Here is a 112,503-nt window from a genome sequence, read left to right on the forward strand (position 1 = left end):
GCTATGGCGCGCGCGCCGGCGATCTTCTGCCGTTCCGCTCCCGACATGTAGCGTTGCTGCGGGAGGCGGTGGAGGCTTTGGATGCCGCGCTCGGGGGTGAGGATGATGCGCTGGAGTTGAGAGCGGAATGCCTTCGCCTCGCTTCCACTGCGCTGGGCCGCATATGCGGGGAGATTGATGTTGAGGATTTGCTCGACACGATCTTCTCGACCTTCTGCATTGGGAAATGATTCACGTGAAACATGAGGACGCCGGAAGGGGCGGCATGATTCACGTGAAACACCCGTGGAGCGGAGTGTTAGCAACGGTGTCCGGGGCAAGCGGGCGCGCTGGCGATGATGGTCAGTCACGGTTGGATATGTGGTATGCTCGGAACAAGTTGGAGGACGATGAAGCGGAGATCTATGCAGCTTCTTTTATACCTTCGATTGGCTAACCACCCCTGCCCTCGTCATTCTAGAGCTTGTCCCAGGATTCATGCCTAGACGACGGTCCATCGAGTAGAGGGAATGTTGGAGATGGAGCCATACCGTTTCACGTGAAACATTTGCTTCCCTCACGGGCTTGACTGTCGATTCCGTTGTGCGCATCTGGTGCACTCGAGAAGGAGCAATTATGGGCGAGATTTTCGATGTCGTGGTGATCGGTGGCGGCCACGCTGGGTGCGAGGCGGCCGCGGCGGCTGCGCGCATGGGTGCAAAGACGGCGCTCGTCACGCTGCGGCGGGACACGATCGGCGTGATGTCCTGCAACCCCGCCATCGGCGGGATCGGCAAGGGACAGCTCGTGCGCGAGGTGGATGCGCTGGACGGGCTGATGGGCCGCTTGGCGGACGCGGCAGGCATCCAGTTTCGCCTCCTGAACAGGCGCAAGGGACCGGCGGTGCGTGGCCCGCGCACTCAGGCGGACCGGCGGCTCTATCGCGAAGCCATGCAGGCGGCAATCGCCCGCCAGGAGAACCTCCAGGTGGTGGAGGCGGAGGCGCATGCGCTAGGCATCGAGAATGGCCGGATCAGCCATGTGATCGTTTCCGATGAGCGCCGGATCGATTGCGGAGCGGTGGTTCTGACCACCGGTACGTTCCTGCGCGGGCTCATTCACATCGGCGAGAAGACGATCCCCGCAGGGCGGGTGAATGAGCCGGCGGCGAAGCGGCTTTCGGCTTCCATGGAGCAGGCCGGGTTCGCACTGGGGCGGCTGAAGACGGGAACGCCGCCGCGTCTCGACGGACGCACTATCGACTGGAGTGGACTTGGCTGGCAGGAGGCGGACGAGGCACCGATACCCTTCTCCTTGCTCACCGACTGGATCGTCAACCCGCAGATCGCCTGCGGCATCACCCGCACTACGGCGGAGACGCATGCGATTATTCAGGAGAGCATCACGCGCTCGGCCATGTATTCCGGCGCGATCGGTGGCGTCGGGCCGCGCTATTGCCCGTCAATCGAGGATAAGATAGTTAAGTTTGGCGAACGCGACGGCCATCAGATATTCCTGGAGCCCGAGGGGCTGGACGACGACACGGTCTATCCAAACGGCATCTCCACCTCGCTTCCTGAAGAGGTGCAGCACGCCTTCCTGAAGACCATCCCCGGACTTGCCGGGGCGCGCATGCTGCAGCCGGGTTACGCCATCGAATATGACCATGTCGACCCACGCGAGCTGGAGCCTTCGCTGGAGACCCGGCGCGTCGGCGGACTTTTTCTGGCCGGGCAGATCAACGGGACGACCGGCTACGAAGAGGCCGCCGCGCAGGGCGTCCTCGCCGGACTCAATGCGGCGCGGGTGGCTTCGGGGGCTGCATCCGTCGTCTTCAGCCGGGCGGACGCTTATATTGGCGTGATGGTGGACGACCTTGTGACACGGGGGGTGAGTGAGCCCTACCGCATGTTTACCTCGCGTGCCGAGTTCCGCCTGTCACTGCGCGCGGACAATGCGGACACACGGCTGACGCCCCTGGCGATGGAATGGGGTATTGCCTCGGCGGAGCGTCGGGCGCGGTTCCAGCAGGCGGAGAAGGCGTTGGCTGAGGCGCGCGACGCTGCCCGGAGCCATGACCTGACGCCGAATGAGGCGATGCGTCACGGCATTTCACTCAACCATGACGGGATTCGTCGCAGCGCCTACGACCTTTTGTCCTACCCCGATGTGACGCTTGCGCAATTGGTGCGGATTTGGCCGGAACTGGGTGATATACCACCGAAGACGGCCGAGCGGCTGGAGACCGAGGCGCGCTATGCAGTCTATCTGGAGCGGCAGGCGGCGGATGCGAATCGGCTCCGGCAGGACGAGAGTAGGGCCATCCCCGCGGATGCGAATTTCGATTCGGTGTCGGGTCTTTCCAATGAGCTGAAGGACAAGCTGCGGCTGCTAAGACCGCGCACGCTGGCCGAGGCGCAGCGGATCGACGGGATGACGCCGGCTGCGCTTGCGCTGATCCTGATGGCCCTGCGCCAAGATGAAACGCGGGGTGCCGCGTGACGGAAGGACGTTTTGCGGCGCTGCAGGAGGTCGCCGGCCCCGTTTCACGTGAAACATTTGTCCGTTTGGAGGCTTTTGAGGCCGCGTTCCGGCGCTGGTCTGCACGCATCAACCTTGCCGCCCCTTCCACGCTTCCGCATCTGTGGGAACGGCATATTCTCGACAGCGCCCAGCTCGTTTGCATAGCTCCAGAGGTGAGGCGATGGCTGGACCTCGGTTCCGGCGGTGGCTTTCCCGGCGCAGTGGTCGCCATTCTGCTCACCGATCGGGCCGAAGCGCACATTGATCTGCTGGAAAGCAACCGCAAGAAGGCGGCGTTTCTGCAGACGACGCTGGCGGGTCTCGGCGCCCCAGCCACAGTTCATGCGCGGCGGATCGAGGACTGCTATGCGACGGTTCCAACACCGGAAATCGTCACCGCGCGCGCATTGGCGCCATTGGGGCGTCTGCTGGAGCTTGCCGAACCCTGGCTCATCCAAGGCGCAAGGGCCCTCTTTCATAAAGGTCGGGATTACCGGCGTGAAGTGGAAGAAAGCGGTGACGCCTGGCAGTTCGATCTGGTAGAACACAGCGAGTCGACCGGTGACGGCGTGATTCTGGAGATCAACGATCTCCGCCGCTTCTCGCGCCGGTGACGGTGATGTTGGAAGAATCTGGCTGCAGGGGCCCATGAGCACGCCATCGCGCATCATTACAGTGGCAAATCAGAAAGGCGGAGTCGGCAAGACGACCACGGCCATCAACCTAGCCACCGCTCTTGCGGCCATCGGCGAACGGGTGTTGATCGTCGATATCGACCCACAGGGTAACGCCAGCACCGGTCTCGGCATCGACCGGCAGGCACGCATGGTCTCGTCTTACGACGTTCTGACCGGCGCTGCTGATGTCCGGGGGGCTGCGATGGAAACGGCGGTGCCGGGTCTGGCCGTCATTCCCTCGACGCTTGACTTGCTCGGCATAGAAATGGAGATCGCGGATGCGCCGGACCGGGTCCTGAAGCTGCGCCGGGCGCTGCGGGAGGCGCCGAACGGCGTGCCCTACTCCTACGTGCTGATCGATTGCCCTCCCTCGCTCAATCTCCTGACGTTGAACGCCATGGCGGCGGCCGATTCGGTGCTCGTGCCGCTGCAGTGCGAGTTTTTTGCGCTCGAGGGGCTGAGCCAGCTTCTCGAAACAGTGGAGCAGATCCGCAGCACCATTAACCAACGCCTAACCATACAGGGCATCGTGCTGACCATGTTCGACCGGCGTAACAATCTGGCCAACCAGGTGGTCGAGGACGTGCGCGCCCATATGGGCGACACAGTCTACGACACGGTGATCCCGCGCAATGTGCGCGTCTCGGAAGCGCCTTCCTATGGCAAACCGGCGATCCTCTATGACCTGAAATGCTCCGGCAGCCAGGCCTATCTACAGCTGGCCTCCGAGGTGATCCGGCGCGAGCGGCGCCTGCGGGCGGCATGAGTTTCTCGCATAGTCTCCAGGGTGTGGAACCGACATGAACGAAGATGCCTCGCGTAAACGTCTCGGCCGCGGCCTGGCCGCTCTGATCGGCGAAATGGATAATCCTTCGGCGAGCGAGCAGGAGGTGGTGCGCGCCGACCGGGTGGTGCCGATAGAGTTCATTTCGCCTAACCCGCGCAACCCACGGCGTAGCTTTGCGGAGGACGAACTCGGCGATCTTGCCCAATCGATCCGCGAGCACGGTATCGTGCAGCCGGTGGTGGTGCGGCCAGCGGCAGCGGACGGTCGCTTCGAGATCATCGCCGGCGAGCGCCGCTGGCGTGCCGCTCAGCGGGCCGGCCTGACGGAGATTCCCGTCATCGTCCGCGATGTCGACGACAAGGCGGCGCTTGAGCTTGCAATCATTGAGAACGTGCAGCGCTCGGATCTCAATCCGATCGAGGAGGCGCGCGGCTATCAGCAGCTTATGGACGAGCATAGCTACACCCAGGCCGATCTCGGTCAGGTCATTGGCAAGAGCCGCAGCCACGTGGCGAACACGCTGCGGCTGCTCAAGCTGCCGTCCGCCGTGAGCGATCTTATTGTCGACGGTTCGCTGACAGCCGGTCACGCGCGTACGCTGGTCAATGCCACTGATGCGGCAAGCCTTGCCAAGCGTATCGTCGAGCAGGGGCTCTCCGTGCGCCAGGCGGAGGCGCTCGCTGCCGCACCGGATGCGGAGCCAACACCGGGTAGCGCGGCGCGCAAGGAGAAGGATGCCGACACGCTGTCGCTGGAAAAGCTCCTGGGCGACCATATCGGCATGAAGGTGACGATCAGTCATAAGGAAAAGGGCGGTGAGTTGCGCATCGCTTACCGCACGCTTGAGCAGCTCGACGAGCTCTGTCGGCTACTGCAGCGGTAGCGTTCCACTGGGTGCGCGCAACTGCAACCTCAACACATCCCGTCTTCGCCAGCTTGACCCGAGGGTTCACGGCTACCTGTGGTTATTTTAGCCGGCAAAGTTCCTTATCGTGCAGCTCGCGCACCTTCGATCGCCAGCGCAAGAAGGGCCTGGCGGCTGAGGGGTTCGGCCACGGCCGGATGCTGGCGGGATTTCAGGATGGCGCCTTGCAGGCGGTTTGCTGCGGCTTGGAGCATGGCTTGGTTCCAGCGTTGCAGAGCCTGCTCGACCGCGCGTCGGCGAGTGAAGAAAACGGGCGGCCGGGTGGACGCGACGGCGGCGGCCGGCGTCTTGCCCTGACGGTCCACCTGCTCACGCATCAGCTGCAGCGCCTGTACCTGGCGCAGGGCAGCGGAAAGGACCATGAAGGGTGGGTTACCGCTGGCGAGATGGCGCGTGAAGAGCGTGTCGAACGCGGCGATGCGGCCGCCGAGCACGGCGTCCACCGCATCGTCGGCGGAGAGGCGGGAGACGTCGCCGATGACCGCACGCACGTCCTCGGCCGTAACCTCGTCGGCGTCGGCGCAGTAGAGCGCCAGCTTCTCCAATTCGCCACGCGAGGCGAGCCGGTCACCGCCCAGATTGGCCTTCAGAAGCTGCCGCGCTTCGAGCGCGATCGACAGACCGGCGGCGGCAAGAACCTCATCGATCACCGCGTCGATGCCGCGCCCGTCGTCGGCGTAGCAGGGAAGAGCCATGGCGGAATGGCCACGTTCGACAGCAGTGCGCAGCGCGGCGCTCTTCTTTAGATCACCGGCCTCGATCAACACCACGCTGTCGGCCGGCGGATCGGCGATAAGGGCGGCCACATCGGCGGCTAACGCGCTGTGGTTGGCGGCGCCGCGAACCCATACGAGGCGGCGCTCTGCAAACATCGGAACCGTGCGCGCCTCGTCCAGCAGGCGCCCCTGCTGATCCATGTCGGTGGCGTCGATCCTGACCACGGTGAAGGGGTCATCGAGCGGCAGGCCGGTCTTCTGAGCGAACATCCGCGCCCGCTCCGACACCAGCCCTCGGTCGGGCCCATAGATCAGAACAACCGGTATGTCGTGGTCGGGTCGGGCGAGCCAAGCGTCGACTTCATGCGCTTTCTTCTGTGCCATGGTCCCAAACTAGGCGAGCGGCCGGTCGATGTGAAGCGGCGCAAGTGTGGATGCGCAGGCAAATGACGCGGCGTCGGTGAGCAGCGGGAGGCTGCACCGGGTCCGTACCCGGATCTCTCCCAAAGTCAATCAGAATAAATGCGCCTCCGAAAATGTCGGGATCCTTCGCCTCCTTCGTCCTCCGGCCGGGTGGTGGAGGCAGAACAGGAGGTTCCCGTGGAATCGCTCGCTCTCACGCAATGCGCGATGGAGGCCTCCGGGCGGCGTGCCGTAGAAGCGCTCGCCCAAGGGCGGCTTTCCAGGGAGGGGGTGGTCGACCTTCTCACAGCTCTTGCCCTCATAGGTCTTTTCGTGAGTGCGCTTGAGATTGCGTCGGCGCTGGCCGGCCCTTAGCGCGCAGTGCGTGCAGGGCGAGAATGCTCCGCCTTTAGATCGGCAGTTCCGTCGTCGACTTGAGTTCTCGCAGCACAAAGCTCGACACGACCGTGCGTACGTGCGGGTTGCGCATCAGGTATCGCGTCATGAATAGCTCGTAGCTTTCGACGTCCGCCGCGCGGATCTTCAGCATATAGTCGAAGGTGCCCGACAGCGCATAACACTCCATGATCTCCGGTCGGTCCCTGACGACGGCCGAAAAGGAGGCGAGCGCCTCGTCGTGGTGATCCTCCAGCGTCACATGCGCGATGATGCAGAGTTTCAGGTCGAGCCTGGCCGGATCGAGCAATGCGACACGCTTTCGGATCACGCCCTCGGCTTCCAGCTCCTGAAGCCGGCGCCAGGCAGAGCTTTGCGACATGCCGGCCTTTTCCGCCAGTTCCCCAAGCGATTGGCCGCTGTCGGCTTGCAGCAGGCGCAGTAACCGGCGACGTGACTGAAATTTTTCTTTCAGATCTGACGGCATCTTGAAAACTCCTCCCGCCAGTTAGCCGATACCCGGCAATTGTGAAACAAATACTCAGCCCGTTCGAGGTATAATTGCAACAGCAATCTGTCCTGACGAACGAGGAGGCGTCATGACCAAGGAAAGCACCTATACCGCCAAGCTGCCGGAGCCGGACGGCACCTATCTCTACACGCCCGACGAAGATGCGATCTGGGGCGAGCTCTATCGGCGGCAGATGAAGCTGCTGGCCGACAAGGCCTGCAACGAATATCTCGAAGGGGTTCGCACACTCGGTTTGAAACCGGACAAGGTTCCCCAGCTCAAGGACGTCAACGGGCGGCTCAACGAGAGTACTGGCTTCGGCGTCGAAGGCGTGCCGGCCCTTATCCCGCCGTCACGCTTCTATGAGCTGTTATCACAGGGCAAGTTCCCGCTCGCCACCTTCATGCGCCGGCGCGAGCATATCGACTATATCGAAGAGCCCGACCTCTTCCATGAGGTCTTCGGCCATTGCCCGCTTCTTACGAACCAGAGCTACGCTAACTTTGTCCGCCGCTTCGGAGAAAAGGCCGCGGACCTCGGCAAGGGCTATTCCTGGCACCTTTTCCGCATCTTCTGGTTTACAGTGGAGTTCGGCCTGATCGACACGCCGCAAGGTCGGCGCTGCTACGGTGCGGGTATCGTGTCGTCGCCGAGCGAGACGTGCAATGCTATGGAATCGACAGACGTCGAGTTCCGGCCCTTCGATCTGATGACTGTGCTGCGCACGCCCTACCGGATCGATATCGTCCAGCCGATCTACTACGTCATCGACGGCTTTGCGCAGCTCGAGTCCATTATCGAGGAGGATATTGCAGCGCGGATAAACGAAGCGAAGGCGTTTGGCGATTTCCCGCCGGCGTTCGAAGCGAAAGCGTCCTGACCGATACACGGCCCCGCCATCGCTTCGATGAGGGGAGCTTTCATGCTTCGTCGCCCAGCCTGCGGCTTTCAATCCAGGCTTGGGGATCGACGCGTGTGCGTAGAAAGCCCATGGGAAGAGCAGCCGCGTGAAACAGCCACGCGACCACGGAGTAGGTCCCCATGACTAAACCACCTTTGCGCAGCGACATGGCAAGCACGACGAAGGCGAACAACCCCAAGACGATGGCCAGCGACAGCAGCTTCCCGGGAAGGAAGAGGAGGAGCGACAGCGAAAGGACGATCCACGCCAAGACCAGCGCCCAAAGCCTGAGTTCCGGCAATTCGCTCAGCATCTGCCGGAAGTAGGGCTTGCCCACCGCCCCGCGCAGCACCTCGCCGATGCCGAAGAGATATTTGCTCTTCCAGCGTCTCAAGAGGAGCCGAAAGGAGTTTTCGACATGGCCGTAGTGGCGCACGAAACGCCTGTCCAGACGGATCAACCGCCAGCCAGCGCTCCGTAGGCGAATGCCGAGGTCGAATTCCTCGTAGCCATGCAAGTTGCGGTCGGTAAGATAGCCGACGCTTTCTATGGCTTCGCGGCGATAGACCCCGCCGCCGTTCATCCGGTCGACCTCGCCGATCCGGTTTTCCGGCGCATTGCGGGTGACGCGGCGCGTGAACTCCAGGTTGACAAGGTTGATCTCCTCCACGTGCCCGGTCACGCCCGCCACGTCCGGGTGTGCACGTAAATATTCCACTGCCTCGGTGAGAAAGGTCGGATCCAGATCCATGTCGCCGTCGAGGAGGCAAATGAAATCGTGTTGGGCGTATTGGAAGCCGAGTTGGCCGCCGATGCCGCAACTGGGCTGCGCCGGTTCGACAATCTGGACCATGGTGGCGGGATAGTGAAAGACGATCTCGGCCGTCCGGTCGGTGGAGCCGCTGTCGGAGACGATCACCTCCCCCTCTCCGCCCGCCAGGCCGGCAAGCGCGTGCTCGACGGTCGAAGCGATGTGCTTTTCTTCGTTTAGCGTCTTAATGATGATGCTGACGGCCAAAATCGCCCCCTCTGCCGACTGCTTACACGCCCGCTCGTGGATGATGATTCCTGCGTGCATGCCGGGACATTCGGGTTCCTCGAACGCGCGTTCAGGCCAGCAATGAGCTGTAGACGGCGGCCGTCCGCTCGGCGATCGAGGCCCAACCATAGCGATCCTCGATCTGCTGGATCTTGCGGCGCCGTTCATCTGGTGAAGAGGCGGCAGAGAGCTTGCGCTCAATCGCGGCGGCCAGGGCATCGACGTCGCCGAGGGGGAAGTGATCTTCCATCGGTAGGCCCACCTCCAGATTGGCGGGGATATCACTCGCAAGAACCGGCAGGCCATGCCCGAGCGCCTCCAGGAGCGCTATAGGCATCCCCTCGTGGCTGGACGGCAGGACGAAGAGCGCAGCGTTCGCGAAGAGCGCTGCCAGGCTATTCCCCGTCTGGAAGCCGGTCATGACGACGCCCGGCACCTCGCGTGCTTTTTCCGCGAGCTGGCGGGAATAGGAGGTTTCAAACTCGCTGCCGCCGACAATCACCAGCTTGTGGACTGGGTTCTTCAGCTTAGCGAAGGCGTCGATCAGGTCTGTCTGGCGCTTCTCCGGCACAAGGCGCGCCACCGTCAGGATATAGCCTTGCGGGGACAGGTCGGAGTGCTCGAGCACCTTCCCTCCATCCTCGGCAATATCGATTGCGACACCGTTTGGAATAAAGTTGACGGGAACGCCATAGCGGGCCCGCATCGCCTCGGCGATGCCGCCGGCGATTGCGATACGCCCGTTGGCGAATCGCATGCCAAGCGCCTCACCGAGTTTCAGGATTCTCTTGGCGGCGGGGCCCCATTTTTGCCGGTTATAGTCGAAGCCATGATGGGTCACGACGACCTTCAGGCCGAGGAGTCGGGCGAGCGGCACCATCAGCGAAGGGCCGATCGCGTGAATGTGCAGAATATCCGGTCGGTGGAGACCCGAATAAAGCACACCGAGAAGCGTGTGGATGGCCGCCTCCAGCGCCACCTTCCGTGGCGACCAGATCGGCACCACATCGACTCCGTTCCAGCTCGTTGCCGTCCTTTCAGGCAGGTATGACCGGCGTCCGATCACGGTGACCTGCCAGCCGAGGCGGGTCAGTTCGCGGCTGAGCATTTCGACATGCCGCTCCACCCCGCCCTGGACGTTCGGGATGCCGCGCAGGCCGAGCATGGTGACGCGTCCCGTTTGGAAGTCCGTGGCCGAGGCTGGTGAAGAGAGGTGAACGGTGTTCGCGGTGCGCACTGCTTCCGCAGGCATGGACTGCTCGGACGTATGGAGAAGTCCGTCAGACGGCCTTCGCGGCTCAGCGCCAAGGCTCTCGCAGGCGGCTGCTGTGTTGACGTCAGACATCACCTCTCCAGGAATGATGCCGGACGATAGCCGCGATCTCTAAAAGAAGCGTGAATCGGGCCGGCAAGTCGCGCAACTACGTCTCGTGCCGCCGTATACCGCCGACGTCGGACGAAGTAAGTGCGGCATAAAGGTCGAGCGTGCGTTGCCGGTAGCGAAGGGCCGAAAACTCGGTCAAAACCCACTCTCTGCCGCGCATTCCCATCGCGGCGCGCTCGGCGATCGACAGGGACGCGACTCTAAGCATGGAATGGGCGAGGCTTTCAGGCGATCCGGCTTCAGCCGTATGGCCCGTTTCACCTTCCTTGATCATCTCGGGGATGCCGCCGATGGCGGAGCCGATGACCGGCCGTCCGAGCGCGTACGCCTCCAGAACGCTGATCGGCGCGTTCTCGTACCATTCCGAAGGAAGGATCAGGGCCTTCGCCTCGCCAATCAGGCGGTGCAGGTTTTCGCCTGACACATATCCGGCAAAGGTGATGTCGGCGCCGCTATCACGCGCCAGAGCGTGCAGCGCCGCCTCTTCCGGGCCAGTGCCCGCGATGACGAGCTTCTGACCGGACAAGGCCGCAGCGCGGATGAGCGTGGTAATGCCCTTCTCCGGCGCCAGCCTTCCAGCGTAGACGAAATGGTCCCGCTCGGTCCAATCCGTCCTCAGATGCGACGCGTTGACGAAATTCGGGATGTAGACAAGCTTTTCGGCCGGCCAGCCCCATTCGATGAGCTTCTCACGATAGAAGCGGCTCGGCACGACGAAGCGGTCGACCTTGTCGCGATAGAGCCCGAGCAGCCGGTGCACGATCGTCTCGACGAAGACTATGCCGCTGACGGCAAACGAATCCTTCACGCAGCGGTTCAGGACCACGTTGTGAACGCGGCCTCCCTTGCACTTCTCGCACACGACGCCATGGCGCAGCATCTTATAGGCGGGGCAGCCAAGTTTCAGATCGTGTGCGGTCATGACCACCGGAACTCCCGCCGCCTTGAGCGTTGAGAAGATGGCCGGCGAGAGGTGGTGATAGACGTTGTGCGCGTGCGCGATCGTCGGCGGCGCGGCTTCTATCAGCCTTGAAAGCTTGTGTTGGGCCTCAAATGAATAGATGACCTTGGCAGCGTGCATCGCCTTGGTGAGCGCACCGTGCTGGTTGCCGTACTCGATCTCGGAGATGAAGTAGTCGGACCACGCGGAGGGCTCGTTCCGTTCGTGCTGCATGGCAAAAGGCACAACGTCCCAGCCGATCCCGGCAAACAGCGCCATGTGATCGAAGAAAACCGCTTCGGCCCCTCCCCGTCGGTAGAAGTAGTTGTTGATGGCAAGCAGCCGCGGGGCATCTGTCGTCATCGGCCTACCCTTCCCAGCCGAGTTGCGCGACGGCTTCGCCTATCGTCACGATCCTGCAGTTCTTTGCCGCATAGGCGACCAGATGCTCGAACGTCCCTGGGGTGCAGCCGAATTGGGTTGGTGTATCGGCGATGTCGTGCGTGAAGAAGATCAGCCATCCCGGCATTGCCGCCACATCGTCGATCCAGCGGGTGAGCGAGCGTGAGTGGTCGTCCGGCTGGCGGATCTCCACACCCTTGAGCATCAGATGATCCACCTTGCCGCGATTGATCGCCTCGCCCGCCCCTCTGCAGGTGGCGTAGAGGGAGCGGAGCGTTCGACGAGCGGGGGGCCAAGCGGCGTTATACGGAAAGGCGAAGTTGCGGACGGGCTGCTCGACGCCTGCCGCCTTCAGATAGGCCGCATTCTTCGTCAAATCCGCACTCAGGCTTGCATCAAGGGAGCGGAGCTTGCGATGGGCGAAGGTATGGCAGCCGATCTCGTGTCCGCGCTGGAAGAGTTCGCGGCAGCCCTCGCCCGAGATCAGCGTGCGATCGGGCTCGACGCGCGAAGCGATACCGCCTGAAATATAGAAGGTGCCGCGGCCGCCGTATTTCTCGAGGATTGCCGCGCCGTTTGTCAGCGCCGTGTCCGGCACGTCATCGAAGGTGAAGGTGACGAGCGGGGTGTCGGTCAGCACCTCCCGCTCCCGCGCAGCCATTTTCCATACCAGACGATTGATCGCGCGGTCGATCAGTTCGTCGGCTCTTCCTTCAAAACCCCGCATTGCCCCTAGGCTGTCGCCCTCCCCGTGAATGAATCGTCCGAGCCGACGCCTGGAACCGGAAGCCATAAAGCGCCAGCATGAAGGTGAACCAGAGCATGTTGCCGCCTTCATAGAACAGGCTTTCGAGACCGGCGTTGAACAGCGTGTAGAGCCAGATCCGCGTGTAAAGCCGGGTGAGCGGCGAATGCTGTTCCTCCGGTCCCATGCGCGAAATGTCGCGAAGCGGCAGAAAGAGAACCCAGATCAGCGTCAGCACCAGCCCGGGGATGCCGGTGGTGAGCGCGATGTCGAGATAGGAATTGTGTCCGTTTGCGGCAGCTACGGCCCAGGTTTCGATCGTGCCACCGCTATAGACCAGCTCTTCCGTCTGCCAGAATGCCTTGAAGCCATGTCCGAGGATTGGATTGTCAGAGATGGCGGAAAAGGCGAAGCGCCAGATATCGGCGCGGTTCGTGAAGGTCGCATCGATGCCGAGCTGCGTGAGAAACTCGCCGAACGGCTTTATCACGGCAGAACCGACCGCGAGGAGGTTGAACAGCGCGATGCCACCGACCGCTATGGGTATCCGCAGGAAGCGGAAGCGCTCGAAGGTCCAGGCTACGATGATGGTGGCCGGTAGCATGGCACTGGATGTCTTGCCGCCGGTTTGAAGCAGGAAGAATACCGCTAGCACGACAATGACCGCCCCGAGGAAGCGCGACCAAACGCTCATGACGAAAAGACCAAAGAAAGTGGCGACGACCATTGCGGCGGCGGCGCTGTTCTTGTGCGGGAAGTGCCCACGCCACAGTCCGGCGTTCATCGGCTCGCGCAACTCGGAAGCCTGATGGATCGAGATCGCCGGGTTGAAGACGATGCCGTAGTAGGAAAGCGCCAGCGCTGCGAGCGTCCCGAAGGCCAGCATCTTGGCGAAATGACGCTCGGAAACGGGGAGAAGCAGATAGAAGCTGGCATTGACGGTCATCAGGATCGCCAGCACCACGCCTTTGATGCCAAGCATCGGATAGTTGGACAGGAGGGAAACGAACAGAAACCAGGAGAACAGCGGGATGAGCAAGGCACGCGGCTGAAGGATCGTATTGCGCAGCGTGTGTAGCATGCCGAAAAGCAGGATGGAGCCCGATAGCCCTAGGGAGATGAGCTGGTTGAGCCGATTGGAAACGCCTGCGGAGGGATCAAGAACCGCCGCGCCCGTCAGATCCACGAAGGGATTGAGCGAAATCCAGAAAAAGAAGAAGAGCGCCATGAACAGCACGGTCCGCGCTGCCGTACCGAGCCCTTTCTCCGGCAGGTCGACGGCCGTCAGCTGCGCCGTCTGCATCTCGGGCGCTCCCTCATCGCGCGGCGGCTTGCGGCTGGCTGGAATATCTGAACAGGCCAAGCAACAGCGCCGCGCCGAGGCCGAGGAGGAGCCCTATAAAAACGCCGGCGGCCAGAATGATAATCGTGCGGGGTGGCCAGCTTCGCGACTTGGGCGGCGCGGCGTGCGAAATGACGCGGATGTTGCTCGTATTGATCTGTTGCCGCTCGGTGATCTCCTGACTGCGGGACAGGAAGGTTTCGTAGAGTGCGGCCTTGGCCCTCGCATCGCGCGTCAGTTCGCGGAGCATCACCAGGGCGCTGTTGTCGTTGTAGACCTCGGCCTGCTCGGCAAGCCCCTTCTGGCGCAACTCTTCAACCACCGACTGCGCCTGCTCCGCGTCGATTCTGGCAGCATCGACGATACGGCGAGCCTCTGTCTCGATCGCGCGCCCCACGGCAGTGATCTCGGTCCTGATTGTTTGCAAGCGCGGATGCCGGTCGAGATAAGTCAGTGAAAGCGCCTGCAACTGCTGCTGCAGACGGTCGTACTGGGCACGCAGTTCGATGAGCGCTTCGGATTGGAACGCAGGAAGAGTGGCAGAGCGTCTTTCTTCCAGCGCCCGATTAAGTTGGTTGTAACGCATCTCAAGCTGGATCTGGCGTTCCTGGGCCCGCAGGAGCTGCTCGTCCAGCTCGGTGGAGCGACGCTCGCTGACAAGCTCCTCGCCGTTCGACTGGAGGCCGTTGTTGCGCTTGAATTCCTCCACACGCGCCTCGGCCTCGCTTACGTTGGCGCGCAACTCGTCGAGCCGTTCGCTGATGCTGGCCACAACCCGACCCGCGCTCAGCGAAGCGGCCTCGAACAGTTCCGCCTCGAATGCATCCACGATGGCGTTGGAAAGCTCAACCGACTTCAACGGGTCTTCCGTCCACACGCTGAGCACGACCACATAGGAGCGCTCCTCCCTCTGTGCAGTGACGCGCTCAGAAAGGGCACGCAGGACACCCAAATTGTGGTCGGCCGTCGTGGGGGTGCCGGAAATCATCCGCCTGAGCGGATCGAACAGGCTGGGCTTGACGAACTCCGGATCCTCCGTGAGGTTCATCTTGTCGATTACGCGCTCCAGCACGTTGCGTGATGTCAACACCCTCAGCTTGCTTTCCACCTCGAGCAGTTGCGTATCTCGCTGCTGGTTGTTTGCGAACACGTCGTCGTTGACGACCTGCAGATTGGCCGGGTCCACAACGATATCCGTGTAGGCGGTATAGCGCGGAGTGGCGGTGAGTGCGTAGACCAGCGCTATAGCCACACAGACAAATGTAATGGAGGCGATCAGAACTTTTCCCTGGTCGATCCAGGAGATGATGTCGTCCGGGGAAAGGTCGCGCAGCCTCTCCAGACGGTCGGAAACGCTGAAGCGCGTGGAGGGGGCCGGCGCGACGACCTGCGCGGACGGTTCCGCCCGTTCCGCTTTGGCCTGATCCTCCGCGGCGGCGGCAAACATGTTCAGGAGAGAACCCTGCCCTTGGGGGTTTTTGGCCGGGATTTGACGGCTGCCAAGGCGTCCGCGACGCGGTTCAGCTACTTCATACATGCCAGTCTCGCCCGCCTCTGGTCAGCCCGACACCACGACCTCATTACACTTAAGGGGACCCTAAAGCGCTATGGTTTAACATATCTTAATCCGTGGGAAAGCGGGCCCTTCCCCGCCCTAAGCGCCGCCAGTGCCTCAGAATGCGACGAGCAGGTTGCTCCAGCTTTCCGATGCAAGTCCGCCGATATACATGTTGTCGTCGAGAACTGCATCTACAATCTCGGGATGGCGGCTGGCCATACAGAAATAGCCGGAATGCCTGAAGGTGAGTTGCCGTTGCCGCATAATCGCCTTCATGAGGAAGGGCTGAGCCATGCCCCTTGCATCGCAATATCCTTCGGCATCGAAAAAGGCACATAGCTGTTCGATGACTTCCCGCTCCCTTCCTTGCGCGCAAATGAGATTGAGCACGCGGGCGATGCCGTTCGCCTCGCCGAAGTAGAGCACAAAGCCTGCGGTTTCGCCTTTCGGGTCGAGAATTTTGCGGCAGTTCAGCGGACCGCATGCCGTGTTCTGGCTTGCCAGGCCGATAAGCCAGGAGAATTCCTCGCGCGACCATGCAGGTCGCACGTAAAAGCGCTTGAGCACAGTGCACGCATACTCCCTGAACTCCTCGTAACCTGCCGGTGCAATGCGATATCCGGGGCCGGCAGCCGGCTTGAAGGAGGGTAACAGCCGCCGCGCTAAACGGTCGAGCGGGACGGTGATGACGCGCAGCGGGAGCTTCCGCAAAGCCGGAGCGGCAGCGAAAAGCCGCTGGAGAAAGCTCGTGAAAGGACGGAAGACGCGCTGCCACTCCAGGCTCTGAACAGGAAGAACACGCCCGCCGCCGGCCTCCCAATGATCGGCGCTGCGCGGCGATGCATTGTCGGAGAAGCAGAAATCCTGGTGCTTCGCCCGAAGCGTTCTCGCCAGATGGGCTGCGCCAAGGGCGCCGGACTTGTCTTTTGCCATGAAGGCGCAAAGAAGCCTTGCCGTGAGCGTTCTTTTGCCCACCCGCAACTGCATGGGAACTGACAGAATGGCACTGTCGATCTCCCCTTGGGCATTCTCGTGGACAATGCTTCCGTTTTCCGGTGTGTAGAGGGGGCTGGAGAAGGTTACTGTCTCCAAGTAGCGGTGGAGCTCCGGGCTTCCCTCCGCCTCGTTTTTCCTGAAGATGCAGTTGAACAGCTTAGCGACGGAGGCGATGTCGCCTTTTTCCATCGGGCGTGTACGTCCCCGACGCCACGCGGCGATCGGATCAGCCGCCATGTCTTTGCTGTCCGGCACGGCCATAACGCCGGTATCGCGCATCTCTATAGCCTTCATGGCCGAGCCTCCCTCAGAAGACGCGCCTCGGCAGCCGAGCCCTTGCTTTTGCGGATGACGTGCACGAGGACGAGCCATGACGCCACCACCATCGCGAACTCAACGACATAGAGGGAGACGATTGTGCCTGTCGGCGGCGCATACCAGCTGGCCCAGGCGGTCAGGACTGCGCCGAAGAGACTGCCCAGCGACATCACGGTGCCGCGATAGGCGTGATTGCCGGATGCCCCCAACGCCTCCACCGCAACCGACCAGATCGCGAGCAATATGACGATCCAGCACATAAGGCGCACGAAGGAGACGAGCGAAACGTAATCGTGGCCGAACAGATAGGGCAGGAGCGGCGCGATGATGAAAACGCCAATGGCGGCAGCGATAGAGATCAACGTCGCCGCGGCAAGCACCTTTTTGACCCGCTCGACCATCTGGTGCAGTCCTCCCGCGCTGGCTCTCGCCGAGCCGGGATAGATGAGGCGGTTGAGCGCCTCGACCGAGAGATAGCTGCTTTCCAGCATCCTGCGCGCAACGCTGTAGCTCGACACGATCTCTGCAGTCGAAACGAGGCTCAGGACCAGGAGATCGACATTCTGGCGTGCGGCCCGGAGGATGAAGGGAACGCTGAAGTAGATCCCGTTCATGATCTCCTCCCGCACGATCCTGAATTCGGGCCGGCCCAGCCGCATGAGAATGCGGAAGCAGACGAGCGCAACCAGGATATGGCAGGCGAGCTGCCAGACCGCCCATTGTCCCGTCGTCGACACGTCAAATATGACGCACGCCAAGACCGCGGCGGCCGTCCTTGCGACCGCGAAGCCCACGACCACCTTGTTGGCCGTGCCGAACTCGCTGCGCCCGATGAATATCTGCTCCGTCAGCACAATCAGCCGGACGAGCACGATATTCGTGACGAGCATGGCCACGATGAAGACGAGGTTGAGGACCGGGTTGTCTGAAAGCTTGAACAGGAAGGGCAGCACAACCGCCCCTGCGGCCACTAGGATCACTCCGCTTATGCCCGTCAGGATAAGATTGTGACCAAGCATAACGGGATAGGCGGAAGTGTCTCGCGCCACCCGTCGTACCAAGGTCTCCATGGCACCGAGCCCGCACAGATGCAGCGCGACGCTGCAGATCGCGGTGATTGCCACGAACAGGCTGAACTCATCGACGCCAAGCCACCGGGCGAGGATTGCGAACGTCGCCAGTTGCGCGGCGGAGCTGATGAGAAGGCTGCCGCTCGACGCCACATAGGTGAAGACCGTCCCAAGGAAGGACCTGAAGTCGCCTGTGATGTGCTTGCCCCCGAACATCAAATTCCAAGCCCTGCCGCGCGCTGTCCCCCGCGCCGGCGAAGGAAACCTATCACCGCTCGTCGTTTTATCCTATTTCGAGCGTTAATACGCGGCGGGAATGATCTTGCGGTTAACACGCGGTCAGAGGCTTCGCAATCGGCTTCAAGCTCCATTTACCTGTGTCGACTATACAGGCATTTCGGCTTGAAAAGGGGCGTGGGATGGCGAAGCAAGAACCAATCGAAATTTCCGTGAAGGGGCTGTCTTCGGCACCGACGGTGCGTTTCATGGGCATCGAGTTGGAAATGGCTCCCGGCGTTCTGGTGCCGCGCGAGGAGACGGAGCTTCTGGGCCGCAGCGCGGTGGAACTGCTGCAGGGGATGTCCGGTGAAGCAATCGTGATCGACATGTGCTGCGGCTCGGGCAACCTTGCACTGGCTATCGCTGCCGCGGTCCCAACGGCAAGGGTTTGGGCGTCCGACCTCACTGACGATACGGTGGCTCTTGCCCGGCGGAATGCCGAGCGCTGCGGCCTCGCCGGCTCCGTCAAGGTCGTGCAGGGCGACCTCTTCTCCGGGCTTCAGGATGAGGGGTTGGAGGGCAAGGCCGATCTCGTCGTCTGCAATCCTCCCTATATCTCGACCCTTCGCCTGGAAGGCGATCGCGCCGCTCTGCTCGAAAACGAGCCGAGGGAGGCCTTCGATGGGGGGCCTTACGGTCTTTCGATCCACCAGCGCCTCGTGCGTGAAGCAGCGGCCTTTCTCAAGCCCGGTGGATGGCTCGCCTTCGAATTCGGCGAAGGGCAGGACCGCCAGGTCAAGATCCTGCTTACCCGAGCCGGTTTTTACGAGCCGGCCCGCTTCGCCGCGGACGCCGCCGGCACGCCGCGTGTCGCCATTGCCCGCAAGAAGCAAGAGCAATGACTGCCGTTCGGCCGCTACAGGAAGACGATATAGCCGCCGTCGCGGGGCTGTTTCAGCGCATCTTCAGGGATCAACGCCAGCCCCCGCCCGAAGCGCTCGCCGTCTATCTGCGGCGGCTTTACCTGGAATTTCCGGGGCACGATCCGGAGATTGCCTCGCTCGTGCATCTGAGGGAGGACGGCGGCATTTCAGGCTTCATCGGCGTGACGACGCTGCCGATGACGTTTGAGGGACGGCCGCTGCGCGCCGCCGTCTGCGGGTCGCTCATGGTGGAAGACCGTGAGAGCGATCCCATGGCGGGCGCACGGCTTCTGAAAGCATTCCTCGCCGGGCCGCAGGACCTCTCCTTCAGCGAGACGGCGAGCGAGGTGTCGGCCGCAATGTGGACGCGGCTGCGCGGCGTGCAGCTGCCGCAATACAGCCTCGACTGGGTCCGCATGATCCGGCCCTTTTCCTTCCTTGCGCAAGCGGCTTCCGGGAAGATGCGTGCTCTAGCTATGCTGTCGCCGCTGGCGGGCACGATCGATACGCTCGCCCGTAGGCGCATGTCGGCGGATGCCTTGCGCTGGTCCGGCATACCGGAAAACTGGAAGGGCGTGGGTACCTGCAGCGCGGTTGAAATCACCCCAAACGAGTTTGCCGGACTGGTAGCGCCATTCACCGCTCACTTCCAGCTTCGACCGGACTGGGCGCCGGGGCAGCTTGAGCAAATCCTCGCTGACGCGCAAAGCAAGGCGAAATATGGGCCCGCCATGTTCTGCAAGGTCGTTTCGCGAACCGGCAAGACGGTCGGCGGCTTCTTCTACCACGGCGGGCGGGGCCGGATCGGCCGTGTACTGCAGACGCTTACCCTTCCAGGCCAAGCAGGCGCTGTGATCGATGCCATGTTTGCTCACGCCGCGGAGCAAGGTCTTGCCGGCCTGCGCGGACGCACCCAACCGGCCCTGCTGGAAGCCATGCTCGGGCGACGCGTCGCCTTCACGCATCTTGCCTCGACCGTCGTGCACGCACGTGACGCCGGAATCGTCCAAGTGCTTCAGGAGGGCAAAGGATTCCTGAACGGCATTGCCGGCGAGCATTGGAGCCGGCTGATTGGCGACCGGTTCGACTGACGGATAGGGTCCGTCTGCGCTGAACCTCCTCAGGAGGCGATTTCAGCTACGGTTTCGATCAGTTGAGGCTCCAGGTGGAGATAGCGGGTCGTCTTGCGCTTGGTAGCGATATCGGCCCACACACGCTGGACCTGCTCCTGGGTGAGCGCGGCGGCCGCCGCAACGGCGGATGCCGGCAGGCCGTGGTTGAGGCCGTAGAGACACAGGTCCATCCGGTCATAGGGGAGCGAGAAGTAGAATTCCTCCTGTGTCTGCTGCAGCGAGTAGGTATCCGTTGTCGGCGGCCTGCGCCGGATCTCTTCCGGTACGCCGAGATAGGCGGCAAGATCGTAGACCTGCGACTTGTAGAGATGAGCTATCGGCTTCACGTCGGCCGCTCCATCGCCGTTCTTGACGAAGAAGCCCTGGTCGTATTCGAGCCGGTTGGGCGTGCCGAGGACGGCGAAGTTCAGCCTGTCGGCGTGATAGTACTCGATCTGTTTGCGGGTGCGCTGCTTCATGTTTGTTGCTGCGACGATGCCCAGATAGACATCCGGCGTCATCCGCAGCTTCGTCTGCTTTCCTTGCGGATCCTGCACCACGAGGAAGGAGATGTTGTAGCCGTCCCCCTCCAGCGCGTTGGCGATGACGATCTTCGATGCCCAACCGGGACCGTACTCGGGAACGAGCTTGCGGATGAAGCTGTCGCGCCGCTCATAGCAGCCCATTGCCTGAAGGGTCGGGCCGATGTCCTCCACAACGCCATCATCGATGCCGAAGGTCTGCACGACCTCCCGGCCGAGCCGCAGGCTCTCCGGATCGGAGTCATTTTCCGGCATGAAGAGACAGAGGACGTTCTTTGCGCCCGCCGCCCGGACCGCAAGCGCCGTGCACACGCTCGAATCCACGCCGCCGGAGACGCCCAGCACAAGGCCGCGCTTGCGCAGCGCACGCAGCTGGGCCCTGAGGCCGGTCACGATCCGCTCCGTCTCGGCAGCGGGATCGATGGCGAGCGTGGCGGAGGAGAAGGAAGCGGCGTCTTGTTTCATTCTGCTGGCTCTATCGTTTCGGCCGCAAGCCTGCGGCTGACCTTGCCCGTGTCCGTCTTCGGCAGCTCGCTGACGAACCGCACGAGTTTCGGGACCATGAAGTCTTCCAGGTGTTTGGCGCAGTGGCGGATGACGTCGCGCTCGGAAAGTACGGGATCGGTCGCCACCACTATGGCCGCGATGGCATGGCCCAGCACCGGATCGGCCACCCCCGTCACCACGGCTTCGGCGATCGCCGGATGGGCGTGGAGGACCGCCTCCACCTCCTTGGGCGCCACCTTCTCGCCGCGCGTCTTGATGATGTCATCCTTGCGGCCGACGAAATAGAGGAAGCCGTCGGCGTCGGTGCGGAAGAGGTCTCCGGTGTAGAGCACCTTCTCCCACGGATTGAGGCCCGGGCGCAGCATTCTGGCCGTCGCCTCCTCGTTGCGCCAGTAGCCCTGCATGACGTGCGGACCGCGGATCACCAGTTCCCCGACCGTGCTAGGGGGAACGGGTTTGCCTTCGTCGTCCACCACGAAGGCTTCCGTGTTCGGGATCGCGATGCCGACGGAGTCCGGCCGATTGTCGAGTTCCTCAGGCGGCAGGTACGTGCAACGCTTGCATTCGGTGAGCCCGTACATGGAGTAGAGTTCGACACCGGGGCACAGCTCGCGCAGCCGGGCGATATGGGGCGGCGGCAGGGCTGCAGCGGTGTTGGAAAAGTAGCGCAGGCTCGGCAGGAACCCGGGCTGGAGATCGCGCATCTGCAGGATCATCGCTGCCATCGTGGGGACCAGCGGGAAACCGGTCACCTTTTCCTTGCGCATCAGCTCGAAGGTCGCCTGCGGGAAAGCGAAGGACTTCTCCAGCACCAGTGTCGCGCCGAGCTTGATCGACATCAGGAGCTGATAGAGCCCGTAGTCGAAGGCGAGTGGCAGGGCATTCAGGATGATGTCATCCGGCGTGTTGCGCAGGTAGGTTGTGATGGACGTGGCGGCCGCTTCCACGTTGCGGTGCGTCATCATTACGCCCTTGGGCCGGCCTGTGGAGCCGGAGGTATAAATGAGCATGGCGAGGTCGACATCGATGCCGCCATGCGGAACGGGAGCGGGCTTCGTCTCCAGAGCGTCCGCAAAGGAGAAGGCGCCTTCCGGTACGGCTTCACCGGGCCTCTGCGTGGAGAAGAGAACAAACGGCCGGCCGCACAACGCGCGTGCCTCGGCGGCGGCGGGCAGGAGCTTGGCCTGTGTCAGCACCGCTGCGGCCTCGCAATCCCCCACCACATAGGCCAGTTTCTCGGCCTTGGTGGAGGCGTTGATCGGGCTGAAGGTGGCGCCGGCCTTCAGCACGGCGAAAATGGAGACCGCCGCTTCCCAGGAATTGTCAATGAAGACCAGGACACGGTCGTTGCGGCGCACGCCGCTGGCCGCCAAAGCCGCCGCCAGGCGGTCGGACAGCACATCCAACTCGTCGTAGGAAAGCCGCCGGGAGCCGCAGATCAGAGCCGTCTTGGCCCCATCGGCAAGGACGCTGCGTTTCAGAAACTCTTCGACACGCATACGGGGTCTCCAGCCTCGCCGCTCATGCGGACTGAGACGCCTTCGCGCCGACTCTGGCGCTGACAAAAGCGGCGATCCGGTCGAGCGAGTCGAGATTCGCCGGAACGATGTCGGCATCGGCCATGGTCACTCCGAACTGCTCCTCGATGAAAGCGACGAGCTCCAGCACGCCGGTCGAATCGATGATGTCGTTCTCAATGAGCGACGCGTCTCCTTCGAGTGCGAAGGACGTGTCGCCGAACAGGAAATTCTCAACGATGAACGCACGCACGCTATCCTTGATGTTGTTTGTCATTCCCATCTCCTTACAAAGCTTACGCGGCTTTTGAGGCCCGGAAGCGCGAACCCGTGAACGTCTCAAGCCAGAGCTGAGACGAAAGAATACCGACAAAGGCGGCGTTGTCGCGAAACCCGGTGAGCGGCTGCTGACGGCTTTTCGCGAAGAGCTTGGATACGGAGGCCGGATTGAAGAGACCGCCGGCGGCAAGCTTTTCCGGGCTCATGGCCTCGCGCACGTAATCCTTCTCGCCAACTCCCCTAAATGACTGGCTGTCGGGGGCGCGGTAGGGCTGCTTGGTCCGCCGCAGGATCGTTTCCGGCAGCAGGTCCTTGGTTGCCTCGCGCAGGATGTGCTTTTCGACCAGCCGTTTCAGCTTCATTTCTGGCGGAAGCGTTGCAGCGAACTCCACCAACCTGTGGTCGAGGAAGGGGAAGCGCCCTTCTATGCCGTGCGCCATGGCCATGCGGTCGCCCTGGCTCGAGAGGATGTAGCCCGGCAGGAGGAATCGGGATTCCAGATACTGCGCCTGATGCAGCGGGTGCCAGCGGCCGAACTCCGGCGGCAGGCGGACTGCCAGTTCCTCCGCTGCATTGTAGCCGGCAAGGGTCTCACGTAGATCCGCGGAGAAAAACAGCTTTGCCGCCCCCGTCGCGCGGAACCGGGGATTGTGGGAAAACAGTGGATCGTCGGGCGAATCCGCGCCGGCACCGAAAAAGGCGGCCAGATATTCGGCCGACTGCTGCTTTAGGCCCGGCAGGTAAGGATAGAGCTTGCGGAAGAGATGGGGCCGGATGCGCGAGCCCGGCTGGCGCGCGCAGAAGCGGCGCACCCGCGCTTCCTTGAACAGGTCATAACCGGCGAAGACCTCATCGGCCCCCTCGCCCGTCAGCACGACTTTCAGGCCCTTCTCGCGGACTAGGGCGGAGAGCTTGAAAAGCGGTGCGGGCGCAGTCCGCAGGATTGGCCGCTCCGTGAAGCGGACGACTTCGGGAAAGACGGTGGCGATGTCGTCGTCCCGGCACTCTACGGTGCTGTGCATGGTTCCGAGGGCGGCGGCCATCTCCTCCTGAAACGCGCTCTCGTCATGCTCGTCGCTGTCGAAGGTGACCGAGAAGGTGCGCAGAACCTCCGGCGTCATGCCTGCCGCGAGCGCGGAGATGATCGAGGAATCGAGACCGCCCGAAAGGTAGGAGCCCACCGGCACGTCGGCGCGCATGCGCAGACGCGTGGCATCTGAAAGCAGGGCGTGCAACTCCTCGGCCGCGGCGTTCTCGTCCGTGTGGCGGCTGGGCGCGCCGAGATCGGGAAAGGAAAGCGACCAAAAGGGCCTGACCGTCCGCTTCCCTTCTTCGACGATCATCATGTTCGCCGGTTCGAGCTCATGGATGCCCTTGAAGGGGGTACGCGGGGCGATGGGCGCCCAGAGCGTGAAGATTTGGTCGAGCGCGACCGGGTCCATTTCCGCTTCGACACCCGGCACCTGCAAAAGCGCCTTCGCCTCGGAGGCGAAGAAGAGCGTGTCTCGAACGGTCGTGTAGAACAGCGGGCGCACGCCCATCCGGTCGCGCGCAAGGAACATGCGCCGGCGCGGCGCGTCCCAGACGGCGAAGGCGAAGTCTCCGTTGAGGTCGGCAAGGCAGTCCGGTCCCTTCTCATCGTAGAGATGTAGGATGACTTCGGTATCACTGGATGTGCGGAAGACCCTGCCGCGTGCGCGGAGCGCCTCACGCAACTCGACATAGTTGAAGATCTCGCCGTTAAAGGCGATGGACAGTCTCCCATTCTCGCTGGACATGGGCTGCTGACCATCGGCAAGGCCGACGATCGAAAGGCGCGTGTGACAAAGGCCAGCGTCGGCGAAGACGGCGACGCCGCTTTCGTCGGGTCCGCGGTGCGCAACGGCAGAGCCCATCCGCCTAAGCAGCGGCTCCGCCTCAGCCGGCGCTACGCCCGCACCGAAATATCCACCAAAGCCGCACAAACCTCAGCCCCCAACATCGTCCGATGCACCCAATACCGCGGTACACCTTAATAGTTGAATATTTCTTCACATAGCTTGCCGGATCCGGCGAGGATTGCCGGAAATATCGTAGAGAAATGCTTAGCCAATTCGCTAAAATGCAGAGTATCTCCGCCCTCCTCTCGATTTCGCTGGCTCCGCAATCGCTGCCGATCTCGGCGCCGCCGGAAATCACTCCGCCCGCCGGTGCTTCGAGCGCTGCCGTGCGGGCCCCTGTGCTGCGGAGAGATTGTAGGCGGTGTCGATCAGGGCGAGGTGCGATAGCGCCTGAGGAAAGTTACCGAGAAGATTTCCGTTCACGACATCGTACTGTTCGGAAAGGAGACCGACATCGCTGCGGATGGCGAGCAGATCCTCGAACATGCGGATGCCCTCGTCGTGCCTGCCCTGTAGGATGAGGTTGTCGATGTACCAGAACGTGCAGGCCAGGAAGACGCCTTCGCCGGGTGGAAGGCCGTCCTCGGTCTCGTGTGAATCGTAGCGATGGACGAAGCCGTCGCGCATGAGCCGCTTGCCGATGGCGTCGACCGTGCTGATCATGCGCGGGTCCGTAGCCGGCAGGAAGCCGACGAGCGGGATCAGGAGAGTGGCCGCGTCAAGTTGTTTCGAGCCGTAGGCCTGAACGAAAGAGCCGAGTTCCCGGTCGAATGCCCTTTCGCAAATTTCCGCATGCAGACTGTCGCGCAGACTGCGCCAGTGGTCGGCAGGCCCGTCGAGGCCGAAGTCCTCGACGGCTGAGACGGCCCGATCGAAGGCCACCCACATCATGACCTTGGAATGCGTGAAGTGCTGCTTGCGACCGCGCACCTCCCAGATGCCGTGATCCAGCTCGCCGCGCAGTGTTTCCAGATAACTTAGAAGGGCTTGCTGCAGCGACCAGCTCTCCCGAGTGGGTGCAAGATCGTAGCGGCGGGCGTGATGGAGCGCATCCAGCACCTCCCCGAAGGTGTCGAGCTGGAGTTGCCTACAGCCGGCATTGCCTATGCGCACCGGCCCCGCGCCGCCGTAGCCGGGGACCCAGGGCAGCTCCCACTCGTCCACGCGGTGGGCGCCCGTGACACTGTAGAGTGGCTGGATCTGTGAAGGATGACCGGCCACGGCTCGCGCCAGCCAGTCGCGCCAGGCTGCGGCTTCCTGCCGGTAGCCCGCCTGCATCAGTGAAAGCAGCACGAAGGTGGCGTCTCGAAGCCAACAGTAGCGATAATCCCAGTTTCGAGTGCCGCCGGGCATCTCGGGGAGTGAGGTGGTCGGCGCGGCAATGATGCCGCCGGTCGGGCTGAAGGTCAGCGCCTTGAGGGTGATCAGCGAGCGCACGACGGATTCACGCCATCGGCCCTCGTAATTGCCTCGGGCAGCCCAATTCCGCCAGTAAGCTTCCGTCTTGTCCAACGCGGCACGCGGCTCGAGGGGCTCCGGTGCTTTCAGGTGGGAAGGATTATGGCTGAGGACGAAGGGCACCTCTTCGCCGTTGCCCACGGCAAAATCGGCGACCGTCTTCAGGTCCTCGCCATGGTGATTGGCAGGGGTGCGCAGCACGATCATATCGGGGCCGGCGATGGCGATGAGTTTATCGTCCACGCGCCAGACCCACGGTATCAGCTGGCCGTAGTCGAAGCGTATAACGAGCTCCATCCTGAGATCGACCCGGCCTTCGATACCGGTGACGATTCGTACCAGCGTTGGCGGACCATCCCTTACCGGCATGAAATCAGTGAGCATGCAGACGCCGCCGGCGGTCTCGAACACCGTCTCCAGTACCAGGCTTTCTGGCCGATATCGGCGGGTGATGCGCTTGGGCGGGTCGGCCGGAGCGATCTGCCAGTGTCCGTTTCCGTGCTCCCCGAGCAAGGCTGCGAAACAGGCGGGCGAGTCGAAGCGTGGCAGGCAGAGCCAATCGATCGAGCCGTTCTTGCCCACCAGGGCCGCAGTCTCGCAGTCGCCGATAAGAGCATAATCCTGGATCCGCTGCACCATCGCACTCAACTTTCCTGTCGGGACAATCGGTTAACAGCTGGAACGCCTCTTAGGGCCCGGTGTTCCTGTGTCGGAGGTATCTCTGGGACCTCTTCAGGGCAAAGGCAGGTGTTTGGCAACTGTGGCGGCAGGGTAAGCGGCGAACAAAATGGCTCCTTCGCCGTTTGGCATTGAGAACTCTCGTCTGTTGCGTCGGAGAGATGGCGTGAAGAGCACCCTATCAGTGACTGTTGCACTTGCTTGCATCTTGGCAGGAGCGGACTTTTCCTCCTCTCAGGAGGGTGGGGAGATGGCGCCCGCCACGATCCTTGTCGACCTCAGGGAAAACAATCTGAGCGCGGAGGAGATCCAGGGCGTGACATCGATCCCGTCCTTGCGCATCGCCAGCCTCAATGCGCTTTCCGGTGCTGATCGGCAGCAGCTCGAGGAAATACTTCGGGATACGGAGGACGGCTTCGCGGAAGTCCGGACGGCGATCGAGGCGAATGAGACGCTGGAGGCCCAGCTCAAGGATCGCGCCGTTCCTGTGTCCAACGTGGTTGCTGTAACGCGCACCGAAACCGGAGCGATCACCATCTATACCGGTAAGCCGGAACTCTGAGCGCCAGGCCGCCGATGCCAGCCTGGAGTTGCGGAACGATCTGGCGCTGGTCGGCGTTCGCGAAGTGACCGCGGCATCACAAAACAAACCTATGGCAAGGGCGGCCTTCCGAGACGTTCGTTGCAAAGGAGGCGGCAAGATGCAGAGCAGGATTTTGGCCGAGAACGACGGGCAGAAGACCTATGCCCTGGTTTTGGAAACCGGCGAGGAGGTGATGGCCTGCCTCCAGGAGTTCGCCGATGGGCAGCGGCTCACCGCCGCTCAGTTTTCCGCCATCGGCGCTTTCAGCGATGCCGTCATCACCTTCTTCGACTGGGAGAAGAAGGAGTATCTTCCCAACCCGATCACCGAGCAGGTGGAGGTCGCTTCGCTCAACGGCGATGTCGCACTTGCTCCCGACGGCAGCCGCGCCATCCACATCCACACTGTGCTCGGCAGGCGTGACGGCGCAGCGTTCGCCGGGCATCTGGCGGAAGCTCATGTGCGCCCGACGCTGGAGGTGATCGTCACCGAAAACCCGGCGCACCTCGACAAGCGGTACGACCCGGAGAGCGGCCTGGTGCTCATCCGCCCCGAAAGTTGAGCCCGTCGAGCTGCATTAGCCGGTGCCTGCGAAGCGCGAAGGGGAACTTCCCGCCGTAGGCCAAGTTCGGTCTGCAGGACCAAAGCTGCCAGCAGCGAGGAGAACGATATGGCTCAAACGGTTAGCGATTTTATGCTCAGCCGCCTAGGCGAATGGGGCGTGAAGCGCATCTACGGCTATCCGGGTGACGGGATCAACGGCATACTTGGTGCGCTGGGCCGGGCCACCGGCGAGGTCGAGTTCATCCAGACCGCGCATGAGGAACTCGCTGCCTTCGCCGCCTGCGGGCACGCCAAGTGGACCGGTGAGCCCGGTGTGTGCCTGGCAACATCCGGGCCAGGCGCGATCCACCTGCTCAATGGCCTCTACGACGCTAAGCTGGACCATACGCCGGTGGTCGCCATCGTCGGCCATCAGAAGCGCATGTCGCTCGGCGGCAGCTATCAGCAGGAGGTCGATCTCATCTCCCTCTTCAAGGACGTGGCGAGCGACTACGTTCACATGTGCTCCGACCCCGTGCAGATGCGCCATCTCATCGACCGGGCCATGCGGATAGCGCTGGCGCGGCGGACAGTTACCTGCATCATCATACCGGGCGACGTGCAGGAGCTGGATGCAGTACCTTCTCCGCCAAGACAGCACGGTGCGGTATTTTCCGGGGTGGGTTACCCCAAACCGGTCCATGTGCCCGGTGGGGATGATCTGACGCAGGCGGCGGAAGTTCTGAATAGCGGTGAGCGCGTGGCCATGCTGGTCGGTGCCGGCGCCCTGAACGCCAGTGCCGAGGTCATGAAGGTGGCCGATCTCCTCGGCGCCGGCGTTGCGAAAGCTCTACTCGGCCGCGCCGCCCTCCCTGACGACCTTCCCTTCGTCACCGGCGCGATCGGTCTGCTCGGCACGCGGCCCAGCTACGACCTGATGATGGACTGCGACACCCTCCTCGTCGTCGGCTCCAGCTTTCCCTATTCCGAGTTCCTGCCGCCAGAAGGCCAGGCGCGCGGTGTGCAGATCGACATCGACGGTCGGATGCTTTCGATCCGCTATCCGATGGAGGTCAATCTCGTCGGTGACAGTGCGGCAACCCTCCAGGCGCTCATTCCGCACTTGAAAAGCAAGAAGGACCGCTCGTGGCGCGAAGGGATCGAGAAGAATGTCCGCGAGTGGTGGGAGGTGACGGAGGAGCGCGCGATGAGCAAAGCCGACCCCGTCAATCCACAACGGGCGGTGTGGGAACTCTCGTCGCGGCTGCCGGAGAACTGCATCATCAGTGCCGATTCGGGGAGCGTCGCAAACTGGTTTGCGCGCGACCTGAAGCTAAGACCGGGCATGAAGGCCTCTCTGTCGGGCGGTCTCGCGACCATGTGCCCTGGCGTTCCTTACGCGCTGGCGGCCAAGTTCGCCTATCCGGATCGCGTCGCCATTGCTCTGGTCGGGGATGGCGCCATGCAGATGCTGGGTATCAACGGTCTCATCGACGTTGCCAAATACTGGGAGCAGTGGTCCGATCCGCGCTTGGCGGTCTTGGTGCTGAACAACGGTGACCTGAACCAGGTCACATGGGAGCAGCGCGTGCTGGCTGGCGATCCAAAGTTTCCCGATTCCCAGGATGTGCCGGCGTTCGACTACGCCCGCTACGCCGAGATGCTGGGTCTCAAGGGCATACGGGTGGAGACGCCGGAGCAAGTCGGCCCTGCCTGGGACAAGGCGCTGAGCGCGGACAGACCATGCGTGCTCGACGTGGTCACCGACCCGAAGGTGCCGCCGCTACCGCCGCACATCAGCTATGGCCAGGCCAAGAAGTATGCCGAGGCGGTCGTCAAGGGCGATCCCGAGGCGGTCGGCATCATCTGGCAATCCTTCAAGCAGGCCATGCAGGGTGTGTTGCCGAGCAGACACTAGCATTTTTGGCACCTCAATGAGGTGTGGCTGTCGGAGCAAGACATGAGAAGCGCGAAGATCGAGGTCATCGACGTCGCGGCATATCGGATTCCCACGGATGGTCCCGAAGCCGATGGTACGCTGCACTGGGACGACACAACGATGGTGCTCGCGCGTGCCAATGCTGGTGGCGAACAGGGTCTCGGATACACCTACAGCCATGAATCCGCCGGTGAGCTGATCCGGTCGAAGCTCTCGGAGATCGTGACCGGGCGCGATGCGATGGCGGTCACGGATTGCTTCGAAGCGATGGCTGCAGCAGTACGCAATCTCGGACGGGCCGGGCTCGCCTTCCAGGCGATTTCGGCGGTGGACGTCGCGCTGTGGGACCTGAAGGCAAGGCTTTTGGGCGTTCCGCTGGTCACGCTTCTCGGCCAGGTGCGCGAGGCGATCCCGGTCTATGGCAGTGGCGGGTTCACCACCTACTCGATCGAGCGCCTGCAGGCGCAGTTCGGCGGCTGGGCCGGTGAGGGTATTTCCCGCGTGAAGATGAAGGTGGGGAGCGATCCAGCCGAGGATGTCGCCCGCGTGCGTGCGGCGCGCGAGGCGATCGGGCCGGAGGCAGAGCTCTTCGTCGATGCCAATGGTGCCTATGATCGCAAAGAGGCGCTGGCCAAGGCGGAGGCCTTTCGCGAATATGGAGTGAGCTGGTTCGAGGAGCCCGTCTCATCGGACGATCTCGAGGGTTTGAGGCTCATCCGGGACTGCGCCCCGGCCGGTATGGAAATCACGGCCGGCGAGTATGGGCACGACTTCTTCTACTTCCGCCGCATGCTGGAGAGAGGCGCGGTAGACGTGCTGCAGCCGGATGCCACGCGCTGCGGCGGCATTACCGGCTTTATGCAAGCCGGCATCCTGTGCCAGGCTTACGGCTTGCCATTCTCGGCCCACACGGCGCCCGCAATTCACGTCCATCCGTGCTGCGCGCTGCCGAACGCGCGCCATGTCGAGTATTTCTACGATCATGCTCGCATCGAGGAGATGCTGTTCGAGGGCGCCCGTCCGCCAGTCGACGGTTCCCTCGGACCCGACCTTTCCCGACCGGGCCTCGGACTGGAATTTCAGGACGGGGAAGCAGCCCGGTACGCCATCTGATCCTGCCGACGGGAGAAAGCCTTGGCCAATATCCGCGCGGAACCGCCATCCCGCCCTTCGGACGAAGCGGTGGCCGCGCTCGTCGCCGACCTTGAGCGCCGTATCCGCGGCGAAGTCCGCTTCCGCACCGAGGACCAGGCGCTCTATTCCACCGACGCCTCAAACTACCGCCAGGTGCCCATCGGAGTGGTGATCCCTTGCGATGAGGAGGATGCGGTCGAGGCCGTCGCATGCTGCCGCGAGCACGGAGTGCCCATCCTTCCGAGGGGATGCGGCACAAGCCTCTCCGGCGAGACCTGCAACGTCGCCGTGGTGCTCGACTTCTCCAAGTACCACAACCGTGTTCTCGATATCGACTACGAGAACAAGCGCGCCCGGGTGCAGAGCGGGACGATCTTCGACGACCTGCGGGGCGAGGTGGAGCGGAACGGCCTCACCGTTGCCTTCGACACCTCGACCCATGCCTACGCTACCATCGGCGGCATGGTCGGCAACAATTCCTGCGGCGTGCATTCGGTGCTTGCGGAGAAGATGGGTGCCGGCTCCGGCCGCACGGAGGATAACATCCACGAGTTGGAAGTGCTGACCTATGACGGACTGCGCCTGAAGGTCGGCCCGACGCCCGAAGACGAGCTGGAACGGATCATCCGTGAAGGCGGCCGGCGCGGCGAGATCTACGGCAGGCTCAAGGCGCTGCGTGACAAATATGCTGACCTCATCCGGGAACGCTATCCCCAGATACCGCGGCGTGTCTCGGGCTACAGTCTTCCGCAGTTGCTACCGGAGCACGGCTTCAATGTCGCCCGTGCACTGGTCGGCACGGAGGGGACCTGCGTGACGGTGCTGGACGCGACCGTTGGGTTGGTTGAGAGCCCGCCGGCGCGGGTGATGCTCGTGCTCGGCTACCCAGACGTCTATGCCACGGGCGACCACGTGCCCGAGGTGAGGGCGAGCGGTCCGGTGGGCCTGGAGGCGATCGACGCACGGCTGATCGAGAACATGCGGCGCAAGGGCCTGCACACGAAGGACCTCGATCTTCTGCCGGAGGGGGGAGGGTGGCTGCTTGCGGAATTCGGCGGCGAAAATCAGGAGGAAGCGGAGGCGCAGGCTCGGGAGTTGATGGACGCGCTCGGAAAGGGCTCCCACCCTCCCTCGATGCGGCTCATTACCAGTCCCGAGGAGCAGACGGCGATCTGGCACATCCGCGAATCCGGACTCGGGGCGACGGCCTTCGTGCCCGGCCGGGAAGACAACTGGCCAGGCTGGGAGGATTCGGCCGTGCCGCCGGAGCGGGTGGGTGAGTACCTGCGCGACCTCAAGGCTCTCTTCGACCGCTACGACTACAGCGCCTCCCTCTACGGACATTTTGGGCAGGGCTGCATCCACTGCCGCATCAATTTCGACGTCCGCACGTCCGAAGGCGTGGCCAAGTGGCGCTCGTTCATGGACGATGCGGCCGACCTCGTGGTCCGGTATGGCGGTTCCTTCTCTGGCGAGCATGGCGACGGCCAGGCCCGCGCGGCGCTCCTGCCGAAGCTATTCGGCGAGGAGCTCGTGAACGCCTTCCGCGAGTTCAAGGCGATCTGGGATCCCGAGGGCCGGATGAACCCGGGCAAGGTGGTCGATCCCTATCCCATCACCGCGCATCTGCAGGCAGGCCCAGACTACCGGCCGCCGAAGCTCGATACCCACTTCGCCTATCCGGAGGACGAGGGGAGCTTCGCGCGCGCAATTTCGCGCTGCGTGGGCGTGGGAAAATGCCGCATGAGGGGCGGGCAGGTTATGTGCCCGAGTTTCATGGCCACGCGCGAGGAAGAGCACACCACGCGCGGCCGCGCCCACAGCCTCTTCGAAATGCTTCATGGCGGGCCCATCAAGGACGGCTGGAAGAGCGAGGAGGTGCACGAGGCGCTCGATCTGTGCCTCGCCTGCAAGGGGTGTAAGAGCGACTGTCCGATCAACGTGGACATGGCCACTTACAAGGCCGAGTTCATGGCGCACTACTACGAGGGCAGGCGGCGGCCGGTCCACATGTACAGCATGGGCCTGATCTACTGGTGGGCGCGCGCGGCTTCGCGCATGCCCGGGACGGCAAACTTCTTCACGCGCACGGAGCCTTTCGCGGCTATCCTGAAGCGGGTGGGTGGGATTGCCACCGAGAGGCAAATGCCTGCCTTCGCCTCGCCGACGCTGACCACCTGGTTCCGCCGCCGATCCAGCCAGGATGGTGTGCCGGGCGGGCGTCGGGTCCTGCTCTGGCCGGACACCTTCACAAATTATCTGACGCCGGAGCCCGGAAAGGCGGCGGTGGAGGTACTCGAAGCCGCCGGCTATCGCGTCGAAATTCCGCCGCGACCCCTGTGCTGCGGCCGTCCGCTCTATGCCATCGGAATGCTGGATCGTGCGAAGAAGCTTTGGCGTCAGACGCTCGACCATTTGCGGCCGGCTATCCGCGAAGGCGTGCCGCTCGTCGGCGTCGAGCCGAGCTGCGTGGCAGCCTTTCGCGACGAGCTCGTCAATCTCTCCCCCGACGATGAGGACGCGCGGACGCTCTCAAACCAGACCTTTCTGTTGAGCGAGTTTCTGCGAGAGGAAGGCTTTGAACCGCCTCGTCTCGAGCGGCGTGCCCTCGTGCACTACCACTGCAACCACCACGCGATCATGGGCAAGGAGGCCGAGAACGAGGTTCTCGATGCGCTCGGCCTCGACCACCGCGACCTCAACGCCGGCTGCTGCGGCATGGCGGGGCCATTCGGCTTCGAGGCTGACCATTACGATGTCTCGATCAAGTGTGGGGAGCGCGTGCTCCTACCCGCCGTGCGGCGGGCCGATCCCGATGCGCTTGTCATCGCCAACGGCTTCAGTTGCCGCGAGCAGATCGCCCAGTGCACGGGCCGTCAGGCAGTGCATCTGGCCGAGGTGCTGCGCATGGCGATGAACGGAGACGCAGCCTGAAGGAAAATACTGCATGCGCTAGCTTTCACTGAACAATCGAGCCGCTGCGGCGTTCGATTCCAGACATTCATCCGGCAGCGACGCGATGCTGCCTTAACCCAGAGGAGGAAACACCATGAAAATCTCAACGCTCAGCCTTTCCGTTCTTGCAGGGCTGGTTCTGACCGCCGCACCCGCGCTTGCCCAGGATGCTGCCATGGTCGAAGTCGCTGAAAGCGAGCAATACGGGCAGTATCTCACGGACAGTGAAGGTCGCGCGCTCTATCTCTTCACTGCGGACACGCAGGGTCAAGACGGCACGGAGCCACAGGTCTCCTGCACGGGCGAATGCCTTGATGCATGGCCGCCGTACTACACCCAAGGCCAGCCACAGGCCGGGAACATGGCCGATGCCTCCCTGCTCGGCACGGTGGATCACGAGGGCCAGATGATGGTTACCTACAACGGTTGGCCGCTCTACTACTTTGTCCGGGACGAGGGGGCGGGCGACACAAACGGCCAGCATGTCGAGAGTTTCGGCGGCGAGTGGTACCTGGTCAGCCCGGAAGGCGAGAGAGTGGAGGAGTGATGGGGTGAGAAAGGCAGCCATTTCTGCTCGCTGCTGAAGACGATTCTCGCCAATGCTCGTGAATAGCGTCCGGAGCGCCCTCCGATTCTCGAGGCGGTGGAGGCCGTGCGCTGGAGCGACCCCTCCGGCGTTCATAGCCATCCTCCTCCAGGGGTGCTCCGGCGCCCAGAACAGCCTCGACCCGGCAAGCCGTAGCGCAGCCCTCATCGCCAATTTGTGGTGGGGGATGCTTGTCATCGGCACCGTCATAATGATCGGCGTGCTGATCGCGCTGTTTATCGGCCTCGGGCGTGGGTGGGGCGGCACCGAACGTCCGCTTTCCTCCCGCGGCTCTTTCCTACTGGTCGTCGCCGGCGGTGTCGTCACGCCGATGCTGGTGATCATGGCGATGGTGATCGTCGGCGTCTCGGTGGGACGGGAGATCGCAACCCGGCCGCAGAGCGGCCCGATTGTCGAGGTGATCGGCCGCCTATGGTGGTGGGAGCTGCGCTATCTTGACGGGGACGGCGAGGTGATTGCGACGACGGCAAACGAAATGCACATTCCCGTTGGCCAGCCGGTGCGCCTGCGGCTGACATCGGAGAACGTGATCCACAGCTTCTGGGCACCGCAACTCCAGGGCAAGACAGACCTCATTCCCGGCCAGGTGAACGAGAGCTGGATCGAGGCGGAGCGGGCCGGCGTCTATCGCGGCCAATGCTCAGAATATTGTGGCGTGCAGCACGCGCTTATGAGCTTCATCGTCGTGGCCGAACCGCTGGAGGAATTCGAACGGTGGCTCTCACTGCAGGCGGAACCTGCCACCGAGCCCTCCAGTGATGAGACGAGGCGGGGGCAGCAGGTTTTCCTCGAGCAGGGCTGCGCGGGCTGCCACACAATCCGCAGCGTGTCGGAGGTGGGAGAGATCGGGCCGGACCTCACGCATCTGGCAGGCCGACGGACGTTGGCAGCAGCCACGGTCCCCAACACGAAAGGCCATCTCGGCGGCTGGATCAGCGATCCCCAGCGCATCAAACCGGGCAACAAGATGCCGTCGACGGTGATGGAGCCGGCCGACCTCCAGGCGCTGCTTGCCTTCCTGGGGAGCCTCGAATGAGCGTGATTGAGCCCCCCCGCCAAGGCGAGATCGTGACCCGGACGCCCGAGGAGCTCGACCGCCTGAGTTCCACCTGGGAATCGCCAGGCGGGCTCATCGGTTGGTTCATGCCCGTGAACCAGCGCGTCATCGGGCGGCGCTTCGTCCTCACCGCCTTCGTTTTCTTCTTTCTCGCCGGTGCGCTGGCGGTGCTTATGCGCATCCAGCTCATGCGGCCGGAGAACGACTTCCTTTCGCCCGATCTCTACAACCAGTTCTTCACCGTGCACGGCACGGCGATGATGTTCCTGTTCGCCATTCCGGTGATGGAGGGCATCGCCATCTACATTGTGCCGATGATGGTCGGTACGCGCGACATGGCATTCCCGCGGCTCAACGCCTTTGGGTACTACGTCTATTTGATCGGCGGCGCGGTCTTCTTCGGCTCGCTGCTGTTCAACATCGCCCCGGCGGCGGGCTGGTTCAACTACGTGCCGCTTGCCGGCATCGAATATTCGCCAGGGCTGGGCGTCGGCATTTGGACGACGATGATCACCTTCATCGAGGTCTCCGCACTGACGGCGGCGGTGGAGCTGATCGTCACGATCCTGAAGCTGCGCGCGCCGGGCATGTCGCTCAACCGTATGCCGCTGTTCGTCTGGTCGGCACTGGTGACGGCCTTCATGATCGTCTTCGCCATGCCGGCTATCATCGCCGCTTCGAGCCTCTTGGTCATGGACCGCCAGATCGGCACCCATATCTTCACGCCGGAGACAGGTGGCCAGCCGCTCTTGTGGCAGCACCTTTTCTGGTTCTTCGGCCACCCAGAGGTCTACATCATCCTGATGCCGGCGCTCGGCATCATCTCGACGATCATCCCGGTTTTCACGCAGCGCCCGATCTTCGGCTACACTGCACTGGTGCTGTCGCTGGTGGCCACCGGCTTCATCGGTTTCGGGCTGTGGGTGCACCACATGTTCGCTACCGGCCTGCCGCAGCTCGGGATGAGCTTCTTCATGGCTGCAAGCGCCATGATCGCCATTCCCCAAGGAATCCAGGTATTCTGCTGGATCGCCTCCATGTGGGGCGCGCGCATGCGCTTCGACACCCCGCTGCTCTACGTCCTCGGCTTCTTCGTTATCTTCGTCGTCGGCGGGATTTCCGGCGTGATGGTGGCCGTCATCCCCTTCGATCTGCAGGTGCACGACACGTTCTTCCTCGTGGCGCATTTCCACTATGTGCTGATCGGCGGCGCTGTCTTCCCGCTGATCGGCGGCATGTACTACTGGTACCCGAAGATGTTCGGTCGCATGATGGACGAGCGCCTTGGCAAGATCAGCTTCTGGCTTGCCTTCATCGGCTTCAACGTCACCTTCTTCCCGATGCACCAGCTCGGGCTCCAGGGTATGCCGCGGCGCATCTACACCTATCTCGAGGAGCTGGGCTGGGGAGACCTGAACCTTTTGGCGACCATGGGCTCGTTCATCCTGGCGGCAGGCTTCCTGCTCAGCCTCTTCAACGCGCTGTGGAGCCTATGGCGGGGCGCACCGGCCGGCGAAGACCCCTGGGGCTCGCCGACGCTCGAATGGGCGACCCCTTCGCCGCCGCCCAACTACAACCACGCCCATATACCGATCGTCTCCGGGCGCTACCCGCTCTGGGATCGGCGCGGTGAAGAGTCGAGCCCCGTGGTCGTGGGGCTGCGCGACGACCGGCGCGAGGTGCTGGTCACGACAGTACTCGACGCCGAGCCGCATGCGGTGGCCGTGATGCCGGCGCCGACCATCTGGCCGTTCATCTCGGCCGTGGCCGCCTCGACCGGCTTCCTGGGCATCCTTTACCACCCGAGCTTCTTTCTCGTCGGCTTCTTCGGCGCGGCCGCGACTTTCACAATGTGGTTCTGGCCACGCCGGCCGTGGAGGGACGACTGACCATGCATAGTCACGCCGGTTACGACGCAAGGGAGTTGACACGCTTCGCACACAAGACGCACCCGCTCTGGTGGGGCATTCTGGGCGTCGTCACAATCGAGGCGACGGTGGTGGCCTCGCTGATCGCGAGCTACTTCTATCTACGCATGGATGCCGAGGCGTGGCCGCCGCCGGGTGTCGATCCGCCGGGCCTGCTCTTTCCGACCATCAACCTCGTGCTGCTCGTTACCAGCAGCGGCACGATGTATTGGGCCGGCTGGGGCATCAATCGGGAAAACAAGCTGGTGCTGACGCTTGGCACCAGCGCCAGCGTGGCGCTCGCCAGCCTCGTCCTGGTGCTGCGCGGGATTGAGCTTTCGGACCTCGGCTTCCTCTGGAACAGCCATCCCTACGGCTCCATCGTCTGGACCATGATGGGCTTCCACTTCGTCCACGTGGTCTCCGCCATCATCGGCACCGCCGTCGTCGCGTTCCTCGCCGGCATCGGATACTTCACGCGCGAGAGGCAGCTCGGGGTGGTGGTGGACACGCTCTACTGGTACTTCGTCGCCGGCATCTGGATACCGCTCTATCTGGTCCTGTGCTGGGCGCCGCGCGTTCTTTAACGAATGGGAACCGCGCATGCGAAACGACAACGAAAGCATCGTGCAGACGAGGATCGGCTCCCTGGTCATATGGGAAGGCTGGCTCTTCGGTCCGGTCGCCTGGGCCGCCCACCAGAACATGAGCTATGGCCTGACCTACTGGGCCTGCGAAGCTGGCACCAGGTGGCCGATCTTTCTGGTGACCCTCCTGGCGTTGGGAGTGGCGATCACAGCCGGTTATGTGTCGTGGCGGTTGCGGCAGTCCGCCGCCCCGGCGGGCGCCGGGGACGACCGTACAATGGCCGCAACTCGCGCCCGGTTCGTGACCACGGTGGGCGTGCTGATCTGCGCAATATCAGGAACCGGCATCCTGGTGGAGACGATCCCGGTGCTCATGCTGGACGCCTGCGCGAGGGCCACCTGATGGCGTTCGCGCGCATATGCTTCTGGGCTCTGCTCTGTGCGGCGGTGCCCCAGGATATCGCGGCCGCCCATGCGATCGATCCGGTCCGCGAGACCGCGTCATGGGGCTGGACGGCGTTCACCGTGGCGTCACTTGCCCTCTCGGCCTGGCTCTATGCGCGGGGTCTTCACCGGCTGTGGGCGCGCGCCAAGGCCGGCGCCGGCATCCGGAGATGGCAGGCTGCAGCCTTTGCCGGAGGTTGGATGGCGGCCGCCGCGGCGCTCCTGTCGCCGCTCGACCATTGGGCGGAGGAGCTGTTTTCCGCCCACATGGTGCAGCACGAAATCCTCATGCTCGTCGCCGCACCGCTCGTTGTGCTCGGCCGGCCTGCTTCCGCATTTCTTTGGGCCTTTCCTCCGGGCGGGCGCCGTCGGATCGGACGCTTCCTCGCAAGCCCCTGGTGGCTGGCGACCCGGCGGCCGTTCGCCCATTCGCTGGGTGCCTGGGCCACCTATGCCATCGTCCTGTGGGCCTGGCACGCGCCCGTCCTGTTCGAGGCAGCGACGTTCAGGGATGACGTTCACGCCCTGCAGCACGTTACCTTCTTCGGGGCGGCCCTCCTGTTCTGGTGGGCATTTCTCGATGCGGGCCATGGGCGGGCGAAGGATGGGATTGCGCTCGTCGCCAACTTCACCACGGCCGTTCATTCCTCCCTCCTCGGCGCGCTCCTGACCTTCGCCCCGACCGCCTGGTACGCGCCTTATCTGGAGACCGCCGGGCACTGGGGTCTGACAGCGATCGAGGATCAGCAGCTCGGCGGTCTCATCATGTGGGTGCCGGGCGGGATGGTGCATCTGATCGCCGGCCTCGTCGTCGGCGCGCGGTTGATCGGGCAGGATGGCTTTCGGCCGGACCGGCAGAAGCCGCTGGCGCATCGCGCGGGAGGCGGCAAGTGACCATAGTGCGAGCCCCACTGGTGTTCGTCATGCTGTTCGTCGCCGTCTCCGGCTGCGACGAAGGCCCCCGCAATGCTCAGCCTGCGGTGGAGGGCAATCCACAGGCGGGCGCCGCCGCGATTGCCAGCTATGGCTGCGGCACATGCCACATGATCCCGGGCATCCCCGGCGCCGATGCTACCGCCGGGCCGCCGCTCGGCAACTACGCGAGGCGCGTCTATGTCGCCGGCGTCCTGCCCAATACGCCCGACGACCTCGTGCGCTGGATCAGGCATCCGCAGGAGGTCGACCCTCGGACGGCAATGCCGGAACTGGGCGTGACGGAGGAGGAGGCGCGGGACATTGCCGCCTATCTCTACACCAGGACGGGAGGACGATGGTGACCAGGATTGTTTCTACCCTTCTGGTGCTGACGATCCTCAGTCTCGTGGGCGCTGCCGTCTATGTCTATTCCGGCGTCTACGACGTGGCTGCGACCCGGCAGCATACGCCTCCGGTCTACTGGCTGCTGCAGACCGCGCTTAGACGTTCCATTGCGGTGCGTGCCCGCGACATCGAGACGCCCGACCTTTCGGGTCCCGACCGCTTCCGCTCCGGCATGCGACTTTATCGGGAGCGTTGTGCCCAGTGCCACGGCGCACCCGGCGTCGCGCCGGACCGGTTCTCGCTCGGCATGACACCTGTGCCGCCGCCCATCATGCAGGCGGGGCGGGAGATGAGTCCGGCGGAAATCTTCTGGACTGTGAAACACGGGCTGAAGATGACCGGCATGCCGGGTTGGGATTTCAAGCTCACCGACGAGGAGATATGGGACATCGTCGCCTTCTCGATCGCCGTGCCGAACCTCTCGCCCGCCCAGTATTACGAGCTGGCCGGGATCGAGCAGAACCCGCCCGAACCGACCCAAGCCGAAGGAGCAGACCAGGCTTCCGGCGATGCGGAGGCAGGCAGGGTGGCGCTTCTCCAGTATGGCTGCATCGCCTGTCACACGATCGACGGCGTGACCGGACCGGACGCCTGGGTGGGCCCGCCCTTAAGGCGCATGCGGGAACGCAAGTACATCGCCGGCGTCCTGCCGAACAGCCGAGAGAACCTCATCCGCTGGATCCGCGATCCGCAGGGCGTCGATCCGCTGACGGCGATGCCGCAGCTTGGGGTAACGGAAAAGCATGCCCGTGATATCGCGGCTTATCTCTATTCCTTGGACGACGCCGGTCGCGAGATGCGCTAGTCGCCCTCGCATCCGGCCGTTGGAGAGCCGGCCGCACGAGCTTTGATGCGCGGCGCCAAGCTGCTCGCATGGCCAACGAAAGGTGCCAAAAGCAGAAAACACCTGCTAACGCACTGATTGAGGAAATTGGAGCGGGCGAAGGGATTCGAACCCTCGACCCCAACCTTGGCAACTGGATCAAGCCATTTTCGCTACAACAGGTTTTTTTATCCCATAGCGCGAAAAACTGCGATCGGTCAAGTACTTGCATTGACAGGCGCGCCGCCGGGGCTACGCTAGAAATACCCCTGATTTCCTCCCAACTGCTTCCCCCCTGCTTCCCCGCTCATGCTGCACCTGCGTGGGGAAGCAAATCGGCCCGTGCGCGGCCGCCGCCTCGCTTCCATGCAGCTGATTTCAAATCACGAATCCAGCTTGAAGGGAGAATGGCATGCCGAAACTGACCAAAAGAATTGTTGATGCACTGCAACATGACCAGGAGCGCGACGTGTTCATATGGGACACCGAAGTCCGTGGCTTTGGTGTTCGCGTGAAGCCCTCCGGAACGAAGACCTTCCTCATTCAGTACCGCAACGCAGAGCGCCGCACACGGCGTTTCGTCATCGGCCAGTATGGTGTGCTGACCGTCGAATTCGCGCGGGACCTCGCCAGGAAAAAGCTCGCGTCCGTCGTCGACGGCGGCGATCCTTCAGCTGAGCGCCGCGCTGCCCGCGAAGGCATGACCGTGGCTCAAATCTGCGACTGGTATCTTGAGGAGGCGGAAGCAGGGCGGCTTCTCGGCCGGAACAGGCGGCCGATCAAGGCTTCGTCGGTGGCCGGCGACCGGAGCCGGATCGAGCAGCATATCAAGCCGCTGATCGGAACGCGTGTCGTGAGCCATCTGCGGTTGGCCGACATCGAGCGACTGCAAGCCGATATCGCGGCGGGCAAGACGGCGCGGACCCGCCGCACAGGCCGTGGAGGGCAGACCTCCGGCGGGGCGGGCGTGGCGGCACGCGCCATCAGCACGCTGCGTAGCCTGCTCAACCATGCGCGTCGGCTCGGGCTGATCGAACAGAGTCCGGCGAATGGTGTGCGCGTGATCGCGTCCGAGAAGCTCAAGCGCCGCCTCAGCGCCGGCGAAATCCGGCATCTCGGCAAGATCATGATGCAAATGGAGCGGGAGGGGGAGCACCCGACGGGCCTTGCCGCGATACGGGCGATGCTGCTGACCGGTTTCCGGCGCATGGAGGTACTCGGCATGCGCAAGGAGTGGATCGAGCCGGAGGGGAACTGCGTCGCCTTCCCGGACACGAAGTCAGGGCCGCAATTGCGGGCCGCCGGCGATGCCGCAATTGCCCATCTGCTCAGCCAAGGGCAGCGCAGTCCCTCACCCTTTGTCTTCCCGGCCGATTGGGGTGAAGGCCACTTTATCGGCGTCGTGCGCGTGCTTGATCGGGTATGCGCGCGAGCCGGATTGGAGGATGTCACCCCGCATACGCTCCGGCATACCTTCGCGAGCATCGCGGCCTCCCTCGGCTTCAGCGAGCTGACGATTTCGGGCCTTCTCGGGCATGCGCCACGCGGAGTAACGCAGCGCTATGTGCATCTGGATACTGCACTTGTAATCGCCGCCGATCAGGTCGCCTCAGAGGTCGCCCGACTGCTGGATGGCGGAGAAGTCGGGTCTGTTCGTGAGATGAAGCTGATGCGTTCGAAGATGTTAGTGCAGGTTCCGGTGTAGGAGAGTTTTGGGACAATTCTTGGCACGGCGGCCTACGGGTCAGAGACTCTATTTTGACTGGAGGATACCACCGAGATACCGCGGATCGGCTCGCGACAGTTCTTCGGAGCCAGACGGAAAGGTACCGGCTCATTCCGCGTGAGAGCAAGAGCGGCACCTCAGAAGTCAGAGGCTAAAGGTTACACTCGTGTCGGGTGCGCCAAATGCCGCCGATTACCCTCCACAATACGCTATAGCCGCCGAACGTATTCCTCTGCATCTTGTAGAGGGTGGCTGGCACGCCGAAGAGCGTAAAAACGGCGGCGTTTGGCGGTGGAAGATTTCGAATCGCTTCCGGTCGAATGATTGTCGTTACGAGGACATTGCGTCGGGCTTGGTATGGGAGGAGCGCGCCCTCATTTCGGTTCGCGGTCGCGCAAACGGCAGGTGCGGACGACCCGATCGGTTAGATACGGTCAAACACCGAGCCCATGCGCGGGCTGAAGAGCCGTTCGTATGTGCGCAGCAGGAAACCGTCGGTCATTCCGGAAACGTGGTCGCAGATCACGCGCATCTTCTCGTCGGCAGCCTCGTAGCGAGCCTTGGTGCTTTCTGGAAGCAGTGACTTCGGATCGGTCGCCAGCGCCTCGAATACGGCTACCACCATGTTCTGGCCCTTGAATTCGAGCTGCTGGACACGGGCGCTCCTGATCACTTTCTCCTTCACCGCCTTCTTCAGAGTGTTGAGGAAGGTGCGCTGCGGCTCGGGAAGATCGACCCGATACCGCAGCAGCGGCGTCTCGAAGCCCTCCTCCACCCTGATCCGGACCGAGGTGATGAGGTGCGTCACCATCCTGCCAATGTTTCGCTTGCGCGTCGCATCGTCACTCAGGGCCTTAACGAGGCCGGCATAGACGTCATTGCCGAAGTCCTCGCGAGTCTGGATGTAGTCGAGGAAACTCCTGCAAGATTCCTCGGGCAACGCGGAAGCGAGGTCGTCGGCGTCCATGAGACCCATGGTTAGTGCGTCCTCGAGGTCGTGCACACCGAAGGCGATATCGTCGGCGAGGTCCATGATGCTACAATCGAACGACTTGTGCCTGGTCTTGCCATGGTCGCCTTCAACCGGCTCCCAGGCCGTGAACAGGTCCCGCTCGACCCGAGGCACAGGGTCGAGCAGCCAGTCCACCACATCCGACTCGGTGTTGAGATAGCACTTGGGCGGACGGCAGGCCTTCCGGTTGATGAGGCGCACTACCGACGCGCCGCCTAGGAGCGCTGGCATCAACTTTTCGTCTGTGCTGCGGACCGCGCTCATCGGCGCCGGATATTTTAGCACGCCAAGCAGAGATCGGCGGGAAAGATTGGCGCCATTGCTGGCCGAGAATTTCTCAAGCCGGCTGAGGATGCGCAGGGTCTGGCCGTTGCCCTCGAACCCACCATCGCCTCGCATGGCGTAGTGCAGCGCGACCTCGCCGCCATGCCCGAAAGGGGGATGGCCGAGGTCATGCGTCGCGCCGATCGCTTGGATTATGGTAAGATTAGGAATCCACGGCGAGGCCTCGTGGTCGGGGAAGTCCTTCTTCAGCTGGAGCGCGATTCCGCCCGCTACCTGAGCCACCTCGATCGAGTGTGTAAGCCGGTTCCGGTAGAAGTCAGAGTCGCCGAGATTGAGTATTTGGGTCTTGCCTTGCAGGCGCCGGAACGATGACGAATGGATAATGCGCCCATAATCGGTAGCGGCCGCATCGCGAGCGTCGGACGTGCTCGGCTTCCACCCCTCGCGACGCGCTCCCCAGATATTGGCGTTGGGGTCGAAGATCATCGGCTTCAAGTTGTCCTTTTCCCAGAGGTGCTACTGGAAGACGAAATTCAGCTGCGGCGACTGTCTGCTGGCCTCGCGGGACCACACCCACGCGTCGAATTCTCGCCGAGAAATAGAAAGTAGGTCCGCTGCGAAACAGAACGCGTTCTTTAAGAAGTCATATGCGTCGTTATTAACTCCCGATTTTAAAGCAAAGCTTCTGATATGGCGATCCACAGCAATAGACTCAATTCCTACCAAACAAGCCATGTAGTCGATTGTCTTGGGTCCTACACCATTCAATGATTGGAGGTCGGCACAGAACGGCTCAGACTTGAGCACTGTTCGCATGTCGTCTGTGGTGTCCACCTTTGCCCTATGCAGAAAGCAGACGAGGCGCTCAAAGCGCTCTATCTTGGTCCGATGCTGCCAGTTGAGCAGATGCGCAGTACTGCCCTTCTCAACGAGATTGCTGAGCGCACTTACGCGATCCGCATCAGGAAACTCCTTTAGAATGCGCCCCACGCGCGGCATGACCACCGAATGATAGCTAAGCCCTGCCTGCAGCACGGCGTCCGCGAGAAGAGCTCCAGCGTGCTTATATGTTGAGCGCCGCACAGCATATGTAGCAGGAACGCCCTGCGATGAGGCGAAATCCGCCACTCGGCGCGCCGCTTTCAAAAGCTCAAGTCGATCCGGTGGAGATGGAGTCATTATAATAGTCCCGTTTGCCGAAGCGCCTCTAGGCGCTCAACACAGTTTGGGCAAGCTCCGCACGGAAGTTTACTCGATGCTTGGCAGGAGAATGTCCTACCGACGGGTACTCCGAGGCGGATGGCCTCTTGGGCGACTTCTGTTTTTGATGAGTACCGAAAGGGTGACGTGAATCGCACCGGTCCGATGGCGTCGGTGAGTCCGTCGAGCTTGTTCATGAACTCGGCGGTGCAGTCGATCTCCTTGGCATGGTTGCTATTGATAAAGCCTGTGTAGACTTCTAGGATACCGAGTGTTTGCGCTTTTGCAGCGGCGGCGGCGTAAAACAGAAGGGTTCGATAAGGGATGTACAGATCATCATCGCGAACATTGTCATTCCAGAGGTCGGCCTCAACAATCAGTCGCGATTTTGATCCCCTAAAAAGATCTGAAAGGTTGACCCGCTCCGGACGCTTCATATCTGCGGGCAGAACTTCATTCACCCGGTTCCATTCAGTCTCGACACAGTGTTGGCCGTAGTCAAAAAACAGCGGGCTCACATCCGTTCCCTCCGCATGCAACCCAAAGGCCACGGTCGTAGAGTCCAAGCCACCAGATGCGAGAAGCATCACTTTCTTGGTCATCTATCGGCGCCCCTCTCAAGCTTCGATAAGGCGTCAAACGTGCCGTTCAAACAGACGTCGAGATCGGACGAATAAGCGGTGCTTCCCCTAACCACCATTGTGTTCCGGTTCTCGCTACGAGGATCGAAGGTAACGACTGGCTTTCCCATTTCGATTGCAAGGCCGATCTCGACCAAAGTTCCTGGGTCGCGTTCGATGGGTATTGCGAAGACCGCTGCACATTCTCGAAGCAACTGCACGTCACTAAAGTAGTAAGGTGAAAGGGACTCGACGGGCGCTTCGCGTTTGGCCTCGCCGTTTTCCTTAACCGGCCTTCTGACTCGAAAGTTATGGTATTCCAATGCAGCTACGGCGGCGTTGATCTCTATATGATCTGCGTATGAGAAATCTGGTGCGGCCAGGTAAATTTGCAGACCCGGACGCACATGCCACGGCAGGGTGACGCCGCCCAGACCGCGGACAACCTCGATAGGTATCCGGAGTTCTCGCTCGATGTCGCGTTGAAGATCATCCGGCCACGTAGTCTGAGAATAGACCGTCGCAACTTGCATGCCCCGCCAAGCGGCATCTCGGGCGCTACCGTCGAAAGTACCAAATACGGCGGTGAAGGCGTCTCCGACACCAACTGAATTCATGGTTACATCTAGTGTGGCGGTAATATACTCGATGGCGCCGGTGCCAAGATCGAATAGCCTACTGCCGCCACGATTTTCTTTCAGAAGTAGCTGCTTTGCGCCAATGCACTTTGCTAAATCTAGCAACGGAGCAACATCGCTCGATGCAAGCTTCGAGAACAAGATCGAGGAGGTCGAGATTACAACGGAGTCTATCCGACCCGTAAGCGAACGGAGAACATCCGCGCCGTCCACATCGTAGGCTGCATCGATGGTGACGCGAGCCCCTGGCTTGAGTTGTTTGAACACTTCCCCCAAGTCGTAGCGGCCTGGGAAGATAACGACAGGGTCAAACCGGCTCAAATCGACGTGGTCGCAACTTGGAACAACTCTCCTTTCGTCGCGTAGAATGTCTTCGTAACCTTGGTGTCCCACCTCTTTTACATCAGCAATCGCGATAACGTTGGGCGCACCGGTTACCTCCCCGAGGAGGACAAATTCCTGACAGCCGTGCTGGGCAAGGTAATTCCTTGCTTGTTCGACCAAGTACGCCGGGCAGAATGCTCCCACGGAGTAGTCTCGCCCACTAGCCCATAGGCCGCGAGCTGCATGTGCCACGCCGCCAAGCCTTACTTTTGCGTCGGTCGTGCGCGTCGGCATCGTGAAGTCAACCGTGACTTCGCCGATTAGTACCGGAATTGTCTCTGGCATCTAGCCAGCCACAAAATCAGCTTGGACTTGGGGGCTGCTGCCGTTTGAGGATACCGTCACAATACCCGTGTAGGTGAAACCATCTTGCAAGCAACGTGCAAGATAGTTGAGCCGGGTTGGTAGTGAGCCAACCGAAACCGTACCTGCAACAGCTACAACTCGGCCCCTGAGCTCAATTGTAAGCTGGGTTCCAACCGCAGGCGCAAAACCGTTATTCACATAGAAATCATGGCTGGCAACGTCCTCGAGACTCGCAGAGAACGCCTCTCCACATTTATCTGAGCCGCTGGACCCACCGGACGATCCGCTGCCTGATGTCGTTTTCGGCTTGCCAGAATAATCGCTAAAATTTCCCGATCCACTGCTACCCATGATTCCCCCCCCGTAAATATCGGGCTAGACTACCTACAGCTGAGCGGCCATATCAAGTATTCATATACAAAATGCACACTATCTGCTCACGAATTTAGCAGGCTCGAGCCCATTCTCCATCCGCTCATTTTCTTCTATGGCATTCCGCGGATTATTTCTGGCCGCTGGCTGAACGGCAGACAGCCGCCGAATTCTGCTGAAACCGGACTGGCGGAAAAACAGCTACGTTGCTGCCGTCGAAAGCTCTGATCCGAATGTGCGCGCTGCGAGTGTTCTATCGAGCTTATGATCCCCTAGAAAATTTCGAACGGTGTCTCTCCTCCGGGGCGAGCCAGCTTTCAATGAAATCTAGCGGATCAACGCTTCCCATTATTGCTCTGGCGAGCGCCAGGCGCTCTTCCAGACGCTGCCGACGTGTGTCATCCGCGCTCTTCAGGCGCTCTGTTGCGTCCGCGAAGAAGCGCTCTACGGTCATCGCTTTTCCCCACTTCTCGATGATCTCGGCCAGCTGCTGCCGGCTGTCGGCGAGAGCCTGGGCCGCCTTTCGCGCATCTTCCTCCCTTTCGTAGCGCTCCCACCGCTCTTTTTGCTCTTTTTTCCTCTGCTCCTCCGCCGCTTCTTCGGCCTCCATAAGGCGTTGCAGATCAACTTTGGACGCACCTAGCGTCTCGACAATTTCTGGGATCAGACGCTCAAGCGACTGCTGCTCCGTTTCCTGCCAGTTGCGAGACCAGTTGACGCCCTTCTTTGGTGAGTAGGCAACGATCCGAAAACGCCCGGACGGCATATCCTGCTCGGTTGTCCACGAGTGCGTCAGTTGCCAAGATTTGGCTGAGCGTATGAGCTTGCTGTCCTCACGATGATAGTCGCCATTGAAATAGCGCATCGTCACGCGCTCTGTCATCTCGGTGATGGCGAGCGCTACTGGCACCATGTCGATATAAAAAACAGTCGGCCTGTCAGGAGCCCAAATGCTTCCTGAGTGGTAGCGACCGTATTTGCGATCCTTTCGCTCGACCTCTTGTTCCCTGACATGAATGCGCAGCAGATTGTCGGCAGCTGGCGCGATCTGAACTCGGTATCCTCGCTCGTCAAGCGCAAGATATAGAGCGTTGGCGATGGAGAGAGCACGCGGCAGCGCGGCTTCTGATGAAATCAGGTCCGGCAGAATCCTTTTGTAGGGCCTGAGGAACTCGCCGTTCTTGACCTCCCGTGTTCTCCGTAAATGTTCTTCTGCACCAAAAAGCAACGGGTGACGAACCGGACGGCGAGTTCTCGCAACGAGCTTTGGCTTGCGCGCGGCTCCTTCCTCCATTGTTCGCCTTTTGCGCGGTTTGACGACTGGCGGCAGGATATCGATGGTCTCATCGGACGCTTCTGGCAAGGTCGGTAACTCTGCCGGAAGTCCTAGGGACTTGCGGGTCCAGTACCCCGATCCGGGATAAGGCACTTGGTATCGTTTGCAGATAGCGGCGAGTGCCGTGCCGGAAATTCCGAGCTCCGGTGCGACTTTGCTAAGTGGCCTCTCGCAGACCCGTTTATAAAGCTCAAGGCGCGTCACCTGCATAGCGAATATTTCAACTCCGTCACAACCGATATCGCATTGCAGGTACACTCATTGATCCCGTCTTTTGAGTGGGATTCTGTCCTTTTTTGATGCCGATTTTAGAGGGCTATGGCGTAGATATAGTTGTCATCTTCACCCGGTGCGACGCGCCAACAGAATCAAAACTTGGCAGGAACATACATGCCTCACCATGCCTCAAACTCACCAGAAACTCACCAAGAATTGGCGTGCTCCCTCGTGTTCTCGAAGGTTTTTGGCGCGGGTCCACCTCTTCTCTAGTCAAACGCTTTGCAAGAGGCCCTCGGCCGAAATAGGGTATGGCCTATGTGACAGGCGAGGCGCTGATGCTCCTACATATCGAGGGCATCGTAGTCTTTGCAGCCGCCACGCCCGCCTTCTTTCTCCATGGCGGCGCCTGATATCTCGTGCTCTCCCCCCGACCTCTCTTCTCGCTGATACCGCCGGCAAGCGGATCAGCGCCATCGCCTACAACGCCGTGCGCGCCTAGCGACTTTAGCACACAGAACGCCTAGAAGGCCGGGTCGCTAGGCGCGGCATCGCGTGCATAGCGGCAGATGCGGTCTGCAAGACGCCCGAGACTGGCGCGTAGCGCCGGGAAGCCGTCGTTCTTCTCCAGGGTGCTTGGATCCATATAGAGGTCGCGGTTGATTTCGATCTGCAGGCTGTGCCGCCCTTCCGTCGGTCGGCCATGCCGCCAGACCAGTTCCGCGCCCTCGTAGGGATCGTTGATGGCGACGCTATAGTCCATCTCCTCGAGCACGGATGCCACAAAGGCTGTGAACTCGGGCGCGCAAGAGGTGCCGTCACGGTCGCCGAGAACGAAGGCGGGCCGAGCCCGGCCGGGGTCGGGCGACAAAGCATTGCCGAAGCCGGTCATCGAGTGGCAATTGACGTGCCATGCCGCTCCCCAGCATCGGTGCGCCTCGTCGAGCGCGGCATCCAGCACCTCGTGATAGGGCCGCCAGCACAGATCGATGCGGCGCTGCACCTCCGCGATACTGAGAAGCCGATCATAAATCGGTACTTTGTCTCCGATTTCGCGGAAGATCAGGCCGACTCCGCGCTTGGTATGATCGCTCGGGCTCACCGGACCCGGCCAGGGCTCTTCGAGCAGTTCCTCGTCGAGATCGACGAGCGTCCTATTGGGATCGATGTAGGTCCGGGCAAAACGGGCGATGACGAGCACCGCTCCATGTCGCGGCGCGTCGGCGACGAGTTCGTCGACGAAGCGATCCTCGCCGCCCTGGAGGAGGTGGAGCGGCACGGCCGGCCGGAAATCCGGCGGATAGACCGCGCCGCTATGGGGGGAATCAAAGACCACCGGCGTGCTTGATCCTGCAGGGTCGTGTCGCCGCACGGTCATCTCCTGCAGTGTTTCCCTGGCAGAAGGGCCCAACTCGCGATGCGTCCTGCTCATCTTCGTTCTTAGGCAATGTCTTCACCATGCTCGCCGGCGGGGTTGGCACGGGTCGGCATCTTTCGGATCTGTGGAGGAAGGTCCCGGCTGAATACATTGTGCAGGCGCTTCAGCTCCTCCACCGGCCGCTCGTGCTCGTCCACCCGGATATCCCAGAGCGGGTATTCCTCCGTGTCGACGACGTAAACCGTCGCCGAGCGCTCGCCCTTGGTGTCGCCGCCCGCTTGATCGCCGGCTGTCAGCGCCTCGACCAAGCGCTTGTCGAGCGGACTGTCGGCCATTTGCTTGAATGTCTCCGCCGCGGCGCGCAGAACATGCGGGCCGGCTAAGCGGTTGCCCTGCACGGTGAACCCGTCATCTAAGTGATGACCCGCCCAGTCGGGGCACCCGGAGCCCGTCCAGGCGGCCCTGCCACCCGATACGTCGACGATGGCGAACTGGCGCAGGTCGGCTCGGGGGTCAAGGTCTTTCAGGCGCTCCACGACTTCGTCAGCGGAAAGCCCTTGCCGCAAGAGATCAAGGCCGTCTATCCCGATATAGGGATTGAGCCGTGCCTGCGTGGCGATGGCGCCCACGCGGGTGAAAGCATGCGTCAGCAACTTGCCGACAGCAGGCATCGCAGTGGCCGCAGCGATCCCAAACTGGCCGGTCTTTGCGCATTTGGCGACGATCGAGAAGGTCATCGGTCAGGCTTTACGGTTTTTCGCATGGTGGAGGGCAACGTCACCCGCGCGAACCGGTTCCGCCGCAGGGATCGGCTCATAGTGGCCGACAAAGGATCGGTCCCCTCGCTGAGGATCGCAAGATAGCGTTGGTAGCTGAACACCCGCCCCCAGCGTGTCCACGACGCGGCCGTCCTCCGCGACAGTCAGTGGAAAAACCAAGCGTTGCCGGCCACATTGGCGCGACGGATGGATCGGAGCGGCAGCCCGCAACGAACCGGAGGAAGCCCGGCACCAAGCCGCGCACGATCGAAGAGTTCCCAACACCCCTCCTTGATGACTGGCTCGACCCACCAACGTTTCGGAAGGCGCTGGAGCTGCACATGCGCCGCCATGGCGACAGCTACTGGCATCTCCACCGTGTCGTCGTTCGCGCTGACAAAAAATTGACCATTCGACCATTCGCCACTGGATGCAGGGAACCAAAGCGCCGCGTAGCGTCGCGAGCATGGAGGTCCTCGGTCGCATCGAACGCCGCTATCGCCTTCCGGTGGGCTATTTTAAAGCGTAAGGCGGTCCTAAGTAGGGCTGCAAAAAATTGGCTGGGTCGACAGCACACCCCACCAAGCATATGAGTCCAGCAACGCTGACACACAAGGAGGCCAGATGCCTGACCGGCCAAGCGCCTACGATCATGCCGTGAACCAACACGATGTCGAGCAGATTGCACAAGTTGTCGCTAACCTCGGAGCAGGGATGAACAGCAATGACGTGGACTTGATCGACCGGCAGTTCACCGATGACGTGCTCTGGGTCACCGCCTCCGGCACGAGGCTGTTGGTATGGTACGAGATGAACGCCCACCACCGGCAGGGTCTGGATGATCCCCCACTAGACCTCCGGGTGACGTGGACGATGCTCGGCATCTATTTCCTCGGCCCAGATGTCGCCGTGGCAGACACCAAGCAGGACTACCTAACCCCAGAGACGGGAACCAAACACGGTACAGCGGTACTTATCAAGAAGAACCAGACGTGGTGGATCTGCTCGATGCAGCACACCAATGTAGTTTCGTGAACTTGGCCAGGCTGTTGACTCATCACAAAGCTCCAGCCCGTCACTTTTGCAATCTTCGCTTCCGCTTGAAGTAGCAACCGCAGACCGTGAAAGATCGCCCCGACGATCAAATCGGAACGACCAGGCCGGTCTCCACCCATCGTCGATACCGGCGGAAGACGCTGTTCCACTTGCCGTATTCATCAGGCAGATGTCGCCATCGCGCTCCATCCACATCATGGCGGCATCCGCGCCTCGTTCAGCAGGAAGAAGCGGACCGAACAGCGCCCATTCCTCGTCCGTCAAACTAATCCGTTCGCCCAAGGCTGCCTCCAAATGGAAGCCTTGAATCAAAACCCGATTCCGCAGTCAACCTTTGTCCACGAGCGCTAGCGTTGGCTCAGAGCCCGAACATTGGAGCGCCTCGTGTTGGCGGCGACCGGTCGGGCGTCCTAGTGCAGATGCCTCAGCTTGTCGGGATTCCGCATCACATAGATTGCGGCGACCTTTCCGCCCTCGATTTCGAGCGCGGTCGTCTGAAGTTCGCCGTCGGCCTCCAGCGTGATGAAACCGGGCAATCCGTTGACGAAACCGGCACGAACAAGTTTCGAGCCACTCTTCCGGAAGAGAGCCGCCAGCTGTTCATGGACCTGCATGACGGCATCGAAGCCGACGATGGGCTCCATGGCCGCCGGACGCTTGCCGCCGCCGTCGGCGTGGACACTGACATCGGCCGCCAGCATCGCGCCAAGCGCTTTCATATCGCCGCTGCGCGAAGCGTGGAAGAATGCGTCGGCAAGCTCGAGGCCAAGTTGTTTCTCCACCTGGAAGCGCGGTCGTGCCTCGCGGGCATGGGTGCGCGCCCGGGCGGCAAGCTGGCGGCAGGCAGCCGGGTCGCGCTCGATTGTGGCCGCGACTTCCTCAAATCCCTGCCCGAACACATCGTGCAGCAAGAAGGCCGCCCGCTCGAGCGGAGAAAGACGTTCCAGCGCAAGCATCAGTGGTAAGGTGACGTCTTCCTCTTCCTCCTCTTCGAGGACGGGATCGGGAAGCCAGGGGCCGACATAGATCTCGCGCTGACGCCGCGCCGACTTGAGCTGATCGAGACAGAGGCGCGTCACCGTGCGGCGCAGAAACGCCTCGGGCTCACGCACCTCGCTGCGGTCGGCCTTCATCCAGCGGATGAAGGCCTCTTGCACCATGTCCTCGGCGTCGGCCACGGAGCCCAGCATGCGATAGGCAACACGCATGAGCTTCGGACGCAGCGGGTCGAAACTGGCCGCTGCGTCCTCGTGGCTGACGCCAGCCATCAGGCAGCCGCCGTCGTTTGCATGGACTTTATGGCGGCCAGATCGGCAAACACGCCGAAGCCAACTGCGATGCGGTTCCACACACTGGTGACGTTGATCAGCAATGTCAGCTTGACCTGCTCCTCCTCGGTGAACTGAGCCTTCAGGGCTTCATAGGCGCTCTCATGCTCGTGTCGTCCTTCGGAGAGCCGCATCAGCGCCTCGGTCCAGCCGAGTGCGGCGCGTTCTCGGTCCGTATAGCAAGGAGCCTCTCGCCAGGCCGACAGCAGGTAGATGCGCTGCTCGGTCTCTCCTTTCTCGCGCGCTTCCGCTGCATGCATGTTGATGCAGTTGGCGCAGCCGTTGATCTGAGAGGCGCGGAGTTTCACGAGCTCGTTGAGGCTCGGCTCAAGGCTCGAAGCGGCGGCGATGGCAAGCCCAGCACCGGTCCATTTCTTCATGAGCTCTGGGGCCGCAACAAAGGGATCAAGTCTGGCAGTCACGGTTCGTCTCCTTCTGTTGGTTCCAACATCATGACGATCCAGAATCCGCCAATGTGACATCCACGTCGAAATCCTTGTTCGATGCCCACCGCGTCCGGCGTCACGTCGAGATCAAGCTCGTGGAACCGCAATATTGGCCAGCGGCTGGCCACGGAGATGCCTCCACCGTCCGGATCACGCGCGTCCGAGTGCAGGATTCCATAAACCGGACGGAGGAAATCGCGAAGCTGGTCACAATCCGGTCGGACGATCGTTTCCTGCAGGGCGATCAGATCGGGAGCCAGTATCTCGATTCCGGTCCTCAGCACCACCCGCCGCTTCTCGCCATCTCAATTCTACCGCAAGCTCGCGGCGGCCGCATCGACGGCGGCTTGCCACTCGGTCCGCGAAACCTCCTTGAAGGTCTGATCGCCCAGCGCGCCGGCGGCAAGCACGACGTCAGGCTCCAATCCACGGAGAAGCTCCAGGCTCTGCCGGAGATTGGGCTGGCCGGGGTCGTCCTCGAATCCGGCAGCGAGCCAGGAATCCTTACTTGGGACGATGGTGTCGCCGGTGAACAGATAGGTCCTGCCGTGAGGCGAGCGATAGAGGAATGCGGTGCTGCCATGCGTATGTCCCGGCGTCGGTATCACCTCGACGTTGTCAAGAAAGGTATGCCGGGAGGTGAAGGTCAGGTCCGGGGTGGTGCCGGCCTCGCGCTCGACGGCCTCCGCGTCCCGCTCGTGCACGGCAAGGGTGGAGCCAAAGAGCTGCTTGATCTTGGACAGCGACGGCGAAGCCTCATGCCAGTGGCCGAGAAGCTGGTGCGCGATGCCGCCCAACTCCTCGATCTTCCTTAGATCGTCGTCCTCGCCGGGCTTGCCGGACGCCTCGCGCCCCGTGTTGTAGAAGAGGACATTGCCGCCGTCGCGGATCAGCAGATAGGCGTGCGCGGCGGCCTTTGGCTCGCCTGGCACCGGCCGTTCGAGGCTCGTCTGCCACAGGTCGGGATAGAGCTGTCTCATGGTGTGCTCCTTTCCAAAATGGATTGAAGGAGCGCCCCATATAAATGTTCAAGCCAACTTCAATTCAAGCCCTTTCGCTTGCTGCCCCGGAATGAAGGCTTTGATGCCGCACCTTCACCCACCCAGTAGCGCGGCCCGGCGCCGAGGCTGGCCGCCCTGTCGGCGGGATTGATCATCCCGCAGCTTTCAAGGGACAGGCAGCCGCACATGATGCATTCCGTAAGACCCGCCTTCAGCCGTTCAAGCTCGGCAATGCGTTCATCGATCCGCGCCGTCCACGGGCCCGAAAGCCGCGCCCAGTCCTTGCCGGTGGGCACGTGGTCGGTCGGCAGCTTGTCGAGTTCCGTGCGGATCTCGTCGAGCGACATACCCAGACGCTGGGCAAAGACGATGAAGGCAATGCGGCGCAGCACCGAGCGGGGAAAGCGGCGGTGACCGGAGCCCGCGCGCTCGGAGCGGATCAACCCACGCTCTTCGTAGTAGCGCAAAGCTGAGGCGGCGACACCGCTCCGCTTCGCGATCTGGCTGATCGTGAGAAGACCTTGCATGTGTCAGTTATCGCAAATTCCCTGTTGACTTCAAGTTTGCTTGAACTTTTAGGCTTTGCCAATTGTTACGTCCGTATTTGCCGAACGCAATGGCTGCCGGCGAATGACAATGCTCCAGGAGGCGTTCATGACTCCGATCGTGCGGAAATTCACGCGCAATGACGCGAAGAACTGGGACCAGCTTGAGGACAAGCAGATATTCGGCGGCAATGTGATCGACCGGTCATATGGCTACGCGATGAGTTCGATGTACTGGCAACTTGGCCGAGGAGAGGAGGCGCCGGTTCCTGCTCCCTACGACGAAGTGTGGACCGTGATGCGGGGAAAAGTCTCGATCCGCAGCGATCAAGCTGCCGTGACGGCAGGTGCGGGCGAGATTTTGCTTGTCCCAAAGGGAACGCCCGGCACGGCGCATATCGAGGCGGACACGGAACTGCTCACAATCGCCCATCCGCCAAGCTGGGAGATTGCGCCGGAAGCCTGGCAGGCGATCCAGGCTGGCAACCAGATCGGAAGTGGTATGAAAAGGGTTTCCATCAACGAGGTTGTGAGCTGGGAGCAGGTCGGAGATCAGGCGTTCATCGCCCATATACCTGACAAGGCAGGCTTCGCGCTTGGCCTTGGGTTTGCACGACTTGCTCCCGACTCGGCTCTCACGCTGGCGGACGACTATGCATCGCATGACGTGATCATCGCGGTGACGAAGGGAGCCGCTGAGGTGAGCCTTTCCAACTCGGCGCTGACGATGCGTCCAGGCGAGTTCGTCTACCGTCCGGCAGGCAACGCTGTCGTGCTGCATGCGGCCGATGAGAGCGAGGCCGCCCTGGTGCGATACCCCGGTTCCGACCTAGCAGCCTGAAATGCGACTTGGCGGCGAGAGCCGATACAATGATGGAGGATCGAAAGATGCGACGGACCAAAGTCAATCCCTGGACCTTTCCCGGATTCTTCGACGCGGGAGTGATGATAGAAGGGCATCGTCGGGTCCTTTTTCTCAACGGGCAGGCTGCGGTCTCGGCCGATGGGGAGACGATGCACCCTGGCGACATGCGCGCGCAGGCCGCGCTCACGCTCGACAACATTGAAACGGTGCTCAGGGCGGCAGGGATGAGCGTTGCCAATATCGTGCGGATGAACACCTATGTGACCGATGTCGATGTCTATTTCGAGCATGCCGACGAACTGATCGCCGAGCGACTCGCCAAATTCGACGTCAGCCCACCGGGAGTGCTGGCCGGAATTTCAAGACTGGCTCGGCCGGAATTGCTCATAGAACTGGAGGCCATAGCTGCCGACTGAAGTCACTGTTGGCGGAGCGACCGCGTGATGGTAACTTCGAGGGGGCTTCAGACGGCCACGGATACGCGCAGACATGAACATGCCCTCACTCCCACGCCCGTGGCCTGTGAGGCCACCCATGAACGTTGGATCGAGAACGATGAGATCGCCCGCAGGCAGTGGCCGGCTGCATCATGTTCCCGCGAGGCCGCATCGGTCCCGCCGCGATCGCAGATCCTTCGACCGCATTCTGTTTCGGGGATGGAAAGAATGCTTTGTGAGGCTGGAACGCAGGTTCGGTATCAATCTCGTGGTGTATGTTCCGGCCGCCGCCATCCAGTTCCCGGATGAAGGCCCGCAGTTGTGTCGTCTTTACCGCAAGGCCTTTGCCAACCTGGGTTTGGTGCGGGAACTGGCGGCTTTGGAACGCCGCGCCAGCGCGCCAGTGGCTCTCGTCGCCTATCAAAAGCCCTGGCAGCGGGAAATCGGCCAGAAATTTCCCCCTTAGATGTCCGTCTTCTCACTCCAAGGCAAGCGCCACGGGGGCACAGGCTTTCCCACATAAACGGCGGGACCCCCGAACTGATCGGCCGTAATGTCGATCAGGACAGCGTCGGCAACCAGAACGGTGTGGGATGCGCTGCGGAAGGTTCCTCGAATTATCTCGCCGGCTTGCAGTTGATGCCGCAGATACAGCGAAGCAAGGCCGCAATTGAGGCGGGGGAAGATCGAAAGAGCGCGTGTCACGAACAGTTCGCTGTCGCCTACGGCCGGATTGTATTGTCGGTAGAGTTCGCCAAGCAGGCGCCGATCGCAGGCGCCTGCCTCGAATTCTCGCCGCGCCTGCAGCGCGACGGCCAAAAAGTGCTCAGGTGTCACCAATAGGGCCACGGGCGGATGAGATTGAATTCGGATCGAGCGTACCGAAATCGCTCAGGTGGACAGTACCCACGGAGACCGATTGCGGCTCTGTAAGAAGATCCGCTTCAAGAATGCCCGCGACGGTCTCCTTGTACATCGGCGACGTATCGAGGGAAGCGACCGCGGCCATATCGCGCCACAGCGTCAGCACCGTGGCTTCCGTTTCGCTGCGAAACATCACGCAGCCAAGGAAGCCTTCCTGCTTATGAAACATCGGCAATGAGATATCACGCGCGAAGGTTTCGTAGGCATCGCACCTGCCCGTCTTAAGCCCTGTCTTCCATAACCGTCCAATCATCGTTTTCCTCCATCGTTCCTCATGCGAACTCCAACGTTTCGCCGTCGGCCGGAATATGCAGCCGCGCTGCGAGCTCCGGATGTGCCTCGAAGTGACGGCGCAGAGCGCTACGGCTTACGGTAGCGTGATCGACCGCGTCGAGATGGGTTGCGATGACTGAGGCACGAGGCGCAATCCGCAGCACCTCGGCCACCATTGCCTCGTCCATGACCAGCGGGCCGATGCCGTTCCAGCTCGCTCCGCAGGCGTGCACCACGATCACATCGGGCTCCACCGCCGCGATCGTCTCCCGGACCTCCTCGCACAGGATCGTGTCACCCGCCCAGTAAAGAACGGGCTCTCCCTCTGCACGGAACACGAAACCTGAGACGTCTCCCATCTCGGCCAACACTTCCGGAGGGCCATGCCTTCCTGATGCAAGTCCGATCACCACATTGCCGTCACGAAGTTCCGAGCCAATCGGCGCTACATTTTCAAACCCTTGCGCCGCGATGGCCGCCGCATCACGTGCCGAGGAGAATATCCGAATATCACCGGGGAGGGCCGCCCGCGCGGCTTCGTCGAAGTGGTCGGAGTGTAGATGCGAAACGATGACAGCATCGATGCCCCCAACGATCTCGTCGAGCGGCAAGGGCAGGGGAACCAAGGGTGATCTGCCGCGTCCGGCATAACTTCGGCCTTCGCTTTTCCGGGCCAGCCAAGGATCGATAAGATAGCGCCGATCCGCCACGAGCAGGCGGAGCGTTGCACTTCGGATCAACTGCACCTTCATTTCAATCGCTCCATGACCGGATGCCATCATTAGCAACAGTACTATCCTTTCGCCGGCATGATCGCCGCGACCTGAACACTGCACACGGACCAGCGATACTTTCGGCAGCGCCGAGATTGACCGTCCAGGTCCAAGCCGTGCAGGGGCTTAATCGAGTTCCGAACGTGACGCGGTTGTCAGAACAGGCAGATCATGGCGGCGCACTGACTCGTAGATTATCGATGTTTCGATCCGTGTGACGCCGGGTCGATTGGTGAAGTTGTCGAGTGCCAGGTTTTTCAAGTGGGCGGTGTCTCGTACCGCGACGTGAATCACGAGGTCATAGCGGCCGGTGATCAGGAATGCTGCACGGACCTCGGGAACCGAAACCACCTCCCGCATAAAGCTATCGACGATCTCACGTTGATGCTTGGCGAGTTCGATCAGCAATAGAGCCTCCAGCCCCACTCCCAGCACCGCCGGATCAACCTCGGCATGGGTGCCGCGTAGTACACCGCCTGCCCAAAGCCGCTTCAGACGTTCGTGGCACGTCGACGGGGCAAGTCCGACGGCAGCAGCCAGTTCCTTGTTGGAGAGGCGCGCATTCTTCTGAAGAAGTGATAAAATATCGAAGTCTGTTCGATCTGGAGCGTCCATAACTGTATCCAAGCCGGAATCTATTCGCTTGAGCCGAAGTTTGCGGCATGTAGACTTAACCTGTCAACTTCAATGCGATGTGCCGCCATGCCTTATGAGCTCCAATCACTTCAATCGCTCGGTTCCGAGGAGATCGACCGGTTCCGGAAAGATGGCTATCTCGTCGTGCAAGGGCTGCTCTCGCCGGACCAGATTGAAGCTCTCCGCGAACGATTTCCGGTCCTTTTTGCCGGCACATTCGACACCGGCGTGTATCCAGACGAGTGGTACTGGCGCCAAGGCATCAGCCTTCCCGACGTCACCCGACACATGGCGAACGCCTGGAAGGCTGATCTGACAATCGCCAGCTTGGTGCTTTCTCGCAATATTGGCCAGGCAGCCGCGCTGCTGGGCGGCTGGTCCGGAGCCCGGCTTGGCCAGGATACGATCTGGTGGAAGCCGCCACACACAAAGGCTGTCTCCTATCACCAGGATTCCTCCTTCACGGACTTTCTCACGCCGCCCCAGACACTCACATGTTGGGTAGCGCTTGATGATACCCATAGGGAGGCTGGTACCCTGGAATACGTGCCCGGCTCCCACCTGTGGCCGCTGACGTCGATTCCGGATGATTTCCACGCCCCCGACGATTATCGAGCAGGAATGTTGCACGCGGCGCGGCAAGCTGGCATTGCGCCACCGGACCCGGTTTTCATCGAGGTGCCGGCAGGTTCATGTGTGTTTCACGCCGGCGAGATTTGGCATGGGTCTGGTCCGAATAAGAGCGGGGAACGCATGCGCCGGTCGATCGGCATTCACCTGTTGCCGAGCGAGGCGAGGTTTTCGTCGCGTCACGGCGGCTACATCTATCGGCGCTATCAGATAACCGGCGACGCGTCCCTCGACGAAAGCTTCTTTCCCATCCTCTGGTCCAATGTTGGCCATAGAACCCAATGGATCGATCAATATTGCGCAACGGGTCGGCGGCTACCCAACGCTGTGGCATAGCCGCCCCTGCACAGCAGATTGGGCATTTTCTTAGCAGGATGCGCGTGATGGGATGGGGCCGAGGGGAGGACTAGTAAATGGCAATTGACCTGAGTCACCTCCGTTATGTCATTGCTGCAGCGGATTACGGAAGTTTCCGCCGAGCCGCGACATTGCTCAACGTTCAAGTATCGACGATTAGCCGGCGGGTCCGCCATCTGGAGGATGAGATCGGTGCAGCGCTATTTGTCCGCCATAGCTCTGGCGTATGCCTCACATACGCAGGCGAGCAATTCGTCGCTGGGGCTCGCAAGGCGTTCCTCTACATTTCTCATGCCCTCGATGACGTGCATGCGATCGGTTGTGGTCAGCAGGGTGTGGTACGAATCGGGCTTTTCTCGTCGCTTGCTTCAGGCTTTCTAGCCAGTTTATTTCAAGCTTATCACAAAGAAAATGCGCGTGTTCGGCTTGAATTCATTGAAGGCGGACCGCCCGATCATTTGCCCGCTATTCGGCGCCACAATCTGGACGTCGCGTTCCTGACTGGACCTCCACCGGCTGACGATTGGGAAAGTACGCATCTGTGGAACGAGCAGGTTTATGTAGCGCTGCCGGAAGCCGATGAACTGGCCGTCCGAAAGGAGATTCGGTGGTTCGATCTGCGTGGCAGGCATTTCGTCGTGAGTGAGGCGCAGCCCGGACCAGAGATTCATGACTACCTCGTGAAGCACTTGGCGGAACTCGGGTATTCGCCCACCATTGAACGCCAGGCAGTGAACCGCGATACCTTGATGCAAATCGTCGCCGGAACACAGAAGCTCACGCTCACCAGCGAAGCCACGACGGCCACGCATTTCCCAGGTATATCTTTCAGGGCGCTTTCAGGGGAAATCCTCCCGTTCTTCGCGATCTGGTCTCCTAACAACGACAATCCTGCCTTCCGACGCTTCTTGAGCCTTGCGAAACTTGTTTCCAAACGAACCACGGGCGGCTCGAGTGCACGAGATCTGGCGCCGCCGTATCCGTGGGGCAGGCATCCCATGCGCGACGCATTCGGTACGGCATTATCGGGGAACAGTACGGCGCGGCCTGAATCTGCGAAGCCAAGCCGGTCGTTATCCGACGCCCAACCGAAAGCGACCTGAGCTTGGTGCTACGAATGAACATCCTTGCGAGGACAATGAAAAATGGAAGCCGAACCGGATCGCATCGAACCTTCTGCGCCGCACCTTCTGGGAGACGAACAAGCGGCAGCAATCCTGGTTGCGGTCGAGGAAGGCTTTGAGGAACAACTACAGTTCACGGAGGAGCTGGTGCGCTTTCCCTCAGAGCGCGGCCACGAGCATACATGTCAGGAATTCGTCCATGAGGCTTTGCGCGGTCGTGGCTACAAGATGGATCGCTGGGTGATCGATGTCGACGAGCTCAAGGACCACCCGGCCTTCTCGCCGGTGGTGGTGAGCTACGACAATGCGGTCAACGTGGTGGGCACGCACGTGCCGCGCGAGGCGAAGGGCCGGTCCCTGATCCTCAACGCACATATCGACGTCGTCCCCACGGGTCCCCTTGAGATGTGGTCGAGACCACCTCACGAACCCTGGCGGAACGGAGACTGGCTCTACGGTCGCGGTGCCGCCGACATGAAGGCGGGGCTCGCCGCAAATATCTATGCCATGGACGCGCTGCGGCGCCTCGGCTACCAGCCGGCGGCCACACTTTATCAGCAGTCGGTCACAGAGGAGGAGTGTACGGGAAACGGCACCTTGGCCTGCCTCGTGCGTGGGTATCACGCCGACGCGATCATCTGTCCGGAGCCGGAAGACGACATGCTTGTGCGTGCGAATGTCGGGGTGCTGTGGTTTCAGATACGGATCAACGGCCATCCCGCCCATGTGCGCGAAGCGGCCTCCGGCTCCAATGCGATCCTTGCAGCCTATCGCATAATCGACGCACTGTATGAACTGGCGGAGCAGTGGAACGGACAAAAGCAACGCTATCCATATTTCGAGAATCTACCCCATCCGATCAACTGCAATGTCGGCCTTATCCAAGGCGGCGAATGGACCTCGTCCGTGCCCTCCTGGTGCAACGTCGACGTGCGCATGGCGATCTATCCTGGCGACAAGGCGACCGATCGTCAGCGCGAGATTGAAACTTGCCTAAGGCGTGCCTCGGCAGACCACCCGTTCCTCGCAAATAATCCGCCGGAGATCGTGTGGACCGGGTCGCTGCGCGAAGGGTACGTGCTCAATGAGGGTAGTGAGGCGGAGCGGGTGCTGGCCCGGGCGCACCAGCGGAGCTTCGGTGGGCCTCTTGCGTCTTTCGTGACATCGGGCGGCCTGGACGGTGGCTACTTCATCCTCTGGGACGGAAAGCCTTGTCTCACCTACGGACCTTACTCGGAGAACATCCACGGGTTTGACGAACGCGTGCGGATCGGCTCGGTCAAGAAGGTCACCGGCGCCATCGCCTTGTTCATCGCCGAATGGTGCGGCTTAGAGCCGGTGGAGGCGGGCGGCTGACGGCGGCATGAGCATTCGACCGGCAACCCACGCGATGATCTGCTGCCCTGCGACAATTGGGTTTGGTGCCAGATGCTGGGGTTGCGCGAGATATGTCCAGCCGGCGGTCATGTCGGGAAGCAGAGGATGAGACAGAGGAAATCCACTGACCGCAGTTGCAGTTCCACCTACGCGATCTGACCGTATCGCGCGAACCGGTACACGGCAGGACATCACGTTGGCCATTTCGCTCCTGGCACAAGTCCAGCCGCAAACTGCGTAAGAACCTGCCGGACAAGCGCTTCTCCACCATCGTGACCTCGCCTTGCGGCCCCAAGAGAACCATCCATCAGGAGCATCGACAGGCCGTGGACCTGCGCCCAGGCAGCGATCGCTGCAATTTCGACTGCCTCCGGTGTCATATCGCTGGAAAGGTACTCGGCAAGAGCATCCTTGATCGGGCGGAAGGACGCATTCTTGGCCTCGGCAACATCCTGATGTCCGCGCCAGTCCGAGACGCCGACGCCGAACATCAGCCGATAGGACTGCGGGCGGGTTGAGGCAAAACGGACATAGTCGAGACCAAGGCGGATAACGCGCTCTAGGCCAGGTACGGTAGCGCCCATGGTCGCTAGCTGGGATGCCTCCAATTCGCGGAAACCGGCCTCTGCCAAAGTCGCAAGCAAATCCTCCTTACCGCGAAAATGGTTATAGGGAGCGGTCTGCGAGACGCCGGCCGCGCGCGCGACTGCGCGAAATGAGATCGCTTCCGGTCCGTCGCGTTCAAGCATTTCGCCGGCGGCGGCGATCAGCGCCGCTTTTAAGTATCCATGATGATAGCTGCGCGTAGCCGTCCCGACGCCGCCTGCTTTCCTCGTCAATCTGCCAATCCCTTCCCTCAATGTTGACAGCGCTCATTTCGGAATCTATGGTCAAGTTAGCAGCGTCAACATCTGGTGGCAATCAAGTGTCAGTACCGGGACAACATGGGATATGGAAATGATTCCGTCGGACAAACTGAAGAACCCTAGCCGCAGATTAGCTATCGGAGGAGGACTTGCCGTTGGCGCGGTCGCAGGCTTGGTGGGCGGCGCCGCAATAGCCGGATCGGCACGAGCGCCAGCGCCTACGCTGATCAATGGCATGCGGCGGTTCGACGGCAAGGTGGTGCTGATCACCGGTGCGACGTCCGGAATCGGGCACGCAACCGCTAAGGCCTTCGCCCGTGAGGGCGCAAAAGTTGCGTTCTGCGGCCGGCGCGAAACACTTGGAGCAGGCGTGGCGCGCGAGCTCAGGGCAGCCGGCGGCGAGGCCATCTTTATCCGGGCGGATGTGCGCGAAGAAGACCAGGTGGCAGCGTTCGTGGAGCGAGCCGTCGATGTTTATGGAGGTATTGATATTGCGTTTAACAATGCGGGGATCACCATTCAGAAGCCTACGCATGAGTTCTCGCTCGCCGAATGGGACGATGTCATAAACACCAATCTGCGTGGCGTGTTCTTCGCCATGAAGTACGAGATCCCTCATATGCTCGCCCAGGGTGGAGGGACGATTCTCGTTACCTCCTCGGCAAACCAGCACCTTACATCTGCCAATCGGAGCATTTACGCGGCCAGCAAGTCCGGCCTCATCGGCCTCGTCCGCTCGGCGGCCCTCGACTATGCAGAGAGCGGAATTAGGATCAACGCCATTGTTCCCGGCACCACGGACACGGCGCTCGTGCGCCGCGCTGGGGGGATGGAGGCTGTTCCAGACGCTGCGTGGCAGATTGGCGCGGCGCGATGGGCGAAATCCAATCTTCACGGCATGAAGCGCATGGCCAACGCGGACGAAATGGCGGCTTTCATCGTAGCGATGGCCTCGCCCGAACTGACCTACATGACCGGCTCGTCACTCATCGCCGATGGCGGCAGCGGCGCGGGTTGAGCTGCGGGCGTTAGGTAGCGCGCCGACCTCGGCAGCCGAGGTGGCCGCTTTGCGGGCCCGGTGGCGCCGCACCCCTCCGGTAGGGCATCACGTGCGGGTTCGCCCCTGTCCCTCAAGACAAAGGAGAGCTGGCCTTCGATCGGGGCGTCGCGAAGCAACTCATGCTGGTAGAGCGCCATGCGAGCATGAGCGCCATGATGCATCACCCCAAGTATCTCCGACCGGCAGGATCAGCGGTAGAGAAACACTGCGGATGTCTAACATGACGGCGGACTAGTCCATCGTCACCTTGACCGGCTTATCGTCGGGAAACGCCCAGTTTAAGCTTGTCATTGTGGACCTCCATAGGGTTCCAGCACCAAATCGCGGGTCACGACGACGCGCACTGGAAATCCAGGCCGGATGCTGAGGGTCGGCGAGACCTGCAACTGGCGCTGGACGATCTGCTGGCCCGCGTCGTTGATCGTGTCCTGAGCACCGTTACGGATCGCCTGGATCAGGCGCTCGTCGTCGTCCATTGTGAGCTCGGCCCCGACGGACAGCAGTGTGGAGAGACCGGCGGCCTTAACGAGATCCCACCAATGGTAGTCGACCCCATCCTCCAGGCCAGCATAGCCTTGGGTATCCGAACCAGGCTGACGTTCCAGGACGATGGAGCGGCCATTGGGGAAGATCAGCCGGTTCCAAACGAGGAGCACGCGCCGATCGCCGAAGGTCACGGCGTTGCTGTATTCGCCGATGATGCGCGTACCCTGCGGAATGAGGACCATGCTGCCGGTCGGACTGTCGTAGATGTGCTGCGTGACCTGTGCCGTGATCTGACCGGGCAGATCGGAGCGAATGCCGGTGATCAGAGCAGCCGGGATGACGGAACCGGCCTGCAGCACATAGGGTGAGGCCGGTGCCATCACACGGTCGGGCGCGACGGTGCGCCGATCCACGGGACCGTTGAGGAAAGCAAGATCGCTGTTCTGAGCGGCTGACGACCGCGCGCCCAGATTGAAACCGCTGGGGTCAGGCGCTGGCGCAGCATTTGCGGTGGTCGGGCGTGTCTGGAAGAAGACCTCGCTGGTGCGCGCGGCTTCTTCCTCGACCAGGCGCCGCTGCTCTTCCGGATCGACGGCCGGTGCGTTGATCTTCGGTGGCGGGACGGGCTGGCCGCGCTCCTGGGCATCGAGGATCGGACGGCCGAGATCGCCGGGCAGCGCGGGACCGAGCACCGGACCGGTATAATCGCGGGGCAATTCGTTGAGCTCGTCGGCGGTATTCCTGTTCTCGGTCGAGTAGAGCTCTTCGTTGTCGGCTAAGTTCTTGGGCGTTTGGAGCGCGTAGATCAGCGCGCCGCCGACGCCGATGGCGGCGATGAGACCGAGGCCAGCGAGAACCCGGCGCGAAAGCCGCGTGACGCGCGGCGGGGCGCCGCGCAGCCGCATCGGTTCGACCGTGTCGGCGGGAGGCGCTTCGAGCGTAACGCCTTCTTCCTTGTTGTCGTCGAGGTCGCTCATGACGCTGGCCTCCCGTCGGTGCGCACGATCCTGACGGTCTGCTGGCGGTCTCCACTGCCGAGGCGCAGTTCCGCGGCTGCAAATATACGGTCCACGATCAGGATGTTCCGGTAGATGCGGCTGTTGACGATCTCTGGTTCGCCGTCGGAGCCGAGCACGAAGAGCGGCGGCATCTCGCCCTGGACGATCCCGGCGGGGAAGACGATGTAGACACGCCGTCCGTCATCAAAGACCGAGACCGGCCGCCAGGGCGGGCTGTCGCCCTGCAGGCCATAGCGATAGTGGCGCATGGAGGCCGCCGGAATCGTAGGCGTGGTCGGTTTGGTGCGCTGCGTGACGGGCGGCTGCGGATAGGCCCAGGCGACGGCGGGCATGTAAGGATCGTCGCGCGAGCGCAGTTCGATCATGTAGGTGCGCCGGTCGGTGGTGATGATCAGGTTGGTCACGATGTCGGGCCGCGTCGGCTTGACCAGGATGTGCACACGCCGGGTTGTCCCGGAGCCGCTTTCGGTGTCGCCGATGATCCATCTTGCGGTGTCGCCTGCCGCAATCGGACCGGCCCCGGTCAGCGTCTCGCCCGGCTCGAGCGCGATATTGGTGATCTGACCGGGCGCGGCATAGACTTGGTAGAGCGCGCCTTCGCTCCAGGGATAAATCTGGATGGCATTGTAGTAGCCTTCCCGCCGAGGTTCGACGCGCGCGGCCGCATTTGCGTTCTCGACCTGGCGGGTCGGCGTCGCCGCATCCGAACCACCTCGTGCAACGGCCCAGGCCGGTGGCGTATGGAGCGCCTGCGGCCGTTCGTCGACCGAGGGTCTCTCTACGGCAGGCAGCGGCGGAACGCTGTCGTCGTAACTGATTTCCGGCGGGCGGTAGGTGGCGCATCCCGCGAGTGCCGTGGCGGAAAGCATTACAAGCGTAAGTGCGGATTTACGGAAAACCGGAAGTGCGGGGTTGCGGACAATTGTACTCATTGGCCCATCTCCCGCGACCAGTTGATGGCGTTGACGTATATGCCGAGCGGGTTGGCGCGCAGCTTATCGGCGTCACGGGGTGGCTGGATGACGATGGTCAGGATCGCCGTCCATCGCTCCGTCGTGGAAAGCTGGCCGTTCTCATAATGGCGCTCGGTCCAGGCGACGCGGAAGGAATTCGGCGAGGCGCGGATGACGCTGGAGACCTCGACCGCGACCTGGCTCCGCCCGACCTTCGCGAAAGGATCGTTGGCGCGGGCATAGTCATTGAGCGCGAGAGCGCCGCGATCGGTGGTGAACTCATAGGCGCGCAGCCAGTTCTGGCGCACGACGATCGCATCGGCGGGTATCGCGCGCACCTGTTCGATGAAGCGCGCCAGATGAAACGCGATCTGCGGATCGCTGGGCTGGTAGTCGGCCGTCGCGGGGGCGACGGCTTGCACCTGGCCGAGATTGTCGACCTCGACGACCCAAGGCACCACGGAACCGGTCGTGGATTGCCAGACCAGAGCGCTTGCGAAGCCGCCTGAGAGGATCAGGCAGCCGAAGGCGATGAGCCGCCAGTTGCGCGCCTGCACGCGGGCCGAGCCGATGCGCTCGTCCCAGACCTGGGCCGCGCGCTGATACGGCGTTTCGGGTTCGGGAGACTCGCCGTAATGGGTGGTGGATCGTTTGAAGAAGCTCATGAGCGGTTCCCTTCGGAGAGATTGACGGAGCTGGCGCCGCCGTGGCTGTCGCCGGAGCGCACCGCATACGCGGCAGCCTGAACGCCGTGGGAGAGACGCTGCGAGCGCTTCATGCGCTTCGCCCAATCGGGCGGGCCGCCGGTGGTGGAGGAAGTCGGAGAAGCGGCCGTACTGGCGGAGCTGGCGGCATTGCCCACGGTCCCGCCTGTCGTCTCGAAAGCAGACCGGGCGCCAGACTGGAAACTCCGCTGCATGCTTCCCGCGGCCTTGGCCCCGGCGCGCCGCAGCGGAGACGTGGCCGCGCGAGCGCCTGTGCTCGCCACGGCGCCAAGTCCAGACGCGACACCGGCTGCTCCGGACTGACCGGCGGAACCGAGGCTGTACGCGGTTGCCGCACCACCCGCCGCAGCGGCGCCCCCGCGCGCGGCGGCAGCCGTGCCGGAGAGCGCCATGCCGCTCCCTCTGGCGGCGAGACCTGCGGCCCCCGCACCTGCGAGTGCGGCGCCGCCTACAGCCAGGCCGGTTCCGACGGCCGCGCCCGCGCCGAGCTGCGGACCGCCGGAGACAATGCCGTTGGCAATGCCCGGTCCGAAGATGCCGAGGCCGAGCAGAGAAAGGGCCGCGAGCACCACGGCCATGGCCTCGTCGATCGTGGGCGTCACTCCGCCGAAGCCAGCGGTGAATTGCGAGAACAGGGTCGAGCCGATACCGATGATGACGGCGAGCACCAGCACCTTGATGCCGGACGAGATCACATTGCCGAGCACGCGCTCTGCCATGAAGGCTGTCTTGCCGAAGAGGCCGAACGGGATCAGCACGAAGCCGGCGAGCGTCGTCAGCTTGAATTCGATCAAGGTGATGAAGAGCTGGATGGCGAGAATGAAGAAGGCCAGGAGGACCAGCGCCCAGGCGAAGAGCAGGCAGGCGATCTGAATGAAGTTCTCGAAGAAGGCGACCCAGCCCATCAGGTCGGAAATGGATTCAAGCAGCGGCCGCGCGGCATCAAGGCCGGTCTGGGCGACACGGCCGGGCCGCATCAGATCGGCGTCGGTGAAGCCGGTGCCAGACGCCATCAGGCCGAGGCCGGCGAAGCTCTCGAAGACGATGCGGGCGAGGTTGTTCCAGTTGCCGATGATATAGGCGAAGACGCCGACGAAGAGGGTCTTCTTGACGAGCCGCGCGATGATGTCGTCGTCGGCGCCCCAGGACCAGAACAGCGCGGCGAGGGTCACGTCGATGACGATCAGCGTCGTCGCGATGAAGGCAACCTCGCCACCGAGCAGGCCGAAGCCGCTATCGATATAGCTGGTGAAGACCCCAAGGAAGTTGTCGATGACGCCCGTGCCGCCCATGGATCACTGATCCTCGCTGTCGCGTTGGACCGAATCGGAGGGTGAGCGGCCGAGGAACCGGTCGCGAGTCTCTGCCCAGACCGCGAGACATTCGGGATCGCGCGCCGCTACCTCTCCCATCTGTTGGCAGCGCCGCTGTTCCGCGCGCAGCGGATCGACAGAAGGCGCAAGCGCCCGCGCAGGAGCCTGTCGCACCGGCTCGTCCTCGCGCGTCATCTCGATCACCGTCGCCGTGATGGCGAAGGCGACGAAGACGATCGCTCCAATTCGCGCCAGATTCTTGCCTTCCATTTCTTCCCCCTTTCCGGCCGACCGGCGCGTTAGTTGTTGCCGTTGAACATCTGCGCATTGCCGGGCCGGTAGCCGCTGCCGGGCGTCAGAAAGCGTTCGCGCTGGACGCGACCCTGTTCGGCCGCGGCCGCACGTTCGGCGTCGGTCAGCGCCAGGGCGCGCCCATTGGCGGCAATGACGGCCGTCAGATCGGAGAGCTGCTGCGCCTGCAATGCGAGGAGCTGATTGCCGGCCTGGGTCGCCTGCAGGGCGCCCGTCGCTCCCTGGCTCTGATCGACCAGCGCGGACATCTGCGCGCGGTTGGCCTCGATGTTGCCGACGACGCCGGCCTGGACACGCATTGCGTCCTGCAGGCCGCCGACGGTGTTCTCCCAGCGCGAGCGCGCATCGGCGACGAGCTGCTGTTCCGAAGTGTTCAGATCGATGTTGCCGTAATTCTGCTGGAACGCCTGGTCGATCTGCTGGATGTCGAAGGCGATGTTCTGCGCCTGCTGGAGCAGGGACTGCGTTCTCCCCACCGCCTGCTGGAGTTGCTGCAACGAGGAATACGGCAGACTCGCGAGGTTTCGGGCCTGGTTGATGAGCATCTGCGCCTGGTTCTGCAACGCGGCGATCTGGTTGTTGATCTGCTCGAGCGCCCGCGCTGCCTGGAGGACGTTCTGGGCGTAGTTGGTGGGGTCGTAGACGATCCACGCCGCCGAGGCCGGCGGTGCAAGCACGATCGGCAGCACCGCGACCGGCGCGGCGATGAGCGCGGCGGCAAAGCGCACCGCGCGCGAATCGGATTTATGTGTTTTCATGGTCAGTCTCCAATGAAAGAACTCAAGGGGCAATTCGCTGACTTTTGCGAAGTATTCCTCGGGTTCGGTTGTGTTTTGACCGGCATCTTGGCCGATCGGCTAAATGCTCTTTCTCCGCTGAACGGGTTGCGTGCCGTCCTTCGGCTCTGAACCATTCTCCAATCCGTGACCCTGATGCCGCTTCGTCGGCTTCGGTCACATAGTGGCGTCCGGCTCCCGGCTTCCCATTCTCCTTTTGGAGCGCAGCCCGGCCTTGCCAGGCTCGCTAGACGACCATCAGGACAGCCGAGATATCGTCGACACGCCTTCCTCCCCGTCGGCGCCGCGACGCTCGTAAGGGCGCTGGTCGCGCAGGATCTGGAAAGCGATCGTCAAAAGCTTGCGCGCGATCCCAACACGCGCCTTGTTCGTTCCTCTTGATTTCAGGTGTTCATACTGAGCTCGAAGCTGCGGGTCCGTGGCGACGGCAGGGGCCACGGCCTCGACAAAGGCCCAGCGCAGCCACTTGTTGCCCTGCTTGACGAGCCTGCCGTGATAGGTCTTGCCACCCGAGGAGTAGGTCGAAGGAACCAGCCCCGCATAGGCGGCCAGCTTCTTGGCAGAGCGGAAGCGGCCGATGTCGTCGATCTCGGCGTCGATCAGCCGGGCGAAGAACTCCCCGATGCCGGGGATCGTCTTCAACAGCTTCACGTTGCCGTTGGTCTGCGTCATGGCCCGGATCGTGGCTTCCGACTGCCTGATCCGCACTTCGATGTCGCCGATAAAGGCGAGCCCGCGGTCGATCTGGATGCGGTCGGTCGGCGAGACATGGAGCGCGGCGAGCTGTTGACGCCCGGCCTTGCCGAACAGGTCGCCCAGCTTCCTCAACTGCGCGGTCTGTTCCGGGTAGCGGTCGAACACCGTCACGATCCGGTTCTTCACCATGGTGCGCAGCCGCACGTAGAACATCCGCTCGCGTAGCGCCACGCGCAGTTCGCGCGCCCCGTCGCTCGGCACCCAGGCCTCGGGAACCAGATCGGCCCGGAGCAGATGCGCCAGAACCGTCGCGTCGATCTTGTCGGTCTTGATCTTGGCGTCGGCAATCGCCTTCACTTTCAGGGGATGGGCAAGCACGACATCATCGCAGAACTCGTCCAGCCAGGCATACATCACCATCCAGTTGCGGGTCGCTTCGACGACGGCATGGGAATTGTCCCTGTAGCGCTCCAGAAACGCCGCCAGCGAATGCCGATCATTTTTCACCCGCCCCGAGCGCAGCGTCTTGCCGGCACTGTCCTGAGCAACAAGGTGGCTATAGGATTTGTGGTAATCCACGCCGATGTGATAATCATAAGGCACGGTCGCACTTCCTCCGTCATTGAGAGCTTCCAAACCCCAATACGGTACGCCGCAAGGCGCGAAGTGCGATCGTCCTTCAAGCGCCATCAACATCTTAGCGCTCCGTTCCTTCAGTGACGGTAGCCGCTTTCATGCCACCTCCTTTTCGGCTTGGGGGATTAGATTGCTGAGGTCGGGAATGAGGTCGGCGGCCCAGTCGACGCCGCGATGGCGCAGCCAGGCGTCGAGGAATTCGTCGCGACCATGTTCAGTAAGAATGCGGGCGATGGCGGCCTGATCGGTCTTGGCGGAGGTGGCGCAGAGCGCGAGCGCCACTTCGCTGAGCCCCAGCTCGAACAGCCGATTTCCGCGCCGCGACTGGCAATAGTAGTCGCGCTTGGGCGTCGCCCGGGCGAGGATCTCGATCTGGCGGTCGTTGAGGCCGAAGCGCCGGTAGATCGCGGTGATCTGCGGCTCGATCGCCCGCTCATTGGGCAGGAGCAAGCGCGTCTGGCAGCTCTCGATGATCGCGGGCGCAATGGGGGAGCCGTCGATGTCGCTGAGGCTCTGCGTGGCGAAGACGACACTGGCGTTCTTCTTCCTGAGCGTCTTCAGCCACTCGCGGAGCTGACCGGCAAAGCCTTCGTCGTCCAGCGCCAGCCATCCCTCGTCGATGATGATGAGCGTCGGCGACCCGTCGAGCCGGTCCTCGATGCGGTGAAAGAGGTAGGCGAGCACCGCCGGCGCCGCGCCGGTGCCGATCAGGCCCTCGGTCTCGAAGGCCTGCACGCTCGCTTCGCCGAGATGCTCGACTTCCGCGTCGAGCAGACGGCCATAGGCGCCGCCGACGCAATAGGGCCGCAGCGCCTGCTTGAGGTCGTTGGACTGAAGCAGCACGGCAAGGCCCGTGATCGTGCGTTCCTCGACGGGCGCCGAGGCGAGTGAGGTTAAGGCCGTCCAGAGATGTTCCTTCACCTCCGGTGTGATCCCGACGCCTTCACGCATGAGAATGGCCACGATCCAGTCGGCGGCCCAGGCGCGCTCGGCCGTCTCCTCGAGGCGGGAAAGCGGCTGCAGCGAGACGCTGTGTTCGTCGCCTTCGGTGAGACCGCCGCCGAGATCGTGCCAGTCGCCGCCCATGGCAAGTGCCGCGGCACGGATCGAGCCGCCGAAATCGAAGGCGAAGACCTGGGCGCCGGCATAGCGGCGGAACTGCAGCGCCATGAGCGCGAGAAGCACGGACTTACCCGCGCCGGTCGGACCGACGACGAGCGTATGCCCGACATCGCCGACGTGGAGGGAAAACCGGAACGGGGTCGAGCCTTCGGTCTTGCCGAACAGCAGTGGGGGCGCTGCAAAGTGCTCGTCCCGTTCCGGCCCCGCCCACACGGCACTCAGAGGGATCATGTGGGCGAGGTTGAGCGTCGAGATCGGTGGCTGGCGGACATTGGCGTAAACATGCCCGGGCAGCGAGCCGAGCCAGGCATCCACGGCGTTGATGGTTTCGGGCATCGCGGTGAAGTCGCGGCCTTGGATGACCTTCTCGACGAGGCGCAGTTTCTCGTCGGCGACGCGCGGGTCGGTATCCCACACCGTCACCGTCGCGGTGACATAGGCGACGCCGGCATAGTCGGCGCCGAGCTCCTGCAGGGCGAGATCGGCGTCGGCCGCCTTGTTCGACGCGTCGGTGTCGACCAGCACCGAGGCCTCGTTGGTCATCACCTCTTTCAGGATCGCGGCAATCGATTTGCGCTTGGCGAACCACTGACGCCGGATGCGGGTCACGAGCTTCGTCGCGTCCGTCTTGTCCATGAGGATGGCGCGGGTCGACCAGCGATAGGGAAAGGCCAGCCGGTTGAGCTCATCGAGCAGGCCGGGCGCGGTCGCCGTCGGAAAGCCCGTGACGGTCAGGACGCGCAGATGCTGGTCGCCGAGTCGCGGCTCGAGCCCACCGGTGAGCGGCTGATCGGCCAGCAGCGCGTCCAGATACATCGGCGTCTCGGGAACGCGGACACGGTTGCGCTTCGTAGAGACGCAGCCATGGAGATAGGTCAGCGTCTCGGCGTCATCGAGCCAGCGGCATTCGGGCATGAAGGCGTCGACAAGGCGGAGCACGCGGTCGGTGCGATCGGCGAAGCCGGTCAGAATCTCGTGCGGATCGACACCCTTGGTCTCGCGGCCCTCATAAAGCCAGCTCTCCGCGCGGGCGGCGTCCTCGGCCGGCGGCAGATAAGTGAAGGTGAGGAAATAGCTCGACTCGAAATGCGCGCCGGCCTCCTCGAAGCTTGCCTTGCGCTCGGCATCGACTAGCGCAGACGCGGCGTCAGGAAAGCGGCTGTCGGGATAGCTGTCTGACGGATGGCGCTGCGCCTCAACGGAGATCGCCCAGCCTGAGCCGAGACGGCGGAAGGCGTTGTTGAGGCGGCCCGCCACGGCGATCAGTTCCGCCGGGACCGCCGAATCCAGGTCCGGTCCCCGGAATCGCGCCGTGCGCTGGAAACTCCCGTCCTTGTTGAGGACGATCCCGCTGCCTACCAAGGCGACCCAAGGTAAATAGTCGGCGAGCCGGGTGTTGCGGTTGCGGTATTCGGCAAGGTTCATCATCGGCGCACCGTTGCGATCAGACTGAGAGATGCGCGGGAATGCGCAGATGGCGGCGGCCGACCTCCACGAATAGCGGATCGCGCTTGGCGGCCCAGACCGCCGCGAAATGGCCGATCGCCCAGATCGCGATGCCCGCGAGCCAAAGCCGCAGGCCGAGGCCAATTGCGCCGGCGAGCGTGCCGTTCATGATCGCGATGGCGCGTGGCGCACCGCCAAGCAGGATCGGCTCGGTCAGCGCCCGGTGGACCGGCACCGAAAATCCGAGCAGTTCGTCAGCGCCCGCCATCAGACCAGCGCCCCGCCGCCGAAGGAGAAAAAGGACAGGAAGAAGGAGCTCGCAGCAAAGGCGATCGACAGACCGAAGACGATCTGGATAAGCCGGCGGAAGCCGCCGGACGTGTCGCCGAAGGCAAGCGTCAGGCCGGTGATGATAATAATGATGACGGCGATGATCTTGGCGACCGGCCCCTCGATGGATTCGAGGATCGACTGAAGCGGAGCTTCCCAAGGCATGGAGGAGCCAGAGGCATGGGCGGGTGGCGCCATCATCAAGGCGATGACCGCGACAGAAGCCACCGCTCCGAGGCGGCGGAGGGCGTTACGCAAGGTCTGGGTCATGTGAGCGTTCCTTTGTGGCTTGGGTGGGAAGAGGTGCATGGGGAGCGCCGACCGCGGCCAAGACGCGGTAGTCACCATCGGGACCGAGGCCTTCGACCCGCGCGAGTTCTGAGAGATGACGGGCGGCCCCTCGTCCCGACAGCACCGCCACGAGATCGATCGTCTCCGCGATCAGCGCACGGGGCACGGTCACGACGGCTTCCTGGATGAGTTGTTCGAGGCGGCGCAGCGCGCCGAGCGCGGTGCCCGCATGGATCGTGCCGACGCCGCCCGGATGGCCGGTGCCCCAGGCCTTCAGAAGATCCAGTGCCTCGCTGCCGCGAACCTCGCCGATGGGGATACGGTCGGGACGCAGGCGCAGCGACGAACGGACCAGATCGGAGAGCGAGGCGACGCCATCCTTCGTCCGCATGGCGACGAGGTTGGGTGCGGCGCACTGCAGCTCGCGCGTGTCCTCGATGATGACGACGCGGTCGGAAGTCTTCGCGACCTCGGCCAGGAGAGCGTTGGTCAGCGTCGTCTTGCCTGTGGAGGTGCCGCCGGCGACGAGAATGTTGGCTCGGGCCGCGACGCCGCCCCGCAGGGCTGATGCCTGCTCCGCCGTGATGATCTCGGCGGCGACATAGTCGTCGAGGGTGAATACCGCCACGGCGGGCTTGCGGATCGCAAAGGCCGGGGCGGCAACCACCGGCGGCAGAAGGCCTTCGAACCTCTCCCCTGTCACGGGCAGTTCTGCGGAAACGCGTGGGCTTCCGGTATGGACCTCCGCGCCGACGTGGTGAGCGACAAGGCGGATGATGCGTTCTCCGTCGTCGGATGACAGGTATTCACCAGTATCGGACAGGCCCTCGGAGAGGCGATCAATCCAAAGCCGCCCATCCGGGTTCAGCATCACCTCGACGACGCCGGCGTCCTCCAGAAAGCGGGCAATCGCCGAACCGAGCGCGGTGCGTAGCATCCGCGCGCCGCGAGCGATCCCTTCCGAATTTTGATGCGAAGCCGCCATCTGATCCCCGATTTCCACGGGGACAAACAGGCGATCCCCATGCGGGGATGATTAAAAGAGCCTGATTTAGGGCTGATTCAACAGGTATTTAGCGTCATCGTAGCGTAGCGTGCAAATACAGGAAAACGGCGGGAATGAGTCCAGATCTACTGCGCGTGAATGCCAAAATAGAACTTCGTGGGCAGTGGATTCAGCCTAAGGACAGCCATGTCTTGTTTCGACCCCAAGGCGGTCGTTCGAGATGCATTCCTTCCAACCCGAAACCTGCCGTTCATTCAACCCTCTCCAGATGGAGGAACGGGGCCGATATAATCCCACAGATGCGATGGGCAGGATGTTTTTCAACATCCTCACCACTTTTGCTGAATTCGAGTCCGATCTGGTCTGCATGCACACCCGCGAAGGCATGGCCATTGCCCGCGCCAAAGGAAAACTGCGCGGCAAACAACCCAAGCTTTCGGACAAGCAACAGCGAGAATTGTGCCGCATGCACACAACCGGCGACCACTCCATCAGCGACCAGGCCGAGGTGTTCTCAGTATCCCGACCGACCGTCTACAGAACCCTGAACAGGCACCAGACCTGACCTTCGCGGCACGTTTCATGAACTGTTAGGATGCGGGACAGAGTTGCCGTTCACTTTCCGGGCCAGTCAGCGCACATCCCCGGCCCATCTTCGACAATGCAAAAGAGTTCTCGCCGATCTCATCCGTCATGGACGTCGGTCGCGTCGGTGGCATCAAGGATAGCATTTGCCATGTGGAGATCCTGGAGGGAAATGCCCGAGCTGTCGAAAACGGTGATCTCGTCGTCGTTCTGCCGGCCGGCGGCGGCTCCAGCCAGCACCGCGCCGATGGCGGTGAGCGGCGTGCCGGGCTCAGCATGCTGGAACTCGCCGATGCGGGCGGACTGGTCCGGCAGATCGCAGAAGAGCCGCGCGCGGGGGAAGAGGCTCGGTGGCAGTTCCTGCTTGCCTTGCGAATCCGATCCCATGGAGGAGACGTGCGTGCCCGGCCGAACCCAACCTGCGTCGAAGAGGGGCGCGGTGGCCGTGGTCGCCGTCACGACGATATCGGCGGCGCGGACCGCGGCTTCGGGCGCCGCGGTCTCAGCGGGCAAGCCCCTGGCGCGCAGCTTCTCGACGAAGGCTGCGGCGCGGGATGGGTCGCGGCCGACCACCAGCACGCGGGACAGGGCGCGGATGCGCGCGATCGCCTCGGCCTCGTATGCGGCCTGATGGCCCGTGCCGAACAGCGTCAGAACCTCGGCCTCGGGACGTGCCAGGGCGTCGGTGGCGACGGCATCGGCCGCGGCGGTGCGATAGCAATTAAGGGCCGAGCCCTCCACCAATGCGCCGATCCGGCCCGACGTCTGGTCGATCAGCAGAATGGTCGAGGCATGGCGCGGCAGGCCGCGGGCATCATTGGTTGGAAAATAGGCGCCAACCTTGAGCCCCGCGAGTTCTGCCCCCGCCGCCGACTTGATCGTGAACCGGTTCTGCGGATCGCTGGCATGGGCGATGACAACCGGAAAGCTCGCTGCGCCGGGGTCGACAGCCGCAATGAAGGCCTGCAGCACCGCATCGAAGGCGAGTTCGGGGGTGACGAGCGCGGAGGACTGCGCCTCGGTGATCAGGATCATCGACATCTCCTTACCAGCCGCCGAAGCGGCGCCAGGTCTTCATCGGTCCGCTCTCGGCGGGCAGCACATGGTATCGGTCATGCTGCGCGGCGGTCGCGCAGGCGTGGTTGGGCAGGATGCGCAGATGCGTCCCCAGGGGGATGTTCGGCAGCGGACCCTCGGCGCCGGGGCGCAACGAGACGATCCCGTGTTCCTGGTTGGCGCTGCTGACGATCAGATCGGGCATGAGGCGCCCGTCGGCATCGCAGATGAGCCCGTAGCCTTGGTCAACGTTCTGCCCAGCAGTACTCCGGTCGCAAGACATCGCCATCCAGCCGGCATCGATCATCACCCAGCCCTTGGCCGGCTGATGGCCGATGACCGTCGTCAGGACGGTGAGCGCGATATCGTCTAGGCCGCAGACTTCGATCCCCGCCATCACGAGGTCGAAGAACATGTATACCCCGGCGCGCAGTTCGGTGACACCCGACAGATCGCGCGCGGCATGGGCCGTCGGCGTCGATCCGACGCTGACGACCGGGCAGAACAGCCCTGCATCCCGCAATTCGTCCGCCGCCTTGACGGCCGCGCTGCGTTCACGCTCGGCGAACTCGGCATGGGCGGCGTCGCCGCGCACCGTGTAGCTTTCGCCCGCATGGGTCATCACGCCGCGCAGATTGTCGACTGCGTGCAAGATGCGCCCGATCTCGACCAGCGCTGGTTCGTCCGGAAGAAGCCCGCCGCGGTGGCCGTCGCTGTCGATCTCGATCAGTGCCGGCACGCCCGCCTCGGCGACGGCCCGCGCCTGCGCGGGACTGTCGAGGATCACGACCAGATCGCAGCCCTGCTCGCGCAGAACCTGCACGCGCGTCAGCTTCTGCGGGGCGATCCCCACTGCATAGAGGATGTCGGTGTGGCCCGCGGCATGGAACGCCTCGGCCTCGGCCAAGGTGGAGACGGTGATCGGCCCAGTCACGTCACCGCTCAGGCGCCGCGCAATCTCGGCTGACTTCGCCGTCTTCAGATGCGGCCTCAACGTGACGCCGAGGATCTTTGCGCGCTCCGCCAGTCGTTCGATGTTGCGCGTCATCCTGGCTTCGTCAAGCAGGAGAGCGGGTGTCTGCAGGTCTTGAAAGCTGGTCTGGCCGGACGGCATCGGGCGATCCTTTCGTTTGAATGACCACTTCATACCAACCAGGCGATTTAGAGTATATTCACGCAAAACGAATCTCGTATTAAGTTGCCGCTTAATGATCGACATCGCTGACCTTCGCTTCCTGACGGCGCTCTCCTCCGCGCCAAGTCTCGCGGCCGCGGCGCGCAGCCTGAGCGTGACACCGCCGGCGGTTTCGCAGCGGCTGGCCCAGATCGAGGACCGGCTGCACTTGCGACTGATCGAGCGCGGGCGCGGTCCGCTACGCCTCACGGCAGAAGGGGCGTTCCTTATCGAACGGTCCAGTGGCATTCTCGGCGAACTGGAGACGCTGGCGGATGAGATGGCCGCGCGTGCGGGACGGATCGAAGGACCGCTGCAGGTCATCGCCCCCTTCGGTTTCGGGCGGCTGCGCGTGGCGCCGATCCTCTCGCGTTTCGCCGGCGAGAACCCCGAGCTTAGCCCTTCGCTCGTCCTCAGCGAAGATCCTCTGGGAGCGATGCGGGCCGGACCGTGGGACGTGATGATCCATGTCGGACGATTGCCTGACCTGAGGATCATGCAGCGAAAGCTCGCAACGAACCGCCGATTTCTGGTGGCGGCGCCGAGTTATGCCGCGCGCTTCGGATTGCCTCAGGACCCCGGGGATATCGCGGGCCATCGGGTGGGCGTGGTGCGAGAGGACAGGGCCGACGCGACGCTCTGGCCGCTGACTGGCCCGGACGGCAGCGAGACGAGCCTACGCGTCCATCCCGTCTTTGCCTGCAATGACGGCGAGGTGGTCCGGGCATGGGCGCTCGACGGCTTCGGCATCGTGGAGCGATCCGAATGGAGCGTCTTTCAGGATTTGCGCGACGGCCGGCTGATCCGGATCCTGCCCGACTGGTCCCTGCCCGATGCCGATATCGTGGCGCTGCTGAACCCCCGCGCCGTCCGCGCGGCCCGGATCGACGCATTCGTGAACCGGCTTTCGGTCGAAATCCCTACAGCTGCCATTCCGCTGTCGTAAGCAACACCAGCAATGCGCACCCAATTGATCCCCTTCAAGCGCCGCCGCCATCCACACAATTCAGCAACCTATGGGGTGGCGGGTACTTCGCCCACTGCCAGGCCAGCTGTAGAACTGAGGCATGACGCCAGCGAATCCACCCACCAAGCATCACTTCATCCCGGCCTTCTACTTGCGCCGGTGGGAGAACAATACGACGGGCAAGCTGACCGAATATTCGAACCCTTATCAGCGCAAGATCGCCGTCAAGCCGGTGACGGCCGAGCGCACGGGCTACGAGGAGCGGCTCTACGAGCTCAAGGGTTATGAGCCCACGCTAGCGCAGCAGGTCGAAGAGACCTTCTTCAAGCCAGTCGACACCTGGGCGTCCAATTCACTGGACATGCTGGAGGCGCACGGCCACTACGCGCCGTGGGACAACCAAAGCCGGTCGGCATGGAGCCGGTTCATCCTGTCGCTACTCCTCCGCTGCCCGGAGGACATCGCCATGTTCCGGGAGTGGTGGCACGAAGACTTCAGCGCCACTGATGCCGAAGCAGAGGCACGTTACCAGGCGGTGCGCGAGCCTAGCGATCCGGAGACCTTCTCGGAGTACCTGGCTGGCCAGCCGCTGGCCAAAAAGGAACGCCACCAGTTCGACGTGTTTTACACGCTGGTCGACCACGAGAACGTGGGCTCGACGCTGAATGGAATGCACTGGCGGGTGCTGCAGACGGTGCCGCATGCTCCGACCCTGCTGACGTCCGATAGGCCGGTTATCCGCACTCCGCTCGGGGCCAAAGATGCGCATGTGGTGCTGCCGATCGGACCGCGGCAGATCTGGATCGGCGGCAGCGATGCCGACTTCCTTGAGCAGGTGCGTTTGGCTGATCCCGTCCGGCTGGTGAAGGAGGTCAATCGCCAGGTTGTGGAGGGAGCGAAGTGGTACGTCTGGGGAGCCGACGCGAGCCACCTCCGATTTGTCGAGAACCGCTTCGGCCGCAATCCGCAGCCGCGGCTCATGGAGAGCGTGGTGGCGCGGCGCCGGGCAGCGGTGGCTGCGAAGTAAACGGCAGTCATTTCCTGAACGCTGTCAGCCGCTACCGGTCCCTTCTGCCGAGCCTCCAGTCCGGTTTCTCGAATTGCCAGCGGAAGGCGGACAGACCGCTTCCCACCCCATTGTCGACATGGGACGTGCGGCAGACCTCTCGTCGCTAACTACGGCGAACTCGATCCGTCCGATCCTGCAACGTCCTCGGAAATCTCCTGGCGTAGCTTCGGTCCTTTTGCGAGACGACGCCCCAAGGCCGTGATGAATGCCTCATAACGCTCACCAGCCTTCGCGCGGGCGGCTTGGGCAGCCGGTTCAGGCAGGGCGGGCGTTGTCGCCAGCCAGAACCGAATGAAGATGGCTAGCGTCTCGACTGAGATCCCGACATCCCGCTCCAGACGGGTCATACGGCGGTCGAGCTGGTCGAGGCGCTTGGCGATCACGGCTTCGCGCCTTTCGGCATCGTCCGGCGACAGGAAGGAGGCGATCGCCGCCTCCGCGATCATGGACTGCGACTGCTCGCGACGGGCGGCATAGTCCGCCAACATCGTCATCACCTCCGGGTCGAGATAGACGGAGATCTGCGCTTTCTTTTTGCGACCGGGCATCGGCTAGAGTTCCAAGCCGTCTTTGGGGTCCATCGAGACCTGCCGCGCCACGCGTTGCATGACCCGGGTCATCCGGCTGTTGCGCGCGGTCTCCTCCTGATCGTCGTCGATGGGATCGATCTCGAACTCGTTCTCGAGCGTGGCTTTCTTGTCGACAGGTTTGGTACGGCTCAGCTCGGGCTGGCGCCGCCGCTCGGAATCGGTCGTGTCCTCCTCCTCGGCTGCGATACCGAGGGCGTTGACCGTCAGCCCTGGCTTCGCCGGCAGCGGCAGCGTGGTCCAGTCGTCGCCTCTGGCCTCAACTGATGCAATCTTGGACGGTGGCGGCAGGATGCGTTCGTGGAAACGCGGGTCCTCATAGTAACGGACCTTCTTTGCCCGGATTGGCGGCGCGCCGGCAACCATGACGATTTCGTCGGCCGGCGGAAGCTGCATGACCTCGCCGGGTGTGAGCAGCGGCCGCGCGGTCTCCTGTCGCGACACCATCAGGTGGCCGAGCCAGGGCGAGAGCCTGTGCCCAGCGTAGTTCTTCATCGCCCGCATTTCCGTCGCCGTGCCGAGGGCGTCTGATACCCGTTTGGCTGTGCGCTCGTCATTGGTGGCGAAACTCACTCGGACATGGCAGTTGTCGAGGATCGAATTGTTCGGCCCGTAGGCCTTCTCGATCTGGTTCAGCGACTGGGCGATCAGGAAGCTCTTGAGCCCGTAGCCAGCCATGAAGGCGAGCGCGCTTTCGAAGAAGTCGAGCCGTCCAAGCGCCGGGAACTCGTCGAGCATCAGCAGCAGGCGGTGTCGGCCGCCCTTCGCGTTCAGGTCCTCGGTGAGCCTCCGTCCGATCTGGTTGAGGATCAGGCGGATCAGCGGTTTGGTACGGTTGATGTCGGAAGGTGGCACCACAAGGTAGAGTGTCGTCGGGAATTTGCCGCCGACTATATCGATGATACGCCAGTCGCAGCGCCGGGTAATCTTGGCGACGACCGGGTCACGATAGAGGCCGAGAAAAGACATGGCGGTGGAGAGCACACCGGAGCGCTCATTGTCCGACTTGTTGAGCAGTTCGCGAGCGGCGCTTGCGATGACGGGGTGTGGACCGACTTCGCCGAGATGCGCCGTCTTCATCATGGCGGCAAGCGTCGATTCGATCGGGCGCCTCGGATCTGAAAGGAATGCGGCGACGCCGGCGAGTGTCTTATCGGCCTCAGCATAAAGCACATGGAGGATGGCGCCGACCAGCAATGCATGACTGGTCTTCTCCCAGTGATTGCGCTTCTCGAGCGAGCCTTCGGGATCGACGAGGATGTCGGCGATGTTCTGGACGTCTCGCACCTCCCACTCGCCGCGGCGAACCTCGAGCAACGGATTGTAGGCCGATGATTTCGGATTGGTCGGATCGAACAGCAGCACACGGCCGTGCCGGGCGCGAAAGCCTGCCGTGAGCTGCCAGTTCTCGCCCTTGATGTCATGGACGATGGCCGAGCCCGGCCAGGTCAGAAGCGAGGGGATGACGAGACCGACGCCCTTGCCCGAGCGGGTCGGCGCAAAACACAGGACATGCTCCGGCCCCTCATGGCGCAGATAGTCATTCCTGAGCTTGCCGAGAACGACGCCGTCGGGTCCGAGGAGGCCGGCGGCCTTGACCTCATCCGGTTTCGCCCACCGCGCCGATCCATAAGTGTCGACATTCTGCGCCTCGCGTGCGCGCCAGACGGACATGAGGATCGCCACCCCAATCGCAATGAAGCCGCCTGAGGCCGCGATGATCGCGCCCTCAATGAAGATCGGCGGTGCATAGGCATCGTAGAAGTACCACCACCAGAAGAAGGCCGGCGGATAGTAGATCGGCCAGCCGTCGATCTCGAACCACGGTTGGCCGAGCTGAGGCTGGAAGCCAAGGCGCCAAGCCGTCCACTGCGTCGCTGTCCAAGTGGTGGTCAGGACAATCGTGAAGACAGTGAAAATCTGACCCCAGAGAATTTTCGTACCTGACATGGCCTATATTCCGCGCAAATATCTGCACGCTGCGGGGCACGACCGCTAGCAGCAAGCCTGTTCGTATTCTGCTCGTAGGAACGGCGGGAGCCGGATAGACATCGGAGGGTTGCTGCTAGTCTAAGTCTAGGTTCTGTGGACAAAATGTTCAAACGTGATCTGCCAAGGGTCACTCTCCAAAGAGCGCTCTTCGCCAATCCAATGGAAGCTGTTTGCAGTGATCTCTGTGAATCGCCACCGCGCTTTCAGCCCGCGTGAATCCTCACCTAACTGAACAATGTCCTTGCCCTCTGCCCGCCCGATCTGGCGCGAGTAATCTTGGTTGAGCGGGTCACTCCAAATGATGTGCCAACCGCCGATCTCGGGATCGAAAACGCGTAGCGTCGTGCCATACATGGTGGATGGAGCAGGGCGCTTGGGCCTGATCCAGATGTCCTGAATCGCACGGCCTTCGAGTACCCAGTCGAAATGGATTTCCCCGGTCGAATTCTGTTTCGTGCCGTCATGGAGATGATGAATCGTCTCCATTTCCCAGCTTCCAATGAGCCACCCATAAAGCTCCATGTCCTTCGCGTATTCAGTTACCGGACCGTCGGATCCAAGAGCGGTGAGAAACGTAGAAATCGTCATAGTCCAAAACCTTCTGTTGCGCGGCATTTAGATAGAAAATATCACACAGTTTCCCTGACAGCCCTCTGTCAGGAGATGCGCGAAAAGACTTTTCAGCCCGGCCGCTCCGCCGCGGTGCTGTGCTTCATGGGCCATGCCTTGATGGAGAACCGGAGCGGCCTGGTCGTGCAGGCCGGCCTGACCCGAGCCGACGGCTATGCCGAACGCAGGGCGGCCTTGGACATGATCCATGAGCATGCCCCGGGGTCGACCCGGCAGCTGACCCTCGGCGCGGACAAGGGTTACGACAGCGCCGACTTCGTCCGCGACCTTCGGCAGGCCTGTGTCACACCCCACGTAGCCCGGAAGGCCCGCCACTCCGCCATCGACGGCCGCACCACCCGGCACGAGGGCTACGCGCTGTCCCAGAAGCACCGCAAGCGGATCGAGGAGCCCTTCGGCTGGGCCAAGTCCGTCGGCGGCATGGCCCAGACCGTCTACCGCGGCCTCGAAAGGGTTCGCTGCCGCTTCGTGCTGACGATGACCGCGAACAACCTCGCCCGGTTGCCCCGGCCGCTGGGTGCGTGACGACGAGAAAGCACATCAGGGAAGCCAGCCATCCGCGTTAAGGGACCTGACGCTGAACCTCCAAGACCGCGCAGACGGGAAACCGTTCCGATTCGGCGACTAATTCAGCAACCTGTTAAAACGTGTCAGCACCTGATTGGCGCGCCGATGGCGTAGTCTTCTCCCATCTGCTTACAGAAATAACGCTCGCCGCAACCCGGCGACAAAAAGATCGTCCCCGATGTCGGATCGGCGTCACCCCATTCGTCCTCGGGGATGATCGCAGTATATGATCGTCCTCCACGGGAGATCGATATGGAACCCTACCATATTGAGATACTCGATCCCTGGGAAGCTTGTAACGACGACCGGAAGAAGGAACGGGAACGATGAACATGCCATCGATCGTCTCGGCACAGGAGTGGAAGAACGCGCGCGAGAAGCTGCTCGTGGAAGAGAAGGAGTTCACCCGCGCCCGCGACGCAATGGCGGCCAAACGCCGGCGGATGCCGTGGATGGCCGTCGAGAAGGACTACCGGTTCGAAGGCCCGAACGGCCCGGCGAGTCTCCTCGACCTGTTCGAGGGACGCAGGCAGCTAATCGTCTATCGCTTCTTTTACGGGCCTGAGGTCACCTTCAGCGCGCAAGGGGATGCGTACCCGGAACGGGGCTGTGTCGGCTGCTCGTTCCTCGCCGATCAAGTCGCACATCCGGCGCATCTGAACGCTCGCGACACCACGCTCGCATTCGTCTCGCGCGCGCCTCAGGCCGAGATACAGGGCTTGAAGAAGCGGATGGGATGGACGGAGATCCCCTGGTACACGATCATGGACGACTTCGACACAGACTTCGATGTCCGCGAGTGGCACGGGACCAACGCCTTCATCCGAGAGGGCGAAGGGATCTTCCGCACCTACTTCGTCGACAGCCGCGGCGATGAGGCGATGGGGAGCACATGGAGCTACCTCGACATCAGCGCGCTGGGGCGCCAGGAGGAGTGGGAGGACTCGCCGGCCGGCTATCCGCAAACGCCCCCGTACCAGTGGTGGAACTATCACGACGCCTACGGCGAGAGGTAAGCAGATACCGAAGGTCGCCTGATTGTTGGGTGCGTGATGGCGTACGGCTATGATGGCGGCCGCCACCGGACGATTACGGCGGCGGCGTCAACATAAGCCAAGCCGTTAGACGAAGGAAATCTCAACAGATTGGCAAGCATACGCGACAGCCGACGCCTTAACATTGCAGGCTAGCGGAAGCTCGCGCAACGACCGCTGTCCACCCAACTTGGCCGCTTGTACCACCACGGTGAAGGTCTCGGTTTAGTTCGAAGCCGCTTTTTGCCAGTGCATTCAATTCAGCCCGCTCGATCAGAGGTCAGCGGCCCAGTCCCCGCTTGCGGCCGAAGCTCCAGTCGACGCCGCCGTCGCCGCGCGCCACACCTGAGACGTGGCGGCCAAGATGCTTTTCGAGCGAGGGCGTCCAGGGAACAAGCTGGAAGCCGAGACCATCGTCGATCATCGCGAAGCGGCCAGACGCGAGCGTAAACCGCTGGCGGTAGGCGCCGGCGACGTACTCGCCGTTGGTCGCACGCTGGAAGGGCTGGCCGGTCTGAGCCGCGAGCTTCTCGCCGAGTGTGTCCACTTCGCGCTGGCGGAGCCTATCGAGCAGATTGCGGCTGAAGACGATCCGCCGACCCTGCCGTTCGGCGTAACCCTTCTCGATCAAACGTTCAGCGCGGCGGTCCATAGCATCGCGGACCTCCGCGCCGAACCCGCTTTCGGACAGCGCCGCGGGGTCACGCGCGATGTTCTGCCGGTCGAGCCAGGTCGCCCCCGATGCGGTTACCTGCCGTTCGATGTCGAGATCGGAGCGCACGGCGAGGGCGACGCGGCGCTGCCCGCGTGAATCGTCATAGGCGCGCAGTTCGACGATCGAACCCGGCGCGCTGTCGCCGGCCGCATCGAGATCGGTAAGCTTGATGTGGTGGGACCGCCCGTCCACGCCGTCGACCACGGCATAGGCCGTGCCCTTCAGTTCGTCATCGAGCCCGCGCTCGACCAGACGCCCGACGATTGGCGTCTCGAGACTTTCGGCTGCCAGAACGTAGTCCGCCGATCCGCGTTCGATACCGCGCTCGGTCAGGGCGCGGTGCATGCGTTTGATGATGTCGCCGCGCGCGCCGAGTTCGCGCAGCGTGGTCTCGGTCTTGTCAGCGATCATCCATTGGCCGTGGCCGACTTGCTCGGCCAGGCCGAGCGTCTCCAGCTTGCGCAGCCGCCCCACCTTCAGCGCATGGAATTCGTCGGGCTGTTCACCCGGACGCGGCGCGAGGTCGATGACGCCGGTGCGCCGGCTGTCGCGAACGAGCTGGCGGTCGAGCTGTGTCCAGCGCTCGGAGGCGATCTGGTTCGCGAGGCTGCGCCGGATGTCGAGATCGGTGCGCGGACCGAGCTCCATCGTGATGAGATCGCGCGCCCGATCGCGCATGCCCTCCCTAATGTAATCGCGCGAGATGACGAGGTCCTGGCCGTCGTCGCGCACACCGCGCACGATCAGATGGACATGCGGGTGCTCGGTGTTCCAGTGATCGACGGCGACCCAGTCGAGACCCGAGCCGAGATCCTTCTCCATCTGGCCGATAAGATCACGGGTGAAGGATTTGAGGTCCGACATCTCCAGCGCGTCGTCCGGCGAGACGATGAAGCGGAAATGGTGGCGATCGTCCTCGCAGCGCTCGGCGAAAGCGCGGCCATCCGCCTCATTCTCTCCCGGCCCGAACAGTCGCGCCTTCTCGCCGTCGCGGGTCACCCCGTCGCGGCGCAGATAGTCGAGATGCGTGCCGAGCGGCGCGGCGCGCGCGAAATGGCGGACGACACGCGCCTTGATCACGGCGCCGCGTGAGCGCGCCGTGATGAGCCGATTGGCCTGGATGCTGGCGCGCTGGCCATGGCCGAAGCGCGAACGGTTGCCGGAAACCACGCGGCCGGAGCGCGACACGCCGCCGCCCGCCTTCTTCGCTGCCGCAATCGCCTGGGCGATGAACGGGCGCGCGGCCTGTGCACGCGTCGAGCGGATCCGGCCAGGACGGACGCGGAACTCGCGGTCATCGGCCATGGCGTCGCCCTGCAATGTGCGGAAAATGCAGAAAATCTGGCGGGTTGAACGGTCGGCGCACATTGCGCCAAGGCCGGGCAATGTGCGGGACGGGCCAGAAATCCCAAGAAAACCAACCGACCGACCAGCGCGCAATGTGCGCCCTTTTATCCTGCCATCGGTCGGTTGTGGGGCCTGCCGCTCCCACTCTCGTCCGCCATGATAGGCCAGAGCCCGACATCATCCGAAATGAGCTGGTGCACGTCATGGAGTGCCCCTCGTCGTGTTCTGTACGACGAACATCGCCTTCGGATCAGAAGGGTTCTCGACGTTATGTTGCACCGGCACGAAAGCAGAGCTGCGCGCCGATGGTTTGTCGGCGGTGCGGTCTGCGGCCGTCCGGCGGTCGTTCGAGCGCGGAACGAACAGGGGTGCTTCGCGCCAGTCTGGTGGCAGCGGCGGTGCGGCCGGGGCGTCCACCGACTGCGTTGCAACGCCCAACGCTGGCGCAAGCTGATCGACATAGGCGCGGGTTTCGGCGGGCAGCGGCCGACCTGTGGCGAGGTATTCGTCATAGCGATCAGGTCCCGCATTGTAGGCCGCCAGCATCGCCGGGATGGTGCCGTAACGGTCGTACATTTCGCGCAGGTAGGCCGCGCCGGCGAAGATGTTGTCGCGTGGATCGAAGGGATCCGAGCCGAGCCGATAGCGGGCGCGCAGATAATCCCAGGTGCCGGGCATGACCTGCATTAGCCCCATCGCGCCAGCATGTGAGACCGCGTGCGTATCGCCGGCGCTTTCGGCGTCCATGACGGCGACGATCCAGCCTTCAGGAATGTTGAAGCGCTGCGCCGCCTCCGCAATATACGTGGCGAAGGGATAATCGACCTCCTGCTGCATGGCGGGCACTGGCTGAGCGAATGCGCCGCCGCTCTTGATCAGGCCGAAGGACAGGCCGGAAAGGAGAAAGAGGGCAATGCGGCCGCAAGGGCCGCACTGCCGAAGTGCTGCGCATACGCGAACAACGGGCATCGATCAGTCCTGCTCGTCGCGCTTTTTCGCGCGGGTCCAGTGCAAGCCCCAGTCGCGTCCATCCTCGTCCGACTGAAACAGCCGGGCGCGGACCGGAACCGAAAAGGCGGGATCGTCGAGGACGACGGAGATGTAGGTGCCGGCCCGTTCGCCGGAGTGTTTCCAGCCCGCCCCGACCTCGGGGCCGTTCTCGTCGCCGAGATGAATCCGGTAGGCCGGCGCGTTCTCGCTGTCGACATTCTCGGCGGTGACGAAGGTAAGTTCGCAGTCGAAAGACAGCGAGCGGATGCGTCCGTTATAGCCATTTGGCGTGCGGGTGAACTGACCGATCTGGGGCATGATGAACTCCTTCTTGGTCGCGGTGGGATGGCAGGAAGGCACGCGTCGTCACCGCGTCGGCGCGCGCCAGACGAAGCGGCCATTGCCGTCCTCATCGGTGTAGAGAGGGATTGCCCGGCCGATGACGGTCGTGGCCGGAAGCGGGCCGAAATAGCGGCCGTCCAGACTGTCGGGGACTTGCCAGTTCATGAGGAAGATCTCGTCGGCCGCGACGACGCGGCAGCCGCTCCAGACCGGCAGCGGGCGCTCGCGCCGATCCCGGGCCAGCGCTTCGCCCATCGCGATTCCGTCGACCGTGATGGTGCGGCCGGTGCGGCAAACGCGTTGTCCTGGCAAGCCCAGGACGCGCTTCAGGATGGGCACGTCGCGGCCGATATAGCCGCGCGCGACCATGTAATCCTCGAGCGGCTCGGGCGGCATGACCGCGACCAGATCGGGTATTTCGAGGCGTTCGGCGGGTTCGATCCGGTAGAACCCGATGGGCGCGCTGGCCGACACGTTCCAGACGAGTATGAGCGATGTCGGAATGACGGCGGCCGCGGCGACACCCATCGCGGCGAAGTACGTCAGCATGACGTAGCCGAAACGGGTCATTGTTCGATCTCCCGCCGCTTGAGCCATGCCTGATGGCGCTCCTGGGTGTAGGGACGCGGCTCGTGGCCGGCGCTCATCCGGTGCGCCACGTGACGCCAGTGATCGGGGGCGGCATCGCACGGATCGACGCCGGCGGCTTCCACCGCGTCGATGTGCTGGAGCACCTTTTCGACCTTGGGCCAGCCTTCGATCTTGAGCAGGATTTCGCCGCCGGGGCGCACGAAAGGCAGCGTCTGATAGGCAGCGCCGGGCTCAATGGCGCGCACGATGTCGATGCGCGAAATGACCGTGCCGTAATCGTTGGCCGCCCATCGCACGAAGGCAAACACGACGCCGGGACGGAAGGAGACGACGCGCCGGCGGCGGTCGATGATCCTCTCGCCGGTCTCGCGGCCGAAGCGGATCCAATATTCGATCCGTTTCTCGATCCAGGTCAGTTCCACATGGGTGAGCGCATCGGGGTTGTCGGCGGACGGCATCGGGCCGCCGCCAACGCGGGGGGCCGCGGTGCCGGTCATGAGGGATCTCCTTCGTCTGTCGGGAATTCGCGCGCGAGCAGGACACGCAGCATGTCGGCGACGGTGACGCCGCGCTGGAACGCCGCGATCTTGATGCGGCCGCGCAGCTCGGGCGTGATGTCGATAGTCAGGCGTGCGGTGAACCCGGACGGCTTGCCGTCACGGGGAGCGGCATCGGCGGTCCTGATCCACTGCTCGGGATCGGCGGGTCGGGTGGCAAATGCGCGGCGGTTCGGACGACCGCTCATGGCGACGCCTTTCCGGCGACGATGCGGACGGTCTCGTCGGCCAGGGCAGTGATCTCGCGTGTGGCCGCTGCGGCATTGTCGATTTCCGAGACGAGGCGGCCGGTCTGCGCGGCGGCCGCGAAGACGATGCGCTGGCCGACGGTGGTGGAGAGAACCGGCGGATCGTGATCGGCCAGCGCCTCGGCCGTTTCGCGAGCGAGCACGGTGCGCGTTGCACACCGATTGAGAACGAAACGGGCGACGAGTTCGGGCCGATAGATCCGCGCCTCGTTGACGAGCGCCAGCATCTCGGCCGACGCCCAGCCATCGAGCGGCGACGGCTGCACGGGAATGAGAACGAGATCGGCGGCGAGCAAGGCCGAGCGCATCAATCCGGCGACGCGCGGCGGGCCGTCGATGACGACATGATCGGCGTCGCGTGCGAGGTCCGGCGCCTCGCGATGGAGCGTATCGCGTGCCAGGCCGACGACGCCGAAGCGGCGCGGTAGTCGTCCACGGGCGCGCTGCTCGGACCAGTCGAGGGCCGAGCCTTGCGGATCGGCGTCGATCAGCGCGACGCGATTCCCGCGCCGTGCCCATTCGCCGGCGAGATGCAGGGCGAGTGTCGTTTTACCGGTGCCGCCCTTCTGGTTGAGCAAGGCGACGATCATTGCTTGCCTCCCGAGCCATAGTCGAGAGGCAGAGGCGGTGTTCCTAAGGACGTCGCTGAAGCGTTCGTGCCACGCGCTTTCGAAGCGCCTGGCACAGGGTCTTGAGCGATGTTTTCCACATCGCGCGCGCCCTCTACAGAGTTAGATTCTTTGTTAGACTCTAAGTTACGGGCGCGATTTTCCGTTTTCTTCCCGCGCTTTAAATCAAATTTGGGTTCCCGATAGCACGAGCCTCGGGTTCCTGATGGCACGATAGTGCGGGTTCCCGATAGCACGACGCCATCCACAGGGTTCCCACTGGCCGGAACGGGCTCGAAGGCGAGCAGCGTCCGGCCGTTAGCCTCGACTTCAAGAAAGAGCGTGTAGCCCGGTAGCGGCTGGCGACGGATGATATGACGCAGTTCGAAGGCGAAGCGCTTGTAGGGCGAGAGGCTGCCGGATTTCTGGTGGAGGTGACGGAAGTCGAAGCGCCAGCCGCCGCGCTGGCGGCCGCCATGCTTACGCACCAGGCGATAGAGCCAGCGATCGAGCCCGCCGGTCAGGGCGAAATAGGCGCGGTCGATGGTCAGTACGAGCCCGTCGTCGAGCACGGCGCAATAGAACCAGTCCGGCACGATCAGTTCGATGCCGTCCGGTCGGCCTTGATAGTCAGTGCGCTCCTGCCATTCGTTGATCCAGGAGAATCGATGACGCCGGCCTTCGCTCGGCTGACGGATCGAGGTGGAAACGGTGGTGGACTGGAGACGGTCGAGCGCAGCCTTGAGACGCTGGTAGTCGCGCATCGACGTGCCGCGGCCGACGAAGGTCAGGATTTCATAGGGCGTCGCCGCCATAAGGCGCGACGTTCGAAACCCCCCGTCGCGGGCTTCGACGATCTGGCTTGCGGCCCAGATGAGGATGTCCGCATCCCAGATGGTCGCCATGCCGTGGTCCGGCACGGCCTCGACGCGGATCGAGACTCCGCCGGCGGTGAAATCGATCGGCGCGATGCGATGGGATTTGCACAAAGAGAAGAAGGGATAGGCCATGAGATCCTGCGCATCTCGTCGCGCGAAGTCGCCAGGGAGCGCCTGAAACAGATCAAGCTGTCCGCGCTCCGAGAGGGACCGACGCCGCGCCGTCATTCACGAAACCGCGCGCTCAGCGCGCGTGACGACCGGGTTGCGGAACGTCGGGGAGCGTCTGTGGCTTGGCAGGCAACACGTGCCCGCGCGGGTCGGAAGTGGACGTCACGGCGCCGCGCGCTGCCCAGGTTTGCAGGTCTTCGACAGCATAGACGACGCGACCGCCAAGCTTGCGATACGCCGGACCGGTTCCGTAAGTCCGGTGTTTCTCCAGCGTGCGGGCGGACAGGCTTAGGAATTCGGCGGCTTCCTTCGTGCGCAGGAAGCGCGGCGGAAGTGCGGCTTGATCATTTCGCATGGTTCGGGCCTCCGTGGGGTAGCCGGTGAGCGCTGCGGTTCAGCGGCGAATAGCGACCACGGTGGCGGAGAAGGATTGGCTCGGGGAGTGCGAAGGTGTCGAAAAAGATTCGCACCCCTCGCGAGCGTCGAAGCTCAATGAATTAAAGGGTATGGGCGCGCGATAGTGTCTGAGTTTGAGTTTCGGCTGTGGGGTGGCAACCCGAAGGTCAGCTCTTGGTTTGCGAGGGACGAGAGCAGACATACATTGAAAGCCATCATCTTTGCGCTCCGTTCGGTCGGGCGGGTGCCCTTGGCCTCGGCCACGATCGGCCGAGACAAGCAGCCGAGGCTAGCTATCGAGATGCCTGTACTCGCTCGGGGCAACGCCCGTCCAGCGTTTGAACGCGCGAGAAAAGGATGAGAAATCGGAGAACCCGAGCAGATAGGCCGTCTCCGTAACGGTTGCGATCCGGCCTTCTATGTAGGCGATAGCCAACCGGCGACGCAGGTCCTGGATAACGTTTGAAAAGGACTGCCCTTCTTCTCTGAGCTTGCGGAACAGTGTTTGCCGGCTGAACCCCAACCGCGCCGCGACCGCCTCAGCGGTTAAGGGACTGTGGTGGAGGGTTGGCAGAACCAGCTTCTCGATTCGGGAGCACAGGGTTTCTCCCGCCTCCAGGTTGGTCAGCAGGCCGTCCGCATGCTGGGCCAGAACGCCAAAAACATAACGCGGCGCCTGAGCCACTTTCCATTCGGCCACATCTGGGTGCAGCTGCATTGCGTTCCAATGACACCCGAAGTGAACCGGACACTGAAAAACGCGTTCATATTCGGCTGCATGGGGCGGGGCGCGATGGGTGACGTACACTGCCAGTACGTGAGGCCGCGGCAGAAATCGGCGCGGCCCGCAGGTAAGGCTGCCGAAGGTAAACTCAGTCAGTTCCGGAAACAGGTTCGGGTGCTGCCGGTGGTCGACCATGAAAAGCCGACCGCCGCGTGATACGACTTCAAACTGCGGACCTTCGCTGGCGCCGGAGGTTTCCGCAGCCACTTGGCTGTATCGCTGCAACTGGATGAAAGCTTCGCCCATCGTAGCCGAGGCTTCCATGATGAGACCTAAGATCGACATGTCCGATACGCTCACGTTCTCGCTGAACTTCAGCGCAAGCGCAGTGTCGTTGGTCGCCGATTTGGCGGCGCGCATTAGGGCGATATAGCGATCAAGTGGCACGCGGGCGTCGGGATCGCCCAGCCGGACCGGGTCGATGTGCGCGGCAGCGATCAGTTTGCTGCCGTCGGCGCCGCAACGGGTGGTGAACTCCAGAAGTCCCGAGACAATTCCCGCCGCGACCGTCGCACCGAACACAATGACCTCCTGTTGCAATTCAGTGAGGCCGTGCAACATCCAGACATGGAGCACGGCATCCGCATGAATTATGCAATTGGGGCGCAAAAGCCGCAAGTTTGCACTTCCGGATGGGATGAACAGCCGAGGCCCAGGATCAGGATTATAAGATGAAGCAGACCATGTTGGCCGTGACACGAGAGACGTATGGAGGGCCCGATGTCATGTGTCTGTCTCGAGTTGATCGGCCCATACCAAAGGCCGATCAAGTCCTGGTCGAGGTCGAAGCGACGTCGGTAAACCCCTTTGACTGGCATCAGTTGACCGGCCGCCCCTGGCTCGTTCGCCTCCCCGCGCTATTCAAACCAAGCGTCCGGATCCTGGGGGCCGACATTGCCGGGACGGTGGTGGCCGTTGGCGATCAGATACAAGACTTCAAGCCCGGCGAAGCCGTTTTTGGCGATATCAATTTCGGGGCTTTCGCACAGTTCGCCATCGCGCAGCCACACATGCTGGCCCGCAGGCCGGACGGGGTGACCGTCGAGGACGCGGGAGTTGTCGGAATAGCCGGGCTCACAGCGCTGCAAGCCGTGCGCGACTGGGGACGCGTCCAGGCGGGCGAAAAAGTGCTCATCAACGGCGCATCGGGGGGCGTCGGTGCCTATGCGGTGCAGATTGCAATAGCTTTCGGGGCCGAAGTGACGGGGGTATGCAGTGCAGCCAACACTGCTCTGGTGCGTAGACTGGGCGCCGATCGCGTTATTGACTACAAATCCACTGACTTCGCTACGGAACAGGTTCGCTATGACGTCGTTATCGATCTGGTCGCAAACCGGGGGCCACGCGCGATCGGACGCATACTCGCCGACAATGGACGCTGGGTTCTTGTCGCCCTCAACATCCCCCGCTTCCTGGTAAGCTCGCTTTTTGGCCGATGGCTGCTGGGCGGCTCCAACAAGACGACGACATTCAAGATCGCCGAAATCCGTCAGGACGACCTGGCGACCTTGGCGCGCATGCTCGCTGAGGGGCAGATCCGATCGGTGATCGACCGCTCCTTTTCGCTGGAGGACGTGCCCAAGGCCATGAGCTATCTTGCGACCAAGCGGGCGAAAGGGAAAGTCGCGATCCGGCTGGAGTGAGGAAAAGCGCTATCCGCGCATCACTGTGGCCGCAGAAAAAGCGAACGGCAACTTGTATGATGCCGTCGTTGGCATTGGAACGACCGCAATGGGGTCGGCACCAGAAATTCAAACTGAGATACTTCTGGGGGGAGCGAACGTTTCAGTCCGCACAAATGGCAACGCTCGACCTGTCGGTAAGCTGCGCCGGAGTTTGGCGTCATCGGGCTCGGTGTTTGTGGAGCAGCGTGCGATAGCCGCCGGCCACAAGGTCGAAGCCGGTGCGTACCCGGCGCATCACGACGTCCCGCAGCGGCATCGACTTCCACAAGGTCGCGCTTTCGTGCTCTGCGCCGAACACAGCCGCCGCGATGTCCTGATATGTGGCGCCTGCCCGTCGGCCATCGATCGCCCGGAGCATTTCGATGAGATGACGCCTGCGCTGGGCCGTGAGACGAGTATCTGGTGTCGCTCGATGATGAACGAGAGCGTCGCGGAAGCGGAACAGCGCGTCGACGCGATCATCGAGAAGCGGATCGACGGGCGTGAGGACGGCTACAGGGCCGCGAGGTGTTTTGCCGTCAGGGGCAATGGCAGCGAAGCGCTCGCCGGCGAGGACGAAGCGGAGATAAAGGCCTTCCTCAGCCGATCTGGCGCTGATCGGATCGACGGCGATCGTTGCCGTGATCAAGCCTGGCACGACTACCGGTGCCAGAATGACTGCGGCCGGATCGACAGCGGGGCTCCAAAAGATGTCGGCGTTCGTGGCCGGCAGGTCCGGAGGTATCGGGAAAGCGCAACCCCCAGTGCGCGTTCAGCGCCGCTACGGCTCGGTCATCCGACGGATTCGAGGCCGCGACTTCCCGCTGATAGTCGGAATTGCGCCGGAGGAATTCCCAGGCGAGTTCCGCCGAGTTCAGGTTTTTCAGGTATCGATACGTCTCGGCGTCTCGCCAATTCCCCTGCGCCACCATGCCGATTTCCTCCCCGACTCTATGCAGTGGGTCCGCATGTCCTCGGAAGATCGCGGCAAAATTGAATTTTGGATAGCGGGGCAACCGGCATATGGCGATGCGATCTGTGCATCACCCTCGGGCGTCTAGTGGTAGGCGGATCGCAGGAGGTCGCGGTAACCGTTCTCCGTCATCCACCGGGCACGGGCGAGATGGGTTTCGTGAACCCGCATGGCGCGTTCGGGTTGCTTGTCGGGGTCGAGACCGAAGACCACGCGAACGACTTCCCGCCAATGTGCAGCGTCCGCCTCGGCATCGAGCAATCGCAGATAGGTCACGACATGGGCGCGGTCATAGTCAGTCAGATGCTCACTCTTCGGTGGTTCATCCAGGAAGTCGGCTTTGCCCATGTGCACTCCTGTCTCTCGGCGCGGCGCCGCAACTGGCTATGGTTAACGCAATCTCACCGGGATTGTAGAGGGGCACTGCGAGATCGCTGAGACGGAGACAGGCATCGCACCAGTCGGCAGGTTCTTTGTCAGGCCGACGTTTCCTGATCCTGCTTGGCCCCGGCATGAACGAGCATCACCCCTTCGCCTCGGTCGGAGTTCAGGAGAACAACGCCATTCGCTTCGAGGGCCCGGCGGACCTGATCGCGCGTGCTCTCGTACACCCTCAGATCGTTTTCCGATTCGAGGCGCTTGAGAGCGGTCAGCGATACTCGGGCCTTGTCAGCGAGCGTCTCCTGCGTCCAACCCAGCAACGCGCGCGCGGCCCGCGACTGTCGGGCGGTGATCATGCATGATCACCTCCTACAGTCACGAATGCGCACGCCAGAACTACGACCATTTTAGTCGTTCTTGGCGGGATTAGCCACCGAATTTTCCTTCTTTAACGGGCTGAAGCCGGAAAGTCGCTGGACTGATTCGGTTGCCTGACGGCGTTGGCCCCGCCCGGACCTGCCGGGCGGGGCTCTTGCGGGCCTCAGTCGCCATTGCGCCGGCTGGGGCGGGACCAGATGAGGCTGTAGCCGTCGCCGTCCTCGTCGTCGAAGAGGTTGGCGTAGATCGGGGCGGTGAAGCTCGGATCGTCGAGCTTGAGGCCCAGATAGTCGCGGCCCTCGTTGGAGCGCTTGGACCAGGCGGCGCCGATCTCGGCGCGGCCGGCATAGACCCGGTGGCTGGGGGCGTTCTCGCCGCTCGCCTTGGTGTCGGGGACGATGCGGACATTGCGGGTCTGCAGGCTGAGGGTGACGATTTCGCCGGTGAACTCGTTGCCGGACTTCTTGAAGCTGCCGATGGTCGCCATGATTAAGTCTCCTTGATCTTGAGCTCGAGCCCGCACCATGCGGCCTCGATGGCGATCGGCAGGCCGGAGGCGATCGACGACGCATCGCTTGCGATCGCAGCGTCAGCGGAGGATGGCAGCCGGGGAACTTTCTTGTCTCGCGAGGAATGACGGCGCAGCCGGCAGGGGAAGAAAGTTGACCGGCGCCATTGCGGCAAAGGCGATCGAGGCGCAGCCGGTCTGCGGCCAGATCAAGCCATTGAAGAGGCCGTTTGGAGCGGTCGACAACAATGATCGTGACAAGGAGACGATGGCGGCCCATTGCGCATCGAGTCGTCCGGCACCGTCAGTGGCGGATCACCTCGACCAGCAGAGCCCTGTCCGTTTGGAACAACACCGACGCGGTGAGCGGTAATCTCGATTCCAGCCATCGTCATACCGGCCGTGCGACCGGCGACGCAGTTTCAATGACCCGATGTGACGCGACAGTCGTGGGCGCGGCCCGATAATCCGATCCCGCCTTCCGCTGCCCACCAAGGCGTGACGGCGGTACGGTCACCTTCCGAATACCGCCTCGGCGCCTGGACGAGTCAGGCTCGCGCGATGCTCTGTCCCTGGGCCGCGGCCGCAGCGAGTGCCGTCAGCCGAATATAGGCTGTGATGCCGACGGCGAGGCTGCCAACCAGGGAGAAGACGAACTGCCACACAGGCGACGGCACGGCGTGCTCGACGATACCGTGCGTCGCGTGAAACCAGGCAATCGCAGCCGGCACGACGAAGGCCAAGGCAAGGGCGACGCGCACCCATAGCGGGCGTGCAAACATGAGGCCGGCCTGCAGGACCACGAGCGTGAGGAAGGCGGCGATGGCGCCAAAGGCAATGCCGCCGGCAACGCCGGCGTCGGCATGATACGCCCACAGGCCGATGGCGACGCCGGCAAAGGCCGGTAGCGCGAATATGGCAAGGGTGAACAGCAGCCAGCAGCAGAAGCCGATGGCAACGATGCCGAGCAAAATGCTGAGGATCATCATGGTGGTGCCTCCGTGACGAATGATCGAACGGATGCGCCTTCCACCACCACCATGGCGCGAGAATAGTGTATCACAGTTGCAGCTGAGCTGCGAGCTAGTAGGTCCGCTCCGAGCCCTTTCCGGACGTTTATCTCCGCGTGAGCTACCCCCTACGCACTAGAACACGTCAATTCGATCATTGTTGAGCCAGTTGGGTATCTCGATATGCCCGGCCAGCGGATGTTTGGCGAAGGTCGCGCGGATATTGGACAGGCTGTTGAAAACAGCCCATAGGAGCCGATTGCGTTTGTCGTAGTACTCTGTCGAGAAGTCGTCGGTCGTGAATGTGTGCGCGGGGGTTTGACGCAATCGCCGAACCTGGCGTAGGGGCTTAATCACCATCTCGCGGAAAGCATTGGGATCATCCCAGACGATCTCTTGGAGCAACCATTCTTCAAGCAGAGCGAGAGTGCCTTTTCGTGCGACCACGGTCTTGCCATCAGAGCGCGTCTCTTCGGTTTCCAACGGACATTTACCGATAAAGAATGATGCATCGATGCTTTCGGAAAGGAGCTTGTCCAGCGCCATAACGAAGCGGTTGAAGTTCTCGGCTGTTGGTCGCAGGAATGAGGTCAGTCCAATCGGTATGTCGCCCTCGGTGGATGCGCGGAAGAGGCTTTGCCCCCAAATCGCTTCGGAAAGCGTGCGGATGAGGCGCATCTCCTCGGTGATGGCGTAGCGAACGGAACGGTTCTTCCAGAATTCGCCCTCAATGCTGGAACGATAATAGGGTTCGCTCATGCGCACATCGTTGGAAGCCAGGTAACTGTTCCAATATTGCTGATGCTCGGCGGATAAGCCTGCGAGGTAGCGCAGAAAGACAATAGTGTAGGGGGTACGCTGGGCGTCAAACCCAAGTCCAAAAGTCTGCAGCGAAACCTTGTCCCGTTCAGGATGTTGTTCGCTTGTGAAAAAATCGTCGGTGATGGACATCCGACCCATGTAGTCAGCGAAATGAACCTTATAGCGCGGGTCGGAGACATATCGCTCCAAAGCGCCCATATCAAAGGCGCGGAATGCAAGTTGTGGCTCGGCCAGCAACAAGGCTTTGGAGAAAGGACGGTCATGCCATGCTGAGAGATCGACCCGCCGTCGCACTTCGGCCTCGGTCGGGTACAGGCTGAAATCAGCAAGGTCTTCGGAGCGAAGAAGTTCAAGTTGCCTCGGGATCGGCAGATCCGGAAAACGCTTGATGTGCATGTTCACAGATGTGCGGGCGAAAACAGCGGTGATGCTTCCGTCCGTTATCAGCCCGGCAAGAACATTGCGAAGGCGCTCGGGCTCCTCCTCAATGCGGGATAGCGTCGAAGCGATGACGCCGTTGAAACCATCCCGTTCCGTACTCGCAATGAATGAAGAAGTAATTGCATTTAATAGGTGGTCGCTGGGCATGGATGGATACTATAGGAGTGGCGGCTTTGTAGCTAGAAGCTGCAGTTGGTACAATCGAGCAGTGAATGACAGCGCCTCTCCCAACTAGACCAAATCTACGTGTCAGCCTGGTCTCAAATGTCCACAAAGTCGCCGATGAGGATAGCGATGGGCGGCTCCCTTGAACTCGGTACAGTCGTTTCCGCCACGCGTCACGAACGACCGTTGTGCGCCCGGTTGCCATCGTTAAGCCGATGAACGCAAGCGCAAAAGCGGCCATTAGTGCAGCAGGACGAACCCCGTCATGATACGGTGGTGTCCGACGCGGAGCAACTCATCCACGTCGTCGTGCCGTAGTGGAGCTGAGCGGTAATGTCCAAAGCGAGCGGCTGTAGTCATGCCAACATCGCGTGCCTTAACCAACACGAGCTGATCCGGAAATATCGCTGCGCCGACTGCGACGCGGTGATGATGTGCGCGTGCGATGAACTTTTCGGGCGACGCTTCCTCGCGCACCAGCTTGGAGAAGGCGCCGAGCTCGACACCCAAGAGCGGTTGCCGGTCACGCACGGCTTTCAGACGGGGGTTTGCAACGGTTGTCGCGGCCTGCCGCTCGAGCCTGCGCCAGGCGCAGCGATCTACGGTCGCACCAGCAAAATCAAGCGCTTCTACTGGCGTGAGCTCTTCTTCCGCGAAACGGAACGATTCAGCGATTGGGAAAACGCCAACCCCGAAGCGTCCGCAGAAGAGGCGAAAGCGGCGCGCAAACGGATCGAACGGGAGGTACTGGACGAGATAAAGGCGCTCCACCAGGCCACGCCGCTCTACGACATGCGGGAGCCTTCCCAAGGCGAGGTGCTCGCCCGCTGCAATGTTGAGATGGAGCCTTTTTATCCAACCTTTGCCCTTTCGCCGGAAAAGGGCGCCGTGGTGATGCTCGATGGCGATATTGTCTCGCCGGAGGCGTTCGTCATTCGACAATATGTGACGCAGGGCTGGGTGGCGATGCCACTGGAAAGCGTGCCGCTGCACGCGTTGTTCTCCGTCTTGACGTGGCTGCTTGTAGAAGATCCCACCGATCCCAGGAGCCGGATGGCCGGATTCGGTTCGCGCACGGCGTTCGAAGCTGGAATCCCGAGTGAGCAAATCTGGATGCACCTGCCTGAGGATTTCGGTACGAAGGGATATGGCCGGCGTCGGAAAGAGGCGATCGACGAACATTTTGACTTCTTAAAGCCAGACGGGCGCGCTGATCGCGCTCGCCTTCTCGAACTGTTCGATTATTGGCGCGCACCGAGCGAACGCCTGCGCCAATATCTGTGGGCGCACCGTGACGCCGATGTCGAACGCGCACGGAAACTGATTGAGATTCTCCCGGCCGAGACGATCCTGATGATCCTTCGTTATCTGATCGACGATTATTGGGGCCGCTATCTCGGGTGGCCTGACCTGTTGCTCTGGTGTGGTGACGATTTCCTGTTCATCGAGGTTAAGTCGTCCTCCGACCGCCTCAGCGACGATCAAATGCGCTGGATCGCCGACAACCATGAGCAGCTAAAGTTGCCGTTCCGCCTCGCCAAGCTGCACCGACCGTCGCGCCAGGGTGGGCGTAGCGGAAAATCCGCCGAGGATGCAGCGTCTGACTGAGCGAACCAAGCTAGCCTCACCCTGAGACAGTTGACGAGCGCCCAGCCGTGTCCAGCAGACAATGTCAGCATTGGCTCCCTTTGTGGATCGAAAACCGCCGATCCGCAATCGACCCCGAACACATCATTTGGTATCGGTGTGGCGGCGACCGCTTATTCCGCTGAGCAGTCATTCGCGGTTCATTCGAACCGCCAGACCGGGATGCCAAGCTTTTTCGCTTTGTCGGCTAGGTTCTCCTGGATGCCGGTGCCGGGAAAGACCATGACGCCGATTGGTAGTACATCGAGCATTTGGTCGTTGCGCTTGAAGGGTGCGGCGCGGCCGTGTTTCCTCCAGTCGGGCGCGAAACCGATCTGTGGCACGTTGCGATAATCTGCCCAGCGGGCGGCAATCTTCTCGGCGCCTTTCGGTGACTTGCCGTGCATCAGCACCATGTCGGGGCGCTTGGCATGAACCTGGTCGAGTTTGTCCCAGATCAGTCTGTGGTCGTTGAAGTCGAGCCCGCCGGTGAATGCGATCTTCGGTCCATTGGGCAGGAGCACTTGCGCGTCGGCGCGTTTCCGGGCGGCGATGAAGTCGCGGCTATCGACCATTGCCGATGTCAGCGCTCGATGGTTGACCCGTGATCCGGTTCGCGGTGACCAGGGCGTGCCGGTGCTGCGTAGATAGTGCTCGGCGGCACTTTCGCGGAAGACCTCCAGGCTGTCGCGGCGTTCGATGAGGCTCTTGCCGACCTCGATCAGTCGCTCGAGCTCGACGGCTTTGACTTCCGAGCCATCCTGTTCGCGCTGCCGGCGCTTCTGCGCCTGCTCGTTGTCGTCGAGCTTGCGTTCCACCCGGTCCACGGCACGGTGAAAGCTGTTGACGGTCGACCAGAGCAGGTCGTCGAGGTCGAAATCGAGCGCTGTGTCGGCCATGGTGGCGATCAGGGCGTCGAATATGTCGGAGACGGCGCCGTCGATGGTGCGATCTTCAGGCACGGGTCTCGGGTCCGGCGTGTTCTCGTCGTGGTGATAGCCGTAGAGCTGCAGTTCGCTCAGCGCGTGGTCGGTCGGTGAAGCCTCGTGGTGGGGCTCGAAGGTGTCGTCGTCTTCATGCGCCATGAGGGTGCTCCCTTGTCGGTTGGCCGCGCCCGCCGCGGCCTTCATGGCGCCGCAAGACGGCGGGCGGGCCGCGCCTGCACCCGGAAGCGCAAGCGGACGGGCCGGAGCGTGAGCGGAGGATGGCGGAGGCCGGCGATTTTGCTTCGCGATGGAAAGCGGCCGGAGTCGGGGTCCCCACGCGACACGTAGCGTGGGGTGGCTCGGGCCGCGCCGGAAAATCGTCGGCCGCAGCCATTGCCGGCCCGGCCCGGCTGCCGTCCGGTCGCCCTCTGAAGAAGGCCGGGGCGCGGCCCTCTGCGACATCGATGGGAGAGCCCGCGCGTGACGGCGGGGACACCGACCCACCACGCCGCTTCCCGTTCAGGCCAACTGAGCGGTATTCAGAAAGCGAGCGACATCTTGCGGGGCGAGTTGGACCCGAACCGATGCCGTGAGCGCATCCAGTCCGCGCAGCCGCAGATCCTCGTTGAGATCGCCCAGCATCGGCGCAATGGTCAGCGCCTCGATTCCCTCGGCCTCGGCGCGTGCACCCAGGCTGTCACACGCCTCATCGCCTGCCGGATCGTCGTCGCGCACGATATAGAGACGGCGCAGCGTGACCGGGAGCGCGAGGGCGGCGAGATGGGCGGCGGAGAGCGCTGCCGCCATCGGCATGTCGGGCAGGACGCATCGCAGCGACAGCATGGTCTCGATGCCTTCGCCGGCCGCCATGATCTCGCCCGCCAGGCCGAAGCGCACCGCGTTGCCGAGGAGGTCGCCCATTGCCCGTCGGGGCGTGTCGATCGGCGCCTTGCCGAGCCTCGCCTCGCTGAACCCGTTCGGATCGAGCCAGGTTCGATGAGCGCCCATCTGGTGCCCGTCGAGATCGGTGACCGACGCGATCACAGCCGGCCAGGTCTCGGTCGGCGCATGCTCGTCGGGCCGGTAGTAGCAGCGCGGATGGAATCGCAGCGTTCCGGCTCCGTGCAAAGCCGTAATGCCGCGATTGCGGAAATACGATTCAGCAAGCGTGCCCGAAATCGGCTGGGCCATCGAGAACAGCCGCTTGGCTGCGAGCGGCGAACCCGTTCGTGCGGGCGTCTTTCGTCCACATCGTGGTGCGGACTCCAGTTCGGGATGCGGGAATGCCAGGAAGCGCCGTGCCTCATCGGCAACGTCCTTGAATTCGACCAGGCCGCAGGTCTCGCGGATGACATCGAGGAGATCGCCATGCTCGCCCGTCGCGGCGTCGGTCCATTTGCCGGCAGGGCCGTTCGGGGAATCCTTCAGCCGCACGAACATCGATCGACCGGGGCTGTTGCGGACATCGCCCACAATCCAGTAGCGCCCGCTTTTTCGCCCGCTCGGCAGATATTCACGGCACACGGCTTCCGCGTTTTGGGCGAGCCGCCGCGCTAGGTGAGCAGCCGTTTCCGACATACTGTGCCTCCTTCAAAGAAAAAGGCCCGCGTCGCCGCGGGCCAGTGTTGCCAGATCGGATGTTACGCTATTCGGCGGCGACTACATGCGACGCCTCCTCAGCATCCGCATTCTCGCCCGGCACATCGTTCGTGCCCATGGCCGTTTCGCCGCCTGCCGTCGCCTTTTTTTCTACGGTCGTCTCCGGTTCCGCCGGATTGCCGGCGCTTTCGACATCGTGAGCATCCGGCTCCGCGTCGCCCTGCGTGCGCAACGGCTCCGGCAGCCAGCCGGTATCGGAGAGCAGGGTCTCGGCCTCCGCGGCCATGTGACCCTTCTTGAGATGGGCAATGCGGTCGGCGGCGCGTTCGCCTTTCGCCTCGGTGACCGCCTTCAGGATGCGGCCCTTGCTGACACGGCCGAAATAGCTGTCGACGGTGGGACGCCAGCCAGCCGCAGCCATGTCGAGCGCGACAGCTCGTGCCAGCACATCGGCATGGACGAGCGCCCGCGGCCGTCGGTTCCAGGGTTCAGAGAGGGCGTTGACCGAGAGGCTGACGATATGGGCGAAGAGGCCGGCCTGTTCCTGGCCATCCCATGCCTGGAGCGCCTCCCAGAGATCGGCCGGCTCCTTGGGCAGCCGCTTTGCCCAGGCCTCGTGCCGAGCGCGGGCCGCCTCGGCGACCGCGCTGTCGTTCAGACCTTGGGTCTGGGCGCTGAAACCAATGCTCTTCAGGCTGAGCTCAAGGCAGGTATCTGCGCCGTAATGATAAAAGACCGTCAGGGTTAGCGCGTGCAGGGCTGCGACGAAGGCGATGTCCGGCCGTTGGGCGAGCGCGTTGCGCAAGCCGAGCGTCCGGTGGGCGGTAAGCTCCGACATCAGCCGGTCGGCGACAGGCCCTCGTCTTCGTCGGGCTCGGACGGCTCGGCGGTCTCAGAGGAACCGTTGCCCTCGGTGGCTTCCGTGTTGGGGTGTCCGGCTCTGCCTTCGTCGGTGTCGCCGCTGTCGACTTCCGTTTCGGGCACGATTTCGTCCTCGGGCCGGACGAAACCGCGCTCGACCCGCAGACGACCATCGGGCGCGATGCTGACAAAGGCACCAGCGCGGGCGATCTCTTCGGGGTCGAACCTGACCGGGCGGGCTTCGAGCGCCTCCAGCGCCGTCTCGATCTCGCCGAGACGCTCGTCGACGTCGTCGGGCAACTCGTCGGCCTCGGCATAGGTTTCCTCGAGCGTGTCGTACTCGGCCTTCAGCGCGTCGCGGGCCGCCTCTTCCTCCACGGTGAGCGGGATCTCTTCTCCCCGCAGCTGGCGGAGACCGAAAGTGTGCCCATAGGGGAAGTCCGGGGCGGCGTCGATCCACTTCCACCCTTCGTCGACGACGGCCTCAGCCTCGCGCTTGAGCTTGTCCGTCACCATCTTTTCGACCAGCGCGACATCCTGGAGCCAGCCACCATCATCCGACTGGAACAGGTCACGCAGCACGGTTCCACCAGCCTCGACATAGGCGCCGATGCCGATGAACTGCGCACGCTTGTCGGAGACGCGCACGGCGCCTTCGGTCAGCATGCGTCGGATAGCGTAGGGCTGCTTGTCGTAGGATTGCTGCAGGCGCTCGAACACCTGTTCCTGGCGCTCGTGGTCACCGGACACGGTGAAGGCCATCAGCTGGTCGAGCATCATGCCGTCCTCGGCATAGATGTCGAGCAGCTTCGGCGAGACCGATGCGAGCTTCAGCCTCTGCTTGACCACGTTGACCGAGACGAAGAAGGTTGCGGCGATCTCCTCCTCGGACTGGCCCTTCTCCTTCAGCGTCAGGAAGGCGCGGAACTGGTCGAGAGGATGGAGCGGCGCCCTCTGGACGTTCTCGGCGAGCGAGTCCTCCTCGGCGATGCCGTCCTCTCGCACGACGCACGGCACCGGCGCGGTCTTGCCGAGCCGCTTCTGCTTGACGAGAAGCTCGAGCGTCCTGTAGCGGCGGCCGCCGGCCGGGATCTCGAACATGCCGGTCTCGGTTCCGGCCCCATTGGTGACGGGACGAACGCTAAGGCCCTGCAGGAGACCGCGCCGGGCAATGTCCTCGGCGAGTTCCTCGATCGAGACACCAGCCTTGACGCGCCGGACGTTCGACTGGCTGAGCACCAGCTTGGTGAAGGGGATGTCGCGCGACGACGAAAGGGTGATCTTTCTGGCTGCGGTTGCCATGATGATTTACTCCGCGACGGGCGCCGAGAGCCTCTCTCTCGACTTCCGACCCGTCACGGAAAAGGGCGCAGCCCTCTCACTCTCTCGTCGCCGATAAGGGGAGGGCTTGCCCCGATTGGTGGGAGGTCATCGGCGTTCCCGCAGAGCCGCGGCGGCGGCCCTGATCAGGTGTTTGCTCTCCACGATGCTGCCTGCCTGTCGCGCGGCCTCGGCATAGACCGACAGCGGGAACGCGGCTTCGAACAACAGGTCACGCTCGATGCTCATGCCGAAGGGCAGGCGCACCGATGTCAGTTCGGATAGGCTGAAACAGCCAAGCTCCGGGCTGCCGAAGCCGAGATCGGCCAGTCCGAAGAGCGTATCGCCATCCATCGCGCAGGGCGATCACTCCGACCGCGCAGGAAGCCCGTCGGTAGCGCTAGAGCGCAGCGTGGTGGCCGCTCTGATGGCGCGAGGAAAGGGCTCGTCACTTCACTGGAATTCGCTGCTTCTGCCCGCCATCACACAACGACGACGCTATGGTTCCACTTTGAAAACTGCGGATTGGACTCTCAGTTCTCGCTGCATTGGCGGGCGCCATGGACGCAGTTTTTGCGAATGCCGCCGACATGTTTGAGCCAATTACTGCGTGAGGTTTATTTGCCTTTTGGTGGGCATAATTCTCCGCAAGAGATTGACAAATCGTGCCTTTCGGCGTAGCTCCTGGCGGTGATGCTGAAAGAACGCAGCAGAATGGCACCACTCCGCGCCAGGCGGAGCGAACGCCAGAGGGAAGTCACAGATTCAGTGGTCGCGTCATGAGGGGCTGTATTTATGCAAAGAACGCGAGAAACGCATCTGCCTCAGGGAGTTGTCTCTGCGTTGCTGGTGCCGTGCTCCAGTCGCAAACGGGTACGACCCGATCAGCTTTCGCGTGCAGTTTCTCTCCCCCATGCCGATCAACCGGTACTTGAAACTGTTTGGCTTGAGCGGCTGAATTCATTGCCGAGCAGGCGCAGGGCGTGCGAACTATATGGGGGGCGTGGCTTCCAGTTCGCGCTTCGTGCCTCTGACGTGTCCGGAGCGAAACTCTACACGATCTCCGCGGGCCTCGGACTGGTGGCGGCTGAAACGCCGATTCCCAGCTACGGGATCACTGTGAGCGGAAGAGGGGATGAATGCATAGCGGATCGCGTGGTGGGGCGGTTCGAACCTGCATCCTGGTGGTCGGCGGTCAGTCGGGGGCCTTATTCCACGCCGATTGCTGACGTCTTTCCAAGTGAAGGTACAGGACTGGTCGTTGTGGCTCTTAGTCAGCCCTATGCGCGGATGTTGGCGCCTAGTCTAGCTTCCATTTCGGATTGGGCAGTCGAACGGTTGCGGATCGTTGGTGCCACTCTTGGTCCGCTCCTACCGTCGCGGCTCTCGGCGAATTTGATGCCGTATGATGAGCGTCTTGAGGCCGTGTTCCCAGGTACGCGTAGCGATTTCGCACAGCGTGCCTTGCTGCACTTCGTGTCCAAGGGGCTGCCGGCGATGCCAAATGGCGACTTGAACGCGCACCGTGAGTGGGTCTCGTCGGCTCTATCTGGAAAGAGGATGCCGGTGCGAATGCAGAGGAACCGCCTGGCCGATGAAGATATTCTGGCCCTGATTAGACGGCACCTGCCTACGACAACCGGGATTGGACACCTTCTGCGTGTTCTCCGCGATCAGGAAGGTGTTGCATGTGAGCAGGCACGTTTTTCCCGCCTTTATCGGCAGGCAGTTGACGGGGGGATTCCTATATGAGCCGACAGCGAGCCGACCGGACTCCCATGTTAGCTGTCCGCGCATTGCGTACGCGGCAGGCCGATGAGATTGATGTTTATTCGTTCTTCGTTCCTGGTGCTGACTTGCTGCGATTTGCCGAGATTAGCCGGATCCACCGGAACTCGGATGGCTCGCTGCATGGGTTTCAGCGCAAGCAGATCCGCAACCATGTCCGCTCTATCATTGAGTTTCTTGACCAAGGCTCTGTACTGTTTCCTAACGCAATCATTCTGGCGATCTCGCCACAAGTGGTCTTCACCCAAAGCCGGGGCAGCAAGCCCGAGGGTGACGTAGGCGCCTCCCAGGCCGGCACATTGCGTATTCCCATTCCGGCAGATGGAGCCAAGGCGGCCTGGATCGTAGATGGGCAGCAGCGATCAATCGCCCTAGCCGAGGCGAGGGATAAGAGTTTTCCAGTTCCGGTGGTTGCTTTCGTTTCGGAGGATCTGGCGGTCCATCGCGAGCAATTCATCTTGGTCAACAAAGCGCGTCCTTTGCCGCCGCGGTTGATCAACGAACTGTTGCCTGAGGTTGACACTCATCTGCCTCGCGATCTCGCGCCACGCCGGATTCCCAGTGCCATCGTCAACCTGCTTGCCACCGTTCCGGAATCTCCCTTTCGCGGGCTCATTAGCCGCATGTCAGATGAAAATGCGGGGGCGACTGTTGTTGTCGACACGGCCCTCGTCAGAGCGGTGCGCAACAGCATCAATAGCCCGCTAGGCGCGCTAGCGCCCTACAAGGCCTCTTCCTCGCAAGAGGCCGATTGCACCGCGATGATGCGCGTGTTGTTGGCCTTCTGGAGCGCTGTTGCAGACGTGTTTCCGGAAGCCTGGGGCAAGCCGCCGACGCAAAGTAGACTGATGCATTCAGCGGGGATCGAGGCAATGGGCTATCTGATGGATCGCGTAATGGCACGTGCAGCCACAGAGAGTGACATGCGTCGCCACGCCCTCGAAGCGTTGTCTAGGATCGCGCCATATTGCTGCTGGACCAGCGGGCGTTGGCCGGACATCGATCGCGACTGGAACGACATACAGAACGTTGGTCGAGACATCAGGCTCCTATCCGAGCAACTGGCACGCCTCGATCATGCATATTCGATGGCAAGGGTAGCGCAATGAAGTTTGTGTTCGCCGACAGTCTAGATTTTGTCGATCCGTCATATGATTTCATAGCCGATCGCAATGGCGTGGGTCGCACCATTCATCGCGACGATCAGTTCCCTCATGAATTCCTGGACGAAGCCCCATACGACGGCATCCTTGTCTCTCGTGGTATAGTTGGTGATGCCCTGATTCCTGGCAAGTACACTGAAGCGCAACTGATGCGATTCAGACGTGAGGGCGCGAGACGGTTTTTGCGGTTCCCTCGCGAGAAGTTCCCCGACAGCATGATGATGGGGGATTGCGGAGCATTTACGTACCGCAATATGCCTGAACCACCCTATCGTGCATCCGACACCGTGGAGTTCTATGGGGATGGGGGGTTCACGCATGGATGTTCTCCGGATCACCTCATCTTTGATTTTGATCAACCAGGCGAGGAGCGGTCGGAAAGTGAGGTTCCTGAAGAGATACGTTTGAGGTTCGAGATCACGCAACAAAACGCAGCGGAGTTTCTAATCGAGGCGAAAAGGCTCGGCCGTGGCTTCGTTCCCATGGGCGTCATTCAGGGCTGGTCCGGTCCGAGCATGGCGAAAGCGGCATCCAGCCTTGCCAAGATGGGTTACGACTATTTGGCTATCGGCGGCACCGTGCCGCTCAGAATTGAACAGATAAGGCGTGTACTGGCGGCAATCCGTGAGGTGCTGCCGTCAAACATCCGGTTGCATCTTCTGGGATTTGGCAAGATCGAACACTTGGCCGATCTGGAGCGATATGGGGTTACAAGCTTCGATACGACCTCTCCCTTGGTTCGCGCGTTCAAGGACGCGCGTAAGAATTATTGGATGCGCAACGCTGATGGAGAACTCTCCTACTATACAGCAATTCGCATTCCCCAGGCGATTGTGAACAACAAGCTCAAGAACAAGGCGCTTCAAGGTCGTATCAACCAAGAAGAAGTGCTCAAACTTGAGGCGGCGGCGCTTGATGGTGTCCGGCGACTGTCCCGCCACGAGGTTGATGTTGGGGACGCCCTGGACGCCGTTATGGCGTATTGGGACAAGCTTAATTGGGGCGAGGAGGCGTCTCCGTCGCGGCGAGCACTGGCACTCGAGCGGCAGCGGCGGATCTACGAGCGCACACTTGAGGATCGTCCGTGGGAGGCGTGTGATTGCCGCGTTTGCCGCGAAGGCGGTATCGAGGCATTGATCTTCAGAAATTCGAATCGGAACAAGAGGCGCGGTATGCACAATCTGCATGTTTTTCATCGGCATCTGCTGGATTTTCGGGCTGAGCCGGTATGAGTTCTTCCGGACTTCTCCACTATGACGTAGTTGTTCCGCGCCAGAGCGAAAGTCTGCCTGTGTTTACCTTCGCTGCGCGAGCGAAGGATGTAGAGCAGTTCGCCCGCATCGAGCGAGCTGGGCGAGACGATGCCGGAGCCTTGCGAGGTTTCCAGCGCCCCCAGATTGCCGGCCATATCCGGGAAATCCGTGATTATCTCGAAAAGCCAAATGCGATACTGCCCAATCCAATCATCGTGGCTTTCACGAATTCGGTAACGCTCGAGTCATCGAGCGACGGATCAGAGGGACCGTTTGGTCGATTGACAATTGATGTGTCAAACGGGGCTCCGGGATGGATCGTCGATGGTCAGCAGCGGTTTACGGCTCTGAACGAGCTGCATGGACGCGATTTTGAAATCTTGGTCTCAGGGTTTATCTGCGACTGTCTCGAAGAACTTCAAAAGCAGTTCATCCTCATCAACAATACGCGGCCACTGCCGAAGGCGCTGGTCTATGAATTGCTTCCGCAGGTTAGCGATTTGCCGCCGCGCATGTCGAACCGAAGTCAAGCGGCCCTGATGACGGAAGCGCTGAACTATCGAGAAGGCTCCGCCTTGCGCGGTATGATCCGCCAGCAAACAAATCCCAAGGGCATTATTCGCGATACTGTTCTACAGCGCGTCCTCATGAATTCGCTGAGCGATGGTGCGCTGCGCCTTTATGCGCGCGATGACCGTTTGCTTCTCGATCATGGTGTCGACCTCATCAGCGAATTTTTTCACGCAGTGAAGCATGTTTTTGCTGATGATTGGGAGAACAAGACGCCAAAGACTTCGCGGTTGGTACACGGCGCAGGCATTGTCGCGATGGGCTACGTCATGGAGACCCTGCATGTAACTACCGGAGCCGAAGACAGAGATGCATTCGCTCGAGGTTTGCTGCATCTGAAGGGCCGCACGGCCTGGAGTTCCGGCGAGTGGGTGTTTGGAAACGAGCGACGCCGCTGGAACGGGCTGCAAAACGTTCCGGCTGACGTCAGACAGTTGTCGCTGCACCTGGTGCAGGAACTTCGCCGCGCGATGCCCCGCAACGAGGAGGTGATCTAGGCGGTGTCCTACTCAGTGAAGGAAATTTTCTACACCTTGCAAGGCGAAGGCTGCAATGCTGGTCGTGCGGCAGTCTTTTGCCGGTTTGCGGGCTGTAACCTATGGTCGGGCCGCGAGGTTGATCGACCGAGGGCCATCTGTCGGTTCTGCGACACGGATTTCGTCGGTACCGATGGCGATGGGGGAGGCCGGTTTACCACCGCTCCAGAACTGGCCCGCGCAGTCGCAGAAAAATGGCTTCCAGTGAAAGGGCAACGACGCTTCGTGGTGCTAACTGGCGGCGAACCTTTGCTCCAACTGAATACCCAACTGATCGACGCTTTGCATGGCGAAGGGTTTGAGATCGCTGTGGAGACGAACGGTACACTTGCTCCGCCAGAGGGAATCGATTGGATTTGCGTCAGCCCAAAAGCGGGAGCGCCGCTGGAGCTTGTGTACGGCAATGAACTCAAGCTCGTGTTTCCGCAAGCGGGAGCCGAGCCTGAGCAGTTCGAGGCCCTGGCCTTCGACCATTTTCTGCTCCAGCCGATGGATGGTCCCGATGTTCTCCAGAACACGCAGGCCGCGGTGGCCTACTGCATGGAAAATCCGCAATGGCAACTCAGTCTTCAGACACACAAGCAGCTAGGAATCCGATGAAGATCACCCAGGCGTTCACTTTTGAGGCGGCTCATCGGCTGCCTAACGTCCCCGAGACGCATCGCTGCCACCGGATGCATGGACACTCATACAGGGTCGAGTTGCAGCTTGAAGGTCCCGTCAATTCAAACACAGGGTTTGTCGTAGACTTTTTCGACGTGGAGGCCGCTTTTGGCCCTCTGTTGGAACGGCTTGATCACCATTGTCTCAACGATATCGAAGGACTTGAGAACCCGACGGCGGAGAACATTGCCGTCTGGATTTGGGATCGGATCAAGCCGACTCTTCCTCAGACAAGTTCCTTGAAGGTTTTTGAGACGCCAGACTGTTGGGCAGAATATGAAGGCTGATCGGGAGGCGCGAATGAACGAAGGCGGTGCCATCGTCCTCTTTTCAGGCGGACAAGATTCAACCACCTGCCTAGCCTGGACCCTCGACCAGTTCGAACGCGTAGAGACCGTGGGTTTTGACTATGGCCAGCGCCATCGCGTCGAACTCGACGTACGTCCAGTGGTTTTGGAAGCAATCCGAAAGGATTTTCCGCAGTGGGCTGGCAAGCTCGGCTTTGACCATGTGATCGACCTTTCAGTACTCGGCCAGGTGAGCGAGACATCGCTGACGCGTGACGTCGAAATTGCGATGCAGGAAAACGGGCTGCCGAATACCTTCGTACCCGGCCGCAACCTGCTGTTCATGACATTTGCGGCGGTTGTCGCATACCGGCGCGGCGCCAAGCATATCGTTACTGGCGTGTGTGAGACCGATTTCTCCGGCTATCCGGATTGTCGTGACGACACGATGAAGGCTATGCAGCTGGCAATCAACCTCGGCATGGACAGCCGTTTCGTGGTCCACACGCCCCTGATGTGGATCGACAAGGCCGAAACCTGGCGCTTATCCCACCGCCTAGGTGGGCGCACTCTGGTCGATCTCATCCGTGAGGAG

Annotated in this window: 112 protein-coding genes and 3 pseudogenes (2 of these 115 cut by a window edge); 45 read left to right on the forward strand and 70 right to left on the reverse strand. The window is 62.4% G+C overall.

All coding sequences use genetic code 11. From position 1 onward, the window contains the following. The 5 genes from mnmE to N5A92_RS14545 form a co-directional block, all read left to right on the forward strand. Positions 1-230, forward strand: the end of a protein-coding gene (gene mnmE / locus N5A92_RS14525; RefSeq protein ID WP_260904003.1) for a tRNA uridine-5-carboxymethylaminomethyl(34) synthesis GTPase MnmE. Its footprint begins 1,102 nt before the window's first position; only the last 230 of its 1,332 coding nucleotides appear in the window; its start codon lies beyond the left edge, outside the window; its stop codon occupies positions 228-230. 385 nt (positions 231-615) lie between these two features. Next, on the forward strand, positions 616-2,481 hold the full coding sequence (mnmG, locus tag N5A92_RS14530; RefSeq protein ID WP_260904004.1) for a tRNA uridine-5-carboxymethylaminomethyl(34) synthesis enzyme MnmG: 1,866 nt from the start codon (positions 616-618) through the stop codon (positions 2,479-2,481). Next, positions 2,478-3,116 (forward strand): 16S rRNA (guanine(527)-N(7))-methyltransferase RsmG, encoded by a 639-nt coding sequence (rsmG, locus tag N5A92_RS14535; RefSeq protein ID WP_260904010.1) that lies wholly within the window; start codon positions 2,478-2,480, stop codon positions 3,114-3,116. The genes mnmG and rsmG overlap by 4 nt, the downstream gene beginning before the upstream one ends. A 34-nt stretch (positions 3,117-3,150) precedes the next feature. Continuing rightward, positions 3,151-3,945 (forward strand): ParA family protein, encoded by a 795-nt coding sequence (locus tag N5A92_RS14540; RefSeq protein WP_260904013.1) that lies wholly within the window; start codon positions 3,151-3,153, stop codon positions 3,943-3,945. A gap of 34 nt (positions 3,946-3,979) precedes the next feature. Then, on the forward strand, positions 3,980-4,849 hold the full coding sequence (locus tag N5A92_RS14545; RefSeq protein ID WP_260904015.1) for a ParB/RepB/Spo0J family partition protein: 870 nt from the start codon (positions 3,980-3,982) through the stop codon (positions 4,847-4,849). A gap of 104 nt (positions 4,850-4,953) precedes the next feature. Here the strand turns inward: N5A92_RS14545 and holA are convergent, their stop codons facing one another. After that, positions 4,954-5,991 carry a DNA polymerase III subunit delta gene (gene holA, locus N5A92_RS14550; RefSeq protein ID WP_260904017.1) on the reverse strand — a complete coding sequence of 346 codons (1,038 nt, stop codon included), beginning with the start codon at positions 5,989-5,991 and terminating at the stop codon, positions 4,954-4,956. Positions 5,992-6,207: 216 nt separating this feature from the next. On the opposite strand from holA, the gene N5A92_RS14555 reads away from it, so the two are divergent. Further along, positions 6,208-6,384, forward strand: a complete 177-nt coding sequence (locus tag N5A92_RS14555) for a hypothetical protein (RefSeq protein ID WP_260904019.1) — start codon at positions 6,208-6,210, stop codon at positions 6,382-6,384. Between the two features lie 34 nt (positions 6,385-6,418). On the opposite strand, the gene N5A92_RS14560 is transcribed toward N5A92_RS14555, so the two are convergent. After that, positions 6,419-6,892 (reverse strand): Lrp/AsnC family transcriptional regulator, encoded by a 474-nt coding sequence (locus tag N5A92_RS14560; protein WP_260904020.1) that lies wholly within the window; start codon positions 6,890-6,892, stop codon positions 6,419-6,421. A 112-nt stretch (positions 6,893-7,004) separates the two neighbouring features. On the opposite strand from N5A92_RS14560, the gene N5A92_RS14565 reads away from it, so the two are divergent. After that, positions 7,005-7,796: a phenylalanine 4-monooxygenase gene (locus N5A92_RS14565; protein WP_260904021.1), complete on the forward strand. Its 792-nt coding sequence runs from the start codon at positions 7,005-7,007 to the stop codon at positions 7,794-7,796. Between the two features lie 40 nt (positions 7,797-7,836). On the opposite strand, the gene N5A92_RS14570 is transcribed toward N5A92_RS14565, so the two are convergent. From N5A92_RS14570 to N5A92_RS14605, 8 genes are all read right to left on the reverse strand, one after another. Next, positions 7,837-8,835 carry a glycosyltransferase family 2 protein gene (locus N5A92_RS14570; protein WP_260904690.1) on the reverse strand — a complete coding sequence of 333 codons (999 nt, stop codon included), beginning with the start codon at positions 8,833-8,835 and terminating at the stop codon, positions 7,837-7,839. 91 nt (positions 8,836-8,926) lie between these two features. Beyond that, the gene (locus N5A92_RS14575) at positions 8,927-10,021 is read right to left on the reverse strand and encodes a glycosyltransferase family 4 protein (RefSeq protein WP_260904691.1); all 1,095 of its coding nucleotides are present in this window, start codon (positions 10,019-10,021) and stop codon (positions 8,927-8,929) included. Between the two features lie 256 nt (positions 10,022-10,277). After that, positions 10,278-11,543, reverse strand: a complete 1,266-nt coding sequence (locus N5A92_RS14580) for a glycosyltransferase family 4 protein (protein ID WP_260904023.1) — start codon at positions 11,541-11,543, stop codon at positions 10,278-10,280. A gap of 4 nt (positions 11,544-11,547) precedes the next feature. After that, complete coding sequence (locus tag N5A92_RS14585) at positions 11,548-12,309, reverse strand: polysaccharide deacetylase family protein (RefSeq protein WP_313958421.1); 762 nt, start codon at positions 12,307-12,309, stop codon at positions 11,548-11,550. Next, complete coding sequence (locus N5A92_RS14590) at positions 12,296-13,630, reverse strand: O-antigen ligase family protein (protein ID WP_260904027.1); 1,335 nt, start codon at positions 13,628-13,630, stop codon at positions 12,296-12,298. Before N5A92_RS14590 ends, N5A92_RS14585 begins: the two co-directional genes overlap by 14 nt. Before the next feature lie 13 nt (positions 13,631-13,643). Continuing rightward, complete coding sequence (locus N5A92_RS14595) at positions 13,644-15,206, reverse strand: GumC family protein (protein ID WP_425248586.1); 1,563 nt, start codon at positions 15,204-15,206, stop codon at positions 13,644-13,646. A 135-nt stretch (positions 15,207-15,341) separates the two neighbouring features. Beyond that, a complete protein-coding gene (locus tag N5A92_RS14600; RefSeq protein WP_260904030.1) occupies positions 15,342-16,517 on the reverse strand; it encodes a GNAT family N-acetyltransferase in 1,176 nt (391 codons plus the stop codon). Next, positions 16,514-17,827 carry a lipopolysaccharide biosynthesis protein gene (locus N5A92_RS14605; RefSeq protein WP_260904032.1) on the reverse strand — a complete coding sequence of 438 codons (1,314 nt, stop codon included), beginning with the start codon at positions 17,825-17,827 and terminating at the stop codon, positions 16,514-16,516. The genes N5A92_RS14600 and N5A92_RS14605 overlap by 4 nt, the downstream gene beginning before the upstream one ends. A 203-nt stretch (positions 17,828-18,030) precedes the next feature. On the opposite strand from N5A92_RS14605, the gene N5A92_RS14610 reads away from it, so the two are divergent. Next, positions 18,031-18,732, forward strand: coding sequence for a N5-glutamine methyltransferase family protein (locus N5A92_RS14610; protein WP_260904034.1), 702 nt, complete (start codon positions 18,031-18,033; stop codon positions 18,730-18,732). After that, positions 18,729-19,844: a hypothetical protein gene (locus tag N5A92_RS14615; RefSeq protein ID WP_260904036.1), complete on the forward strand. Its 1,116-nt coding sequence runs from the start codon at positions 18,729-18,731 to the stop codon at positions 19,842-19,844. Before N5A92_RS14610 ends, N5A92_RS14615 begins: the two co-directional genes overlap by 4 nt. 29 nt (positions 19,845-19,873) lie before the next feature. Here N5A92_RS14615 and nadE read toward each other — a convergent pair whose 3' ends face one another. The 5 genes from nadE to N5A92_RS14640 all read right to left on the reverse strand — a co-directional run bounded on the left by nadE (position 19,874) and on the right by N5A92_RS14640 (position 26,687). Further along, the gene (nadE, locus tag N5A92_RS14620) at positions 19,874-20,872 is read right to left on the reverse strand and encodes an NAD(+) synthase (protein ID WP_260904039.1); all 999 of its coding nucleotides are present in this window, start codon (positions 20,870-20,872) and stop codon (positions 19,874-19,876) included. Next, on the reverse strand, positions 20,869-22,413 hold the full coding sequence (locus tag N5A92_RS14625) for a class I adenylate-forming enzyme family protein (protein ID WP_260904041.1): 1,545 nt from the start codon (positions 22,411-22,413) through the stop codon (positions 20,869-20,871). The genes nadE and N5A92_RS14625 overlap by 4 nt, the downstream gene beginning before the upstream one ends. Positions 22,414-22,435: 22 nt before the next feature. Beyond that, positions 22,436-22,708, reverse strand: coding sequence for an acyl carrier protein (locus N5A92_RS14630; protein ID WP_260904042.1), 273 nt, complete (start codon positions 22,706-22,708; stop codon positions 22,436-22,438). Positions 22,709-22,727: 19 nt separating this feature from the next. Beyond that, positions 22,728-24,674, reverse strand: a complete 1,947-nt coding sequence (gene asnB, locus N5A92_RS14635) for an asparagine synthase (glutamine-hydrolyzing) (protein ID WP_260904043.1) — start codon at positions 24,672-24,674, stop codon at positions 22,728-22,730. Between the two features lie 210 nt (positions 24,675-24,884). Continuing rightward, positions 24,885-26,687, reverse strand: coding sequence for a glycoside hydrolase family 15 protein (locus N5A92_RS14640; protein WP_260904044.1), 1,803 nt, complete (start codon positions 26,685-26,687; stop codon positions 24,885-24,887). Positions 26,688-26,976: 289 nt separating this feature from the next. Here N5A92_RS14640 and N5A92_RS14645 point away from each other — a divergent pair, with 289 nt between their 5' ends. From N5A92_RS14645 to N5A92_RS14710, 14 genes are all read left to right on the forward strand, one after another. Beyond that, positions 26,977-27,288, forward strand: coding sequence for a hypothetical protein (locus tag N5A92_RS14645; RefSeq protein ID WP_260904045.1), 312 nt, complete (start codon positions 26,977-26,979; stop codon positions 27,286-27,288). A 139-nt stretch (positions 27,289-27,427) separates the two neighbouring features. Further along, positions 27,428-27,871 carry a PPC domain-containing DNA-binding protein gene (locus N5A92_RS14650; protein WP_260904047.1) on the forward strand — a complete coding sequence of 148 codons (444 nt, stop codon included), beginning with the start codon at positions 27,428-27,430 and terminating at the stop codon, positions 27,869-27,871. Positions 27,872-27,979: 108 nt separating this feature from the next. Continuing rightward, entirely contained in the window at positions 27,980-29,770 is a 1,791-nt protein-coding gene (locus N5A92_RS14655) for a thiamine pyrophosphate-requiring protein (RefSeq protein WP_260904049.1), read from the forward strand. Positions 29,771-29,812: 42 nt separating this feature from the next. After that, complete coding sequence (locus N5A92_RS14660; protein WP_260904050.1) at positions 29,813-30,904, forward strand: enolase C-terminal domain-like protein; 1,092 nt, start codon at positions 29,813-29,815, stop codon at positions 30,902-30,904. 21 nt (positions 30,905-30,925) lie between these two features. Continuing rightward, complete coding sequence (locus N5A92_RS14665; RefSeq protein WP_260904051.1) at positions 30,926-33,859, forward strand: FAD-binding and (Fe-S)-binding domain-containing protein; 2,934 nt, start codon at positions 30,926-30,928, stop codon at positions 33,857-33,859. A gap of 115 nt (positions 33,860-33,974) precedes the next feature. Continuing rightward, positions 33,975-34,427 (forward strand): COG4315 family predicted lipoprotein, encoded by a 453-nt coding sequence (locus N5A92_RS14670; protein ID WP_260904054.1) that lies wholly within the window; start codon positions 33,975-33,977, stop codon positions 34,425-34,427. Between the two features lie 226 nt (positions 34,428-34,653). After that, positions 34,654-35,523 (forward strand): cytochrome c oxidase subunit II, encoded by an 870-nt coding sequence (locus N5A92_RS14675; RefSeq protein ID WP_260904055.1) that lies wholly within the window; start codon positions 34,654-34,656, stop codon positions 35,521-35,523. Next, entirely contained in the window at positions 35,520-37,433 is a 1,914-nt protein-coding gene (gene ctaD / locus N5A92_RS14680; RefSeq protein ID WP_260904056.1) for a cytochrome c oxidase subunit I, read from the forward strand. The genes N5A92_RS14675 and ctaD overlap by 4 nt, the downstream gene beginning before the upstream one ends. A gap of 2 nt (positions 37,434-37,435) precedes the next feature. After that, entirely contained in the window at positions 37,436-38,038 is a 603-nt protein-coding gene (locus N5A92_RS14685) for a cytochrome c oxidase subunit 3 (protein ID WP_260904058.1), read from the forward strand. 16 nt (positions 38,039-38,054) lie between these two features. After that, complete coding sequence (locus N5A92_RS14690) at positions 38,055-38,441, forward strand: hypothetical protein (RefSeq protein WP_260904060.1); 387 nt, start codon at positions 38,055-38,057, stop codon at positions 38,439-38,441. Further along, positions 38,441-39,376 (forward strand): cytochrome c oxidase assembly protein, encoded by a 936-nt coding sequence (locus tag N5A92_RS14695; RefSeq protein ID WP_260904062.1) that lies wholly within the window; start codon positions 38,441-38,443, stop codon positions 39,374-39,376. The genes N5A92_RS14690 and N5A92_RS14695 overlap by 1 nt, the downstream gene beginning before the upstream one ends. Then, positions 39,373-39,759, forward strand: a complete 387-nt coding sequence (locus N5A92_RS14700) for a c-type cytochrome (protein WP_260904065.1) — start codon at positions 39,373-39,375, stop codon at positions 39,757-39,759. The genes N5A92_RS14695 and N5A92_RS14700 overlap by 4 nt, the downstream gene beginning before the upstream one ends. After that, positions 39,756-40,607, forward strand: a complete 852-nt coding sequence (locus tag N5A92_RS14705) for a c-type cytochrome (protein ID WP_260904067.1) — start codon at positions 39,756-39,758, stop codon at positions 40,605-40,607. The genes N5A92_RS14700 and N5A92_RS14705 overlap by 4 nt, the downstream gene beginning before the upstream one ends. Positions 40,608-41,037: 430 nt before the next feature. Further along, positions 41,038-42,330: a tyrosine-type recombinase/integrase gene (locus N5A92_RS14710; RefSeq protein ID WP_260904069.1), complete on the forward strand. Its 1,293-nt coding sequence runs from the start codon at positions 41,038-41,040 to the stop codon at positions 42,328-42,330. A gap of 445 nt (positions 42,331-42,775) precedes the next feature. Here the strand turns inward: N5A92_RS14710 and N5A92_RS14715 are convergent, their stop codons facing one another. The 7 genes from N5A92_RS14715 to N5A92_RS14745 form a co-directional block, all read right to left on the reverse strand. Continuing rightward, complete coding sequence (locus N5A92_RS14715) at positions 42,776-44,134, reverse strand: anti-phage deoxyguanosine triphosphatase (RefSeq protein ID WP_260904693.1); 1,359 nt, start codon at positions 44,132-44,134, stop codon at positions 42,776-42,778. A gap of 30 nt (positions 44,135-44,164) precedes the next feature. Then, positions 44,165-44,827: an HhH-GDP family DNA glycosylase gene (locus tag N5A92_RS14720; RefSeq protein WP_260904072.1), complete on the reverse strand. Its 663-nt coding sequence runs from the start codon at positions 44,825-44,827 to the stop codon at positions 44,165-44,167. Then, positions 44,827-45,450, reverse strand: coding sequence for a 7-cyano-7-deazaguanine synthase (locus tag N5A92_RS14725; protein WP_260904074.1), 624 nt, complete (start codon positions 45,448-45,450; stop codon positions 44,827-44,829). The genes N5A92_RS14720 and N5A92_RS14725 overlap by 1 nt, the downstream gene beginning before the upstream one ends. Then, positions 45,447-46,775 (reverse strand): nucleoside 2-deoxyribosyltransferase, encoded by a 1,329-nt coding sequence (locus N5A92_RS14730; RefSeq protein WP_260904075.1) that lies wholly within the window; start codon positions 46,773-46,775, stop codon positions 45,447-45,449. The genes N5A92_RS14725 and N5A92_RS14730 overlap by 4 nt, the downstream gene beginning before the upstream one ends. Positions 46,776-47,430: 655 nt before the next feature. Further along, complete coding sequence (locus N5A92_RS14735) at positions 47,431-48,714, reverse strand: hypothetical protein (protein ID WP_260904076.1); 1,284 nt, start codon at positions 48,712-48,714, stop codon at positions 47,431-47,433. 529 nt (positions 48,715-49,243) lie between these two features. Beyond that, positions 49,244-50,152, reverse strand: a complete 909-nt coding sequence (locus N5A92_RS14740) for an N-formylglutamate amidohydrolase (protein ID WP_260904078.1) — start codon at positions 50,150-50,152, stop codon at positions 49,244-49,246. An 8-nt stretch (positions 50,153-50,160) separates the two neighbouring features. Further along, a complete protein-coding gene (locus tag N5A92_RS14745; RefSeq protein ID WP_260904080.1) occupies positions 50,161-50,835 on the reverse strand; it encodes a DUF1028 domain-containing protein in 675 nt (224 codons plus the stop codon). Positions 50,836-51,480: 645 nt separating this feature from the next. Between N5A92_RS14745 and N5A92_RS14750 the strand changes: the two genes are divergently transcribed. Beyond that, complete coding sequence (locus tag N5A92_RS14750) at positions 51,481-51,891, forward strand: SgcJ/EcaC family oxidoreductase (RefSeq protein WP_260904081.1); 411 nt, start codon at positions 51,481-51,483, stop codon at positions 51,889-51,891. Positions 51,892-51,997: 106 nt separating this feature from the next. Here N5A92_RS14750 and N5A92_RS27480 read toward each other — a convergent pair whose 3' ends face one another. The 6 genes from N5A92_RS27480 to soxR all read right to left on the reverse strand — a co-directional run bounded on the left by N5A92_RS27480 (position 51,998) and on the right by soxR (position 55,214). Next, the gene (locus N5A92_RS27480; protein ID WP_425248587.1) at positions 51,998-52,105 is read right to left on the reverse strand and encodes a transposase; all 108 of its coding nucleotides are present in this window, start codon (positions 52,103-52,105) and stop codon (positions 51,998-52,000) included. A 217-nt stretch (positions 52,106-52,322) separates the two neighbouring features. Then, positions 52,323-53,180 (reverse strand): sigma-70 family RNA polymerase sigma factor, encoded by an 858-nt coding sequence (locus N5A92_RS14755; RefSeq protein ID WP_260904082.1) that lies wholly within the window; start codon positions 53,178-53,180, stop codon positions 52,323-52,325. After that, positions 53,180-53,662 carry a carboxymuconolactone decarboxylase family protein gene (locus N5A92_RS14760; RefSeq protein ID WP_260904083.1) on the reverse strand — a complete coding sequence of 161 codons (483 nt, stop codon included), beginning with the start codon at positions 53,660-53,662 and terminating at the stop codon, positions 53,180-53,182. Before N5A92_RS14760 ends, N5A92_RS14755 begins: the two co-directional genes overlap by 1 nt. Next, a complete protein-coding gene (locus N5A92_RS14765) occupies positions 53,659-53,973 on the reverse strand; it encodes an exonuclease/endonuclease/phosphatase family protein (protein WP_260904086.1) in 315 nt (104 codons plus the stop codon). Before N5A92_RS14765 ends, N5A92_RS14760 begins: the two co-directional genes overlap by 4 nt. A 24-nt stretch (positions 53,974-53,997) precedes the next feature. After that, on the reverse strand, positions 53,998-54,666 hold the full coding sequence (locus tag N5A92_RS14770; protein ID WP_260904089.1) for an MBL fold metallo-hydrolase: 669 nt from the start codon (positions 54,664-54,666) through the stop codon (positions 53,998-54,000). 59 nt (positions 54,667-54,725) lie between these two features. Beyond that, complete coding sequence (soxR, locus tag N5A92_RS14775; RefSeq protein WP_260904092.1) at positions 54,726-55,214, reverse strand: redox-sensitive transcriptional activator SoxR; 489 nt, start codon at positions 55,212-55,214, stop codon at positions 54,726-54,728. Between the two features lie 127 nt (positions 55,215-55,341). On the opposite strand from soxR, the gene N5A92_RS14780 reads away from it, so the two are divergent. From N5A92_RS14780 to N5A92_RS14790, 3 genes are all read left to right on the forward strand, one after another. Then, positions 55,342-56,073: a cupin domain-containing protein gene (locus N5A92_RS14780; RefSeq protein WP_260904094.1), complete on the forward strand. Its 732-nt coding sequence runs from the start codon at positions 55,342-55,344 to the stop codon at positions 56,071-56,073. A 47-nt stretch (positions 56,074-56,120) separates the two neighbouring features. Then, the gene (locus N5A92_RS14785; protein ID WP_260904095.1) at positions 56,121-56,513 is read left to right on the forward strand and encodes a RidA family protein; all 393 of its coding nucleotides are present in this window, start codon (positions 56,121-56,123) and stop codon (positions 56,511-56,513) included. A gap of 256 nt (positions 56,514-56,769) precedes the next feature. Next, positions 56,770-57,000 (forward strand): hypothetical protein, encoded by a 231-nt coding sequence (locus N5A92_RS14790; protein ID WP_260904096.1) that lies wholly within the window; start codon positions 56,770-56,772, stop codon positions 56,998-57,000. On the opposite strand, the gene N5A92_RS14795 is transcribed toward N5A92_RS14790, so the two are convergent. The 4 genes from N5A92_RS14795 to N5A92_RS14810 all read right to left on the reverse strand — a co-directional run bounded on the left by N5A92_RS14795 (position 56,997) and on the right by N5A92_RS14810 (position 59,119). After that, positions 56,997-57,353, reverse strand: a complete 357-nt coding sequence (locus N5A92_RS14795; RefSeq protein ID WP_260904098.1) for a hypothetical protein — start codon at positions 57,351-57,353, stop codon at positions 56,997-56,999. The two genes, N5A92_RS14790 and N5A92_RS14795, sit on opposite strands and share 4 nt — an antisense overlap. 7 nt (positions 57,354-57,360) lie before the next feature. Further along, positions 57,361-57,711, reverse strand: a complete 351-nt coding sequence (locus N5A92_RS14800; RefSeq protein WP_260904100.1) for an antibiotic biosynthesis monooxygenase family protein — start codon at positions 57,709-57,711, stop codon at positions 57,361-57,363. 19 nt (positions 57,712-57,730) lie between these two features. Next, positions 57,731-58,483 (reverse strand): MBL fold metallo-hydrolase, encoded by a 753-nt coding sequence (locus N5A92_RS14805; protein WP_260904101.1) that lies wholly within the window; start codon positions 58,481-58,483, stop codon positions 57,731-57,733. 147 nt (positions 58,484-58,630) lie between these two features. Beyond that, positions 58,631-59,119, reverse strand: coding sequence for an Lrp/AsnC family transcriptional regulator (locus N5A92_RS14810; RefSeq protein WP_260904102.1), 489 nt, complete (start codon positions 59,117-59,119; stop codon positions 58,631-58,633). Between the two features lie 72 nt (positions 59,120-59,191). On the opposite strand from N5A92_RS14810, the gene N5A92_RS14815 reads away from it, so the two are divergent. From N5A92_RS14815 to N5A92_RS14825, 3 genes are all read left to right on the forward strand, one after another. Further along, complete coding sequence (locus tag N5A92_RS14815) at positions 59,192-60,106, forward strand: phytanoyl-CoA dioxygenase family protein (protein WP_260904104.1); 915 nt, start codon at positions 59,192-59,194, stop codon at positions 60,104-60,106. Positions 60,107-60,183: 77 nt separating this feature from the next. Next, positions 60,184-61,230, forward strand: coding sequence for a LysR family transcriptional regulator (locus N5A92_RS14820; RefSeq protein ID WP_260904107.1), 1,047 nt, complete (start codon positions 60,184-60,186; stop codon positions 61,228-61,230). 42 nt (positions 61,231-61,272) lie between these two features. Continuing rightward, a complete protein-coding gene (locus N5A92_RS14825; protein ID WP_260904108.1) occupies positions 61,273-62,607 on the forward strand; it encodes an ArgE/DapE family deacylase in 1,335 nt (444 codons plus the stop codon). 212 nt (positions 62,608-62,819) lie between these two features. Here the strand turns inward: N5A92_RS14825 and N5A92_RS14830 are convergent, their stop codons facing one another. Continuing rightward, positions 62,820-63,467, reverse strand: a complete 648-nt coding sequence (locus N5A92_RS14830) for a TetR/AcrR family transcriptional regulator (RefSeq protein ID WP_260904109.1) — start codon at positions 63,465-63,467, stop codon at positions 62,820-62,822. A 262-nt stretch (positions 63,468-63,729) separates the two neighbouring features. On the opposite strand from N5A92_RS14830, the gene N5A92_RS14835 reads away from it, so the two are divergent. After that, the gene (locus N5A92_RS14835; RefSeq protein WP_260904111.1) at positions 63,730-64,512 is read left to right on the forward strand and encodes an SDR family NAD(P)-dependent oxidoreductase; all 783 of its coding nucleotides are present in this window, start codon (positions 63,730-63,732) and stop codon (positions 64,510-64,512) included. A gap of 329 nt (positions 64,513-64,841) precedes the next feature. Here N5A92_RS14835 and N5A92_RS14840 read toward each other — a convergent pair whose 3' ends face one another. The 11 genes from N5A92_RS14840 to trbB form a co-directional block, all read right to left on the reverse strand. After that, positions 64,842-66,017 carry a TraB/TrbI/VirB10 family type IV secretion system protein gene (locus tag N5A92_RS14840; RefSeq protein WP_260904112.1) on the reverse strand — a complete coding sequence of 392 codons (1,176 nt, stop codon included), beginning with the start codon at positions 66,015-66,017 and terminating at the stop codon, positions 64,842-64,844. Beyond that, positions 66,014-66,991 (reverse strand): P-type conjugative transfer protein TrbG, encoded by a 978-nt coding sequence (gene trbG / locus N5A92_RS14845; protein ID WP_260904114.1) that lies wholly within the window; start codon positions 66,989-66,991, stop codon positions 66,014-66,016. The genes N5A92_RS14840 and trbG overlap by 4 nt, the downstream gene beginning before the upstream one ends. Next, positions 66,988-67,677, reverse strand: a complete 690-nt coding sequence (gene trbF / locus N5A92_RS14850) for a conjugal transfer protein TrbF (protein ID WP_260904116.1) — start codon at positions 67,675-67,677, stop codon at positions 66,988-66,990. The genes trbG and trbF overlap by 4 nt, the downstream gene beginning before the upstream one ends. Next, positions 67,674-69,029, reverse strand: a complete 1,356-nt coding sequence (gene trbL, locus N5A92_RS14855; protein ID WP_260904118.1) for a P-type conjugative transfer protein TrbL — start codon at positions 69,027-69,029, stop codon at positions 67,674-67,676. The genes trbF and trbL overlap by 4 nt, the downstream gene beginning before the upstream one ends. Before the next feature lie 3 nt (positions 69,030-69,032). Next, positions 69,033-69,320: a putative entry exclusion protein TrbK-alt gene (gene trbK-alt, locus N5A92_RS14860; RefSeq protein WP_260904120.1), complete on the reverse strand. Its 288-nt coding sequence runs from the start codon at positions 69,318-69,320 to the stop codon at positions 69,033-69,035. 29 nt (positions 69,321-69,349) lie between these two features. Continuing rightward, positions 69,350-70,120, reverse strand: a complete 771-nt coding sequence (gene trbJ / locus N5A92_RS14865; protein WP_260904122.1) for a P-type conjugative transfer protein TrbJ — start codon at positions 70,118-70,120, stop codon at positions 69,350-69,352. A 276-nt stretch (positions 70,121-70,396) separates the two neighbouring features. After that, positions 70,397-71,551 (reverse strand): IS110 family RNA-guided transposase, encoded by a 1,155-nt coding sequence (locus tag N5A92_RS14870; RefSeq protein ID WP_260904126.1) that lies wholly within the window; start codon positions 71,549-71,551, stop codon positions 70,397-70,399. A gap of 36 nt (positions 71,552-71,587) precedes the next feature. Continuing rightward, on the reverse strand, positions 71,588-74,041 hold the full coding sequence (gene trbE, locus N5A92_RS14875) for a conjugal transfer protein TrbE (RefSeq protein WP_260904129.1): 2,454 nt from the start codon (positions 74,039-74,041) through the stop codon (positions 71,588-71,590). A 16-nt stretch (positions 74,042-74,057) separates the two neighbouring features. Next, complete coding sequence (locus N5A92_RS14880; RefSeq protein ID WP_260904130.1) at positions 74,058-74,327, reverse strand: VirB3 family type IV secretion system protein; 270 nt, start codon at positions 74,325-74,327, stop codon at positions 74,058-74,060. Further along, positions 74,327-74,659, reverse strand: coding sequence for a TrbC/VirB2 family type IV secretion system protein (locus N5A92_RS14885; protein ID WP_260904131.1), 333 nt, complete (start codon positions 74,657-74,659; stop codon positions 74,327-74,329). The genes N5A92_RS14880 and N5A92_RS14885 overlap by 1 nt, the downstream gene beginning before the upstream one ends. Continuing rightward, positions 74,640-75,665 carry a P-type conjugative transfer ATPase TrbB gene (trbB, locus tag N5A92_RS14890; protein WP_260904132.1) on the reverse strand — a complete coding sequence of 342 codons (1,026 nt, stop codon included), beginning with the start codon at positions 75,663-75,665 and terminating at the stop codon, positions 74,640-74,642. Before trbB ends, N5A92_RS14885 begins: the two co-directional genes overlap by 20 nt. A 289-nt stretch (positions 75,666-75,954) precedes the next feature. On the opposite strand from trbB, the gene N5A92_RS14895 reads away from it, so the two are divergent. Further along, on the forward strand, positions 75,955-76,251 hold the full coding sequence (locus tag N5A92_RS14895) for a recombinase family protein (RefSeq protein ID WP_260904694.1): 297 nt from the start codon (positions 75,955-75,957) through the stop codon (positions 76,249-76,251). Between the two features lie 119 nt (positions 76,252-76,370). Here the strand turns inward: N5A92_RS14895 and N5A92_RS14900 are convergent, their stop codons facing one another. Next, positions 76,371-77,306, reverse strand: a complete 936-nt coding sequence (locus N5A92_RS14900; RefSeq protein ID WP_260904134.1) for an ornithine cyclodeaminase family protein — start codon at positions 77,304-77,306, stop codon at positions 76,371-76,373. A 10-nt stretch (positions 77,307-77,316) separates the two neighbouring features. After that, positions 77,317-78,441, reverse strand: a complete 1,125-nt coding sequence (locus tag N5A92_RS14905; protein ID WP_260904136.1) for a DSD1 family PLP-dependent enzyme — start codon at positions 78,439-78,441, stop codon at positions 77,317-77,319. 94 nt (positions 78,442-78,535) lie between these two features. Between N5A92_RS14905 and N5A92_RS14910 the strand changes: the two genes are divergently transcribed. Next, positions 78,536-79,447: a LysR family transcriptional regulator gene (locus N5A92_RS14910; RefSeq protein ID WP_260904137.1), complete on the forward strand. Its 912-nt coding sequence runs from the start codon at positions 78,536-78,538 to the stop codon at positions 79,445-79,447. 121 nt (positions 79,448-79,568) lie between these two features. After that, the gene (locus tag N5A92_RS14915; protein ID WP_260904138.1) at positions 79,569-80,495 is read left to right on the forward strand and encodes a DUF4238 domain-containing protein; all 927 of its coding nucleotides are present in this window, start codon (positions 79,569-79,571) and stop codon (positions 80,493-80,495) included. Between the two features lie 149 nt (positions 80,496-80,644). On the opposite strand, the gene N5A92_RS14920 is transcribed toward N5A92_RS14915, so the two are convergent. The 3 genes from N5A92_RS14920 to N5A92_RS14930 all read right to left on the reverse strand — a co-directional run bounded on the left by N5A92_RS14920 (position 80,645) and on the right by N5A92_RS14930 (position 83,704). Next, complete coding sequence (locus tag N5A92_RS14920; protein ID WP_260904140.1) at positions 80,645-81,085, reverse strand: CopG family transcriptional regulator; 441 nt, start codon at positions 81,083-81,085, stop codon at positions 80,645-80,647. Between the two features lie 3 nt (positions 81,086-81,088). Continuing rightward, on the reverse strand, positions 81,089-83,074 hold the full coding sequence (locus tag N5A92_RS14925; protein ID WP_260904142.1) for a conjugal transfer protein TraG: 1,986 nt from the start codon (positions 83,072-83,074) through the stop codon (positions 81,089-81,091). Between the two features lie 126 nt (positions 83,075-83,200). Next, a complete protein-coding gene (locus tag N5A92_RS14930) occupies positions 83,201-83,704 on the reverse strand; it encodes a hypothetical protein (RefSeq protein WP_260904143.1) in 504 nt (167 codons plus the stop codon). A gap of 105 nt (positions 83,705-83,809) precedes the next feature. On the opposite strand from N5A92_RS14930, the pseudogene N5A92_RS14935 reads away from it, so the two are divergent. Beyond that, positions 83,810-84,271 (forward strand): annotated as a pseudogene (locus tag N5A92_RS14935) (transposase); the annotation flags it as partial. Positions 84,272-84,639: 368 nt separating this feature from the next. Then, positions 84,640-85,329: a DUF899 domain-containing protein gene (locus N5A92_RS14940; protein ID WP_260904144.1), complete on the forward strand. Its 690-nt coding sequence runs from the start codon at positions 84,640-84,642 to the stop codon at positions 85,327-85,329. Positions 85,330-85,627: 298 nt separating this feature from the next. Here the strand turns inward: N5A92_RS14940 and N5A92_RS14945 are convergent, their stop codons facing one another. The 10 genes from N5A92_RS14945 to N5A92_RS14990 form a co-directional block, all read right to left on the reverse strand. Then, the gene (locus tag N5A92_RS14945) at positions 85,628-87,367 is read right to left on the reverse strand and encodes a relaxase/mobilization nuclease domain-containing protein (RefSeq protein ID WP_260904145.1); all 1,740 of its coding nucleotides are present in this window, start codon (positions 87,365-87,367) and stop codon (positions 85,628-85,630) included. A gap of 243 nt (positions 87,368-87,610) precedes the next feature. Then, on the reverse strand, positions 87,611-88,378 hold the full coding sequence (locus N5A92_RS14950) for a lytic transglycosylase domain-containing protein (protein WP_260904146.1): 768 nt from the start codon (positions 88,376-88,378) through the stop codon (positions 87,611-87,613). Between the two features lie 3 nt (positions 88,379-88,381). Then, positions 88,382-88,717 carry a DUF736 domain-containing protein gene (locus tag N5A92_RS14955; RefSeq protein ID WP_260904147.1) on the reverse strand — a complete coding sequence of 112 codons (336 nt, stop codon included), beginning with the start codon at positions 88,715-88,717 and terminating at the stop codon, positions 88,382-88,384. Positions 88,718-88,765: 48 nt separating this feature from the next. Then, the gene (locus N5A92_RS14960) at positions 88,766-89,311 is read right to left on the reverse strand and encodes a S26 family signal peptidase (protein WP_260904149.1); all 546 of its coding nucleotides are present in this window, start codon (positions 89,309-89,311) and stop codon (positions 88,766-88,768) included. Beyond that, the gene (locus tag N5A92_RS14965) at positions 89,308-89,829 is read right to left on the reverse strand and encodes a DUF2840 domain-containing protein (protein WP_260904150.1); all 522 of its coding nucleotides are present in this window, start codon (positions 89,827-89,829) and stop codon (positions 89,308-89,310) included. Before N5A92_RS14965 ends, N5A92_RS14960 begins: the two co-directional genes overlap by 4 nt. Next, positions 89,826-90,077: a ribbon-helix-helix protein gene (locus N5A92_RS14970; protein ID WP_260904152.1), complete on the reverse strand. Its 252-nt coding sequence runs from the start codon at positions 90,075-90,077 to the stop codon at positions 89,826-89,828. The genes N5A92_RS14965 and N5A92_RS14970 overlap by 4 nt, the downstream gene beginning before the upstream one ends. After that, positions 90,074-90,727: a ParA family partition ATPase gene (parA, locus tag N5A92_RS14975; RefSeq protein ID WP_260904155.1), complete on the reverse strand. Its 654-nt coding sequence runs from the start codon at positions 90,725-90,727 to the stop codon at positions 90,074-90,076. Before parA ends, N5A92_RS14970 begins: the two co-directional genes overlap by 4 nt. Continuing rightward, entirely contained in the window at positions 90,724-91,851 is a 1,128-nt protein-coding gene (locus N5A92_RS14980; RefSeq protein ID WP_260904158.1) for a replication initiator protein A, read from the reverse strand. Before N5A92_RS14980 ends, parA begins: the two co-directional genes overlap by 4 nt. Before the next feature lie 16 nt (positions 91,852-91,867). Next, the gene (locus N5A92_RS14985) at positions 91,868-92,149 is read right to left on the reverse strand and encodes a helix-turn-helix transcriptional regulator (protein ID WP_260904160.1); all 282 of its coding nucleotides are present in this window, start codon (positions 92,147-92,149) and stop codon (positions 91,868-91,870) included. Between the two features lie 330 nt (positions 92,150-92,479). Continuing rightward, positions 92,480-93,592, reverse strand: coding sequence for an AraC family transcriptional regulator (locus N5A92_RS14990; protein WP_260904162.1), 1,113 nt, complete (start codon positions 93,590-93,592; stop codon positions 92,480-92,482). Positions 93,593-93,645: 53 nt separating this feature from the next. Here N5A92_RS14990 and N5A92_RS14995 point away from each other — a divergent pair, with 53 nt between their 5' ends. Next, positions 93,646-94,617: an NAD(P)-dependent alcohol dehydrogenase gene (locus tag N5A92_RS14995; protein WP_260904164.1), complete on the forward strand. Its 972-nt coding sequence runs from the start codon at positions 93,646-93,648 to the stop codon at positions 94,615-94,617. A 199-nt stretch (positions 94,618-94,816) separates the two neighbouring features. On the opposite strand, the gene N5A92_RS15000 is transcribed toward N5A92_RS14995, so the two are convergent. The 5 genes from N5A92_RS15000 to N5A92_RS15020 form a co-directional block, all read right to left on the reverse strand. Next, complete coding sequence (locus N5A92_RS15000) at positions 94,817-95,296, reverse strand: DUF2285 domain-containing protein (protein ID WP_260904167.1); 480 nt, start codon at positions 95,294-95,296, stop codon at positions 94,817-94,819. After that, entirely contained in the window at positions 95,238-95,570 is a 333-nt protein-coding gene (locus N5A92_RS15005; protein ID WP_260904169.1) for a transcriptional regulator domain-containing protein, read from the reverse strand. The genes N5A92_RS15000 and N5A92_RS15005 overlap by 59 nt, the downstream gene beginning before the upstream one ends. A 125-nt stretch (positions 95,571-95,695) precedes the next feature. Then, the gene (locus tag N5A92_RS15010) at positions 95,696-95,959 is read right to left on the reverse strand and encodes a DUF2285 domain-containing protein (RefSeq protein ID WP_260904172.1); all 264 of its coding nucleotides are present in this window, start codon (positions 95,957-95,959) and stop codon (positions 95,696-95,698) included. A 128-nt stretch (positions 95,960-96,087) separates the two neighbouring features. Continuing rightward, on the reverse strand, positions 96,088-96,348 hold the full coding sequence (locus N5A92_RS15015) for a helix-turn-helix domain-containing protein (RefSeq protein ID WP_260904174.1): 261 nt from the start codon (positions 96,346-96,348) through the stop codon (positions 96,088-96,090). Positions 96,349-96,533: 185 nt separating this feature from the next. Then, complete coding sequence (locus tag N5A92_RS15020; protein ID WP_260904177.1) at positions 96,534-96,857, reverse strand: DUF736 domain-containing protein; 324 nt, start codon at positions 96,855-96,857, stop codon at positions 96,534-96,536. Between the two features lie 175 nt (positions 96,858-97,032). On the opposite strand from N5A92_RS15020, the gene N5A92_RS15025 reads away from it, so the two are divergent. Next, complete coding sequence (locus tag N5A92_RS15025) at positions 97,033-97,251, forward strand: hypothetical protein (RefSeq protein WP_260904180.1); 219 nt, start codon at positions 97,033-97,035, stop codon at positions 97,249-97,251. Positions 97,252-97,426: 175 nt separating this feature from the next. On the opposite strand, the gene N5A92_RS15030 is transcribed toward N5A92_RS15025, so the two are convergent. Together N5A92_RS15030 and N5A92_RS15035 are read right to left on the reverse strand one after the other, a co-directional pair. Next, a complete protein-coding gene (locus N5A92_RS15030) occupies positions 97,427-97,867 on the reverse strand; it encodes a hypothetical protein (RefSeq protein WP_260904183.1) in 441 nt (146 codons plus the stop codon). Positions 97,868-98,023: 156 nt separating this feature from the next. Beyond that, positions 98,024-99,298 carry a hypothetical protein gene (locus tag N5A92_RS15035; RefSeq protein ID WP_260904185.1) on the reverse strand — a complete coding sequence of 425 codons (1,275 nt, stop codon included), beginning with the start codon at positions 99,296-99,298 and terminating at the stop codon, positions 98,024-98,026. A 351-nt stretch (positions 99,299-99,649) separates the two neighbouring features. On the opposite strand from N5A92_RS15035, the gene N5A92_RS15040 reads away from it, so the two are divergent. After that, entirely contained in the window at positions 99,650-100,924 is a 1,275-nt protein-coding gene (locus N5A92_RS15040) for a VRR-NUC domain-containing protein (protein ID WP_260904197.1), read from the forward strand. Positions 100,925-101,103: 179 nt separating this feature from the next. Here N5A92_RS15040 and N5A92_RS15045 read toward each other — a convergent pair whose 3' ends face one another. The 4 genes and pseudogenes from N5A92_RS15045 to N5A92_RS15060 form a co-directional block, all read right to left on the reverse strand. Continuing rightward, a complete protein-coding gene (locus N5A92_RS15045) occupies positions 101,104-102,027 on the reverse strand; it encodes a DUF2493 domain-containing protein (RefSeq protein ID WP_260904199.1) in 924 nt (307 codons plus the stop codon). Between the two features lie 360 nt (positions 102,028-102,387). Then, the gene (locus N5A92_RS15050; RefSeq protein ID WP_260904203.1) at positions 102,388-103,446 is read right to left on the reverse strand and encodes a DUF7146 domain-containing protein; all 1,059 of its coding nucleotides are present in this window, start codon (positions 103,444-103,446) and stop codon (positions 102,388-102,390) included. 67 nt (positions 103,447-103,513) lie between these two features. Further along, positions 103,514-105,630, reverse strand: a pseudogene (locus N5A92_RS15055) (ParB/RepB/Spo0J family partition protein). Positions 105,631-105,756: 126 nt separating this feature from the next. Further along, a pseudogene (locus N5A92_RS15060) lies at positions 105,757-105,999 on the reverse strand (DUF2958 domain-containing protein); the annotation flags it as partial. 1,397 nt (positions 106,000-107,396) lie between these two features. Between N5A92_RS15060 and dbpB (N5A92_RS15065) the strand changes: the two are divergent. The 6 genes in view from dbpB (N5A92_RS15065) to queC are tightly spaced (at most 3 nt apart) and all read left to right on the forward strand, a layout consistent with a single transcriptional unit that may run on beyond the window. Then, positions 107,397-108,545, forward strand: a complete 1,149-nt coding sequence (dbpB, locus tag N5A92_RS15065; protein WP_260904204.1) for a DGQHR domain-containing protein DpdB — start codon at positions 107,397-107,399, stop codon at positions 108,543-108,545. Further along, positions 108,542-109,831, forward strand: coding sequence for a tRNA-guanine transglycosylase DpdA (gene dpdA, locus N5A92_RS15070; RefSeq protein ID WP_260904206.1), 1,290 nt, complete (start codon positions 108,542-108,544; stop codon positions 109,829-109,831). Before dbpB (N5A92_RS15065) ends, dpdA begins: the two co-directional genes overlap by 4 nt. Then, the gene (gene dbpB, locus N5A92_RS15075) at positions 109,828-110,919 is read left to right on the forward strand and encodes a DGQHR domain-containing protein DpdB (protein WP_260904207.1); all 1,092 of its coding nucleotides are present in this window, start codon (positions 109,828-109,830) and stop codon (positions 110,917-110,919) included. The genes dpdA and dbpB (N5A92_RS15075) overlap by 4 nt, the downstream gene beginning before the upstream one ends. 3 nt (positions 110,920-110,922) lie before the next feature. Beyond that, complete coding sequence (gene queE / locus N5A92_RS15080; RefSeq protein WP_260904208.1) at positions 110,923-111,558, forward strand: 7-carboxy-7-deazaguanine synthase; 636 nt, start codon at positions 110,923-110,925, stop codon at positions 111,556-111,558. Then, positions 111,555-111,908 carry a 6-carboxytetrahydropterin synthase QueD gene (queD, locus tag N5A92_RS15085; RefSeq protein WP_260904212.1) on the forward strand — a complete coding sequence of 118 codons (354 nt, stop codon included), beginning with the start codon at positions 111,555-111,557 and terminating at the stop codon, positions 111,906-111,908. Before queE ends, queD begins: the two co-directional genes overlap by 4 nt. Continuing rightward, positions 111,898-112,503: the 5' portion of a 7-cyano-7-deazaguanine synthase QueC gene (gene queC / locus N5A92_RS15090; protein ID WP_425248588.1), read on the forward strand. 141 nt of this gene lie beyond the right edge of the window; only the first 606 of its 747 coding nucleotides appear in the window; its start codon is at positions 111,898-111,900; its stop codon lies off the right edge, out of view. Before queD ends, queC begins: the two co-directional genes overlap by 11 nt.

The sequence above is a fragment of the Chelativorans salis genome, assembly GCF_025336525.1.
Lineage (GTDB): Bacteria > Pseudomonadota > Alphaproteobacteria > Rhizobiales > Rhizobiaceae > Chelativorans > Chelativorans salis.

Bases quoted from the DNA above. Each gene is read 5' to 3' on its own strand.
- mnmG (WP_260904004.1), top strand. From the start codon at position 616: ATGGGCGAGATTTTCGATGTCGTGGTGATCGGTGGCGGCCACGCTGGG.
- N5A92_RS14540 (WP_260904013.1), top strand. From the start codon at position 3,151: ATGAGCACGCCATCGCGCATCATTACAGTGGCAAATCAGAAAGGCGGA.
- N5A92_RS14545 (WP_260904015.1), top strand. From the start codon at position 3,980: ATGAACGAAGATGCCTCGCGTAAACGTCTCGGCCGCGGCCTGGCCGCT.
- holA (WP_260904017.1), bottom strand. From the start codon at position 5,991: ATGGCACAGAAGAAAGCGCATGAAGTCGACGCTTGGCTCGCCCGACCC.
- N5A92_RS14560 (WP_260904020.1), bottom strand. From the start codon at position 6,892: ATGCCGTCAGATCTGAAAGAAAAATTTCAGTCACGTCGCCGGTTACTG.
- N5A92_RS14565 (WP_260904021.1), top strand. From the start codon at position 7,005: ATGACCAAGGAAAGCACCTATACCGCCAAGCTGCCGGAGCCGGACGGC.
- N5A92_RS14575 (WP_260904691.1), bottom strand. From the start codon at position 10,021: ATGCTCGGCCTGCGCGGCATCCCGAACGTCCAGGGCGGGGTGGAGCGG.
- N5A92_RS14580 (WP_260904023.1), bottom strand. From the start codon at position 11,543: ATGACGACAGATGCCCCGCGGCTGCTTGCCATCAACAACTACTTCTAC.
- N5A92_RS14585 (WP_313958421.1), bottom strand. From the start codon at position 12,309: ATGCGGGGTTTTGAAGGAAGAGCCGACGAACTGATCGACCGCGCGATC.
- N5A92_RS14590 (WP_260904027.1), bottom strand. From the start codon at position 13,630: ATGCAGACGGCGCAGCTGACGGCCGTCGACCTGCCGGAGAAAGGGCTC.
- N5A92_RS14595 (WP_425248586.1), bottom strand. From the start codon at position 15,206: ATGTATGAAGTAGCTGAACCGCGTCGCGGACGCCTTGGCAGCCGTCAA.
- N5A92_RS14600 (WP_260904030.1), bottom strand. From the start codon at position 16,517: ATGAAGGCTATAGAGATGCGCGATACCGGCGTTATGGCCGTGCCGGAC.
- N5A92_RS14605 (WP_260904032.1), bottom strand. From the start codon at position 17,827: ATGTTCGGGGGCAAGCACATCACAGGCGACTTCAGGTCCTTCCTTGGG.
- N5A92_RS14610 (WP_260904034.1), top strand. From the start codon at position 18,031: ATGGCGAAGCAAGAACCAATCGAAATTTCCGTGAAGGGGCTGTCTTCG.
- N5A92_RS14615 (WP_260904036.1), top strand. From the start codon at position 18,729: ATGACTGCCGTTCGGCCGCTACAGGAAGACGATATAGCCGCCGTCGCG.
- nadE (WP_260904039.1), bottom strand. From the start codon at position 20,872: ATGAAACAAGACGCCGCTTCCTTCTCCTCCGCCACGCTCGCCATCGAT.
- N5A92_RS14625 (WP_260904041.1), bottom strand. From the start codon at position 22,413: ATGCGTGTCGAAGAGTTTCTGAAACGCAGCGTCCTTGCCGATGGGGCC.
- N5A92_RS14630 (WP_260904042.1), bottom strand. From the start codon at position 22,708: ATGACAAACAACATCAAGGATAGCGTGCGTGCGTTCATCGTTGAGAAT.
- N5A92_RS14640 (WP_260904044.1), bottom strand. From the start codon at position 26,687: ATGGTGCAGCGGATCCAGGATTATGCTCTTATCGGCGACTGCGAGACT.
- N5A92_RS14645 (WP_260904045.1), top strand. From the start codon at position 26,977: ATGGCGCCCGCCACGATCCTTGTCGACCTCAGGGAAAACAATCTGAGC.
- N5A92_RS14650 (WP_260904047.1), top strand. From the start codon at position 27,428: ATGCAGAGCAGGATTTTGGCCGAGAACGACGGGCAGAAGACCTATGCC.
- N5A92_RS14655 (WP_260904049.1), top strand. From the start codon at position 27,980: ATGGCTCAAACGGTTAGCGATTTTATGCTCAGCCGCCTAGGCGAATGG.
- N5A92_RS14660 (WP_260904050.1), top strand. From the start codon at position 29,813: ATGAGAAGCGCGAAGATCGAGGTCATCGACGTCGCGGCATATCGGATT.
- N5A92_RS14670 (WP_260904054.1), top strand. From the start codon at position 33,975: ATGAAAATCTCAACGCTCAGCCTTTCCGTTCTTGCAGGGCTGGTTCTG.
- N5A92_RS14675 (WP_260904055.1), top strand. From the start codon at position 34,654: ATGCTTGTCATCGGCACCGTCATAATGATCGGCGTGCTGATCGCGCTG.
- ctaD (WP_260904056.1), top strand. From the start codon at position 35,520: ATGAGCGTGATTGAGCCCCCCCGCCAAGGCGAGATCGTGACCCGGACG.
- N5A92_RS14685 (WP_260904058.1), top strand. From the start codon at position 37,436: ATGCATAGTCACGCCGGTTACGACGCAAGGGAGTTGACACGCTTCGCA.
- N5A92_RS14690 (WP_260904060.1), top strand. From the start codon at position 38,055: ATGCGAAACGACAACGAAAGCATCGTGCAGACGAGGATCGGCTCCCTG.
- N5A92_RS14695 (WP_260904062.1), top strand. From the start codon at position 38,441: ATGGCGTTCGCGCGCATATGCTTCTGGGCTCTGCTCTGTGCGGCGGTG.
- N5A92_RS14710 (WP_260904069.1), top strand. From the start codon at position 41,038: ATGCCGAAACTGACCAAAAGAATTGTTGATGCACTGCAACATGACCAG.
- N5A92_RS14715 (WP_260904693.1), bottom strand. From the start codon at position 44,134: ATGATCTTCGACCCCAACGCCAATATCTGGGGAGCGCGTCGCGAGGGG.
- N5A92_RS14720 (WP_260904072.1), bottom strand. From the start codon at position 44,827: ATGACTCCATCTCCACCGGATCGACTTGAGCTTTTGAAAGCGGCGCGC.
- N5A92_RS14725 (WP_260904074.1), bottom strand. From the start codon at position 45,450: ATGACCAAGAAAGTGATGCTTCTCGCATCTGGTGGCTTGGACTCTACG.
- N5A92_RS14730 (WP_260904075.1), bottom strand. From the start codon at position 46,775: ATGCCAGAGACAATTCCGGTACTAATCGGCGAAGTCACGGTTGACTTC.
- N5A92_RS14735 (WP_260904076.1), bottom strand. From the start codon at position 48,714: ATGCAGGTGACGCGCCTTGAGCTTTATAAACGGGTCTGCGAGAGGCCA.
- N5A92_RS14740 (WP_260904078.1), bottom strand. From the start codon at position 50,152: ATGAGCAGGACGCATCGCGAGTTGGGCCCTTCTGCCAGGGAAACACTG.
- N5A92_RS14745 (WP_260904080.1), bottom strand. From the start codon at position 50,835: ATGACCTTCTCGATCGTCGCCAAATGCGCAAAGACCGGCCAGTTTGGG.
- N5A92_RS14750 (WP_260904081.1), top strand. From the start codon at position 51,481: ATGCCTGACCGGCCAAGCGCCTACGATCATGCCGTGAACCAACACGAT.
- N5A92_RS14755 (WP_260904082.1), bottom strand. From the start codon at position 53,180: ATGGCTGGCGTCAGCCACGAGGACGCAGCGGCCAGTTTCGACCCGCTG.
- N5A92_RS14770 (WP_260904089.1), bottom strand. From the start codon at position 54,666: ATGAGACAGCTCTATCCCGACCTGTGGCAGACGAGCCTCGAACGGCCG.
- soxR (WP_260904092.1), bottom strand. From the start codon at position 55,214: ATGCAAGGTCTTCTCACGATCAGCCAGATCGCGAAGCGGAGCGGTGTC.
- N5A92_RS14780 (WP_260904094.1), top strand. From the start codon at position 55,342: ATGACTCCGATCGTGCGGAAATTCACGCGCAATGACGCGAAGAACTGG.
- N5A92_RS14785 (WP_260904095.1), top strand. From the start codon at position 56,121: ATGCGACGGACCAAAGTCAATCCCTGGACCTTTCCCGGATTCTTCGAC.
- N5A92_RS14800 (WP_260904100.1), bottom strand. From the start codon at position 57,711: ATGATTGGACGGTTATGGAAGACAGGGCTTAAGACGGGCAGGTGCGAT.
- N5A92_RS14805 (WP_260904101.1), bottom strand. From the start codon at position 58,483: ATGAAGGTGCAGTTGATCCGAAGTGCAACGCTCCGCCTGCTCGTGGCG.
- N5A92_RS14810 (WP_260904102.1), bottom strand. From the start codon at position 59,119: ATGGACGCTCCAGATCGAACAGACTTCGATATTTTATCACTTCTTCAG.
- N5A92_RS14815 (WP_260904104.1), top strand. From the start codon at position 59,192: ATGCGATGTGCCGCCATGCCTTATGAGCTCCAATCACTTCAATCGCTC.
- N5A92_RS14820 (WP_260904107.1), top strand. From the start codon at position 60,184: ATGGCAATTGACCTGAGTCACCTCCGTTATGTCATTGCTGCAGCGGAT.
- N5A92_RS14825 (WP_260904108.1), top strand. From the start codon at position 61,273: ATGGAAGCCGAACCGGATCGCATCGAACCTTCTGCGCCGCACCTTCTG.
- N5A92_RS14835 (WP_260904111.1), top strand. From the start codon at position 63,730: ATGCGGCGGTTCGACGGCAAGGTGGTGCTGATCACCGGTGCGACGTCC.
- N5A92_RS14840 (WP_260904112.1), bottom strand. From the start codon at position 66,017: ATGAGCGACCTCGACGACAACAAGGAAGAAGGCGTTACGCTCGAAGCG.
- trbG (WP_260904114.1), bottom strand. From the start codon at position 66,991: ATGAGTACAATTGTCCGCAACCCCGCACTTCCGGTTTTCCGTAAATCC.
- trbF (WP_260904116.1), bottom strand. From the start codon at position 67,677: ATGAGCTTCTTCAAACGATCCACCACCCATTACGGCGAGTCTCCCGAA.
- trbL (WP_260904118.1), bottom strand. From the start codon at position 69,029: ATGGGCGGCACGGGCGTCATCGACAACTTCCTTGGGGTCTTCACCAGC.
- trbK-alt (WP_260904120.1), bottom strand. From the start codon at position 69,320: ATGGAAGGCAAGAATCTGGCGCGAATTGGAGCGATCGTCTTCGTCGCC.
- trbJ (WP_260904122.1), bottom strand. From the start codon at position 70,120: ATGAAAACACATAAATCCGATTCGCGCGCGGTGCGCTTTGCCGCCGCG.
- N5A92_RS14870 (WP_260904126.1), bottom strand. From the start codon at position 71,551: ATGTTGATGGCGCTTGAAGGACGATCGCACTTCGCGCCTTGCGGCGTA.
- trbE (WP_260904129.1), bottom strand. From the start codon at position 74,041: ATGATGAACCTTGCCGAATACCGCAACCGCAACACCCGGCTCGCCGAC.
- N5A92_RS14880 (WP_260904130.1), bottom strand. From the start codon at position 74,327: ATGGCGGGCGCTGACGAACTGCTCGGATTTTCGGTGCCGGTCCACCGG.
- N5A92_RS14885 (WP_260904131.1), bottom strand. From the start codon at position 74,659: ATGACCCAGACCTTGCGTAACGCCCTCCGCCGCCTCGGAGCGGTGGCT.
- trbB (WP_260904132.1), bottom strand. From the start codon at position 75,665: ATGGCGGCTTCGCATCAAAATTCGGAAGGGATCGCTCGCGGCGCGCGG.
- N5A92_RS14895 (WP_260904694.1), top strand. From the start codon at position 75,955: ATGGAGGAACGGGGCCGATATAATCCCACAGATGCGATGGGCAGGATG.
- N5A92_RS14900 (WP_260904134.1), bottom strand. From the start codon at position 77,306: ATGATCCTGATCACCGAGGCGCAGTCCTCCGCGCTCGTCACCCCCGAA.
- N5A92_RS14905 (WP_260904136.1), bottom strand. From the start codon at position 78,441: ATGCCGTCCGGCCAGACCAGCTTTCAAGACCTGCAGACACCCGCTCTC.
- N5A92_RS14910 (WP_260904137.1), top strand. From the start codon at position 78,536: ATGATCGACATCGCTGACCTTCGCTTCCTGACGGCGCTCTCCTCCGCG.
- N5A92_RS14915 (WP_260904138.1), top strand. From the start codon at position 79,569: ATGACGCCAGCGAATCCACCCACCAAGCATCACTTCATCCCGGCCTTC.
- N5A92_RS14920 (WP_260904140.1), bottom strand. From the start codon at position 81,085: ATGCCCGGTCGCAAAAAGAAAGCGCAGATCTCCGTCTATCTCGACCCG.
- N5A92_RS14925 (WP_260904142.1), bottom strand. From the start codon at position 83,074: ATGTCAGGTACGAAAATTCTCTGGGGTCAGATTTTCACTGTCTTCACG.
- N5A92_RS14930 (WP_260904143.1), bottom strand. From the start codon at position 83,704: ATGACGATTTCTACGTTTCTCACCGCTCTTGGATCCGACGGTCCGGTA.
- N5A92_RS14940 (WP_260904144.1), top strand. From the start codon at position 84,640: ATGAACATGCCATCGATCGTCTCGGCACAGGAGTGGAAGAACGCGCGC.
- N5A92_RS14945 (WP_260904145.1), bottom strand. From the start codon at position 87,367: ATGGCCGATGACCGCGAGTTCCGCGTCCGTCCTGGCCGGATCCGCTCG.
- N5A92_RS14950 (WP_260904146.1), bottom strand. From the start codon at position 88,378: ATGCCCGTTGTTCGCGTATGCGCAGCACTTCGGCAGTGCGGCCCTTGC.
- N5A92_RS14955 (WP_260904147.1), bottom strand. From the start codon at position 88,717: ATGCCCCAGATCGGTCAGTTCACCCGCACGCCAAATGGCTATAACGGA.
- N5A92_RS14960 (WP_260904149.1), bottom strand. From the start codon at position 89,311: ATGACCCGTTTCGGCTACGTCATGCTGACGTACTTCGCCGCGATGGGT.
- N5A92_RS14965 (WP_260904150.1), bottom strand. From the start codon at position 89,829: ATGACCGGCACCGCGGCCCCCCGCGTTGGCGGCGGCCCGATGCCGTCC.
- N5A92_RS14970 (WP_260904152.1), bottom strand. From the start codon at position 90,077: ATGAGCGGTCGTCCGAACCGCCGCGCATTTGCCACCCGACCCGCCGAT.
- parA (WP_260904155.1), bottom strand. From the start codon at position 90,727: ATGATCGTCGCCTTGCTCAACCAGAAGGGCGGCACCGGTAAAACGACA.
- N5A92_RS14980 (WP_260904158.1), bottom strand. From the start codon at position 91,851: ATGACGGCGCGGCGTCGGTCCCTCTCGGAGCGCGGACAGCTTGATCTG.
- N5A92_RS14985 (WP_260904160.1), bottom strand. From the start codon at position 92,149: ATGCGAAATGATCAAGCCGCACTTCCGCCGCGCTTCCTGCGCACGAAG.
- N5A92_RS14995 (WP_260904164.1), top strand. From the start codon at position 93,646: ATGAAGCAGACCATGTTGGCCGTGACACGAGAGACGTATGGAGGGCCC.
- N5A92_RS15005 (WP_260904169.1), bottom strand. From the start codon at position 95,570: ATGGTGGCGCAGGGGAATTGGCGAGACGCCGAGACGTATCGATACCTG.
- N5A92_RS15010 (WP_260904172.1), bottom strand. From the start codon at position 95,959: ATGGGCAAAGCCGACTTCCTGGATGAACCACCGAAGAGTGAGCATCTG.
- N5A92_RS15015 (WP_260904174.1), bottom strand. From the start codon at position 96,348: ATGATCACCGCCCGACAGTCGCGGGCCGCGCGCGCGTTGCTGGGTTGG.
- N5A92_RS15020 (WP_260904177.1), bottom strand. From the start codon at position 96,857: ATGGCGACCATCGGCAGCTTCAAGAAGTCCGGCAACGAGTTCACCGGC.
- N5A92_RS15030 (WP_260904183.1), bottom strand. From the start codon at position 97,867: ATGATGATCCTCAGCATTTTGCTCGGCATCGTTGCCATCGGCTTCTGC.
- N5A92_RS15035 (WP_260904185.1), bottom strand. From the start codon at position 99,298: ATGCCCAGCGACCACCTATTAAATGCAATTACTTCTTCATTCATTGCG.
- N5A92_RS15040 (WP_260904197.1), top strand. From the start codon at position 99,650: ATGTCCAAAGCGAGCGGCTGTAGTCATGCCAACATCGCGTGCCTTAAC.
- N5A92_RS15045 (WP_260904199.1), bottom strand. From the start codon at position 102,027: ATGGCGCATGAAGACGACGACACCTTCGAGCCCCACCACGAGGCTTCA.
- N5A92_RS15050 (WP_260904203.1), bottom strand. From the start codon at position 103,446: ATGTCGGAAACGGCTGCTCACCTAGCGCGGCGGCTCGCCCAAAACGCG.
- dbpB (WP_260904204.1), top strand. From the start codon at position 107,397: ATGAGCCGACAGCGAGCCGACCGGACTCCCATGTTAGCTGTCCGCGCA.
- dpdA (WP_260904206.1), top strand. From the start codon at position 108,542: ATGAAGTTTGTGTTCGCCGACAGTCTAGATTTTGTCGATCCGTCATAT.
- dbpB (WP_260904207.1), top strand. From the start codon at position 109,828: ATGAGTTCTTCCGGACTTCTCCACTATGACGTAGTTGTTCCGCGCCAG.
- queD (WP_260904212.1), top strand. From the start codon at position 111,555: ATGAAGATCACCCAGGCGTTCACTTTTGAGGCGGCTCATCGGCTGCCT.